The 115,343-nt window shown below is 62.1% G+C and carries 72 protein-coding genes and 9 pseudogenes (2 of these 81 cut by a window edge); 39 read left to right on the top strand and 42 right to left on the bottom strand.

Annotated features, from left to right (window positions below; all coding sequences use genetic code 11):
- Positions 1–567, bottom strand: partial view of a type II secretion system protein GspJ gene (locus AABM54_RS14155; protein WP_347900606.1) — the 5' portion only. Its footprint begins 45 nt before the window's first position; 567 of the gene's 612 nt are visible here — the first part of the coding sequence; the start codon lies at positions 565–567; its stop codon lies beyond the left edge, outside the window.
- The gene (gene gspH / locus AABM54_RS14150; RefSeq protein WP_347900605.1) at positions 564–1,016 is read right to left on the bottom strand and encodes a type II secretion system minor pseudopilin GspH; all 453 of its coding nucleotides are present in this window, start codon (positions 1,014–1,016) and stop codon (positions 564–566) included. Before gspH ends, AABM54_RS14155 begins: the two co-directional genes overlap by 4 nt.
- Positions 1,017–1,154: 138 nt before the next feature.
- On the opposite strand from gspH, the gene AABM54_RS14145 reads away from it, so the two are divergent.
- Positions 1,155–1,583, top strand: coding sequence for a type II secretion system protein N (locus AABM54_RS14145; protein WP_347900604.1), 429 nt, complete (start codon positions 1,155–1,157; stop codon positions 1,581–1,583).
- Positions 1,584–1,589: 6 nt separating this feature from the next.
- On the opposite strand, the gene gspI is transcribed toward AABM54_RS14145, so the two are convergent.
- The gene (gene gspI / locus AABM54_RS14140) at positions 1,590–1,979 is read right to left on the bottom strand and encodes a type II secretion system minor pseudopilin GspI (RefSeq protein ID WP_347900603.1); all 390 of its coding nucleotides are present in this window, start codon (positions 1,977–1,979) and stop codon (positions 1,590–1,592) included.
- A 146-nt stretch (positions 1,980–2,125) separates the two neighbouring features.
- Here gspI and gspG point away from each other — a divergent pair, with 146 nt between their 5' ends.
- From gspG to AABM54_RS14035, 21 genes and pseudogenes are all read left to right on the top strand, one after another.
- The gene (gene gspG / locus AABM54_RS14135; protein ID WP_347900601.1) at positions 2,126–2,575 is read left to right on the top strand and encodes a type II secretion system major pseudopilin GspG; all 450 of its coding nucleotides are present in this window, start codon (positions 2,126–2,128) and stop codon (positions 2,573–2,575) included.
- Between the two features lie 47 nt (positions 2,576–2,622).
- On the top strand, positions 2,623–3,570 hold the full coding sequence (gene gspK / locus AABM54_RS14130) for a type II secretion system minor pseudopilin GspK (RefSeq protein WP_347906202.1): 948 nt from the start codon (positions 2,623–2,625) through the stop codon (positions 3,568–3,570).
- Positions 3,567–4,742 (top strand): type II secretion system protein GspL, encoded by a 1,176-nt coding sequence (gene gspL, locus AABM54_RS14125; protein ID WP_347900600.1) that lies wholly within the window; start codon positions 3,567–3,569, stop codon positions 4,740–4,742. Before gspK ends, gspL begins: the two co-directional genes overlap by 4 nt.
- Positions 4,735–5,292, top strand: a complete 558-nt coding sequence (gene gspM / locus AABM54_RS14120) for a type II secretion system protein GspM (RefSeq protein ID WP_347900599.1) — start codon at positions 4,735–4,737, stop codon at positions 5,290–5,292. The genes gspL and gspM overlap by 8 nt, the downstream gene beginning before the upstream one ends.
- Complete coding sequence (gspD, locus tag AABM54_RS14115; RefSeq protein WP_347900597.1) at positions 5,289–7,643, top strand: type II secretion system secretin GspD; 2,355 nt, start codon at positions 5,289–5,291, stop codon at positions 7,641–7,643. Before gspM ends, gspD begins: the two co-directional genes overlap by 4 nt.
- Positions 7,644–7,824: 181 nt before the next feature.
- The gene (gspE, locus tag AABM54_RS14110) at positions 7,825–9,243 is read left to right on the top strand and encodes a type II secretion system ATPase GspE (RefSeq protein WP_347900595.1); all 1,419 of its coding nucleotides are present in this window, start codon (positions 7,825–7,827) and stop codon (positions 9,241–9,243) included.
- Positions 9,243–10,454, top strand: a complete 1,212-nt coding sequence (gene gspF, locus AABM54_RS14105; protein WP_347900593.1) for a type II secretion system inner membrane protein GspF — start codon at positions 9,243–9,245, stop codon at positions 10,452–10,454. Before gspE ends, gspF begins: the two co-directional genes overlap by 1 nt.
- A 390-nt stretch (positions 10,455–10,844) precedes the next feature.
- Positions 10,845–12,026 (top strand): substrate-binding domain-containing protein, encoded by a 1,182-nt coding sequence (locus tag AABM54_RS14100; RefSeq protein WP_347900591.1) that lies wholly within the window; start codon positions 10,845–10,847, stop codon positions 12,024–12,026.
- 32 nt (positions 12,027–12,058) lie between these two features.
- Positions 12,059–13,369, top strand: a complete 1,311-nt coding sequence (locus AABM54_RS14095) for a substrate-binding domain-containing protein (protein WP_347900589.1) — start codon at positions 12,059–12,061, stop codon at positions 13,367–13,369.
- Between the two features lie 263 nt (positions 13,370–13,632).
- Positions 13,633–25,954, top strand: a pseudogene (locus tag AABM54_RS14090) (filamentous haemagglutinin family protein).
- Between the two features lie 665 nt (positions 25,955–26,619).
- The gene (locus tag AABM54_RS14085) at positions 26,620–27,231 is read left to right on the top strand and encodes a transposase (protein WP_347900587.1); all 612 of its coding nucleotides are present in this window, start codon (positions 26,620–26,622) and stop codon (positions 27,229–27,231) included.
- Positions 27,232–27,386: 155 nt separating this feature from the next.
- Positions 27,387–28,922, top strand: coding sequence for a ShlB/FhaC/HecB family hemolysin secretion/activation protein (locus tag AABM54_RS14080; protein ID WP_347906200.1), 1,536 nt, complete (start codon positions 27,387–27,389; stop codon positions 28,920–28,922).
- An 18-nt stretch (positions 28,923–28,940) separates the two neighbouring features.
- Positions 28,941–30,755: a DUF2341 domain-containing protein gene (locus AABM54_RS14075; protein WP_347900586.1), complete on the top strand. Its 1,815-nt coding sequence runs from the start codon at positions 28,941–28,943 to the stop codon at positions 30,753–30,755.
- A gap of 11 nt (positions 30,756–30,766) precedes the next feature.
- A complete protein-coding gene (locus AABM54_RS14070) occupies positions 30,767–31,192 on the top strand; it encodes a biopolymer transporter ExbD (RefSeq protein ID WP_282317374.1) in 426 nt (141 codons plus the stop codon).
- 2 nt (positions 31,193–31,194) lie between these two features.
- Positions 31,195–31,899 carry an energy transducer TonB gene (locus tag AABM54_RS14065; RefSeq protein WP_347900584.1) on the top strand — a complete coding sequence of 235 codons (705 nt, stop codon included), beginning with the start codon at positions 31,195–31,197 and terminating at the stop codon, positions 31,897–31,899.
- Positions 31,900–31,940: 41 nt separating this feature from the next.
- Positions 31,941–33,632, top strand: coding sequence for a putative porin (locus AABM54_RS14060; RefSeq protein ID WP_347900583.1), 1,692 nt, complete (start codon positions 31,941–31,943; stop codon positions 33,630–33,632).
- Between the two features lie 53 nt (positions 33,633–33,685).
- Positions 33,686–34,297 (top strand): DNA repair protein, encoded by a 612-nt coding sequence (locus AABM54_RS14055; protein WP_347900582.1) that lies wholly within the window; start codon positions 33,686–33,688, stop codon positions 34,295–34,297.
- Positions 34,298–34,317: 20 nt separating this feature from the next.
- The gene (locus tag AABM54_RS14050; protein ID WP_347900580.1) at positions 34,318–34,806 is read left to right on the top strand and encodes a YbjN domain-containing protein; all 489 of its coding nucleotides are present in this window, start codon (positions 34,318–34,320) and stop codon (positions 34,804–34,806) included.
- On the top strand, positions 34,803–35,759 hold the full coding sequence (locus AABM54_RS14045; protein ID WP_347900579.1) for a peptidylprolyl isomerase: 957 nt from the start codon (positions 34,803–34,805) through the stop codon (positions 35,757–35,759). Before AABM54_RS14050 ends, AABM54_RS14045 begins: the two co-directional genes overlap by 4 nt.
- Before the next feature lie 192 nt (positions 35,760–35,951).
- On the top strand, positions 35,952–36,950 hold the full coding sequence (locus AABM54_RS14040; RefSeq protein ID WP_347900578.1) for a LysR family transcriptional regulator: 999 nt from the start codon (positions 35,952–35,954) through the stop codon (positions 36,948–36,950).
- 45 nt (positions 36,951–36,995) lie between these two features.
- A complete protein-coding gene (locus tag AABM54_RS14035) occupies positions 36,996–37,517 on the top strand; it encodes a GNAT family N-acetyltransferase (RefSeq protein WP_347900577.1) in 522 nt (173 codons plus the stop codon).
- Position 37,518: 1 nt separating this feature from the next.
- Here AABM54_RS14035 and AABM54_RS14030 read toward each other — a convergent pair whose 3' ends face one another.
- Positions 37,519–38,211 (bottom strand): aspartate/glutamate racemase family protein, encoded by a 693-nt coding sequence (locus AABM54_RS14030; RefSeq protein ID WP_347900575.1) that lies wholly within the window; start codon positions 38,209–38,211, stop codon positions 37,519–37,521.
- A 187-nt stretch (positions 38,212–38,398) separates the two neighbouring features.
- Between AABM54_RS14030 and AABM54_RS14025 the strand changes: the two genes are divergently transcribed.
- Entirely contained in the window at positions 38,399–38,893 is a 495-nt protein-coding gene (locus AABM54_RS14025; RefSeq protein WP_347900573.1) for a hypothetical protein, read from the top strand.
- A 70-nt stretch (positions 38,894–38,963) separates the two neighbouring features.
- On the opposite strand, the gene AABM54_RS14020 is transcribed toward AABM54_RS14025, so the two are convergent.
- The 3 genes from AABM54_RS14020 to ccoN form a co-directional block, all read right to left on the bottom strand.
- Positions 38,964–39,377 (bottom strand): hypothetical protein, encoded by a 414-nt coding sequence (locus AABM54_RS14020; protein ID WP_347900571.1) that lies wholly within the window; start codon positions 39,375–39,377, stop codon positions 38,964–38,966.
- Positions 39,378–39,533: 156 nt separating this feature from the next.
- Positions 39,534–39,755 (bottom strand): cbb3-type cytochrome c oxidase subunit 3, encoded by a 222-nt coding sequence (locus AABM54_RS14015; protein WP_347900569.1) that lies wholly within the window; start codon positions 39,753–39,755, stop codon positions 39,534–39,536.
- 57 nt (positions 39,756–39,812) lie between these two features.
- Positions 39,813–41,240 carry a cytochrome-c oxidase, cbb3-type subunit I gene (ccoN, locus tag AABM54_RS14010; protein WP_347900567.1) on the bottom strand — a complete coding sequence of 476 codons (1,428 nt, stop codon included), beginning with the start codon at positions 41,238–41,240 and terminating at the stop codon, positions 39,813–39,815.
- 409 nt (positions 41,241–41,649) lie between these two features.
- Between ccoN and AABM54_RS14005 the strand changes: the two genes are divergently transcribed.
- The 4 genes from AABM54_RS14005 (at position 41,650) to AABM54_RS13990 (ending at position 46,145) form a co-directional block, all read left to right on the top strand.
- On the top strand, positions 41,650–42,636 hold the full coding sequence (locus AABM54_RS14005) for a glycosyl hydrolase family 18 protein (RefSeq protein WP_347900565.1): 987 nt from the start codon (positions 41,650–41,652) through the stop codon (positions 42,634–42,636).
- A gap of 240 nt (positions 42,637–42,876) precedes the next feature.
- Positions 42,877–44,550, top strand: a complete 1,674-nt coding sequence (locus AABM54_RS14000) for a nitrite/sulfite reductase (RefSeq protein ID WP_347900563.1) — start codon at positions 42,877–42,879, stop codon at positions 44,548–44,550.
- Positions 44,547–45,041, top strand: a complete 495-nt coding sequence (locus AABM54_RS13995; RefSeq protein WP_347900561.1) for a DUF934 domain-containing protein — start codon at positions 44,547–44,549, stop codon at positions 45,039–45,041. The genes AABM54_RS14000 and AABM54_RS13995 overlap by 4 nt, the downstream gene beginning before the upstream one ends.
- Positions 45,042–45,176: 135 nt before the next feature.
- Positions 45,177–46,145 (top strand): hypothetical protein, encoded by a 969-nt coding sequence (locus AABM54_RS13990; protein ID WP_347900559.1) that lies wholly within the window; start codon positions 45,177–45,179, stop codon positions 46,143–46,145.
- A 46-nt stretch (positions 46,146–46,191) separates the two neighbouring features.
- Here AABM54_RS13990 and AABM54_RS13985 read toward each other — a convergent pair whose 3' ends face one another.
- On the bottom strand, positions 46,192–48,552 hold the full coding sequence (locus tag AABM54_RS13985; protein WP_347900557.1) for a tetratricopeptide repeat protein: 2,361 nt from the start codon (positions 48,550–48,552) through the stop codon (positions 46,192–46,194).
- Positions 48,553–48,768: 216 nt separating this feature from the next.
- Between AABM54_RS13985 and AABM54_RS13980 the strand changes: the two genes are divergently transcribed.
- Entirely contained in the window at positions 48,769–49,440 is a 672-nt protein-coding gene (locus AABM54_RS13980) for a DUF3313 domain-containing protein (protein ID WP_347900556.1), read from the top strand.
- A gap of 92 nt (positions 49,441–49,532) precedes the next feature.
- On the opposite strand, the pseudogene AABM54_RS13975 reads toward AABM54_RS13980, so the two are convergent.
- The 15 genes and pseudogenes from AABM54_RS13975 to AABM54_RS13905 all read right to left on the bottom strand — a co-directional run bounded on the left by AABM54_RS13975 (position 49,533) and on the right by AABM54_RS13905 (position 67,308).
- Positions 49,533–52,047: pseudogene (locus AABM54_RS13975) on the bottom strand (fused MFS/spermidine synthase).
- Positions 52,048–52,231: 184 nt separating this feature from the next.
- A pseudogene (locus AABM54_RS13970) lies at positions 52,232–53,819 on the bottom strand (arylsulfatase).
- A 76-nt stretch (positions 53,820–53,895) separates the two neighbouring features.
- A complete protein-coding gene (locus tag AABM54_RS13965; RefSeq protein ID WP_347900555.1) occupies positions 53,896–54,927 on the bottom strand; it encodes an HAD family hydrolase in 1,032 nt (343 codons plus the stop codon).
- Entirely contained in the window at positions 54,924–56,222 is a 1,299-nt protein-coding gene (locus AABM54_RS13960; RefSeq protein ID WP_347900554.1) for a hypothetical protein, read from the bottom strand. Before AABM54_RS13960 ends, AABM54_RS13965 begins: the two co-directional genes overlap by 4 nt.
- On the bottom strand, positions 56,219–57,805 hold the full coding sequence (locus AABM54_RS13955; protein WP_347900553.1) for a VWA domain-containing protein: 1,587 nt from the start codon (positions 57,803–57,805) through the stop codon (positions 56,219–56,221). Before AABM54_RS13955 ends, AABM54_RS13960 begins: the two co-directional genes overlap by 4 nt.
- Positions 57,806–58,798 (bottom strand): VWA domain-containing protein, encoded by a 993-nt coding sequence (locus AABM54_RS13950; protein ID WP_347900549.1) that lies wholly within the window; start codon positions 58,796–58,798, stop codon positions 57,806–57,808.
- Positions 58,785–59,396 (bottom strand): DUF4381 domain-containing protein, encoded by a 612-nt coding sequence (locus AABM54_RS13945; RefSeq protein WP_347900546.1) that lies wholly within the window; start codon positions 59,394–59,396, stop codon positions 58,785–58,787. Before AABM54_RS13945 ends, AABM54_RS13950 begins: the two co-directional genes overlap by 14 nt.
- Complete coding sequence (locus AABM54_RS13940; RefSeq protein WP_347900544.1) at positions 59,393–60,337, bottom strand: DUF58 domain-containing protein; 945 nt, start codon at positions 60,335–60,337, stop codon at positions 59,393–59,395. The genes AABM54_RS13945 and AABM54_RS13940 overlap by 4 nt, the downstream gene beginning before the upstream one ends.
- Before the next feature lie 11 nt (positions 60,338–60,348).
- The gene (locus AABM54_RS13935; protein WP_347900543.1) at positions 60,349–61,329 is read right to left on the bottom strand and encodes a MoxR family ATPase; all 981 of its coding nucleotides are present in this window, start codon (positions 61,327–61,329) and stop codon (positions 60,349–60,351) included.
- 22 nt (positions 61,330–61,351) lie between these two features.
- Positions 61,352–61,837 (bottom strand): hypothetical protein, encoded by a 486-nt coding sequence (locus tag AABM54_RS13930; protein ID WP_347900541.1) that lies wholly within the window; start codon positions 61,835–61,837, stop codon positions 61,352–61,354.
- Complete coding sequence (locus AABM54_RS13925) at positions 61,834–62,634, bottom strand: DUF2092 domain-containing protein (protein WP_347900539.1); 801 nt, start codon at positions 62,632–62,634, stop codon at positions 61,834–61,836. The genes AABM54_RS13930 and AABM54_RS13925 overlap by 4 nt, the downstream gene beginning before the upstream one ends.
- A 41-nt stretch (positions 62,635–62,675) precedes the next feature.
- Complete coding sequence (locus AABM54_RS13920; protein ID WP_347900537.1) at positions 62,676–63,581, bottom strand: transporter; 906 nt, start codon at positions 63,579–63,581, stop codon at positions 62,676–62,678.
- Positions 63,582–63,620: 39 nt separating this feature from the next.
- A complete protein-coding gene (locus tag AABM54_RS13915; protein ID WP_347900535.1) occupies positions 63,621–65,024 on the bottom strand; it encodes a DUF1254 domain-containing protein in 1,404 nt (467 codons plus the stop codon).
- A 25-nt stretch (positions 65,025–65,049) separates the two neighbouring features.
- On the bottom strand, positions 65,050–66,507 hold the full coding sequence (locus AABM54_RS13910; protein WP_347900533.1) for a DUF1254 domain-containing protein: 1,458 nt from the start codon (positions 66,505–66,507) through the stop codon (positions 65,050–65,052).
- A gap of 9 nt (positions 66,508–66,516) precedes the next feature.
- Positions 66,517–67,308: a hypothetical protein gene (locus tag AABM54_RS13905; RefSeq protein ID WP_347900531.1), complete on the bottom strand. Its 792-nt coding sequence runs from the start codon at positions 67,306–67,308 to the stop codon at positions 66,517–66,519.
- Between the two features lie 279 nt (positions 67,309–67,587).
- Between AABM54_RS13905 and AABM54_RS13900 the strand changes: the two genes are divergently transcribed.
- The 8 genes from AABM54_RS13900 (at position 67,588) to AABM54_RS13865 (ending at position 81,476) form a co-directional block, all read left to right on the top strand.
- The gene (locus AABM54_RS13900; RefSeq protein WP_347900529.1) at positions 67,588–68,031 is read left to right on the top strand and encodes a polyketide cyclase; all 444 of its coding nucleotides are present in this window, start codon (positions 67,588–67,590) and stop codon (positions 68,029–68,031) included.
- Positions 68,032–68,203: 172 nt separating this feature from the next.
- A complete protein-coding gene (tpx, locus tag AABM54_RS13895; RefSeq protein WP_347900527.1) occupies positions 68,204–68,704 on the top strand; it encodes a thiol peroxidase in 501 nt (166 codons plus the stop codon).
- Positions 68,705–69,145: 441 nt separating this feature from the next.
- Positions 69,146–70,462: an MdtA/MuxA family multidrug efflux RND transporter periplasmic adaptor subunit gene (locus AABM54_RS13890; protein ID WP_347900525.1), complete on the top strand. Its 1,317-nt coding sequence runs from the start codon at positions 69,146–69,148 to the stop codon at positions 70,460–70,462.
- Positions 70,459–73,563, top strand: coding sequence for an MdtB/MuxB family multidrug efflux RND transporter permease subunit (locus tag AABM54_RS13885; protein WP_347900523.1), 3,105 nt, complete (start codon positions 70,459–70,461; stop codon positions 73,561–73,563). The genes AABM54_RS13890 and AABM54_RS13885 overlap by 4 nt, the downstream gene beginning before the upstream one ends.
- Complete coding sequence (locus AABM54_RS13880; protein ID WP_347900521.1) at positions 73,560–76,667, top strand: efflux RND transporter permease subunit; 3,108 nt, start codon at positions 73,560–73,562, stop codon at positions 76,665–76,667. Before AABM54_RS13885 ends, AABM54_RS13880 begins: the two co-directional genes overlap by 4 nt.
- On the top strand, positions 76,664–78,136 hold the full coding sequence (locus AABM54_RS13875; RefSeq protein WP_347900519.1) for an efflux transporter outer membrane subunit: 1,473 nt from the start codon (positions 76,664–76,666) through the stop codon (positions 78,134–78,136). Before AABM54_RS13880 ends, AABM54_RS13875 begins: the two co-directional genes overlap by 4 nt.
- A gap of 358 nt (positions 78,137–78,494) precedes the next feature.
- Positions 78,495–80,576: an EAL domain-containing protein gene (locus tag AABM54_RS13870; protein WP_347900518.1), complete on the top strand. Its 2,082-nt coding sequence runs from the start codon at positions 78,495–78,497 to the stop codon at positions 80,574–80,576.
- Between the two features lie 153 nt (positions 80,577–80,729).
- Entirely contained in the window at positions 80,730–81,476 is a 747-nt protein-coding gene (locus AABM54_RS13865) for an SDR family oxidoreductase (protein WP_347900516.1), read from the top strand.
- A 30-nt stretch (positions 81,477–81,506) separates the two neighbouring features.
- Here AABM54_RS13865 and AABM54_RS13860 read toward each other — a convergent pair whose 3' ends face one another.
- The 4 genes and pseudogenes from AABM54_RS13860 to AABM54_RS13845 all read right to left on the bottom strand — a co-directional run bounded on the left by AABM54_RS13860 (position 81,507) and on the right by AABM54_RS13845 (position 85,548).
- Positions 81,507–82,016, bottom strand: coding sequence for a hypothetical protein (locus AABM54_RS13860; protein WP_347900514.1), 510 nt, complete (start codon positions 82,014–82,016; stop codon positions 81,507–81,509).
- Between the two features lie 128 nt (positions 82,017–82,144).
- A pseudogene (mapR, locus tag AABM54_RS13855) lies at positions 82,145–83,555 on the bottom strand (GntR family transcriptional regulator MpaR).
- Between the two features lie 152 nt (positions 83,556–83,707).
- Positions 83,708–85,120, bottom strand: coding sequence for a cytochrome c oxidase accessory protein CcoG (ccoG, locus tag AABM54_RS13850; RefSeq protein ID WP_347900513.1), 1,413 nt, complete (start codon positions 85,118–85,120; stop codon positions 83,708–83,710).
- Positions 85,121–85,314: 194 nt separating this feature from the next.
- Positions 85,315–85,548: a DUF3203 family protein gene (locus AABM54_RS13845; RefSeq protein WP_347900511.1), complete on the bottom strand. Its 234-nt coding sequence runs from the start codon at positions 85,546–85,548 to the stop codon at positions 85,315–85,317.
- A gap of 341 nt (positions 85,549–85,889) precedes the next feature.
- On the opposite strand from AABM54_RS13845, the pseudogene AABM54_RS13840 reads away from it, so the two are divergent.
- From AABM54_RS13840 to glgB, 3 genes and pseudogenes are all read left to right on the top strand, one after another.
- Positions 85,890–87,885 (top strand): annotated as a pseudogene (locus AABM54_RS13840) (alpha-1,4-glucan--maltose-1-phosphate maltosyltransferase).
- A gap of 46 nt (positions 87,886–87,931) precedes the next feature.
- Positions 87,932–91,288, top strand: coding sequence for a maltose alpha-D-glucosyltransferase (gene treS / locus AABM54_RS13835; protein WP_347900509.1), 3,357 nt, complete (start codon positions 87,932–87,934; stop codon positions 91,286–91,288).
- A pseudogene (glgB, locus tag AABM54_RS13830) lies at positions 91,285–93,517 on the top strand (1,4-alpha-glucan branching protein GlgB). Before treS ends, glgB begins: the two are co-directional and overlap by 4 nt.
- Positions 93,518–93,699: 182 nt before the next feature.
- Here glgB and AABM54_RS13825 read toward each other — a convergent pair.
- The 15 genes and pseudogenes from AABM54_RS13825 to AABM54_RS13755 all read right to left on the bottom strand — a co-directional run.
- A complete protein-coding gene (locus AABM54_RS13825) occupies positions 93,700–96,471 on the bottom strand; it encodes an RHS repeat-associated core domain-containing protein (RefSeq protein WP_347900508.1) in 2,772 nt (923 codons plus the stop codon).
- Between the two features lie 155 nt (positions 96,472–96,626).
- Positions 96,627–96,918 (bottom strand): annotated as a pseudogene (locus AABM54_RS13820) (autotransporter outer membrane beta-barrel domain-containing protein); the annotation flags it as partial.
- Positions 96,919–96,985: 67 nt separating this feature from the next.
- A complete protein-coding gene (locus AABM54_RS13815; protein ID WP_347900507.1) occupies positions 96,986–97,744 on the bottom strand; it encodes a PIG-L family deacetylase in 759 nt (252 codons plus the stop codon).
- 322 nt (positions 97,745–98,066) lie between these two features.
- Complete coding sequence (gene glgX / locus AABM54_RS13810; protein WP_347900505.1) at positions 98,067–100,226, bottom strand: glycogen debranching protein GlgX; 2,160 nt, start codon at positions 100,224–100,226, stop codon at positions 98,067–98,069.
- A 119-nt stretch (positions 100,227–100,345) separates the two neighbouring features.
- Positions 100,346–100,648: a DUF2934 domain-containing protein gene (locus tag AABM54_RS13805; RefSeq protein WP_347900503.1), complete on the bottom strand. Its 303-nt coding sequence runs from the start codon at positions 100,646–100,648 to the stop codon at positions 100,346–100,348.
- 21 nt (positions 100,649–100,669) lie between these two features.
- Positions 100,670–103,444 (bottom strand): malto-oligosyltrehalose synthase, encoded by a 2,775-nt coding sequence (locus AABM54_RS13800; RefSeq protein WP_347900502.1) that lies wholly within the window; start codon positions 103,442–103,444, stop codon positions 100,670–100,672.
- Positions 103,441–105,523 (bottom strand): annotated as a pseudogene (gene malQ / locus AABM54_RS13795) (4-alpha-glucanotransferase). The gene AABM54_RS13800 and the pseudogene malQ overlap by 4 nt, the downstream one beginning before the upstream one ends.
- Positions 105,520–107,322, bottom strand: a complete 1,803-nt coding sequence (gene treZ / locus AABM54_RS13790) for a malto-oligosyltrehalose trehalohydrolase (protein ID WP_347900501.1) — start codon at positions 107,320–107,322, stop codon at positions 105,520–105,522. Before treZ ends, malQ begins: the two are co-directional and overlap by 4 nt.
- Before the next feature lie 13 nt (positions 107,323–107,335).
- The gene (gene glgA / locus AABM54_RS13785; RefSeq protein ID WP_347900499.1) at positions 107,336–108,904 is read right to left on the bottom strand and encodes a glycogen synthase GlgA; all 1,569 of its coding nucleotides are present in this window, start codon (positions 108,902–108,904) and stop codon (positions 107,336–107,338) included.
- A gap of 542 nt (positions 108,905–109,446) precedes the next feature.
- Positions 109,447–110,467 (bottom strand): annotated as a pseudogene (locus AABM54_RS13780) (alpha/beta fold hydrolase).
- Between the two features lie 83 nt (positions 110,468–110,550).
- Positions 110,551–110,985 (bottom strand): YqaA family protein, encoded by a 435-nt coding sequence (locus AABM54_RS13775; protein ID WP_347900497.1) that lies wholly within the window; start codon positions 110,983–110,985, stop codon positions 110,551–110,553.
- Positions 110,985–111,431 (bottom strand): DUF411 domain-containing protein, encoded by a 447-nt coding sequence (locus AABM54_RS13770; RefSeq protein ID WP_347900495.1) that lies wholly within the window; start codon positions 111,429–111,431, stop codon positions 110,985–110,987. The genes AABM54_RS13775 and AABM54_RS13770 overlap by 1 nt, the downstream gene beginning before the upstream one ends.
- A 29-nt stretch (positions 111,432–111,460) precedes the next feature.
- Complete coding sequence (locus AABM54_RS13765; protein WP_347906198.1) at positions 111,461–112,291, bottom strand: copper resistance protein B; 831 nt, start codon at positions 112,289–112,291, stop codon at positions 111,461–111,463.
- Between the two features lie 38 nt (positions 112,292–112,329).
- Positions 112,330–114,075, bottom strand: a complete 1,746-nt coding sequence (locus tag AABM54_RS13760; RefSeq protein ID WP_347900493.1) for a copper resistance system multicopper oxidase — start codon at positions 114,073–114,075, stop codon at positions 112,330–112,332.
- A gap of 106 nt (positions 114,076–114,181) precedes the next feature.
- Positions 114,182–115,343: the 3' portion of a methyl-accepting chemotaxis protein gene (locus tag AABM54_RS13755; protein ID WP_347900491.1), read on the bottom strand. The gene runs 833 nt beyond the window's last position; only the last 1,162 of its 1,995 coding nucleotides appear in the window; the start codon falls outside the window, past its right edge; the stop codon is at positions 114,182–114,184.

The raw sequence follows: 115,343 nt of genomic DNA, 5'->3' as shown, positions 1-115,343 counted from the left end.
AGGTGTCTGGCGTGTCAGGCTGATTTCGATCCCCGGCGGGTTTTCCTTGCGATTGCCGCTCAAGCGCCGCCAGCCTTTGTCGGCGTCCCACACCCTTAATTCAAGCGAGGTCACCTGGCCCAGCACGGCCACTCCCTGGGCGGGCGCCGGCAACGGGTAGTGGCTGCGGGCCTCGGCTGCGGCGCGGTACAGCGTGTCGCCCTTGAGCCACCAGCGCACGCGCTGCAAACCGCCCTCCGATTGCGCGGAGGTGCGGATCAGGTCCAGGCGAAAGCCCTTGCCTTCGGCGCTGCGCACGGTCACGGCCGGTGGTGCCTCGGACGGTTCTGCTTCGGTACCGGGCCGGCGCGGTTCGACCAGTTCGATACCGGCGCGCAAGGCGACATCGCGCTCCAGCTGATTCAAGGTGCGCAACAGTTCCTCGGTCTGCTCGCTGCTGGCCTGCAAATGCGTGTCGGCGCGGGTCACGCTGTCCAGACCACGCCAGGCGATCAGGCTGACAATCGCCATCAGCATGATCGCCACCATCACTTCGATCAGGGTGAAACCTGTTTGCCGGGCGCTCATTGGACCGTCACCTGACCGGCCGCGCTGCGTTGGACGTTCAGGCGATGCTGGCCGTCCGAGAGGCGAATCTCCAGGGGTGGGTTGATCCACTCGGCGTTCAGCACCAGCGGCTGTTTGGGTTCAATGCGCACCTCCATCGCCGGGCTTTGCCAGGCACGAGGCCGCAGTTGCGGATCGTCCTTGAAGTGCTCGACACCCTGGCCGTCGTCGTTCTGGCGGCTGAAGCGAAAGCCCTTGGCATCGGCCTTCCAACTGATCGGCCGACCGTCGGCTCGCGCTTCGGCCTGGGCCACCTGGAGCAATTGGGCGAGTCGGTCAGCGTCCTTGCGCAGCAGGTTCAGCGGGTCGGGTTTGATACTCAGGCTGATCGCCGCACTGGCGATGCCGATGATCACCAGCACCACCATCAATTCGATCAGGGTGAAGCCGTGTTGCGTGTGGCTATCCATGGTTGCGCGCTCCTTTGCGTCATTTTCAGCATGCACGGCAAAGATGATGGGCGTGTGAAATAAAAACGTGAGAATTGCAGAGTAGGGTGACGTGAAGTCGTGGTCGTGCGCGCCACCCCGGAAAAGGAGATCCACCCCATGCAACTGCCCGAACAACTCTCTGCCCCAAAAATCGTCCAGGCGCTGGCGCTGCTGGCCGCACTGGCTGGCGCGATGACCTGGTCGTTACTGCTGACCTCCGCCGAGTCCCACACGCCGGACGCGCCCCCTGAAAGGCTCGCCGTGCGTTCGGACAATCCGGCGTTGCAATGGTTTTCCAACCGTCCGGCGCAGGTCGATATCAAGGTCAGCGGGGTGATGGCCGGGGCGCGCGGGGCGGTGGCGATTCTCAGCCTGAACGACGGCCTGCCGCGCAGCTTTCTGGCCGGCGAGGCCCTGAGCCAGGGTGTTCGATTGCTGTCTATCGAGGGCGATGGAGTGATGATCGAACGCGGCAGCGAGAAGACCCGGCTGACGGTCAGCAAGTTGCCGGATTCGCCGTTTCTTCCGGTGTTGACCCGCGAATGAAGGGGGTCATGGGTTTTTCTTCGGTGCCGGGCGGCTGAGCAAGGTATCCAGTTGCGCCAGCGGCGGGGCCTCGTGGCTGCGCTCGAGTACCCGGACATTGACCTTCAACAGCGCGCCGTTTTCAGCCGGGCTGATGGTTTGCTCGCAGCGCAACAGCAAGCGGCCCTGATCGCACTCGAAGGCTTTCATGCCCAGGGCAAAACGACCTTCCAGACGCAGCTCCGCCATGCGGCTTTGAGCGGCCAGCAGTGCCAGCGACTTGTCCCGCAGCAGGCCGTTGCTCTGCGTCATCAAGCCTGCCACGCGCACTGCGGCGGACATGGCCACGGCGATGATCGCCAGCGCCACCAGCACTTCAATCAGGGTGAAACCGGCTTCTTTTCGGGGGGCTGACATCAGCTGCTCGGGACCGTAATAGAGCGCTTGAGACTACCTGCCCGGCTTGACCGAATGGCGACCAATCCTCCCGAGGATTTTCAATACCACTGACATATCTTCTTGCAACACTGCGCGTCGATTCAATCAAGCCAAGGAATGTCGAGATGGATATCGCGCGCAACAGAACCCCACGCCGTGGGCCTCGTGGACAACAAGGTTTCACCCTGATCGAGATCATGGTGGTGGTGGTCATCCTCGGAATTCTGGCGGCGATGGTGGTGCCCAAGGTGCTCGACCGGCCCGATCAGGCGCGGGCCACGGCGGCGAAACAGGACATCGGCGGCCTGATGCAGGCGTTGAAGCTTTACCGTCTGGACCACGGCACTTACCCGAATATGAACCAGGGTTTGAAAGTGCTGGTGGAGCGCCCGGCAGACGCCAAGAACAGCAATTGGCGTTCGTACCTCGACCGCTTGCCCAACGACCCTTGGGGCCGCCCCTACAATTATCTCAACCCAGGCGCCAATGGCGAAGTCGACGTGTTTTCCCTGGGCGCCGACGGTAAGCCCGACGGCGACGGCGTGAGTGCCGACATCGGCTCCTGGCAGCTCTGAGGGTGAGCATCCACGGCGATGCGCCGGGTTCGACGCAACAACGGGGCATGGCGATCATCAGCGCGCTGTTGATCGCGGCGGTGGTGGCGGTGATTGCCGGCGGCATGCTCACGCGTCAGACCGTGTTCACCCGCAGCCTTGAGGCCGAACAGTTGCGGGTGCAAGGCGCCTGGCTGTTGCAGGGTGGGGTCGAGATCAGCCGACAGTTGCTATGGGACGCCCGCCAGCGGGACCCCCTGACGCGGCTCGACCAGCCGTGGGCGCAACCGATCGTGGCGCAGCGCCTGAGTCAGCGCGGGGGGGCTTTTGAAGGGCGGCTGATGGATGAACAGGGCAAATTCAACCTGCGCAACCTGGTGGCCAACGAGCGCATCGATCATGAACAGCAGCGAATTTTTGAACGTTTGTGTGAGCTGATCGGTGTCAGCCACAGCCTGGGCCAACGCATCAGCCAGCGGGTCATCAGCGCCTACCCACGGCTATTGAACCCGGAACTGGCGGACCGGACGCCGGTCAAGGTCGGTTTCGACAGCGGTCGCACTACCTCGCCCTCGGCCGCGCGTAAACCCCTGCCGCCCACACAGCCGATGTTGCGCAGCCTGGACGACTTGCGCAGCGTCGAGGGCATGAGTGACGAATTGCTGGCGAAAATGACGCCCTACGTGACCATTCTTCCGGCCAACACCTGGCTCAACGGCAACACGGCCAGCGCGCCAGTGCTGGCGGCGTATGTGCCCGGTCTTTCGGTACAGCGGGCTCAGGCGCTGGCGACCGAACGTGATGGCGGGCAGTGGTTTATCAATCGCGGTGACTTCGTCAATCGCCTGCGTCTGCCGGAATTGAACCTGGACAGCATCAAGGTGGGCATCACCAGTGACTGGTTTCATTTGAGCGGTCAGTCGCGCAGCGATCAACGCCGGGTCAGCCTCAGCGCACTGCTGCACCGCAGCCAGGACCGGTTGCCCGAGGTGATTTGGGCGCGGGTGGGCGTATGACTCGCTTGCGCGTGGCGTTACCGGCACTCGATGAACTGACGCTCGACAGCCTGGTGGACTATGCCTGGCTGGATCGTCTAGGCCAGGTCAGTCGAGAAGGCCAAAGCACCCTGGCGCAACTCGGCAAGACCGCCAAACCGGTCGCCGTCGAGTGTTACTTGCACCCACAGGACAGCCTGTTGGCGAGTATCGAGTTGCCGCCGTTGCCCGCGGCGAAAATCAGCGCGGCGGTGCAGTGCGCGGCCGAGGCGCTGATCCTCGGTGCGAGCGGGCAGATGTGTGTCGCCCATGGCCCACGCGATGAGGACGGCAAGGTGCAAATCGGCTGGTTGCCTCGCGAGTCGCTGCAGTGTTTGGGGCAACGGCTGCGCGATGCCGGATTGAAGCTGCGCGGCGTGTACCCAGCGGCGTATGCCTTGCCGGTACACGCCATGCCGGTAGCGTGTGTGCAGGCTGAACATTTACTGGTGCGATACGGCATGCAGCACGCGGCGGTGCACCCGATTGTCGATCAGGCACTGAATGACTTGCTGCTGATGACCGGCTCGGCGGTGCAGTGGATCGGCGACGGTGCGCCGCACACATTACACGCCGCACTGCCAGGCAGCCAACGCTGGACAGGGCAGCCCCCCGGATGGGGCTTGCACACCGGGGTGCAGAACCGTGCAGCCGCCCAACCCGGTTGGGGCCGGGCGGCTGCGTTGTGCGCCGTGGCATTGGTGGTCTGGACGCTGGGCCTGAACCTCTATGCCGCCCGCGCCGCCCATGAGGGGCAGCAACTCAAAACGCAGATGAGCCAGCGAGTGAAGCAGGCGTTTCCGGAACTGCCGGTCATTCTCAATCCCTTGCAGCAGGCTCGCCAACAACTGACGGCCCGCCAGGCGGGCGGCGTCGCCGACCCGGCGCAGCGTTTCAGCAACCTGGTGCAACAGGCCGGTCTCGCCATGCCGTTCATGGTCGCCAGTGTGCAGCGGCTGGTGTTCGAAAACGCTGAGTTGCAGCTGAACCTGCTGCCCGACAGCCGCAAAGTGGCGGCGGACAACGGTTGGCAGGCGAGCCTGGCCCAGGCCGGTTTTGAAGCCACGGCCAGCGACGATGGCTGGACCCTGCGTGTGCCGTCCGGCAGCGCGGCGAACGACACAGACAATGACAACGGAGCGGACAATGAATAAGCCGTCATGGACCGTTTACCGTGTGCGCGGTCAGCGATTGTGGAGTCAAGGCCAGCAGTTCTGGAAAAGTCAGACCCCGCGTGACCAACGCCTGCTGCTGGGCTGCGCAGCGTTACTGGGCGGGCTTTTGGTCTGGTTGCTGCTGATTCAGCCACCGCTCAAGACCCTCGATTACTGGCAGGCCGAAACGCCCAAGCTGCGTTCCCAGGCCCAGGTATTGGAGCTGTTGCTGCGTGACGTTGCGGCACCGGCCGCTGGCCAGAACCTCGAACAAACCCTGCGTCAGAGCCTGCACGTCAGTGGCCTGGAAGGGCACTACCAATTGCAACCGCCTGACGCATCACGGCCCGACGTCTGGCTCCTCAGTTTCGAGGCTGCCCCGGCCGATGCGGTGGTGGGTTGGCTGCTGGGCAATCCCCGGCAATTTTCGCTGGAAGTGGTCGAGGCCCGTTTGCAACGCGCGGGCGCGGCCGAACTCGATGACACGGCAGGCACTCTGTCGGGAACCGTTCGCATGGATCAGGCGCCTGGCGCTAAGGAAGCTTCATGAAGGAGTCCGTTTCCAAACACCCGCGCTGGTGCCGCAAGGCCGCGCCGTTATTGCTGTTGGCGCTGGGCGCGTGCAGCAACGGCCCTGCGCCGAACCCGCCGCCGTTGCTGGTGGACAGCGAACTGGGCGTGCCGCTGGCCAACACCCAGCGCAGCAGCGAGTCGGCGGCGGATCGGCAGCGCACCCAGGCTCAGCTTGAACAAAAGCCCCGCGTGCAACATCCGATCACCACGCCCGGCCGCAACGCGGTTGCGTCACGCAACACCACACCGGCCCCTCATCCGTTGGGCGATCAACCGGTGCAACTGAATTTTGTCGACGCCGACATTCAAGCCGTGGTGCGCGCGTTGTCCCGCTCCACCGGCCAGCAGTTTCTGGTCGACCCACGGGTCAAAGGCAACCTGACCCTGGTGTCCGAAGGTCAGGTGCCGGCCCATCAGGCCTACGACATGTTGCTGGCAGCGCTGCGCATGCAGGGCTTCAGCGTGGTGGATGTGGGCGGGGTGGCGCAGGTTGTGCCGGAGGCGGATGCCAAGTTGCTGGGTGGGCCGATCTACAGCGCCGACAAACCGGCCGGCAACGGCATGCTCACTCGCACGTTCCGCCTGCAATACGAAAACGCGGTGAACCTGATTCCGGTGCTGCGGCCCATCGTTTCACCGAACAACCCGATCAACGCCTATCCGGGCAACAACACCATCGTCGTCACCGACTACGCGGAAAACCTGCAACGGGTGGCGCAGATCATCGACGGCATCGACACCCCGAGCGCCATCGACACTGACGTGGTGGCGGTGCAAAACGGAATTGCCGTGGACATTGCCGGGATGGTCGCCGAGTTGCTGGAAAACCAGGGCACCGACCAGACCCAGAAAATCAGTGTGGTGGGCGATCCGCGTTCCAACTCGATCATCATTCGTGCCGGCAGCCCGGAGCGCACGGAGCTGGCGCGCAACCTGATCTACAAACTCGACAACGCCCAGAACAACCCGAGCAACCTGCACGTGGTGTACCTGCGCAACGCCCAGGCCGGCAAACTCGCACAGTCGCTGCGCGGCTTGCTCACGGGGGAAAGCGACAGTGGCACCAGCGATGGTGCGCGGGCAATGTTAAGCGGCATGAGCGGTAGCAGCCAGAACGGCCAAGGGTCGAGTCAGTCGGGCAGTGCCACGTCCACCAGCAGCAGTAGCACTGGCAGCAGCGGTTATGGTCAGGGCGCGGGTTCGTCCGCCAGTCAGTCCGGTGGCGGTCAGCAGAACGATCAGAACGTCGCGTTCAGCGCGGGCGGGGTGACGATCCAGGCCGACGCCACCACCAACACCTTGCTGATTTCCGCACCGGACCCGCTGTACCGCAACCTGCGTGAAGTGATCGACATGCTCGACCAGCGCCGCGCCCAAGTGGTGATCGAAAGCCTGATCGTTGAAGTCGGCGAAGACGATGCGAGCGAATTCGGCGTGCAGTGGCAAACCGGCAACCTGGGCGGTAACGGCGTGATCGGCGGGGCGAACCTGGGCGGCACGGGGCTCAGACCCGGCGGCAAGACCAGCATCGACGTGTTGCCCGGCGGCCTGAGCCTGGGGCTGGTCAATGGCACCGTGGACATTCCCGGTATCGGCAAAGTGCTGGACCTCAAAGTGCTGGCCCATGCCTTGAAGAGCAAGGGCGGCACCAACGTGCTGTCGACGCCGAACCTGCTGACCCTGGACAACGAAGCCGCGAGCATCTTCGTTGGCCAGACCATTCCGTTTGTCACCGGCAGCTATGTGACCGGGGGCGGGGGCAACAGCAATAACCCGTTCCAGACGGTCCAGCGTGAAGAAGTAGGGTTGAAGCTCAATGTGCGGCCGCAGATTTCCGAGGGCGGTACGGTCAAGCTCGACATCTATCAGGAAGTCAGCAGCGTCGATGGGCGCGCCTCGCTGACGGGCGGCACGGTCACCAACAAGCGTGCGATCGACACCAGCATCCTGCTCGACGACGGGCAGATCATGGTGCTCGGCGGCCTGCTGCAAGACGGTTACAACCAGAGCAACGAGGCGGTGCCGTGGCTGTCGACCATTCCGGGCATCGGCGCGCTGTTTCGCAACGAGAAACGCTCGATCACCAAAACCAACCTGATGGTGTTTCTGCGCCCGTACATCATCCGCGACAGCGCGGCGGGGCGCAGCGTGACCCTGAACCGCTACGATTTCATGCGCCGTGCCCAGGGCGGCCTGCAACCGGAACGCAGTTGGGCAATGCCGGACATGCAGGCGCCGCAATTGCCGGCCGCGGCGCTGGGTGTGCCGACTTCGGGGCCGCGGGCGACGATCAAAGCAGTGCCGATCCAGCCGGGATCACAGTTATGAAACACGACTTCGCGGTGAAATACATTCCTGTGGCGAGGGAGCTTGCTCCCGCTCGGGGGCGAAGCACCCGAAAATCCGGAATGCACGGTGTGTCTGAAAGAACAGGGTTGAAGGGGCTGGGGCTGCTGTGCAGCCCAGCGGGAGCAAGCTCCCTCGCCACAGGCGTTGGGGAGATCAAGCCATGAGCGCCTTGCCTTACACCTGGGCCAAGGCGCAACGGATCGTCTTGCGTCAGGGGGAAGAGGGCGCGGTGCTGAGTATCTGCCCCTCGACACCGGGCTGGTCGATCAGTGAAGTGCGCCGTCAGTTCGGTCCGGCGCGGCTGGAGCAGGTGCGCGAAGAAGAACTCGACGGGCTGCTCAACAGCACCTACGCGGACACCGGCAGCGCGGCGGCGGTGGTCGGCGCGGCGGAAAGCGAGGTCGACCTTGACCGACTGATGCAGGACATCCCGGAAATCACCGACCTGCTGGACACCCAGGACGGCGCGCCGGTGATCCGCATGATCAACGCCTTGCTGACCCAGGCGGCGCGGGACGAGGCCAGCGACATTCACATCGAACCCTATGAAAGCCATTCAGTGGTGCGCTATCGCGTCGACGGCACCCTGCGTGACGTGGTTTCGCCGCGCAAGGCATTGCACGCGGCGCTGGTGTCGCGGATCAAGATCATGGCCCAACTCGACATCGCTGAAAAACGCCTGCCCCAAGACGGCCGCATCGCGCTACGTGTGGCGGGGCGGCCCATCGATATTCGGGTGTCGACGGTGCCCACCGGCCACGGCGAACGCGTGGTGATGCGCTTGCTCGACAAACAGGCCGGGCGCCTGCAGCTGGAAACCCTGGGGATGGAGCCGCAGGTGCTGGCCAAACTCGACACCTTGATCCGCCAGCCCCACGGCATTGTGCTGGTCACCGGCCCCACGGGCAGCGGCAAAACCACCAGCCTCTACGCGGCGCTGGCACGGCTGGACGCCAGCACCAGCAACATCCTCACCGTTGAAGACCCGGTGGAATACGACTTGCCGGGGATCAGCCAGATCCAGGTCAACGCCAAGATCGACATGACTTTCGCCCTGGCGCTGCGGGCGATTCTGCGGCAGGACCCGGACATCATCATGATCGGTGAGATCCGTGACCTGGAAACCGCACAAATAGCCGTGCAAGCCTCGCTCACCGGGCACCTGGTGCTGGCGACCCTGCACACCAACGATGCGGTGTCAGCGGTCAACCGCTTGATCGACATGGGCGTCGAGCCGTTTTTGCTCGCCTCATCGATGCTCGGCGTGTTGGCGCAGCGGCTGGTACGGCGGCTCTGTGCGCAGTGCAAGCAACCGGACCCGGCGGCCCCCGGAACCTGGCGGCCAGTCGGGTGTGCGGCGTGCAATCACACCGGTTACAGCGGCCGCACTGGCATACACGAGCTGTTTTGCATCGATGACGACATTCGCACCTTGATTCATGAAGGCGCGGGTGAGCAGGCGTTGCGGGCGGCGGCGCGTTCGGCCGGGATGTTGAGCATGCGCGAAGACGGCGAACGCTGGGTGCGCAGCGGCGCCACCGCCCCTGAAGAAATTCTGCGTGTGACACGGGACGCCTGATGAATCGCTATCGCTACGAAGCCGCCGACGCCCTCGGCAAGATTGAATCCGGGCACCTGGAAGCCGACAGCCAGAGCGCCGCGTTCGGCGTGCTGCGCGGGCGTGGACTGACCGCGCTGCTGGTGCAACTGGAAAGCAACGTGTCGTCCGGCAACGGTGCCGGGCTGTTCAGTCCGAAACTGACAGACAACGATCTCGCCTGGGCGACCCGGCAACTGGCGAGCCTGCTGGGTGCCAGCCTGCCGCTGGAAGCGGCGCTCAGCGCCACGGTGGAGCAGGCCGAGCGCAAGCACATTGCCCAGACCCTCAGCGCCGTGCGCGCCGATGTGCGTGGCGGCATGCGGCTGGCCGAAGCGCTGGCGGCGCGGCCCAGGGACTTTCCGGAAATCTACCGGGCGTTGATTGCGGCAGGGGAGGAGTCGGGCGACCTGGCTCAGGTCATGGAGCGCCTGGCGGACTACATCGAGGAACGCAACAACCTGCGGGGCAAGATCCTCACCGCGTTCATTTATCCGGGCGTGGTGGGGTTGGTGTCGATTGCCATCGTGATCTTTCTGCTCAGTTACGTGGTGCCTCAAGTAGTCAGCGCGTTTTCCCAGGCGCGCCAGGACCTGCCGGGGCTGACCCTGGCCATGCTCAATGCCAGCGACTTCATTCGGGCCTGGGGCGGGTTGTGTTTTGCGCTCATGGCCGGCGGTTTCTGGGGTTGGCGCCTGTATTTGCGCAATCCGCTGGCGCGGCTCAACTGGCACAGCCGGATTCTACGCCTGCCGCTGATCGGGCGGTTTGTGCTGGGCCTCAACACCGCGCGTTTCGCCTCGACCCTGGCGATTCTCGGCGGCGCCGGGGTGCCGTTGTTGCGGGCACTGGAGGCGGCGCGGCAAACCCTGTCCAACGACCGGCTGAGCCTGAGTGTCAACGACGCCACGGCGCGGGTGCGCGAAGGGGTCAACCTGGCGGCGGCGCTGCGAGTGGAGAAGGTCTTTCCACCGGTGCTGATCCACCTGATCGCCAGTGGCGAAAAAACCGGTTGCCTGCCGCCGATGCTTGAGCGCGCCGCGCAAACCCTGTCCCGCGACATCGAGCGTCGGGCCATGGGCATGACGGCACTGCTTGAGCCGCTGATGATCGTGGTCATGGGCGCGGTGGTGCTGGTGATTGTGATGGCTGTGCTGTTGCCGATCATCGAGATCAATCAACTGGTGCAGTAAAAGCTTCGCGGCCTGCCTGGCTCAAGCCTTCAGATTTTTTCACTGCCCCGACCCTCACCCGAGCCCAAACCTCTCCATCCTCGGGTTCGTCGTTCTGTCATGTGGCGCCGCGTATCAACGACCCGTCGGGCGCTCCAGCCCGCTCAGGAAAACCTCGACGCAAACCCCACTCCAAACGCTTCTTCCACCCCCTTCGAACACCCGAGATTTACCCCTGAAATCAACGTTCAGCTCCCGAGGTTTTTTCCTTTATCTGTCACCGGAAGCTGCGAACTTCTACCCCATGGCCTCACCCAACAACCCGTCTGGATCAAGGCGATGGATCGAGCGCCATGGCGTCACGCACGAGTATTGAACCCAACGTACGAACACGACGAAAGGAGCTTCTTCATGTTTAAGCGCACTATGATCGCAGCCTCGTTGGCTGTTGCCGCACTGGCCTCTGCCCAATCCATGGCCGCTGTTGTGGGTGGCGGTGCAACGCTGCCGGAAAAACTCTACAACGGTGCATCGCCACTGCCACGCCTGCTGCCGACTGACTTCAGCTACACCGGCGTAGGCAGCGGCGGCGGCAAGACCGCTTTCCTGACCAACGCAGCGGCTTCGATCAACCAGCCTGCCGGCACCCCAGTGGATTTCGCCGGTAGCGACTCGGTACTCAGCGCAACCGAACTGGCTAACTACAACACCGCCAACGCGGCCACCTTCGGCAAGTTGATCCAGATCCCGGCGGTCGGTACTTCGGTCACCATTCCGTACAAGAAGTCCGGCGTCACCAACCTGCAACTGACCGGTGCGCAACTGTGCGACATCTTCTCGGGCACCGTGACCACCTGGGGCCCGATTCTGGGCACTGCCGACACCACGCCGATCAAAGTCATCTACCGTTCCGGCAGCAGCGGCACCACCGAGCTGTTCTCGCGCTTCCTCAATGACTCTTGCTCCACCAAGTTCGGTGTCAGCAGCACGTTCACGACCGCCAACATCGGTGCCGAGCCTGCCAACTGGCAAGCCGTGGCCGGCAGCGGCGACGTGGTCAATCCTCTTAACCTCACCGACGGCGCCATCGGTTATGTCAGCCCTGACTACATTCCTGCACCGATCAGCAACACCTCGGTTGCTCGCGTGAGCAAGTTGGCTGTCGCCCCTGGCTCCGCTCCGCTGCCAACCCTGGCCAACACCACCGCCGCACTCGGCAGTGCCACCGTGCCGGCTGCCGCTGATCGCGCCAACCCGCTCAAATGGGTGCCGACTTTCGGCAGCGCCGCGAACGACACCGCTGTACCGGTCGGTGCCAGCCAGTACCCGATCGTGGGTTACACCAACTTCCTGGTCGGCCAGTGCTACACCACCGCGGCTGATGCCACGGCGGTTCGCAACTTCCTGACCAGCCTGTACACCGGCACCAAGGACTCGACCGTCAAAGCGCACGCCTTCTCGGTACTGCCAGGCACCGCGGCCGTGCCAACCGGCCTGGCTGGCGAAATCAAGAAAGTCTTCCTGGACAACGCCTACGGCGACGGTCTGGACATTGCCAACGTCAGCGTTTGCAACGGTAAAGGTCGCCCATAAGGCAAGAGTTTGAAGCCACAGGATGTGGCGCAGTGAAACCCACACCGGTAGCGGCCATTACGGCGCTACCGGTGTTTTTTCGAGTGTTGCCAGTGGGTCGTAATGCTGTACCGGGGCCTTGGCAATGGATCGCCTCAGTCAGGAGAGTGCTTATGTTTATGCGAACGATTTTTGCTACAACGCTGGCCCTTGCGAGTATGTGCTCCATTAACGTCCAGGCTGCGGTTGTCGGCGTCGGGACGAGCTCTGCGGTGAATCTTTACAATGGCAACCCAGCCCAGCCCAAGGCGCCACCGCTGTTGCCGACCGGTTCCGGTTACTTCCCCGTCACCGGAACGAATGAGAAAACCCCATTCCTGATCAACAACGCGGAATTGATCGGTCTTCCGGCAGGCACGTCAGTCGATTTTTCGAGCAGCGAGTCTGTACTGACTGCCATAGAACTCAATCAATACAAAAGCAGTTTTGGTGCGACTTATGGAAACCTGATTCAGATTCCAATTGCCGGTACGGCAGTTGCCATTGCCTACAAGAAATCGGGTGTCAGTACCTTGCAGTTGAGCGGCAATCAACTGTGCGACATCTTCTCCGGCACCGTGAGCACCTGGGGCCAGATTTTGGGCACCAGCGACACCATGCCGATCAAAGTCATCTACCGCGATGGGAGCAGCGGCAGCACGGAGCTGCTCTCACGCTTCCTCAATGACTCTTGTGCCAACAGATTCAGTGTCAGCAGCACCTTCACCACGGCCAATATGGGGGCTGAACCGACCTACTGGAAAGCGGTGAAGAGCAGCGCCGATGTCCTGGCAGCGGTCAAGGAAAGCGATGGTGCCATCGGTTATGGCAATGCTGACCTGTTTACGCTACCGCCCAACAATGCCACGGTGGCGCGGGTCAGCAAACTCAACATGGCACAGGGTGCGGCACCCTTGCCGACAGTGAGCGCTATCAGGGCTGGCCTGGGGTGGGCTTCCCCGTTGGGGTCGTCCGCTGACCGGATGAATCCGTTGAAGTGGGTGCGGACCTTCGGCGCCAGTTCGTTCGATACTCCTGTTCCGACGGGTGGGGGTCAGTACCCTATCGTGGGTTACATCAATATGCTCGTAGGGCAGTGCCCCAGCGCAGCCGATGCCTCTGTTATCCGCAAGCTCCTGGCTGACGTCTATACCGGGGTCAGTACCCCGTCGATCATCCTCAATGGCTTTGTCCCGATGCCTGGCACGGCTGCGACGCCTACTCAACTGGCGGGAGAAATCAAGAAGGTTTTTCTGGATGACGCCTATGGCGATGGGCTCGACATTGGCAATGTCAACGCCTGCAACGGTCGCGGGCGGCCCTGAAACGCCTGGTAATGCAGCCGACATCGGGGCGCCCGGCTGGGTGCTGCCGGTGTTTTGCATGAGCGCGCAATGCGCCGTGAGCTTTAGCGACCATGGGTTCGCCCGGCCAGATGAACTTTGTATGACAACAGTTCGGTCCCGAGCGCTTTCAACTGCCTATCACGTATCAGCAGCGTCCTTCCTGGGGCGGCTGCGTGGGTCAACTCTGTGCAATGGGAAAAGGATCAGCAGTGATGCGTCTGCATAAAACCAAATCAAAACCGATGGCTCGTGACACTGCGCATGGTTCCGTCCCTTTGCCTTTTGAACCGGGTTCGCTGTACCTCAAGCCGTTGGCCCGGACCATTGCCTTGATGCTGCTCGCGGGCTCCGCTCAGGCGGCGCAGCCCGCCGCGTTCGGCACCAGCTGGTTTGCCGCCAAAGGCGCGGCGCAGACAACCGCTGCCGCACGGCCCGATGCGCAAGTGCCAGGGGCTGCGCCACCGCTGGCCCAGCAGCAGCGGGCCAATCAGCAATTGCAACGTTCGCTGACCCACCTCAACAACACCGTGGCGGCGATTGCCGCGCAGCAAGCGGCGCAGGCGGCAGGGCGTGCGGCCGCGATGGCCAGCCCCGAAACCGTGCACAACGGTCTGGGCGGCAATGGCTTGAATCTGGTGATTGGCGCTGACGGCAAACCGGCGTTTATCAATGCCCAGGGGCCGGTACAGACCGACGCCAACGGCAAGACCCTGGTGTCGATCAAGCAGACCGCCGACAAGGCCATCCTCAACTGGGAGACCTTTAACATCGGGCGTAACACCACCGTCGAGTTCCAGCAAAACGCCGATTGGGCAGCCCTTAACCGGGTCAACAACTCGACCGCGCCGAGCCAGATCCAGGGCGCGATCAAGGCCAACGGCACGGTGCTGATCATCAACCAGAACGGCATCGTGTTCAGTGGCAGCAGCCAGGTCAACGTGCGCAACCTGGTGGCGGCAGCCACGGCGTTTGATGACAGTCAGTTCAAGAGCAACGGCCTCTACAGCCCCGGCGCCGCACCGACCTTCACCCAGGCTGGCGGCAAGGTTGTGGTGGAGCGGGGCGCGAAGATTGAAACCCATGCCCCGGCCTCTTCCACGGCGGGCGGTGGTTATGTGCTGCTGCTCGGCAACGAAGTCAGCAACGCCGGGACCATCAGCACCGCCAAGGGCCAGGCGGCGCTGGCGGCGGGCGACAGTTTCGTGATCAAGAAAGGTTACGGCACCGAGGGCAATGCCAACTCGACCACCCGTGGCAACGAAGTCACGGCCACGGGCACCGGCACGGTCAGCAACAGCGGCTTGTTGCAAGCCGCCGTCGGCGATATCAGCCTGACCGGGCACGACGTGCGGCAAAACGGCGTTGCCCTGGCGAGCACCACGGTGGACATTCGCGGCACCGTGCACCTGAACGCCACCAGCAATGTGACGCTGGGCGAGGGCAGCACCAGCGCGATTCTGCTCGACAGCAGCGGCGCGCTGGACAGCCAGCGCACCGGCCTGATGGCGCCTGTGGCGCCCGGTGTCGGGGATGTATCGCTGGGCGACAGCTACCGCCGCGACCAGTCACTGATTGCGATCAACAGTGCCGGCACAGTGGATTTCCAAAAAGGTTCGATCACCCTGGCCACTGGCGGTCAGGTCGGCGTACACGCCGGCCAGCGCAGCCTGGTGCGCGACGGTGCGGTGATCGACGTGTCCGGCGCGGTCGGCGTGAAGGTCGCGATGGAGTCCAACAGCGTCAAGGTCAACATCCAGGGCAATGAGCAGCGCGACGCCTCGGGCAACCGTGAGAAGGGCGGGCTGAACAGCAAGGACGTGTGGGTCGACACCCGTGAGCTGGTGTTCGTGCCGGCCGGCACCAACGGCTACGCCACCGACCGTTGGTACACCGCGGGCGGTTTGCTGGAGGTCAGCGGTTACCTGGGCACGCGCAACCACAGCATCGGCGAGTGGATGGCCCAGGGCGGCAGCGTGAGTTTTTCCGGGAGCGATGTGGTGACTCGGCAGGGCTCGCAGATCAACGTCTCTGGCGGCACCCTCGATGTGCAGGCAGGTACGGTGAAACAGAGCTGGCTCAAGGGTAACGATGGTCGTTTGTATGAATTGTCCCGCGCACCGGGCGACATTCTTTACACCGGGCTCTACCAAGGCTATGAAGACCACAGTCAGCGTTGGGGGCAGACGGCGTTCTACTACAACCCGCTGATTGCTCCGCGTGAACGTTTCGAGAGCGGCTACAGCGTTGGCCGTGATGCGGGCAGCCTGGTGATCGGCACTCGCAACGCCGTGTTGGAGGGGCAGATCGTCGGCGATACGTTCCAGGGCGACCGTCAGGTGCAGCGTCCGCAAGTGGGCCTGGATGGTTACAACCAATCGCAGAACGCCGTGGCCCCGCGCCGGGCAACTGGTGGTCGGCAGCTACGTGCCGTACTTCGTCAAAAGCAGCGGTGCTTTGCAATACAGCCTGGGGGCCACCGCCAATACGCTGAAGAATGTTGTGCTTGGCCACGACGTACGCGACCTTGCGGCGGGACTGAACCTGAGCGACGCCGTGGCCGAAGACCGTCAAGGGGCGTTGTACCTCAACAGTGACCGGCTCAATGGCTTCAACCTCGGCGCGATCAAAATTGCGGCGAGCGACAGCATTAAAGTCGACGGCGATCTGCACGTCGCCCCGGCGGGCAACATCACGTTGTATGGGCCGCACATCGAGGTCGCGGCCAACCTGACCGCACGCGGCGGCAGCCTGCAACTCGGCAACGTGCTGAACCAGATGAGCAGCAACTTGCGGGTCGAGGACACCACGCTTGAGGCCGCGCCGGGCAAACGTGCCGTGGTCAGCGTGGGCCAGGGCGTCACCCTCGATACCCGTGGCGTGTGGAGCAATTTGCAGCACAACCCGAATGACAGCGCGGGCCTGGCGTTCCTCAATGGCGGCAGCATTTCCCTGCGCAGCAGCGGCGATGCGACGCTGGCGGCCGGTAGCCGCGTGGACGTGTCGTCGGGTGCGGCGCTGCTGGCGGACGGCAAGCAAAGAGGCGGGAAGGGCGGTGACCTGACACTGGCGGCGAATGCCAACAAAACCGGGGCTGCCGGGGCGCTGGTGATCGACGGCGAGATTCGCGGCTACGGTGTCGACGGCGGGGGCACCCTGAACGTGCAGGCTGGGAAGGTGTTGATCAGCGATCAGCCGCCGGTGGCTGAAACCGGCAGGGTGGTGTTGGGCGGCGATTTTTTTGCCAAGGGTTTTTCGGCCTACGACATCACCGGCAACGAAGGCCTGATCGTCGCGGACGGCACTCAGGTGGACGTGACGCTGCCGGCTTATCGTCTCGCCGACAACGCTCAAAGCAGCGCCAGCGGTGTCGATCCACAGTCGGTGCTGCAAGTGTGGACGCCGCCGCGCTATTCGGAAGACCCGGTCAAGGGGCTGCTGACTTCGCGCAAAGGCGCGGACCTGAGCCTGCGCGCCGGGACCGAACTGTCGAGCGCGGCCGAACGCCAGAGCGTTGCCGCCGTGATTGGCAAAGGGGCGCGGATCAGTGTCGATCCGGGACGCTCCCTGAGTATTGGCAGCATCGGCCAACTGACTGTCGATGGGCAGCTAGACGCCTGGGGCGGGCGAATTGTCCTGAGCGAGATTCAGCCCGTGCGCGTGCGCCTGGGGCAAGCGGTCGATGAGGCGCCGCATCAGCGCTCGATCCGCGTGGGTGAGCACGCCTTGCTGGATGTGTCGGGCCGTGCGGTGACGGCGGTCGATGCCCAAGGGCGGCGTTTCGGGCAAGTGGCCGATGGCGGCAGCATCGTGGTCGGCGGCAGTGTCGATCACAGCAATGGCACGGCCACGGCGCCGGACCTGTTCGTGGTGCTGGAGCAGGGCGCGCGGTTGCTGGCCAACGGCAGTCAGGCTGAACTGGATGTGCGCGGTCAGGGCCCGACGCGTATCGCCAGCGCGGGCGGCAGCATTGCCGTGAGTTCCAACAATGGCCTGGTGCTCAACGGTACGTTGATGGCCGCAGCCGGTGGCCAAGGTGTGGCGGGTGGCAGCTTGTCGGTGGCACTCGAAACCCCGCAGTACCTGACCGCCACCGTGGACGACAAGGTGCGTTTGCCGCGTGAGCTGGTCCTCGGTCAAGGGCCGGGCGTGGTCTCGACGGACGCGGGGCTCACTTACGGCAGGGCGCGGCTGGACGTCGGCAAAGTCGCTGCCGGAGGCTTCGATAACCTGACCTTGCTGAGCAACGGCATTCTGTCGTTCGACGGCGACGTTGCGCTGAACCTCGGGCAAAGCCTGCATCTCTACGCCGGTTCCCTGGCTCTGGCCGACACTTCGGCGGGCAACAGCCGGGTGTCGCTGGCCGCGCCTTATGTGCGTCTGGCCGGGGCAACCGCCAGGGGCGGGCTTGAGTCTGCATTACGGCCGACCGTGCAGGGCGGTTTGTCGCTTCAGGACAGCGCCGCGCACTTGCAGGTCGACGCGGACCTGCTGGACCTGCGTGATGTGCTGACCCTCGGTGCCCACGGCACGCTGGAGCAGAAACAGCGGCCGTCCTTGACGGTCGACCGGCGTGGTTTTGCGCTGGCACAGTTGAACAGCCGCGGGGACTTGCGCTTGCTCGCCAGTTCCCCGCTGAACGTTGAAGCCATCGGCACGCAGTTGCACAGCAACGCCGATTTGAGCCTGCTCGCCGCGCAGATTTACCCGACCACGGGCGCCAAGGCGCTGATCCGGACCACCGCCGATTCGACGTTGCGCATCGGCCGCAGCAGCAACCTGCTCCCGGCGCAGCCGTATTCGGTGTTCGGTTCGCTGAGCCTGGATGCCGGGACGCTGCTGCAAGGCGGGGTGGTGCGTGCGCCGTTGGGCATGCTGAGCCTGGGCGTGGATGCCGGGAATACCCGGACCCTGCGCCTGCTGCCGGGCAGCGTGACGTCGGTCAGTGGCGCGGGATTGAACCTGCCTTATGGCGGCACCGTCGACGGTTTGTCCTACCGCTACAACGGCAAGGATGTGGAGTTGCTCGGGGTCGGCGGCAGCGCCTCGGTCAACGTGCTCTCGATGGGGCTTTCGATGACCGCCAAGAGCATCGACGTACAGCCGCAGGCGTTGGTCGATCTGTCCGGTGGCGGCGAGTTGGCTGGTGCGGGGTTCATTTCCGGGCGTGGTGGTTCCACCGATGCGCGCTTTAACCCGCTGGTACAGGTGGGCGCCGATGGCCGCTTTGTCCTGCCGGGGCTGGGCACCAACCCGGTGTATGCCATTGTTCCGGGTGAGCAACGGGCCTATGCGCCGCCCGCCGGTGAGCGTGACGTGCGCGACCCGGTGATTGGCCAGCGCATCACCCTGGATGCCGGGGTTCCGGGGTTGCCGGCGGGCACTTACACCTTGCTGCCATCGACCTATGCATTGTTGCCGGGGGCTTTCCGGGTCGAGCTTAACGGGCTGGCCAGCGCCGGGAAACTGACCGGCAGCCTGGCGATGCGCAACGGCTCCTGGGCGACCTCGGGAGGTGTGTCCATTGCCAACACCGGGATTGCGGATGCGCTGTCGCGTCAGGTGATTCTGACTTCGGCCGACGTGCTGCGCCGCTACTCGCAGTACAACGAAACCGGTTATGCCGCTTTCGCCAAGGCCGACGCCGCGCTCAAGGGCGTGCCGCGTCCGATGATCGAGGCCGATGGTAAAACCCTGCGCCTGAAATTCACCGGCACGGGCGATCCGGCCAGTGCCTTGAGCTTCAACGGGCGGGCGAACTTCACCCCGGCCAAGGACGGGCTGGCCGGCAGCGTGGGTGTTTTCTCGACGAGCTATGACCTCGAGGTGCTGGCGGCCGGGCAGGCTGTCACGCCTGGTTTTAACGGACTTTCGTTGTATGACAGCGCGCTGAACGGGTTGAAGGCGCCACGGCTGTCGATCGGTGTGCTGCCGGGCGTGTTGTATGGCCAGGGCGGCAATCAGGTGACCTTCACCGGCACGCTCGGCAACATCGCCCTGCGTCAGGGTGCGAGCCTCAAGGCCGGGGAAGTGTTCCTGGTGACCAACGTCAAGGCAGGCGGGATCGTCATCGAACAGGGCGCGAGCATCAACACGCTGGGGCAGGGCAAGGCACCTTTCGATTCGCAAAGCGGCTATGTGTATGACCCGGGCGCAAACAGTCTGCTGGCGATCTCCAACGGTTGGCTGGACATGCTCCCGCCCTCCGTGGCCACAAACGGGACATCGGGCCCGGGCTCGATCCGCATCGGGCTGTGCACGTTGTCGGCGTGCAGCGGCACGACCGAGCTGTACTCCGGGGGGACGATTACTGCGGCCACCGATAACACCTTCAGCCTCGACGAATCGGTACGTTTCGGCACGCGCAACCTGGCTCTGGCGGTCGGTTCAATCAACATTGGTTCCGAACAGTCACTGGCCGCCGCACATGAGCGAAATGCCTTGCCTCAAGGGCTCACGCTCAACCAGCAGGTTTTGAACCGGTTGCTGCGCGGCGACACGCTCAAGGGCGCTCCGGCCCTGGAGAACCTGGTGTTCAATGTGCGTGATTCGGTCAATTTTTATGAAAACGCCGAACTCAGTACCCTCGACCCACTGACCGGAAAGTCCAGCCTGCAACGGCTGGTACTGGGTACTCCGGCGATCTACGGTTACGGCGCCGTCGGGGACCGGGCGAGCATCCGCACTGGCACGCTGGTCTGGAACGGCGCCGCGACCCCGGCCGGCGCGCCCATCGGCGGGGGGCCGGGCACCGGCAGCGGCGTGCTGGATATCCAGACCGATGTGCTGGAATTCGGCTATGGCCCGAGCACCCAGCCGAACAATGTCGACACCCTGCAACGCCTGACGCTGGGGTTTGCCCAGGTCAGCCTGAACGCCAATCAGCGGATCAGCGCCAACCACAAAGGCGCGCTGAACGTTTACCAGTCGCGGGGCGAATACGTCAGTGGCAGCGGCTATGGCTATTCGGGCGGCGACCTGCGGGTCAATACGCCGCTGTGGACCGGTGAGGCCGGTTCCATCAACCGGATCAAGGCCGGTGGCGCCATCACCGTGGCCGGCGTGCCGGGCCGCGTCGCGGCGCCGGGCAGCAACGCGGCATTGGGCGCGGAACTGGCTCTGGAAGGTCGCAGCCTGCTGCTCGACAGCACGGTGCGTTTGCCCAGCGGCAAGTTGACCCTGGCGGCCAGTGGCGATGTGGTACTGGGCGACCGCGCGCTGATTGATCTGGCCGGACGTGAACAAGTCCTCAATGATGTGCGCAAGTACAGCTGGGGCGGCGACCTGATCCTCGACAGCCGCAGTGGCAACATCCGGCAGGCATCCGGTTCGACCGTCGATCTCAGTGCGCGCAATAACCGCGCGGGGCTGTTGACCGCCATCGCTCTGGATGCCGATGCCGGGCAGATTGATCTGCAAGGACATATCCTCGGTGCGGCCAGCGGCTATTACAACGCCGGTGGCACGCTGGTGCCGTACGCGGGCGGGGCGGTGGACCTGCGGGGGCAACGGCTGGGTGATTTTGCAGCGCTGAACCAGCGTCTGACCCGCGATCAGGTGTTTGGCTCGCGCAGCTTCCAGATCAAGCAGGGCGACCTGGTGATCGGCAACGAGCTCAAGGCCAATGACATCAACGTTTCGGTGGATGGCGGCAGCCTGAGCGTGGTCGGCACGGTCGACGCCAGCGGCGAGCGGGTCGGCAGTATTCGTCTGGCGGGTAGGCAGGGCCTGAGCATTGGCGCCAGCGCACTGCTCGACACCCACGGGACCCGACTGCGGGTCGACAGCTACGGCAAGATCATCGACAGCCCGAACCGGGCCGTGATCGAGCTCAACGCCGGCGACGGCCAGTTGACCCTCGCCAGTGGTGCGCGTTTCGACCTGCGCCACGGCACGGCGGCGGCTATCGGCAGTGCTGCCGGGCAAAACGATGGTAAGCCTCGGGGTACCCTGGAACTCAATGCACCACGCTTGCGGGCCGATGATCCGAGGTATGGCGACATCGCCATCGATGCCAGCGGCAACCTGAACATTCAGGGGGCGCGTTCGATTGCCCTCAACGGCACTGCGCGCTACACCGATGCACCCGATGGCACCACGCCTGCCACCAGCGGCCGGCCGTATCAAGTGATCGATCAGGCTTATCTGGATGGCAAACATGCGGACAGCCAGGCGTTCATCAACGCCGCGCTGGTCAACGACACGCTGCTGCACGGCAAATTGGCCGGGTTGAACAATGCCACCTACGCCGATGCGTTCCACCTGCGCCCCGGCGTGGAAATTGTCAGCAAGACCACGGACGGCGACATGGTGGTGCAGGGCGATCTCGACCTGTCCGGTTATCGCTACGCCAGCCTTAACCCGCACACACAAAAGACTTCGGTTTACGGCTCCGGCGAGTCGGGCAATCTGGTGCTGCGTGCCGGTGGCAACCTGAACATCTACGGCAGCATCACCGATGGTTTCGTTCCGCCCGAGGTGGGCGATCCGACTCAGCGCACCGATGGCAATGGCTGGTTGCTGCTACCGGGCAAGCAGCCTTACGGTGATGACCTGATTGTGCCGGGCAGCGGCGTCGAATTGGCCGAAGACACGCTGTATCCGGGTGGCAAAGTCTTGAACTACGCGGTGCCGTTCAAGGCGTTGAGCTTGCCGGCGGGTACCGAGTTGCCGACGACGTTGAGCCTCGATGCGGCGTTGAGCCTGCCGGCCGGGACGCTGTTGCACGCGGCGATTCATGATGGCAGCGGTCATCTGCTGTTCGCCGCAGGAACGATACTGAGCCAAGGCGTCACGCTGGCGGTCGGCACGCAACTGGATGCCGGCAGTCGGCTGTCCGTGCCGATGACAGTCCAGGGCGCCACCTGGCCCAAAGGCGTGGCGCTGCCCTCCGTCGGGTTGACCCAGCGCGGCGCATTGTCCCTGGGCGTGGGCGCACTGATTGCGGTGGGCACCGACGTCAAACTGGCGACGGGCGTCGACCTGATCGAACTGCGTCCGAGCAACGGCGGGGTTCAGGGTCGTAACTGGGCACTGGCGACGTTACTCCCGGACGGTTCGCAATCCTGGTCGATGCGGCTGGTGGCGGGTGCCGACACCACGGCGGCCGATACGCGCCTGACGCGTCCCCATGCCGAGAACGGCAACCTGCAATTGGCCGACGGGCATTACATGGCCAAGCGCGTAACGACGCCGGGCGTGACGCCGGGCACCGGGTTTGTCTGGGGGCCGGACAACTACCTTCAATACCCGGAAGGCACGCCGGTTTCGCCGGATGACCTGTTCTGGTGCGATATCTTCCCCGACTCTTGCATCGCCGTACCGGTTGGGCCGCCAACACCGCCAACGACCACCGTCACCCCGCAAGGCCAACTGTTCAGTGTGTTGCGCACCGGCACCGGGGATCTCGACCTGCTCAGCGCCGGTGATTTGCGCATGCAGTCGCTGTATGGCGTGTACACCGCGGGCACACCGTCGGCGTCGTTGGCGCCGGGTGCCCATGATCCTTATCAGCAGGCTCGCGGGCGCTTGCCTGATGGCACCGTGCTGGGGCCGGACGGCAGCGCTTATGAGTCCTTGACCGTGGGCGCGGCTCACAAAGCCTGGTACCCGGAGCAGGGCGGGAACGTGCGGCTGGTGGTGGGCGGTGACCTGCAAGGCGATTCCAGGCGAAACGCCCAGGCGATGAACACCACGTTTTCCATGGGCGAAACGTCGTCCGGGGTGGGCGGCTGGTTGTGGCGTCAGGGGACCGGTGTGACGGCCAACCCGGATGCGCAGATCCCGACCGCATGGTGGATCAACTACGGCACTTTTGCCTTGCAACCGTCGTCGGCGGCCACCGCCCCGGTGCTGGTCGGGTTCACCGGCATCGGCACGCTGGGTGGCGGCAACCTGAGCGTCAACGTGGCAGGCGATGCTGGATTGTTGAGCGAACAGCAGACCGCTCCGGGAGCGGCGGCCGAGCGCAGCCAGGGGCTGGTGCTGGCCGTCGGCAGCAGTGGCCGGGTGACGCGCGATGGCCGCCTGGTGCAGACCGGTGGCGGCGACTTGAACGTGCAGGTCGGCGGCGGATTCAACCCGTCGCAAACCGCGCGGCTGCTGACCAGTGCGGCGACCGACCTCAACGGGGCGTTGATCAACACGCGGGGCGCATTGAGGCTTGAAGCTGGCTCGGTCGGTGCCTTGAAACTGATGTATGGCGGCTTTGCGCCCTTGCAGGACAATCAGGAGTCCCGTGCCTACGACGTGTACGTGGCCACAAAAGCGGCAGCGCAGGGCGGGCTGATTGTGATGCCGGGGGATGCTGGCGTAAGCCTCGACAGCCGTGGCGACCTGGTGCTGCAGGGTGTCGGCGATCCTGGGCGGGTGGTGATGCAAAACTCCACCGGTTTCACCGACCGTGACGGCATCCTGCGTGACGGTGGCGGGTTGAGCCAGTTCTCGTTATGGACCACGAACACGGCCATCGACCTGTTCAGTGCCGGTGGCAACCTGACCCCCATTGTCGCGACCGAAATCCCGGGCGATGCGAATGCTGTTGCAACCGGCGGACGCTTTGTCTATCCGTCGATCCTGCGGGCCACTGCACCGAACGGCAGCCTGTACTACGGCGCTTCTGCCTCGGCGGCAACGGGGCAGTCGGCCCCGGTTTCGCTGATGACCGCACCGTCGGCCACCGGCCAACTGCAACTGATTGCCGGCGATTCGATTTATGCCGGGGGTTATGCGGTGACCCAGTCCGGTGCCGATCCGGCGGCGATGTCCAGCCCCCTTCGCCCCGCCTTTGCAGGGTATCGCGGGGCAATGGTCCAGCCGCTCTACGCCAACTACGGCAATGGCCTGCAGTTCTCACCGAGCGAATTTCCGTTGTTCAGCTTCGCGGCCAATACCTTCAGCAACCAGCATTACGCCGAGCGCGAACCGGTGCGGTTCTACGCGGTCAACGGTGACATTGTCGGCTTGCGCACCGGAGAGATCCTGCGCTATCCGGCCAATGGCAACGAAGTCCGTTACGAAGGCAACGGCCCGCTGCGGGTGATGGCCGGCCGTGACATCGTCAATGCCGGTACACCGTTGAACACCTTCACCTTCGTGCCAACCGGGGTGAATGGCATACCGGAGGGTCATTCCACCGGCAACCTGATCGTTCACAGCCGCCCTGATGATATTTCGGTGGTGTCGGCCGGTCGGGACATTCGCCTGAGTACATTCAACGTCGCAGGGCCGGGTTTGCTGGAGGTCAGTGCCGGCCGCAATCTGTATGGCTCGGGTCCCGGTGTGGGGCAGGTGTATCAGGAAAGTGCCTTCAACAGCCTCGGCAATGTCGATCCGGGGGCGGTGGTTCGCGACGGTGGGGCTTCGATTGCCTTGATCGCGGGGGCCGGTGCTCAAGGCCCGAACTACAAAGGGCTGCTGGCGCGTTACCTGCAACCGGGCACGGCGCTGAAAACCTACAGTGTCGAGCTCAATCAGTGGTTGCTCGAGCGGTTTGGCTACCGGGGCGGTGAGGCCCAGGCTTCGGCGTTCTTCGCGAGATTGCCGACCGAACAACAGAACGTGTTTGCCAGGAAAATCTACTTCGCCGAGCTCAAGGCCAGTGGCCGTGAGTACAACACCGTGGGCGGCGCACGCAGCGGCAGCTATGTGCGGGGGCGCGAGGCGATTGCCGCGCTGTTCCCGAGCAAGGACGTGGCGGGCAACAGCATTCGCTATGACGGCGACGTCACGTTGTACGGCGGGTCGGGGGTTCATACCGATTTCGGCGGCGACATCCAGGTGCTCACGCCCGGTGGACAGCAGATCTTCGGCGTCGAAGGCAACGCACCGCCCTCCACGGCAGGCGTGATCACCCAAGGCTCCGGGGACATCCAGTTGTACTCACAGGGCAGCATTCTGTTGGGCCAGAGCCGGATCATGACCACGTTCGGTGGTTCGATCATGGGTTGGTCGGCGGGCGGTGACATCAACGCCGGGCGCGGCTCGAAAACCACGGTGGTCTACACCCCGCCCAAGCGCGCCTATGACATGTGGGGCAACGTCACGTTGTCGCCTTCAGTGCCGAGCACCGGGGCGGGGATCGCGACCTTGAACCCGATTGCCGAGGTGACGCCCGGCGACATCGACCTGATCGCGCCGCTGGGCACCATCGATGCGGGCGAGGCGGGGATCCGTGTCTCGGGGAACGTGAACATTGCGGCGTTGCAGGTGGTGAACGCGGCGAACATCCAGACCCAGGGTAAGTCGTCGGGTGTGCCGGTGGTGGCGTCGGTCAATACCGGGGCGATTGCCTCGGCCAGTTCGGCTGCGACCTCGGCGACCCAGGCCGCCGAGGATGTGGCGCGCCAGCAGCAGGCGGCCCAGCGACAGAATCAGCCGTCGGTGTTTACCGTGCAGGTGTTGAGTTTTGGCCAGGAGCAATTGGCGCCGTCCCGTGAAGGTGCGAGCCGTGCGCCGGTGCCGGGTTACAACCCGCAGAGCCCGGTGCAGGTGTTGGGGGCGGGTGAGCTCACTGAGCAGGCGCGTCAGCAGTTGACGCAAGAAGAGCGGGGCAACCTGACGTTATAAGTTCTCTCGTTGTAAACCTTTGGGGTGGCCGTTCGGGTCACCCTTTTTTTTCCACGATCCCCATATCCAGCTGTAGGCGCCGAGCCTGCTCGCGAAGGCGACCTGACAACCGCCCAATCTCTCGCAGATGTCCACCGTCCAAAATGTGGGAGCGGGCTTGCTCGCGATAGCGGTCTGACAGCCGACTAATCCTTTTCAGGTGTACATATCCATTCCTGCGGTAACGGCCGCTTAGGGTTTCGCCCTTACGGCGACTCACTTTTTTCAGACGCCAAAAAAGTAAGCAAAAACGCTCGCCCCAAGCGTACGGCACCTCGCCAAGGCTCGGTGTTCCCTCGCTCCGGCATTCATCAGGGGGCATCGCCTACGGTCTGCTTCGCGACGACCTCCTCTCGATGTGTCCGGCTGCGCCGTACGGCGCTGCGCGCCAACCCCCTGCTGAACACCTCCACTCGGCCTTCCGAAGGGGCGGGTAGATCAAGGTCAAAAGCCAAAGCCATAACAACGGCAGCGGCACGTATTCGGCTACGGCTCTTACTTTTGAAATGAAGCTTTTATGACAAAAGTTCGGTAGCCCATGGCCAGTCCTGTCTTGGAGAGGTGAAGCGCTGGGGCGGCCGGTTGGCCACTTTCCCGGGCGCGAGCAGCACGCCAGGAGTGAGGCAATGGGGACTATGGAACGTTACTCGAAAGTAGGCATGCAGGAGCTCGACCAACGTTTGTCGAAGATCGTCGAAGCGGCGCGCAAGAAGCCGGTGTCGGTCTATCGCTACGGCGCGCCGTGGGTCTGGATTGTGTCCCAGGACGATTGGCAGGGCGCGCTCAAGGAAGTGTCCAGCTACATCCCGCCGGGGCATTCGCTGGTGTTGCTGCGTCCGCAGATCGACGACTTGCTCGATGAGCATCGCGACCTGTTGCAGGGCCTCGCAGCCGAGCCCGGCATGCTGATTGCGCCGCAAACGGTCATGCACATCCTGCTGTTGCAGTTGCTCTATTCGGTGCCCAGCGAGCAACAGCTCTACGAACAACTCAATTACAACCTGCTGTTTCGCTGGTTCGTCGGCCTGGACCTGAACCAGAAAGTCTGGAGCTTCAGCGTCCTGAACAACGCCATCGCGACCTTGCTGAACAACCCGCGGGCGGTGCAGTTGATCCAGAAAGTCATCGGTGAAGTGTTCTGCGGGGCCTTGCTGCAAATGCCTGAGTTCTCCCTGAACTTTGCGCTGCTGCACAGCTGGCTGGCGAAACACGCCACCACATCGACCAGCAGCAATTGAGCGCACCAAACGCTGTACAGACAGCGACGGTGGTTGCGAACACGCGGTATGCAGTCTTTTCGAATTCAGGGGGTGGTGTGGAGCATTTTTTCAAACCCGGGCGAGCGCGCAGAACCGCACGCTGGCTGCCGGCGTGCGGCTGGCTGGTGTCGGCGATGCTGGTGCAGCCGGTGATGGCCGAGGAGGTTGCGCCGCCGGCGAAGTTAGTGGATGTGAACGAGTACTTCGTGCGCGGCAACACCGTGCTCGATGCGCGGGCGATCGAGGAAGCGGTGTACCCGTTTCTCGGCCCGCAAAAAGCCTTGAGCGATATCGAAGGCGCCCGCGAGGCGTTGCAGAAGGTCTATCAGGCGCGCGGCTATCAGTCGGTGTTCGTCGAGTTGCCGGAGCAGAAGGTCGAGGACGGCATCGTCTACCTGCACGTCAGTGAAACCAAGGTCGGCCGGGTCCGGGTGGTCGGCGCCAAACACTACTCGCCGCTGGACATCCGCGAAGAGGTGCCGGCGCTCAAGGAAGGCGAAGTGCCGGACTTCAGCAAGGTCCAGGGCGAACTCGCCAGCCTCAACAAGACCCCGGGGCGTCAGGTCATGCCGTTGGTGCGCGAAGGTCAGCGGCCGGGAACCATGGACGTCGATTTGCAGGTGGAAGACCAGAACCCCTGGCAGGCCAGCATCGGCCTGAACAACGACTACAGCGCCGACACCGAGAAACTGCGGGCCGTGACCACGCTCGGCTATAACAACCTCTGGCAGTTGGGCCACAGTATTTCGTTGACCTACTTCACCGCGCCGCAGGACACCGACAACGCCAAAGTCTGGTCCGGCTCCTACAGCGCACCGTTGAGCGAGCGCTGGACCGTGCAACTGGCCGGTTACCAGTCCGACAGCAACGTCGCGACCATCGGTGGCAGCAACGTCCTGGGCAAGGGCCATTCCTACGGGGTCTCGGCGATCTACAGCCTGCCGGCGACCGGTAACTGGGCGAACTCGTTTTCGGCCGGCGTGGACTTCAAGGACTTCAAGGAACAACTGACCCTGGGCGGCGAACGCGACACGGTGCCGCTCAAATACGCGCCATTCACCTTCGCCTACAACGGCTTTCGCTACACCGAAAGCTCCCAGTTGGGGCTGGGCCTGAGCCTGGTGGCGGGCACCCGCAGCCTGTTTGGCTATGGCAGCTCCGACGAAGACTTCGACTACAAGCGCTACCGCGCCAACCCCAGTTTTGCCGTGCTCAAGGGCGACCTGAATTACACCTTCACCTTCGCCAGCGATTGGCAAACCGCTTCCAAAACCGCCTTCCAACTCGCCTCCGGGCCATTGGTTTCCAACGAACAGTTCTCCGCCGGTGGTGCAACGTCGGTGCGCGGTTACCTGGCAGCCGAACGCACGGGGGATGACGGCTTGCTGATCTCCCAGGAACTGCGCACGCCTTCCCTGGCCAAGTACCTGGGCACTTACGTCAACGAGTGGCGCTTCTACGCCTTTGCCGAAGGTGCGCGGTTGTCCCTGCGCGACGAGCTTCCTGATCAGGAAGCCGACTACAGCCTGGCGAGTGTCGGCCTGGGCACCCGCGCAAGCTTGAGCAAATGGCTGTCCGGCAGCCTGGATTGGGGCTATCCGCTGCTGGATGGGCCGAACACCTCGAAGCAGGAATCGCGCCTGCATTTCAACCTGCAAGCGACGTTTTGAACCTACGGAGTATTTGTCATGCAACGCCTATTCATTGCTGTGTTGATCTGCCTGGGCTTCGTGCTCCCGGCCACCGCCCAGGCCTGGTGGCAGGACGACTGGCATTACCGCAAACAGATCTCGGTCGACACCACGCCTCAGGGCGCGGCCATCAACGAGGCCCTGGGTCGCACCGCGTTGCTGGTGCGCCTGCACACCGGCAACTTCACCTTTGACGGGGTCAAGGAGGACGGGGCGGACCTGCGTTTTGTCGCGGCGGACGATAAAACCGTGCTCAATCACCAGATCGAAAGTTTCGACCCGCTGATGGGCATGGCGCTGATCTGGGTCGATGTGCCGAAGGTCGAGGGCGGCCAGCGCCAGGACATCTGGATGTACTACGGCAACCAGAAGGCCCCGGCCACCGGCAACGGTCAGCTGACGTTCGATCCCAATTACACCGTGCTCTATCACTTCGATGGCGCCAACGGCACGCCGGCCCGTGACACCACGGCCTACGGCAACACCGCTCAAAGCGCCACCGGCGCGAGCATCGACGGGGTGATCGGGCATGCCTTGCAGTTCAGCGGTCAGCCGCTGTTGTTGCCGGCCAGTCCTTCGTTGCAACACAACGCTGGCAGCGCCTTTACTTTCAGCGCCTGGTTGCGACTCGATCAGGCCACTGGCGAGCAGATGTTACTGGCGCGCCGGGAAGGGACCGGCAGCCTGTTGATCGGCCTCAAGCAGGGGCTGCCGTTCGTGGAAATCGACGGCCAGCGCGTGGTGTCGACCCAGCCGCTCAACCCTGGCCAATGGCAACATCTGGCCTTGACCGCCGAAGGCAGCAACGTGGTGTTGTTCGTCAACGGTCGTGAAGCGGCCAGCCTCGCGGTGGCGATTCCGGCGTTTAATTCGGTCATGGCCATCGGCGCCGACCTGCCGGTCACCGAAGGCACCCTCAGCAGTTATCAGCCGTTCCATGGCGCGATGGACGAACTGCGGTTGTCCAAGGTCGCACGTCCAGCCGCGTTACTGCTGGCCGATGCCACATCCCAGGGCGCCGAGTCGAAACTGGTGGCTTACGGTGTCGACGAAGAACAGTCAGGGTTCGGTTTCGGCAGCCTGGGCTTTCTGCTCAACGCGGTGCCCATCGACGCCTGGGTGATCATCGCGGTGCTGGTGCTGATGATGTTCCAGTCGTGGGTCATCATGATCCGCAAGAACCGCATGGTCAGCCGCCTCAGCGCTGCCAACGAAGTGTTCCGCGAACAGTTCGCCAAGGTCGGTACGCGTCTTGAGATGTTTGCCGACGACCAGGAACTGGCCCAGCGCCTGACACATTCGTCGCTGTGGCGCCTGTACCTGGTGGCGGTCAAGGAAATCCGCACCCGCCGCGAGCAGGGCGCTGACACGTCGTCGGTGTCGGCGGCGACCATCGAAGCCATTCGCTGCTCCATGGACGGCGTGCGCACCCGCGAAAACCAGCAACTGAGTTCGAAACTCTCGACCCTGTCCAACGCCATTGCCGGCGGCCCGTACATTGGCCTGCTCGGCACGGTCCTGGGAATCATGGTGGTGTTCCTCGGCACCGCGATGGCGGGCGACGTGAACATCAATGCCATCGCACCGGGCATGGCCGCCGCGTTGCTGGCCACCGCCATGGGCCTGTTCGTCGCGATCCCCGCGCTGTTTGGCTACAACCGGCTGATCACCCGCAACAAGGAAGTCAGCGCGGACATGCGGGTGTTTGTCGACGAGTTCATCACCCGGTTGGCGGAAATGCACGGCGAAAGCCAGTTCAGTGAGGCCGCGCACCAGCGTGGCAATCACCTCAATTCAACCGTGCCGGCCTGAGGGGAACGACCATGGCTTCAGTGAACGCTTCCCACGACGATGACGATGACGCGGCGGTCGACAGCATCAACATCACACCGCTGGTGGACGTGCTGATGGTGGTGCTGGTGATGTTCATCCTCACCGCCACCGCCCAGGTGTCCGGGATTCAGATCAACCTGCCCAAGGCCAGCGCCTCGGTGTCGCTGTCCGAAGCCAAGACCAAGGCGATCTCGGTCAATGATGGCGGGCAGGTGTTTCTCGATGCCTACCCGGTGACCCTGGCGGAGCTTGAAGACCGCTTGCGTATCGAAAAGGCCCAGAGCCCGGATTTCCCGGTGATCGTGCGCGGTGATGCGACGGTGCAGTACCAGAAGGTGATCGAGGTGCTGGACTTGCTGCGGCGCCTGGAACTGTCCCAGGTCGGTCTCGTCACCGGCAAACCGAGCCAGGGCTGACCATGACCGCACACCAGCCGATCAACCCGTTACCCGTGAAGAAGTCACCGATGCGCTTCGTGAAGTGGGGCGCCGGGCTGCTGCTCGGTGCCGGTGCGGCCTGGCTGCTCTGGCAGTGGGCCCACGACATGAGCGGCGTGCGCCGCGAAGCGCCGAAGGTGCCGACGATTATTCCGTTGCCACCGCCGCCACCTCCGCCGCCCGAGAAACCCAAGGAGCCGGAGCCGAAAGTCGAAGAGAAGGTGGTCGAGCCCGAGCCAACGCCCGAACCCGAGGAGGTCAAGCCTGAAGAAGAGGCACCGCCGAGCCCGGTCGACGACCTGGCCAACCCGATGCAGATGGACGGCGACGCCCAGTCCGGCAACGACGCCTTCAACATCGGCGCCGGCAAGGGCGGCGGCATGGCTGGCGCCGGAGGCGGGCGCCTGGGTAACGGCACCTACAGCCAGTTTCTGGCGTTCACCTTCCAGCGCTTGCTGCGGGAGAACCCGGACCTGCGCAACCTGGCGTTTTCGCTGCAGACCGATGTCTGGCTGAGCAGCGTCGGCGAGATCACCCGGGTCGAGCTGGTGAAGTCCAGCGGCAACCCCGAGGTCGACGCCCAGGTACTCGCAGCATTGCGCGCCGCACCGCATTTACAGGAACGGCCCCCGGCCTCCATGACTTTACCCGTGCGCCTGTCCCTGCAAGGGCGGCGTCCGGGTTAACCGACATATTTTGCAGTTTTGCCAAAAGGAGTTGTGTGCAGATGATTTCCAACGTGAATCGATTGTCCCTGGCGGTCGGCATGGTCATCGCGACCCTGGTCGGGCACGCGGCGGCAGCGCCTGCGCCCTCGGAAAACGCCACGATCAATCTGATCCGCTTGCTGGTGCAGCAAGGCGTGCTCAAGCAGGACCAGGCCGAAGGCCTGATCGCCCAGGCAGAAAAGGAAGCGGTACAGGCGCGTCAGACCGCCACCGCGGTGGCCGCGGGCCCGGCCGCCGCGCCGGGGGATGTGCGCGTGCAGTACGTGCCGAATATTGTTCGCGAGCAGATTCGTGACCAGGTCAAGGCTGAGGTCATGGCCACCGCCAAACAGGAAAACTGGGCGCAGCCCAACACCTTCCCGGACTGGGTGTCACGCATCAGTTTCGATGGCGATATCCGCCTGCGTGACGAGTCGCGTTATTACTCGGGCAGCAACAGCAACCAGATCGTCGACTTCGCCAAGCTCAACGACAAAGGCCCTTACGACGTCAACCCGAACAGCAGTTCCAGCCTGCCGCCGTTGCTCAATACCCGTGAAGACCGGGAAAACCTGTTCCGCCTGCGCGCTCGCCTGGGCATGAAAGCGGTGATTGCGCCGCAGTGGTCAGCGGGCATCCGCATTGGCACCGGCTCCGACAACAACCCGGTGTCGACCACCCAAACCCTGGGCGGAGGCTTTGGCAAGAAAGACATCTGGCTCGACCAGGGTTACCTGACCTGGAAGCCGTCCGAGGAGTTGACCCTGACCGGTGGCCGGATCGCCAACCCGTTCTATTCCACCGACATGCTCTATTCCAACGACCTGAATTTCGACGGTGTGGCCGCGACCTTCAATCACGCACTCAGCCAGAACTGGGGCGTGTTCGGCACCGTCGGTGCGTTCCCGGTGGAATACACCAACGACACGTCCACCAGCAACGGCACCGACAAGGAAGACAGCGACAACAAGTGGCTGTACGGCGCGCAGATCGGCGCCAATTGGGCGCTCAACAGCCACAACCGCCTCAAGGGTGCGCTGGCCTATTACCGTTTCGACGACATCGAAGGCCAGCGCTCCAGCCCTTGCGAACCCTGGGCTGGTGCGCCGGGCTGCGACACCGACGGCACCCGCGTGGCATTCATGCAGAAGGGCAACAGCGTGTTCCTGCTGCGCGACATCACGCCGAACCCGCTCAACCCGAAAACCACGCCGCAGCCGCAGTTCGTCGGCCTGGCCTCGGAGTTCAACCTGCTGGACCTGAACCTGGTCTGGGATACCGACCTGCCGGAAGATTTCAAATTGCGCAGCCAGGGCAACTACATCCACAACCTGGGCTACGACGAAGGCGACATGCGCAAGCGCTCCGAAGGCCAGATCGTCAACAACCTCGACAGCGACGGCAACATCAAGAGTGGCGCCAATGCCTGGATGGTCCAGTTCACCCTGGGCAACAGCCTGGAGTTGAAGAAGCAGGGCGACTGGAACTTCTTCGCCGGCTACAAGTACATCCAGCCGGATGCCTTGCCGGACGGCTTCAACGACTCTTCGTTCCACCTCGGCGGGACCAACGCCAAGGGTTACTTCATGGGCGGCAACTATGGGCTGGCCAAGAACGTCTTCGCCACCGGCCGCTGGCTGAGTTCCGAAGCGGTGTATGGCGCGCCGTTCGACATCGATGTCTTGCAGCTTGAAATCAACACGCGCTTCTAAGGCGCCGGGAGAACCGTCATGAACATGCGAGCCCAGGGCCCCGCTGGACGTACATGTTGTTGGCCGTCGGTGTGTGTTTCGCCAGTGGCGTGTCGGCCGAAGGCATGGAAGAACGCCTGCGCACGCAACTGCGCAGCACCACCGCGCAATTGCAATCGCTGCAAAGCGAACAGGCCCAGGCCAGCGCTGCGCGGATCGCCGCCGAGAACCAGGCCAAGGCGTCTCAAGCGCAGATCAAGCAATTGACGGCGGAACTGGCCAAGACCAAGGCCCTGTCGGAACAGTTGACCGGTCAGCAGGACAGCCTGCAAAGCCGTGCCCAGGCGCAGGCAGCCGCCAGCAGCGAGCAGATCGGCAAGTTCAAACAGGCTTACGACGAGCTATTGGTCATGGCCCGTGGCAAAGAGGCAGAACGGTCTAAGCTTCAGGCGCAATTGGCCGAACGTGACACACAAGTGCAGCAATGTTCGGTCAAGAATCAGCAGATGTATGGCGTGGCCAAGGAGATTCTCCAGGCTTACGAAAAAATCGATGTGAGCGAAGTCATGAAGATTCGCCAACCGTTCGCCGGCAGTGCCCGGGTCAGGTTCGAGGAACTGGCCCAAGGCTTTGGCGACGATTTGTACAAGACTCAGTTCGATGCCCCTCAGGCAGCGGCTCATTGATGACCAAGGAAGAATCAACCATGACTCAAGCGCAACTGATCGTCAGCGTTAGCCCGCAATCCCTGACCGACGTCCTGCAAGGTGCCGGTTATCGGGTCAACCAGACCGAACAGAACGGTATCGTGCAACTGCTCAGCGCCAGCCAGGGCATCGGTTACGCCGTGCGTTTCGGTAACCCGGCGGCGGATCAGGGCAGTTTTGTCGACTTCACCTTCAGTTGCGCCCTGCGGGTGCAAGGTGAGTTGCCGGCCGGGCTGGCCGAATTGTGGAACGCCTCGCGCCGGTTTGCCCGGTTGTCGGTGCAGGGCGAGTTCCTGGTGATGGAAATGGACGTGATACTAGCCGCCGGTGTCAGCGTCGATCACCTGCGCAGCAACCTGGAACTGTGGGACCGCCTGCTTCAGGAATTCATCGTTTACCTGCGTGACTACAGCCAGCACGCCGCGCAGTTGCAGGCCCAGGCTGAAAAAACCGAACCCGTGCCTCAGGAAGAGGTGCAGAGCCTGTGAGAAAACGCACCCTCGTGGCCAGCGCCGGTGCGCTGGCCTTGCTGGTGATCGCGGTCGGCCTGGGCATGCGCCCGGGCGCTGACCCGGTGGCCGCACAAACGCCTGCGCCGACACTGCCCAAGGTCGGCGCGGAGGGCGAGGCGGTGGCGCGCCTGGGCAATCAGATCGTTGCACCCGATGAGCTCAAGGCGTTGTTCGCCGCGTTGCCGGTCGAGTCCCGCGAGCAGTTGCGTGGCGATCGCCCGGCACTGGAAAGCTGGATCCGCACGCGCCTGGCGCAAAAAGCCGTGCTGGAACAGGCCGATGCCCAAGGTTGGGCGCAGCGCCCGGACGTTGCGCTGCAAACCCGTGCGGCCACCGAACAGATCGTGTTCCGTGACTACTTGCAGTCGGTCAGCCAGGTTCCGGCCGGCTACCCGAGCGAAGCCGAGTTGCAGCAGGCTTATGACACCGGGAAGTCGGCCTGGATGACCCCGGCGCTGTACCGCGTCAGCCAGATTTTTCTCGCCACGCCGGACCCGCAAAACCTCGACGCGGTGCGCAAGCAAGCGCTGGACCTGAGCAAAAAGGCCCAAGGCATGTCGTCCGCCGAGTTCACGGCGCTGGTTGCTGAGTACTCACAGGATCCGGGCAGCGCACAACGCGGTGGGGACACCGGGTTGCAACCCTTGCAGCAACTGGTGCCGGAAGTGCGGGTGGCCGTGGCGCGGCTGAAGGTCGGCGCGGTGGCCGATCCGGTGCAGAGCACGGCGGGGTTCCATGTGATCAAGCTCACCGAGCACCAACCGGCGCGCGTGGCCACGCTGGACGAATTGCGGGATCGCCTGACCCAGGCCTTGCGTGCCCAGCGTCAGGAACAGATCGCCAAGGCATACCTGGAAGGCATGCTCAACACCGCGACCTTGAGTATCGACGGGGCGCAGTTGAATAAAGTGCTGGAGGAGAAACTTTAGTTCTACGGGGATTCAAACAACGCCATCGCGAGCAGGTCTTGCTCGCACGCGGGGTGCGCGATGGCTGCACGGTTTCTGCAGGAGCCGTGTGGCGATCCGGTTTGCCCGTGATCGGTTGCCCGGCAACCGTCTGAATCATCAGCTTCAAACGCAATGGACGCTCACCCCAACAAGATCGACAGGGAGTCATCGATGTCATTCATAGAACCCACAGGACGCCTGGGTGTTACCGACTATCGCGTCACGAACGCCAATCCCGATGCCTGGCTGGCATTGGTCGACGACATCGACCCGGACGTTGCCCAGTATTTTCTGGTCAGCGCCCGATGCGGTTGCTTCATGCAGGCGGCGCGCAGCCTCAATATCAAATCCACGCTGCTGCGCAAGCAACTGGCCCACCTCGAGGGGCTGTTGCGTCGCTCGCTGTTCAGCTATCAGGGCAGCGCCTTGACCCTGAGCCGTGAAGGGCAGCAGTTGCAGGCGCAACTGGTGGCGCTGGCTCATGAACGCAAGCTGCCGGTGATCGAGCAACCGCTGATTCGCCTGGCGGTGGCCGAGTCGATCCTGCATGACATCCTTGGCCGTGACCTGATTTCCCTGCTGCGCCGCAACGCCAGCGTCCGGCTGGAGATCATTTCCCTGGACAGCGAGTTGTCCCTGCAAGCGATCAGCGCCGATGTGGTGCTGTGGCTGGCCAGCGTTGACTCACCGTTGCCAGGGCCGAGTTTTGCGATTACCGAACCGTGGCCACTCGCGCGTCTGGATTACCTGCCGCACATTGCCAAGCGCTATTCGCGGGTCGCGGCCAGGCCGGACAGCACCGATGACCTGGCCGATTACATGCTGGTGCAGTGGCAGCCTGACCGGCAGATCGGCAGTTTTCGCCCGTGGAATACCTTGGTCGACCAGCGTCTGGCGGGGGTTGCCCAGGTCGATTCCTACGAGTTGATGTTGGAGATGATCCGTTGCAGCGCCTGCATTGGTCTGCTGCCGGGTTACATCAGCCGTTTTGATCGGGGCCTGACCGCATTGCCGGGGCTGTTCATGGAACCCATGCAGCGTCAGGTGTGGATGGCCGTCAACGTGCAGTCGCAACATGAGGCGCAGGTGCAATTGATCGTCGACTTGATCCAGAACACCTTCAGCGAGCGTCGCGAGTGGTTTGAAGAGGCTGGTGCCAAGGCGGGATAAGCCCCTACACTCGGCGGCCACTCTTTGATTCATGGATGAGCCGTCATGTCTGATATCGCCCCCGTCATCACCCTCGAGCGTTTCAACGAACACCATATCGAGGGCATCACCGCGCTGTACAACGACCCTGCGGTCGCACGCCAGGTGCTGCAAACGCCGTTTCAGTCCACCGAGGTCTGGCGCAAGCGCCTGGCATCGGACAACGAACGCGTGGTGCAACTGGTGGCGCTGCATCAAGGGCAGGTGATTGGCAACATCGGTCTGGAGCAGTCCTCGCGGGTGCGTCGCAGCCATTGCGGCAATATCGGTATGGGCGTGGCGGTCGCCTGGCAGGGCCAGGGCGTGGGGACGAAGCTGCTGGCGGCGGTGCTGGACATCGCAGACAACTGGATGAACCTGCAACGGGTCGAACTGTCGGTGTACGCCGATAACGAAGCGGCAATTGCCCTGTACCGCAAGTTCGGTTTCGAAGATGAAGGCCTGTTCCGCGATTACGCCGTGCGCGACGGTGTTCTGGTGAATGCCTTGAGCATGGCGCGCCTGCGTCGCACGCTCAAGGCCTCCTGAGTCAGTCGCCGAGGGCGAACGCCACGGCTGCCCGGGCATGCAACTCGGTGGTGTCGAGCAACGGCAACTCACTGTGCCCGGGCTTGATCAGCAGGCTGATTTCCGTGCAGCCGAGGATGATTGCCTGAGCGCCACGCGCCGCCAGTGACTCAATCACCTGCTGGTAAACCCTGCGTGACGCTTCGCTGATGACCCCGACGCACAATTCCTCATAGATGATGCGGTGCACGGCCTGGCGCTCGGCCTGGTCGGGCACCAGCACCTGCAAGCCGTGGGCGGCGAGGCGGTTCTTGAGGAAGTCCTGTTCCATGGTGAAGGCAGTTCCCAATAGGCCCACGGTCAGTGCGCCAGCCTCGACGGCGGCGTGACCGGCCGGGTCGGCAATGTGCAGGAAGGGCACGGACACCGCTGCCTGAATCTGTTCGGCCACCAGGTGCATGGTGTTGGTACACAGCACCACGCACTCGGCGCCGCCTGCTTCAAGACGCCGGGCCGCGTCCACCAGAATCACCGCGGCATCGTCCCAGCGTCCGGCATGCTGAGCCTGTTCGACGGGCCCGAAGTCGACGCTGTACATTAATAACGTCGCCGAACGCAGCGGCCCGAGCCGGTCGCGTACCTGTTGATTGATGAGGCGGTAATATTCGGCGCTGGACTCCCAGCTCATACCGCCGATAAGGCCGATGGTGCGCATGCGATGCTCCTGTTATTGATAAACACTGTGCAAGCGAGTGTCCCGTGATCCGTTGGTCCGATCTATCAGAAAATTTCACATGCCGGTTGCGTTGAGCCAATTCCGAGCCCGGTATTAGTCGTACGCGGGCGGCAGGCATCTGCCATGCTGAGTGTCCGTAACACCGGTTTATCCAAGGAACAGCGCAATGGACAACGTACAGCAACTGGCTGAGATGCTTCGCCACTATGCAGACAGTGAAGCGCACAAGAAGCAGGTTTTCGAAACACAATCGTCGGTGTGGGCTATCCGAATTTTTGAACTGTTCGGGCAGATCGAGCAGTGGCTGGCGCTGGTCAAGGCGCCGGGTTTGCTGGAAGTCAGTCGCGAGGCCTACGTGGCGTTCGGGTCGAGCGTGCCGGTCGAGACTTCGACCTTCAGGACCGAGAAGCTGAGCATCCTGATCACCGGAAAACCGGTGGAGTTCGTCCCGGAGGTGATGGGCGCCAATGGCCAGATATCCCTGGCGGTAATGGGCCTGACGGCCGCCCGTTATGGCAGCATCTCACTGGTGTGCCTGCCACCGGCCATCGACTGGCAATGGCGCAAGACCAACGGCCTGAAAGACCCCGACACCTTTGCCTTCGACGCCAACTTCCTTGCCGAACAGTTGCAGAGCCTGATTCCGCGCGAGCGAGGCTGAGGAGCTGTGCCGGGAACGGCACCGGATGCATTCCCGCGTGAGTGCGTGGGAATGCTGGCGGCAGTGTTCTTCAACTTCTCGCCGGAGCGCGGACGTTGAGCTTGTAGGTTCTTTGCGCGGATTGACCGATGCATTGAGTGCCATAACTGCTGGTGTACACCGAGACGTTGTAAACGCCCGGTATTGTTGGCGTGCCCTGGATTTGCGCCTGATTCGTCTGCTCCAGATACACCAGCTCCAGGCCCTGGGGCAGCGGCATCGCGGGGTCTACATAAAACCCGCTGACCGGCGAGCGGGTATCGGGCACTTCCAGGCGCACGTAGTAGGGCTGGCCTGCATTCGCAACAGGCAGGTTGCCGGGTTGAATCTCGATATCAGGGCGGCCTGCACACGTCGCGATCATGATCAGTTCACATCCGCTGAGCATCAACGTCAAACACACAATCGAAAGACCCCTGATCATCCCTGCCGGTTTTGCGCTCATGGGTGCACGTCCTTGTGAATAAGGCGGCGGATTCTAGATGAATCGTCGGGGCGAGGAGGCTTTTGTGGAGAGAGACGGGGCGGTTCAGGCGTTTTAGCAGGGCTCAGAAAGTAAAAATCGCAGCCCCGGTTGCTGGCTGCGATCTTTTGTCGGGGCTTAGATTTCCACATTCCCCCAGCCTGGCTTGGCCTCTTCCGGTGCGACCGCGTTGATGGTCTTGCCGGTGGCCAGTTCTACGCGCCGGGCCACTTCAGGGTCATCGGCGAAGGGAATGAGGCTGGCATCGTCCAGATTCTCGGTCGACTGGTTTTTCAAGCAGTACTCCACCGATAAATACAGGCAGGCCACACCCAACAGATCCAACATGACTTCGAACATGACGAAGGTTCCCTGAGGTCAGAGACGCAAGCCCAAGGGCTTGCGTCGAGGGTGGCGTCACGCGATCTGTGCGTCGATCCCGGCCACTTTCAGGTCAGCGACACGTACCGTGCGCCAGGTGTTGTAGGCCATCAGCAACATGCCGGTGAGGAAGAACACCCCGCCGGTGAAGCGCACGATGAAGCCCGGATGGCTGGCTTGCAGTGCTTCGACAAACGAGTAGGTGAGGGTGCCGTCGTCGTTGATGGCGCGCCACATCAGGCCCTGGGTGATGCCGTTGACCCACATCGACGCGATGTACAACACGGTGCCAATGGTTGCCAGCCAGAAGTGCAGGTTGATCAGCGGCACGCTGTGCATCTGCTCGCGGCCGAAGACTTTCGGGATCATGTGGTACAGCGAACCGAAGGTGATCATCGCTACCCAGCCGAGTGCACCGGCATGTACGTGGCCGATGGTCCAGTCGGTGTAGTGGGAGAGGGCGTTGACAGTCTTGATCGCCATCATCGGGCCTTCGAAGGTCGACATGCCGTAGAATGCCAACGACAGCACCAGGAACCGCAGGATCGGGTCGGTGCGCAATTTATGCCAGGCGCCCGACAGGGTCATCATCCCGTTGATCATCCCGCCCCAGCTTGGCGCCAGCAGAATCAGCGACATGGCCATGCCCAGCGACTGCGCCCAGTCCGGCAGTGCGGTGTAGTGCAAGTGGTGCGGACCGGCCCAGATGTAGAGGGTGATCAGCGCCCAGAAGTGCACGATCGACAGGCGATAGGAGTACACCGGCCGGTTAACCTGTTTCGGCACGAAGTAGTACATCATCCCGAGGAAACCGGTGGTCAGGAAGAAACCGACCGCGTTGTGCCCGTACCACCACTGAACCATGGCGTCGGTGGCACCGGAGTAAACCGGGTAAGACTTGAACCAGTCCACCGGGATCGACAGGTGGTTGACCACGTGCAGCATGGCGATCACCACGATGAACGCGCCGAAGAACCAGTTGCCGACGTAGATGTGCTTGGTCTTGCGCTGCACCACGGTGGTGAAGAACACAATGGCGTAGGCAACCCAGACGATTGCCATGCCCACCGCGCCGGAGAATTCGATCTCGGCGTATTCCTTGGTGGTGGTGTAGCCCAGCGGCAGGGTGATCAGCATGCTCACGACCACTGCTTGCCAGCCCCAGAAGGTGAACGCGGCCAGTTTGTCGGAGTACAACCGCACCTGGCAGGTGCGCTGCACCGCGTAGTAACTGGCGGCAAATTGTGCGCTACCGGCGAAGCCGAAAATCACCAGGCTGGTGTGCAGCGGACGCAAGCGGCCGAAGGTGGTCCATGGCAAGTCCAGGTTGGCCTCCGGCCACACCAGTTGCGAGGCGATCCACACGCCCATCGCCATCCCGATAACGCCCCATACCACTGTTGCCACGACGAATTGGCGGACGACCTTGTAGTTATAGGCCTGCCCGATTGTTGCTGTGCTCATGGTCAATGCTTCCACGGTTGCAAAGTCTTGCCAGGCCACCCGGTCTGGCATGCCATAGCACTGTAGGAAATCGCGGATTAACAATACAGACTCAGAAAAACGCAATTAATACGGATCAGTTTGCGGGCAGCGAAATGAACCGGATGTACCTGGCTGATCTGTATTTATGAATCATCGCCTGATGCTGTTTCTGTCTCTGGCGGTGGCATGGCCGGACGGTTTTTCAGGGCTGATAGTTGATCGAATCGACAGTTTCGGTGGTTTGAATCCGGGTGTTTAATGGCTTCGCTGACGTATTGGGCAGCAGTACGTTCCAGAGGTTGCGTTGACGGCAGGGGCGTCTCGTCAGGTCATGGCGACCGGGGTGAGGCGCTTTCATACAGGATGTTCTGACCTCAAAGGTGAACCGATGAAAGACTTCAACTACACAGGCCCCAAGGCGCCTGGCGACAACGCCTCTGCGATGCCTGATATTCGCGGCAAGCAGCTTTTGGTGGGTTATTGGCAGAACTGGGGGCCGAGCGGGGGGTATCAGGGAGGGTTGTGCGGTGCGGTGGAGCTCAAGGATATTCCCCAAGACTACAACGTAGTGGTTGTCTCCTTCATGACAGGGGCCGGAATTCCTACCTTCCGGCCTTACAACCAGACCGATGAGGTGTTCCGCCGTCAGGTCGGGGAGTTGAATCAGCAGGGCCGTGCGGTGCTGATTTCACTGGGCGGCGCCGATTCACACATTGCGCTGTACAAGGGCCAGGAGCAGGCGTTTGCCAGTGAAATCATCCGTTTGGTCGAAGTCTATGGCTTCGACGGGCTGGATATCGACCTGGAGCAGTCCGCTGTCAATGCGGCCGACAACAACACGGTGATCCCGGCAGCGCTGAAACTGGTCCGGGAGTATTACGCAGCGCAAGGCAGTCACTTCATCATCAGCATGGCGCCCGAGTTCCCGTATTTGCGGGTCGGGCAAAAGTATGTGCCTTATCTGGTTGCGCTGGAGGGCGTTTATGACTTCATTGCCCCGCAGTACTACAACCAGTGGGGGGACGGGATTGACGTCCCGGGTCACACGCCGTCACCGATCAGGCAGGACGATGATCTTAACAAGGAAGCCTTTCTCTACTACCTGACCACCGCGCTGGTCACGGGGACGTCCGGTTTCGTCCGGATTCCAGCGGACAAGTTTGTGATTGGCCTGCCCAGCAATGTCGATGCGGCCAATAACGGCTTTGTCACCGATCCGGCCTTTGTGAAACAGGCGTTTGCGGCGCTGGCGGCCGATGGCAATGCCATCAGGGGCCTCATGACCTGGTCGATCAACTGGGATTGCGGGGCGAACCGGCAGGGTGTGCCGTACAACTGGAGTTTCATGAAGAGCTACAAGGATTTGATCAATTGATGGGTGCATGAACCTTGAATGAGGGGCTGTCGCCCGGCTGCTTTTGGCAGCCGGGCGTTTTTTCAGGGTGGGCTCTTCTGTGTTTGCAGATCAGTTGCGTCGCTCGCGGGGCATCCGCCTGATTGCGTTGATATGGTTTTTTTGGCGTTGCCTGAATCTGTAATGTTTTCCCCGCGGCCTTCATAGTCGCCCTCTTTTGAACGAGCCGCAGAGCCCGATCAGCCTTGATGAGGTAGCGACATGTATCAGTACGATGAGTACGACCGGGCCTTGGTGTTTGAACGGGTCGCGCAGTTTCGTGATCAGGTCGAGCGGTTCCAGGCGGGCGCCTTGAGTGAAGAAGAGTTTCTGCCCCTGCGCCTGCAAAACGGCCTGTACATGCAAAAGCACGCGTACATGCTGCGCGTGGCGATTCCCTACGGCACCCTGGGCGCGCGGCAATTGCGCACGCTGGCGAGCATCGCCCGCGACTATGATCGCGGCTACGGCCATTTCACCACCCGCCAGAACATGCAGTTCAACTGGATCGAACTGGCTGATGTGCCGGACATCCTCCAGCGCCTGGCCGAGGTCGACATGCATGCGATCCAGACCTCCGGCAACTGCGTGCGCAACATCACCACCGAAGCCTTCGCCGGTGTTGCTGCCGATGAACTGATCGACCCCCGGCCGCTGGCGGAAATCCTGCGGCAGTGGTCGACCATCAACCCGGAATTCCTGTTTCTGCCCCGCAAGTTCAAGATCGCCATCTGCTCGGCCAAACAGGACCGGGCGGCGATCATGATGCACGACATCGGCCTGTACCTTTACCCCGCAGCGGATGGGCAAATGCTGCTGAGGGTGATTGTCGGCGGTGGTCTGGGGCGTACGCCGATCCTTGGTTTGCAGATCCGCGAAGGGTTGCCGTGGGAGCACCTGCTGTCTTACGTCGAGGCCGTGCTGCGCGTGTACAACCGCCACGGTCGGCGTGACAACAAGTACAAGGCGCGGATCAAGATCCTCGTCAAAGCCTTGGGGATCGAAGCGTTTGCCCAGGAAGTGGAGGAGGAGTGGCAGCACCTCAAGGACGGCCCGGCGCAGTTGACCGACGATGAATATGAGCGGGTCGCCAGCGCATTCGTGCCGCCTGCGTATGAGCAACTGGCCAATACCGACCTGGATTTTGGTACGCGACTGACCGAGAACCCGGCGTTTGCCCGCTGGGTTTCACGCAACGTACAGCCCCATAAAGTGCCGGGTTACACCAGCGTGGTGCTGTCGACCAAACCCGGTATGGCCTCGCCGCCGGGTGACGTCACGGGTGTGCAAATGGACGCCGTAGCCGACTGGTCGGAACAGTTCGGTTTTGGCGAAATCCGCATTGCCCATGAACAGAACATTGTTCTGCCGGATGTGCCCAAGACCGACCTGTATGCGTTGTGGTGCCTGGCCTGCGAGCAGGGACTTGGCTGCGCCAACGTCGGTTTGCTGACCGACATCATCGCCTGCCCCGGTGGCGACTTTTGCGCACTGGCCAATGCCAAGTCGATTTCCATCGCCCAGGCGATTCAGGCGCGATTCGACAACCTGGACTTCCTCCATGACCTGGGCGACATCAGCCTCAACATCTCCGGCTGCATGAACGCCTGCGGTCACCACCACATCGGCAACATCGGCATCCTGGGCGTCGATAAAAACGGCAGCGAGTGGTATCAGGTCACGCTCGGCGGTTCGCAGGGCAAGAACAGTGCGCTGGGCAAGGTCGTCGGCCCTTCGTTCAGTGCCGCTGAAGTGCCCCAGGTGATCGAGCGTATCATCGGCACCTTCGTGCGTTACCGGGAAAGCGAAGAACTGTTCGTCGACACCTTGCACCGCATTGGCCTGGAGCCGTTCAAGGAACGGATCTACCCCAAGGCAATGGAGGAGACGGCATGAATAACCTGCTGGCCCTGGAAGAAGGCGTTGCACGCCGGGTCGACGATGACGGCTGGACGCTGGTGCGCAACCCGGACGACGACCTGCCGGCCGGGCCGTTGATCCTGCCGCTGGCGTTGTGGCTGATTCGCCGCATCGAGCACCAACCGGCGCGGGACGGCGTCTGGCTGGGGCCGGACGATGAAGTCGAAAGCCTCAAGCCGTGGCTCAAGCTCTTGCCGATGATCGCGCTGGACTTCCCGAGTTTTCGCGACGGTCGCGCCTACAGCCAGGCGTATCTGTTGCGAACGCGACTGGGTTGGCAGGGCGAGTTGCGGGCGATTGGCGATGTGCTGCGCGATCAACTGAGCCACATGCGTCAATGCGGTTTTGATGCATTCGCGGTGCGTGAAGACAAGTGCGCCGACGATGCCCTCAAAGGGCTGGCAGGCATGAGCGTGTCGTACGGCCGTTCGGTGATCGAACCTCGGCCGTTGTTTCGTCGGCGTTGATACGCCAAGCCCCATCCGCCTACAGAATCATCCACCCGGGCGTGTTGTGCTTGGGTCGATGATGGCCTTTTGGTAGAGTCCGCGTCCGGCTGGTTGTCGGCCGCGTGCAATATCATAGGGAAGTGAGGGGTCGTTGTGAGCGTTGGCAAGAAAATTCTGGGGTTGATATCACTGGCATTGTTGCTGGTGTTGTGGGGCGGCTACGTCTATGTCTTTCAGGACGTGCGCGACGGGCAGTACGGGGATTTGTTCGACGGCCGTGCCTGGTGCGGCAGTCCGCCACCCAGTGGCGAAAGCTACTACAAGAAGGACCACCTGGCGCTGGTCGTCAAGAACACCACGCAAGGCGAATTCGCCGTCTCGGGCTGGATCAACGTCTCCGAGCGTACGTTCAACAAATACGAGTTGGGCAAGAACGAATTGCGGCTGCGCCTTGAACCCTTGCAATCGTCTTACGCCGACACCTTCCTGATCCCCGAAGAGATGAAGATCAAGCCCCTGAGCCGCAACTTCAACTCGGTCAACCGCAACGCCTATGCCGATCTGGAAGGCCGTCCGATCCGCGTGCTCGGGCAAGCGACGAAGTTTCCGTTTGATGTCTACCGCTACGGCTACCGGCCCGTGCTCTACATCATCAAGGGCACTGAGCGCATCGACCTGAAGTTCCGGCACATCACCACGACCATGGACCTGTCGAATACCTTGTCCCCGGTGCAGAAGTACAACCCGCTGGATTACTTCAACGCCAAGAGCAACCTTGTTCTGGAAAGCGATTACACGCCTTACAAGAGCAACGAGTGTGCCTTCAGTATTGAGCGCAAAGGCTCGTTCAAGATCATTGTGCTGCTGTTGTTGCTGGTGGTTTGCCTGCCACTGATGCATGCGTTTTATCGCGATGAGCCGGCCATCGACTTTCTCGCCACGCTGGTTGGCGTGGCGGCGATCCGGTTGTTTCTGGTTGGGCCGTTGAAGGACTTCCATGTGTATGGCATCGACTTTGTGTTCGGCGCCGTGATCCTCCTGGTGGGCACGGTGACGCTGATCAAGGCCATGCGCCTCAGCGCCCAGCGCGAACGCGCGGCGCGTAGCGGTTCTACCTGGTGATGAGCGTGGCGAGGGCGTCGCGCCCTCGCCATGGCGCTGAGCACGCTCACTTCAACGCAGGGTCTGCAGGGTTGAGTTTCTTCCAGCCTTGCAGCACGACCTGGGCCTTGGGTTCCTGGCCGTTCTCCAGGTAGTACTGGATCAGCGACAGCCGCGCATTGCGATTGGCCGGTTGCCGTTTGAGCAAGCTTTCAAGCTGCTCGCAGGCTGCTTCGACCTGACCGCTGTCGTGCAGCGCCACCGCGAGCACGTAACCGTACTGAGCATTTTCAGGTTCCAGGCGGGCAGCGGTGCGCAGCGCCGACATGGCTTGCGCGGTATTGCCGGCGCGAATCAATGCCAGGCCCTGGGTGTGTTGCAGCAGCGCGGCCTCCGGGTTTTCTTTCAGGCTTTGTTCCAGAAGGTCCTGAGCCTCTTGACTGCGTCCATTGGCCTCCAGCCATTGCACCAGGGTCACCCGTGCCGGGAAGAAGTCCGGGTCACGCTTCAGGGCCGTGCGCAGCATCGGTTCGACTTGCGCGCTGCGCCCGCTGGCCTGGTACAACATGGCCAGGTTGAGGTTGGCCTCGGCCCGTTCGGCCAGGCTCACCTGCACGGCTTCGTACTCGGCAATTGCGGCATTCCAGTGCGCTTGAGCGCTGCCCAAACCATTGGCGACACTCAACAGGTCCCGTGCGGCGGCCATGCGGATCGCCTTGACCGGGTCGTTCAATAACGGCGACAGCAGCGGTATCCGTTCAGCGGGAGGCAAGAAGGCGCTGATGGCGTGAATCGCGCTTTCGCGCACCTGGGGTTGCGGATTGCCCAGGTCTTGGGTCGCCAGTTTCAGGGCCTGTTCGCTCGGGTACAGCACCAGTTCGGCGAGCAACGTCGCACGCTGAATCGCTGGCAGGTCGTTGCGTTGCAACTGTTCATACAGCGCCTGCGCGGCACCGGGGTGGCCGCCGCGAATCAGCCACAGGCTTTCATCGTAACGGGGCGGCTGGGCGGTGGCGCGGGTGTTCCAGAGCTTGAACTGCTCGGTGACTATGTCCGAGGCCTTGCCCTGGTGGCAGGTCAGGCACGCATCCGGTGTACCCAGTTGCTTGGCGCGCACCGGGTTGGGCAGGCTGAAGCTGTGGTCATGGCGAAAGTCGTTGCCCATGTAGAACTTGCCGGGCATGTGGCAATCCACGCACTGGGAACCGGGTTGGCCGGCCACATGCCGATGGTGTTCGGGGGCGTCGTAGTGCTTCGCTTGCAGGCCCTTGCCGTCGACGCCCTCGATCGAGGTCTTGCCCGCGGTGTTGTGGCATTGCAGGCAAACACCGTTGCCGGGCGCCTTGAGCTGCGTGCTGTGAGGGTTGTGACAGTTGCTGCAACGCACGCCCTTGTCGAACATTTTGCTTTGCAGGAACGAGCCGTGTTCGAACACTTCGTCCTTGATCTTGCCGTCCAGCGCGTAAAGCTCGCGGGTCAGGACGCTGGGCAGGTAGTCGTCCATCAAGCGTTTGCCGACGGTGAAACCATCGCCCAAGGGGGCGCGACGGGCGTGGCAACGGGCACAGGTCTCGATCTCGGTGGTGGCGTCCTTGTCGTTGAGGTCCACGGCAAAACCGGCATGGATCAGGTCGGTCTTGTTGGCCGTCCATTGCAAGTGAGTGGAGGCCGGGCCATGGCAAGCCTGGCAGCCGACCCCCAGGCTGTTCCATTGGCTGGCGAAGCGATTGGCCTGGGCGTCGAAATTGCGTTTGTAGCCGGTGGTGTGGCATTCCACGCACATGAAGTTGGCGTTTTGGCTGGGTTTGCTCCAGTGCAACGGGTTTTTGAAGTTCACGCCCTGGCCCGGATAGAGATGAAACCAGCGGTTTTTTTCGGTATCCCAGGCCACGCCCAAGGCCTGTAAACGACCGTCGCCGACGTCGAGCAAATACTGTTGCAGCGGCGCAATACCAAAGGTATAGGCGACTTTGAAGTCGGCATTCTTGCCGTCGGTGCCGGGTGCGTTGACCCAGAAATCACCACCCTTGCGCGAAAATACCGTGGTCTCTTTCTCACCCTTGTAGCGGACGTTGTTGAAATCGCCCAGCACGGTGTCGGCCGTGGCCGTTTGCATCGCCAGTTGATGGTGAGAGCCTTGCCAGTCCTTGACCTGCTCGCTGTGACAGCCCTGGCATTGCTGTTCATCGACCATCGTGGCCGGTGGCGCGGGAGTGGCAGGCGCAGGTGGTGCCTTGACCGGGGCCGCAACCGCCACGCGTGAGGGCACGTAGGCCACGGGGTGTGGCTGGCTGCTATAGAGAAACCAGCCGATGCCCGCCATGGCGAGCAGCAAGAATGTGGCGGTGACAGGGAACAGGTAGAGGTTGATCAGGGTGGGTTGCGAATCAGGGTTTGGCGTGTCGGCTTTTTTCTTATAGGTGGGCATTGCGACTTCCGTAGTCCAGAGGCGTTGGCCCGTCGAGGCGCGCTTTCAAGCAGTTTGCAGCTTTGTCCCAAGCCGGGTGTCTGTCAAATGGGCGTTGTGAATTTGCTCGCAGCCTGTGTGATTTTTCAGCTTTTTAGTCACAGGGTGCCGGGTTTTGGCTATACCTGTAACTCTCTTTCCCCGTAACGTCGTGGTTCTTTCGACAGGAGTTACAGCATGAAGCTTGCGTTAATGATGAGCACACTGTGCATTGCCTCGATTGGGGTAGTGGGTTGTTCCAGCAAAGTCGTCGAACCCGAACAGTATTCCGGCTTTCTCAAGGACTACAGCCAACTCAAGGAGGCCAAGTCGCCTTCAGGTGCAGAAGTCATGCGCTGGATGGACCCCAAGCTCAATATCAACAAGTTCACCAGTGTCTACATCGAGCCAACTCAGCTTTACCCCCAACCTCAGCCAACGGTGAAGATTCCTCAGAGCACCCTGAGTGGCATCACCGGCTATTACGATCAGGCGCTCAAGCGTGAGCTGGGCAAGTCCTTGCCGCTGGCGAACGGCCCGGGCCCTGGGGTGATTGTGGTCCGCGCCGCGATCACTGCGGTCAGCAGCAAGACCGAAGGCCTGCATGCCTATGAAGTGATCCCGATCGCGTTGGTCGCGGCGGCCGTCAGCACCGCCAGCGGCATCCGTGACCAGGAAACCACCTTGGCCACCGAAGCGGTGTTCCTCGATGGGTCAAACAACGCCGTCGTCGCGCAGGTGGTGCGCAAGGGCACCGGCAAACCCCTGGAGAACGACTCTCAGGTGATGAAATCCACGGACGTGAAAAACGTCATCGATGGCTGGGCCTCGGACCTGCATCAGTCGTACCTGAAGCTCAAGGCCAAGTAATGCGCCGGGGCTGAGGGCCTCTTCGCGGGCAAGCGCCTACCGTCCTTGTAGGCGTGAGGCTTGCCCGCGAAGGCGGTCTTCCAGGTGCAACATCACTCCCCGACAAACCACCGGTAATACGGATTCCCCCCATCCCCGCGCATCACTTCCCGAATATCCCGCCCCCATGCGGCTCGATCCCCGTCGTAGGCATGCAGGCTCGCCCGATAGAACTGCATCAACCGTTGCCGATGAGTCGTCATGCGCTCGATGAACGCGTCATCGGCATTGAGCAGCACGGGCGGCTGATGCAAATCGAGCAGGGTGGGTAGCACCCGAGTGATTTCATTGGCGCGCACCCAGGGCGCGTACTCGATACGCGGCTGATCGTCGGTCACGGGCAGCGCGCTGGCGGCGAAATGCTCCAGCCCTGCGCGGTCGGTCACCCACGTTGCCAGCAGGGCGGCGGCGGAACCGATGCCGACATCCTGCAATGTGCTGCGTACGGTTTCTTGCTGAAAGCGTGCGCTGATGCGCGCCGCGTCCAGCTCAATCGGCTCAAGCGAACCCACCAGCAGCATTTCATGGAACTCGCTGGTCCACAGGGTGACGTAGGGGAACGCGTCGAGGAAGCTGCGCACCAGCGAACGCGACTCATCGATGTTTTGGGTCGGCAGCGGCAGCCATTGGGCGACCAGGCCGTTTTTCTCCAGGCGCGTGGCGGCCAGTTGGTAGAAGTCCCGCGAATACAGGTTCACCACGCCAGCGGCAGAGGGCGGCGGTGGTTCAAGGGTGATCAGGTCATAGCGTTGGGCGCTGCTCAGCAGTTCCTTGCGACCATCGCGCAGGCGCACATCGACACCCGGATCGGCCGCCGCGTTGAAGTTGCCCTTGAACAGCGGCGCGGCCTTGACCACCGAGGGCAGCAGTTCGGCGACCACCCGATGCTCCAGGCCCGGGTAACGCAGCAAGGCACCGGCCGTGATGCCGGTGCCGAAGCCGATCACCAGCGCCGAACGAGGCTCGGCGTTGTGGATGAGCAGCGGCAGCAAGGCTTGAATCCGCATGTAGCGCAGGGACGGCATGGCATCGCCGGTGTTGGAAACGCCCTGAATGTAAAGGCGCTGGAAGGCTTTTTGCCCCTTGCCCTGGGTCACCACGGCCACCGTGCCACCGCGTCCTTCTTCGTAGAACGCCAACGTTGCGTTACGCGCTCCGGGCAGCAGAGCGGCGAATTTGTCTACCGGCGTCAGCAGCGCCACCGCCACGGACAACAGGCCGACAGCGACCACGGCCTGACGCCGGCCCTCGCTTGACACCGTGGCCCCTGCGCACGGCAAAGTAGCCGACCCCGGCGGCGACAATCGCCAGTAACCCGAGGGTTCGCACCAGCCCCAGCCACGGGATCAGCACAAAGCCGCACAGCATCACGCCGATAATCCCGCCCAAGGTGTTGAAGGCCACCACCGCACCGACATCCCGACCGACCCGTTCGCGGCCGACGCTCAAGCGCAGGGCCAACGGAAACGCTGCGCCGAGCAACAGGGTCGGGACAAACACGATGCTCAGCGCTGCCACTGCAAACCGTGTGCTCATGCCCAATAGTTCATTGGCGCCCAATGACAACACCCAGGCTTCGGCCATGCTTTGGGCGACCACCAGCCAACGCCCCAGCAGGGTGATTTCCAGCAGGGCAATCAACCCGGCACCGGCAATCAGCAAGCCGAACACTCCCCAGGGGTCGCGAATACGATCAACCCGTCGGGCCATCACTGCACTGCCGATAAACAATCCGCTCAGGTACGTCGTCAGCACCACGGCGAAAGCGTAAGTGCGGGTGCTCATGAACTGCACGATGGATTGCGACCAGACCACCTCATAACCCAATGCCACACCACCGGCGATTGAATACAGCCACAGTGCCAGACGATCCGGCGCTTTGTCAGCGTGATGTTTGAGGGGCGCATCGAGCGTTGCCGGGCGATGGCGTTGCTGCCACAACGCACCGACGGCAGCCAACAGGTTAAGCATCGCCGCCGCCAGTGCACTGCCGCGTACACCAAGGCTCGCAATCAGCACAAACGCGGCCAGCAGCGTGCCAGCGATGGCACCCGCAGTGTTGGCGGCATAGAGCTGACCGCCAGCCTTGCCCAGTTGCCGTGGATCAGCGGCCAGCGAACGAACCAGCACCGGCAGCGTGCCGCCCATCAGCAGCGCCGGGACACCCACCAAGGCAAACGGCAACACCCAGGCCAGCAAGCCGATGTGTTGCTCCAGCCAGGCAAAGGGACTGGCGGCCAGGCTCAAGGCGAAGGTCGCGCCAACGCCGAGAATCGCCACCAGCACTTCCAGCCCTGCGTACAGCAGAACAGGTTGCTGCACGCGATCCGCCCAACGCCCGAACAGCCAGCCGCCCAAGGCCAACCCGGCGAAAAACGCACTGATCCCGGCAGTGATGGCATACACCTCGACGCCCACCACCAACGACAACTGCTTGACCCACAGCACTTGATACACCAGCGCCGCCGCACCGGAAACAAACAGCAACAGCGCGGGGATCAACAGCGCCGGGGAGGCTACTTGAGGGGCGGGTATGGCCGACGACTTGCTGGCGACACGTGAGGACATAGGTTTGTTGCCTTGTTCCAATTCAAAAAACTGTGACCGTGCCGGCTCCTTCGCGAGCAAGCCCGCTCCCACAGGGGACTGCATTCCAAATGTGGGAGCGGGTTTGTTCGCGATTGAGGCCAATGCGGTCTCAAGTCGATAATAAGGCCGCTCGCCGGTGAGGGCGAGCGGCGGTCAAGCGCTTTTACTGTGCAGGCTGATTCTTCATTTTTTCGGCAATTTTGGCATCCACCGCAGCGCGGATCTGGTCAACGCTGAAACTGGCCGGTTTCTGGCTCGGCGGATACTCGATGAACGTCTCCAGGAAATGCGCAGACTTGGTCACCGCTTGCGCGACCAGATAGACGTTTTTGGTGGTCCAGTCGTAATACTGATCGGAAACCACATCGGCGCGCTCGTATGGGTCCATCCGCAGATTGAGAATTTTCGGCACCCGCAGGCACACGAACGGTTCGCTCCAGACCTTGAAACCACCGGGAGCGCGTTGTTCGCAGAACACCGCTTTCCAGTTGTCGAAACGCATGGACACCAGCACGCCGTCATCGTTGAAGTAGTAGAACTCCTTGCGCTCGCCTTTAGGCTGTTGGCCAGTCAGATAGGGCAGTTGGTTGTAACCGTCCAGGTGCACCTTGAAGTTGGTGCCGCCGGAAGTGGGTGCCCAGCCTTTGAGCAGCTTGTCCTTGACCCCGGTGTCACCGGCAGCGGCCAGCAACGTCGGGAACCAGTCCAGGCCGGAGAACATTTCGTTGGAGACTTCACCCGGCTTGACCTTGCCTGGCCAGCGAATCATCGCCGGTACGCGATATGCGCCTTCCCAGTTGGAGTTCTTCTCGTTACGGAACGGGGTGGTCGCCGCATCCGGCCAGGAGAACTGGTTCGGGCCGTTGTCGGTGGTGTAGACGACGATGGTGTTGTCGGTGATTTTCAAGTCATCGAGGGTTTTCAGCAGTTTGCCGACATCGCCATCGTGTTCAAGCATGCCGTCCGCATACTCGTTGCCGGGCATGCCGCTCTGGCCCTTCATCGAATCGCGCACGTGGGTGAACAGGTGCATGCGGGTGGTGTTCATCCAGACAAAGAACGGTTTGTCCGCCTTGGCCTGTTTCTCGATGAACGCCTGCGCGGCGGCGGTGGTTTCATCGTCGATGGTTTCCATGCGCTTGGTGGTCAGCGCACCGGTGTCTTCGATCTTGCCGTCAGCGAAGCTGTGGATCACCCCACGAGGGGCGTTGGCCTTGACGAACTCAGGGTCATCCTTGGGCCAGTAAGGACGTTCGGGTTCCTCCTCGGCATTGAGGTGATACAGGTTGCCGAAGAACTCATCGAAACCGTGGTTGGTCGGCAGGTATTCGTCCTTGTCGCCCAAGTGGTTCTTGCCGAACTGGCCGGTGGCGTAGCCCTGGGACTTGAGCGCCTGGGCGATGGTGATATCGCGTTTTTGCAGGCCGACCGAGGCGCCGGGTGCACCGACTTTCGACAGGGCCGGTACGCAGTGGCGTCTGGCCGGTGATGAACGAGGAGCGCCCGGCGGTGCAACTGTTCTCCGCGTAATAGTCGGTGAACATCATGCCTTCCTTGGCAATCCGGTCGATGTTCGGGGTCTTGTAGCCGACCACGCCCATGGAATAGGCGCTGATGTTGGTCTGGCCGATGTCGTCGCCGAAGATCACCAGAATGTTGGGTTTTTCGGCAGCCCCGACGGGTGCCGAGATCGCCATGACCGAAGCCGCCACGAGCGCGAGTTTCGGTAGCCACTTGCGTATGCGAGTCATCTGACTTGCTCCTTTTGCTGGCTTGAGTCGCAGTCATGCGACTAACGTTTATTGCAGTCCTGCCTTACGTCTTTTGTTATTGCACCTGCTCTTGCGGGGCGGCATCGAAGGGGTAGACCCGGCGCCATTCGGACGCCATATCGACGATAGTCCAGCCTCGTTTTTTTGCCTCATCCAGCGCCTTGTCCAGGCGCCCGACCTGGGACTGCCGGTCATAGGCCCATTCGCGCCTGGCGTCGGTGTGATGCACCAGCCCCATGAACCGCTTGCCGGGGCCTGCGGCCGTCCACTGGAGCATTTGCAGGTCACCGTCGGAGTTGCCAAACGCCAGGATCGGGCGCCGGCCAATGATTGCGTCGATGCTTTCCGGTTTGCCTGGGCCGTCGTCGTTGTGCGCCAGTTTCGCGGTGCGCAGGACCGAGGGCTGACCGTCCTTGATCTGGAACTCGGTGACGAAACTGGAACCGATCACCTGTTCAGGGGGAACGCCGTAGACCACCTCGGCGAAGGCGCGCATGAACGCGGTGTCGCCACCGGACACGATGTAGGTCTTGAAGTCCTGGCTGCGCAGGTAATCGAGCATTTCCAGCATGGGCTGGTAGATCATCTCGGTGTACGGCTTGCCGGTTTTCGGATGGCGGGCCTGGCTGAGCCAGGTCTTGGCGTTGTCGATGAAGGTGTCGGTGGTGACCCCGGTGTGGGTGGCGCCGATGATTTTCAGCAGGCCCTCCATGCCGCTGTCGGCCAGGGCCTTGTGATCGTTTTCAAGCACGGCCTTGAACGGCTGCTGGTTTTTCCATTCCGGGTGCTGTGGCGCCAGACGCTTGATTTCATCGAAGGCGAACAGCACCTGGAAGTACGCCGGTTGCTCGGTCCACAAGGTGCCGTCGTTGTCGAACACGGCGATGCGCTCGGCCGGTTTGACGTAGTCGCGGGTGCCTTGGGTGGTCACGGCGTGAACAAACTCGATGATGTTTTTCTTGGCCGGGCCCTCGCTCCATGACGGCAAGGGGTCGGTTGCCTGGGCAAAGGCCAGGGGCACCTGGAGCAAGAGGCCGAGTAACAGCAGCAGGCTGTGGCGCTGGCGCAGTGGTTTCAGGTTCGTCATGGGAAGTCCTTCTCGTGACCGGGGTTGAGGGGGGCAAGTGCTGAAGGTGAGGGGTGGGGCTGTTGGCTGGTGGCCTGACGTTGCAACGTAGCCAAGGAACCCTTGAGTTGTTGCAGCGCCTGATGCTCGGCGGGTGTCGGGCCATAGCAACCGCGCAACACGTCTTGCAGGCCAGGGCCCAGCCGCAGGCCAAGGCCGCGACGGCGGACCCACAGGTACAACGCGCTCAGTGACGCGGGCGTCTTTGCGAGCTGGGCCGGGATCTGTCGCCACGCGTAATCGGCAGATGCCTGCCATGCGGCTTTGCGCGCTGATCGCCGCAGGCGCCAGGCGTTGCGCCCACGCTGCCACCAGGGGCGAATGAAATAGCCAAGGGCGACGATCAACGCCAGCAGCGCCGCCAGCCACACGCCTTGCACCGACAGTTGGAAGCGGCTGTGTTGGCCCAGCGTTTTCAGGTCCTGAGCGATGGAAAACACCGGTTGATAGGTGCTGTTGGCGGCGGCGTCGAAGGTCACTGCCGGTAGCTCGGCGATCTGTGCCTGACGGCGGCTTGTATCCCACCATTTCACCTGGATGGCCGGCAGTGCGTGGCGGCCCGGCGTGTCGATCCGGTAGCTGGCGCTGTCGATGCGTTGGCCGCCATTGAGGTTGCCGCGACCGTCGTCCAGGTTGCTCACATGCGGGTTTTTTGGATAACGACTCAGGCCGTCGATGTCCACCAACGACGGTGCGGGCAGCGCCATGGCCATGGCGCCATCGGCCTGGAGGGTCAGTTCCCGCGTGAGGCTGTCACCGACCTTGGGGGGCGTCGATGAATAGACAATCTTCTGCGTCAAACGCAGCCCTTGCGCCACCAGCACCGGCTCGCCAGGGCTGAAGCCCGGTGGTTGTTGGACGCTGAAGTGCAGCGGCTGGCTCTGGGCGCTGAGTTCGCGAGTGGCCTGGCCGGGTGTGGCCCGCACCGTCAGCGCCGGGATATCGAAGGCCTGCGCCAGGTTCGGGGTCAGCAGGTAGCTGTAACGCATGCCATAGAAGCTTTTGCCGTCCAGGGTCCGGGTGGTGTGTTGGGCTTCACCGTTGGGCGGCAGGACTAACACGCCGGGTAGCTTCAGTTCGGGCAGGCTCGGCGCCTGGGTAAACCAGGTGTCGGTGAGGACGTCGAGTTGCAGGTGCACCGTGGCGCCGACCACGATGGCGTCGCTGGGCACAAGCAGGGCAACGACGTGCAATTGCGGTTCGTCGGCCCACGCATGGGCGCAGAACAGCGTGCACAGCAGCCAGTAACGGTTCATGGCGTGGCCTGCGTCTGGCTGGCGCGTTGGTCTTGCAGGCTGAACTTCTGCCGCAGGAACTTCGCCGGTGAGGTGCTGAGGTTTTGTAACCAGAGTTCATCAGAGGCTGCTTGTTGGGTTTGCAGCGCTTTGCTCTGGCCTTTACCGGGGGCCTTGTCGAGTTTGATCTCGTCCGGTTTGACCTCGGGGGTATTCTGCTCGGCGCTTTCGGTGTCTTTTTTCAGGGCGATGGCCAATGCCAGGTTGGCCGTGGCCTCGGGAAATTGCGGCCGCAGTTTCAGGGCTTGGGTGAACGCGGCGATGGCCTCGTCGAACTTGAAGCGCCGCACGTCGATATTGCCCAGGTAGAAGTACGCTTCGGGCGTGTCCAGCCGGGCGAAACTGGCCAGTGCCAGGTCGTAGTCGGCGGCGTTGTAGGCGGCGATGCCTTTCCAGTACGGATCGTGGAACCGTGCTGCCGCCGCCGGGTAATGCTGATGTTCGAAGGCCCAGCGTCCTTGTTGATCGGCGGTGAAGAAGGCATCGCTCAACACCCCGGCCTCGGCGGGCGCCGGTGGCAGGGCAAGCCCCAGCACCAGCGCCGCCATCCAGTTCAGGCTCCAGCCTTTGCGCACACTGAAAAACCCCAGCAACAGCAGCGGCCAGCACAACCAGTAACCGGCATCTTTCCAGTGCAACTCGCGTTGCTCGTCGCTGGCGCTCTGAAAATGCGCCTGTGCGTGCAGCTCGATCCAGTCCAGGTCGTCGTCATTGAGGGTCAGGCTGCCCAGCGGCGCATCGGTCGCCGAGGCCAGTTGTTTGAGCGCTGCCTGATCGAAACTGCCCAGTTGCGGTCGGCCATTGCTGTCGGTGCGTGGTTGGCCGCTGGCGTCTCGAATGATCCCGCCGTCCTGGCTGCCCACCGCCAGAATCAGCACTTGCAGCAGGCTGTCCTGCAGTGGTTTGTCCAGCCCGGAGAGCTGTGAAGTGTCGGCGCCATCGGTGATCAGCAGCAGGGTGCCCGGCGCTTTTTCGGCGGCCAGTAGCTGCTTGGCCTGATCGATCACGGCACCGACGTTTTTTCCGGGTTTAGTGATGAGGTCGGTGCTCAAGGCCTGGATAAACGTGTCGAGCAACGCCGGATCGTCGGTCGCGGGCAGCACCAGGTGCGCGCTGCCCGCGTAGGCAATCAACCCGGTTCGCGCACCTTGGCGCCGTTGCACCAGGTCGTGCAGTTTATGCTTGGCGGCTTCCAGGCGAGTGGGCTGCACGTCGTTGGCGTCCATCGACGGCGACAGGTCGAGGGCGATGATCAGCGGCGCACGGTTTTCCAGGAAGTCAGGGCGGTCCTGCTCCCAGGTCGGCCCAGCGGCGGCAATGGCGCCCATGACCAGCAAGGCGCTGAGCAGGTGCACCGGCCTCACCCGGTGCGAGTCCTGTGGGGTGATCAACAAATGCGGCAGCAAGTGCGGTGCAATATTGTCGCGCAAGCGACGTTGCAAGTCATGGCTGCGCCGCCACAGCAATGGCAATGCTGCGCCAAACACGATCAACAGCAGCCAGAGCGGGCGCAGGAAATGGAACTCGCTGAAGTTGATTTCCATTCAAGCCTCCTGCCGTTGGCGGGCCAGGGTGAAGCGAGGACGGAGCAGGGCGATCAGGTGATACAGCGCCAGAATGGCCAACGCTGCCCCCAGTGGCAGCCAGAACACATCGCGCTTGGGCTGGTGGCTGAGGGTTTTCACTTGGTGAGGGGTGATTTGGTCCAGTGTCGCGTAGACCTGAGCGAGGGCATTGCGGTCTTCGGCGCGGAAGAATCGTCCGCCCGTTGCCTGGGCTATTTGCTGCAAACCTTGCAGGTTCACCTTGGCTTCGCCTTCGGCGGTTGGGTCACCAATGCCGATGGTGTGAATCACCACGCCTTTGGCGGCTGCCATGGCGGCGGCGTGATCGGGAGTGATTGCGCTGCTGGTGTCGTTGCCGTCAGTGAGCAGGATCAGCACTTTTTCCTGTTCATGGGCCTGATCCAATAGTTTCAGGCTTAAGCCGATGGCATCGCCGATGGCCGTGTTCGGCCCGGCCATGCCGATGCCGGTGTCATCGAGCAGCAACGACAGGCTGGCGTGGTCCAGGGTCAGCGGTGCCTGAGGGTAGGCGCCGCTGCCGAAGACAATCAGCCCGAGGCGGTCATCCTTGCGCCGTTCGATAAAGCCATGAACCACGGCTTTGACCGCAGCCAGACGATTGATTTTTTGCCCGTTGGCGTCGCTGAAATCCGTGGTTTCCATGGACTGGGAGAGGTCGATGGCCAGCATCAGGTCGCGTACCGGTTGTTGGCGTTCGATGGGCTTTTCGACCCACACCGGGCGGGCAACTGCCAACGCCAACAGCACCCAGACCAGCAGGTTGAGCAGCAACTGCCAACGGTTGTTACGGGTTCCGGCCTGGCTCGGCGCCTGACCGATGGCGCGGCTCATGGCCATGAAAAACGGCACCCGCACTGCGCTGCGCGCTTCACGGTACGCAGGCAAATAGCGATAGCCGAACCCCACCACCGGCAGCAGTAGCAACAACCAGGGGTAGTCAAGCTGCCACATGGTGATGCTCCACCCAGCGTTTGCAGGTGCTGAACAACTGTTCACGCTGTTGCGCCGGTAAGGCCAGCAAGGTGGCGTCGGGGGCATAGGCCAGTTGCGCCAGTTGTTGGCTGAAGTCGGCGGGCAGGGCGGTTGGGCTGTGTTGTTCCAAAAACGCCTGCCAGTGCGTACCGCCTAGCGCAGCAACCTGTGGGAGCGGGTCGGGCGGCGTTCCGTCTGCTCGCAATAGCGGACTGTCAGTGACTTTCAGTTTTGGATGTTGGACCGCTTTCGCGAGCAAGCTCGCTCCCACAGTATTTGTGGTCCAGGAATGGGTTCCTGGGGATGGCATGGAGAGGCCCACGCGTTTGAGTAGCTCTGGCAGTTCGCGTAGGGAGCTGAGTTCATTGCGACTGTGCAATTGCGCCAGCCGCGCCAGCGCTTCACGCCGGTAACGGTTGCGTTGCCATTGCCAGTAGTGCCAGCCACTCCAGGCCAACAGGCCGACGATCAGCAGCCCGAGCAACACCCACCAGCCCCAGGTCTGCGGCATATAGCTGACAGGCGCGGGCAAGCCCAACGTCTGAAGTTGATCGATACTCGGGATGGGGCTACTCATCGGCGCCCGCCACCGAGTTTGCCCAGTTCGGCGCGCAGTTGGTCTGCGGCGTCGGTGGCAGTGCTGAACATCATCAGCGGCACCTGGCTGCGGCGCAGCAGGGTGGCGACGTCCTTGAGCCGACCGCTGAGAAAATCCCCCAGCGGTTGATGCACCTGGCGCTGTTCCACCGCCAGTTCCACTTGCAACTGACCTTGCGTCACCAGCAGGCGACCGTTGCTGGGCAGCTTCAACGCCAGCGGGTCGTAGACCTGCATCGCAATCACGTCGTTGTGCGCGGCCAGTTGGCGCATCCGCTGCAAGGTTTGCGGGCCGGCACCGGCGAAGTCACTGACGATGCAGATCAGATGATCGTGCCCGGCCACGGCCAGGCAATGTTGCAGGACTTTGTCGAGCTGGTCCTCGCCTTCGCGGTCTGGGTTGGCGGCGTCGAGTGCCTGGTTTTGCACGGCGATGCGGCTGCACAGCGCCTCGACGCGTTTGCGACTGCGCAACGGGGCGACGCTGTCGATGCGTTGGTCGTTGAACACCAGCCCACCGACTCGGTCACCGGCGTTGAACACCATCCATGCCGCCAGCGCGCCTAACTCGGCGGCCAGGGCCGATTTGAAACTGCGGCTGGAGCCGAAGAACATCGACATGCGCTGGTCGACAAGAATCAGCGCCGGCCGGTCGCGTTCTTCGGTGAACGTGCGGACCACCGGTTTGCCAGTGCGCAGCGAAGCACGCCAATCGAGGTGACGCAGGTCATCGCCGGGTTGGTAGCGGCGTAGTTCATCGAAGTTCAACCCGCGCCCCCGCAAGCGCGAAGCATGGTTGCCCGCGAGGATGCTGCCCTGCGGCTGACGGGCGAGAAAGCTCAGGTCTCGGGCACGAAACTCCAGCGCCATCAATTGCGCGAGCGACACGTACACAAAACCGTCCACGTCCTCGGTTTTCATCGCCGCAGACCTCAGGCCGGAACCGCGACAGCGTCGAGCAGACGGTCCAGCACCTGGTCGGCGCTGACACCGTCGGCCACCGCGTCATAGCTCAGTTGCAGGCGATGGCGCAGCACGGGATGGACCACGGCGCGCACGTTGTCCGGCGAGACAAAGTCCTGCCCTTGCAGCCAGGCATCGGCCCGCGCGCAGCGGTCCAGCCCGATACCGCCCCGTGGGCTGGCGCCCAGGGCGATCCAGCGGCCGAGGTCGGCGTCGTAATCGGCGGGATGGCGCGTGGCGTTGATCAGGTCGATCAGGTAGCGGTCGATGGCCGGTGACACATGAATGGCGCTGACCTCGCGGCGGGCGGCGAAGATGACCTCTTGCTCCAGGGCAAAGCCTTGGGTGGCTGTCGTTTTCGCCCCTTGCGCCTGTTCTTCTTCACGCAACAGGCGCAGCACCTGGCTTTCGTTGTCGGCGCTGGGGTAGTCGAGCAGCACTTTCATCAGGAAACGGTCCATCTGCGCTTCCGGCAGCGGGTAGGTGCCTTCCTGTTCGATGGGGTTCTGGGTCGCGACCACAATAAACAGCTCAGGCAGCGCGTGGCTGTTGCCAGCCACGGTGATTTGCCGTTCTTCCATGGCTTCCAGCAAAGCTGCCTGGACCTTGGCCGGTGCGCGGTTGATTTCATCGGCCAGGATCAGGTTGCCGAACAAGGGGCCGGGTTGGAAACGGATCTGGTTGTGCCCGTCGACCTGGTGCAGCACCTCGGCCCCCGTGATGTCCGAGGGCAGCAGGTCGGGGGTGAACTGGATCCGGCTCATCTTCGCGTCCAGGTGTTTGGCCAGCGCCTTGACGGTGCGGGTCTTGGCAAGCCCCGGCAAGCTTTCCAGCAGCAGGTGCCCGTTGGCCAGCAGGCCGAGGAGGATCTGGCGGATCACCTGATCCTGGCCGAGCACCGCTTCGGCGATGCTCGCTTGCAGGGCGTTGAGGTCATTGAGCGCCGTCATGGCTGTCTCCTGTGTGAACGATTCACCATGGCGCAGTGACCACGATGTATTGCACGGAACTGCCGACGTACTGCGGCTGATACCAGGTCGGGCCGCAATGCTGGTAGGCAACGCCGTTGGCAATCACCGACACGCAATCCACCGGTACGGTGGCCACCCGCGTACCGATGGCCAGCACGGCGGCGGTGGTCGCTCCGACCACGGCAGCTGCGGCCCACGGGTGATACCAGTCGTCCGGATGGGGCGGCGGCGGAGGTGGTGGAGGCAACGGTCTGGGCGGGCCGGGATAAGGATGCGGTCCGGGATACGGGCCGGGTCCCGGATACGGGTGAGGTGGCGGCGGTGGCGGTAAAGGGCGTACCGGCTGGACCGGATGCACCACTACGGTGTGGGGCACGACATAGGTGCGGGCGCCACCGCCGCCCCGGACATACCAGGCGTTGGCGGTCAACGGAGCCAGCAGGCTCAGGCATAGGGCGGCAGACAAGCAACGGCGCATCGGTTTCATGGCTGTGTCCCCGTGGTGGACTCACTCGGCGCGGCCGGCTCCTGAGGGGCCAGTTGTTGCAGCGGCACGGCGCGGGCGCCGGCCGGTGGCACGAACTCGAAGGCCCTGGTGGTAAGCGGGGCGTTCAGTTGCCAATGAAAGTCGACGCTGTGCCGTGGGCGTTCGGTCTCGCCGCGACGGCTGATGACCACGCGACACGGCAGCGGTTGCGGACCGGCGCGCAACCACAGTTGCCAGTCGATGTCGGGTTGGCGATAGGCGTAGTGGTTGCAGGTCTGATCGCCCAGGGTCTCGCTGCCGATCAACAGGGCCGAGGTGATACCGACTTGACTGGCCGTGGCCTTGTCCCAGCGAAACAGGTCCGCCAGCGGCAACTCGATGCCGTAGCGCTGGTTCAACTGATCGATCAGCCTATCGATGTTCGCCGGTGCCGGGGCGCGGGTGAAAAAGTGGCTGCGGCTGTCGTACAGCGTGAAGTGCTGGCCGTTGTAGAACAGGCTGCGGCTGTAACCCTGTGCGTCAACCGTGACCCGCAGTTTGTCCGGCGGCTGGGCCAGCAATTCGATCTGGTGCCGAAACTCCACGGTCTGGCCGTTGTTGAGGACCTGGTCGGTCTGGCTGGCGGCACTGATGGAAAAGTGCTTGAGCCCGCGCAGGTAACTGCCCATCTGCTCCAGGGCGCTGATGGCCCTGGGGTCGACTTCCGCGTCTTCTTCGGCATGCAGCGCCGTAGTGCTGAACGCCAACAGCCCGAGCAGGGCGGCGAAACTTCGGGAAACGCGACGCGTAGGGATCATGACGAGGCCCTGTTCAGAAAAGGCATTGTTTGGAACTCCCGTTACCAGAGGTATTGCAGGCGCAAGGTCCAGGTGTTCACGTCCGGCGAGCCGGTACGTTCGGAGACGGTGTCCGTATAGGCGACCAGACCGCCGAACTGCGGCGACAGCATGAAACCCATGCTGGCGCCGAGCAGGCCGTTTTCCTGTTTGTTGTCTTGCCAGTCGCCATTGATCCTGGTTTCGCCGCCCCGGCTGTACGTGGCATCCAGTGAGGCCCAGAGCGCGCGGTTGAGGGTGTAGCTGTAGTGGCCTTCAATGGCGTACAGCGGTTTTTGCTCAAGCTTGCCGTCGCCGTGGTAATCGTCGTTGTCACCAAACAGCGACACCCAGGTGTTGAGCTCCAGCCAGGTCGGGCCGAACGGCGTGCCGAAACCGATTTCCGGTTTCACCGCCCAGCGGTTGGAGCCGATGTTGATGATGCGGTTCTTGTCATAGTCGCCGGTGGGCGCGGTGATCCAGAGGGCGCCGGTCAGGAAGGTTTCCGGGGTCCAGTTGGCGAACTCTTCCTTGCTCAGTGCCGGGCCGCCGAAAATGTTGTGCACCAGCACCACTTGGGTGTCGGCCATCCCGCCATTGTGTTTGGTGCCGGTGAAGAACCGCGCGTTGTCGAACGAGGCCGAGATGTCGGCGTAGGGTTGCAGGATCTGAATCGCACTGTTGCGCCCATCGACTGCAAATGAGCGGGCATAACGGAAGATGTACAGGTCGGCGCTCAACGACAGCCCGTCAAGCGGCAATGAGGTGTCAATCGGGGTGTTGGTGTCGATCCGGTTGTAATAACCGAAGACCATGTTCAGGTCGGTCGGCAGGTTCTGCCAGTCGCGGGCGTTGTCGGCGAAGCCAAGCGTCGGGGTCAACGCCAGGGTAGCGGCGGTGACCCTGCCCAGTCTGGAAAATGAACCCATGCGGTAGCTCCTTGTGATGATGCTTCGCCCGCGCGTGGCTTAATTGACGGGGGTGAGTGGCGGCAAGGCCCATTGGCCGTTTCCGACTTCGGGTTTGGGCAGGTAAATGCGCAGCACCGCGTAGAACGGCCCTGGTGGTGCGGGCAGCCAGTTGCTTTTCTTGTCCTTGACCGGTTCTGAGTGCTGCACGTACAGGGTCAGCCCGCCATCGGCGTCACGCTTGAGCGTCGGCAACATGTGGGAGTTGATCAGGTAGCGTTTCATGTGGTTGGCCACCAACAGCTTGGATTTGCCGTCGTACATGGTCAGTGACCAGAAGGCGTCAGCCGGGGGCAGGGCGTCCTTGGCAAAATGCAGGGTGTAGCTGTGCCTGGCGCCGTTGACCGGTTTGCCGGTGCTGTCGACGAAGTAGCCCATGTAGGCGGCTTCATCGGTGGAGTTGCCGAAAATCCCCATGTTGGCGCCGGCATAGCGGTACAGGTAATTGTTCTTGAGGTGATCGCGAGTGCCGAACAAGTCGCCACTGGGCACTTGATGGGTGTCGACCTTGTCCTTCTTGAATGTGGCGAATTCGGCCTTGCCGTCGGCGATGCCGTCTTCCAGTGCCTTGCGCTGCTCGGTGCTGAGGGCTTTGAGGTCAAAGGGCTGACCGGCGACGATACCGATTTTCGCAAAACGAGCGAGCAGGTCCTTTTCGACATCCTGTGCCGGCGCGAAGCCGAGCATGAAGTTCAGGTAGCGGAACAGCTCCGGGCTGTCGCTCATGTTCGCCGTGGGTTTGGGCCATTCGATTTTAGGTGCGGCGGCAGGCGCCGGTTGCCCCAGATAGCGGCTCAAGGTCTGGACCTTGTAGCCGTTCTGGATTTTCTTGACCTTGCCCAGGTCCTTTTCATCGAACAGCTGAGTGCGATACAGCGCATAGGCGATGTTGGTTTCGCTGCGCACCAGGCGGTCGATGTTCAGCGGTTGCTGGCCATTCCAGTCCGGGCCGGCAATCATGAAATGGCCGCCCTTGTTGCCGGTGCTGCGGGTACCCAGGTAGGCGAAGTTCTGTGTGTAGAGGTCGATCAACTGGACCGAGTAGTAGCGTCCCTCGGCGATGGACGGCAGGGTAAGTACCATCGGTTCGCTGCGCAGGTCCATCCAGACGAACGAGTAGGGTGTGTCCGAGTTGGGGGTGACAAACGCGGTGTCCTTGGGGGTGAACACCCGGGCGGTGTTGCCGATCTGGTTGAACGGTGCCTTGAAGTTCGATCCAGGCTTGTCGACGGCCTGGGTGTAGAGCGTCTTGTACATCTCCACCACCGGGAAGCCGTAGAGGTAAGCCTCTTTGGCGATGCCCCGGGCTTCTTCGGGGCTGGCGCTGAAGTCTGCCCAAGCACTGGCGCTCAGCAGCAGAGAGAGGCCGGCAAGCAGCAGGCGGGTCGGTTTTTCTATGAGCATTGCAGTGTCCTTTGTGTGAGCGCGATTACTTCACTGGCGTGATGTCGTCGAGCTTCCAGCTTTTGTCGAAATAGGCTTCGGTCGGCGCGTAGAGCCGGAAATAGCTGAACCAGTGTTTGCCCGGTACGGTTTGCACCCAGTTGCTCTCGAAGCCTTCAGGCGCTGTTGGGCCGAAGTACAGGTCCACCGAACCATCGGCGTTCTTCTTCAACTCTTGGCGGGACGACAGGTCAGCCTTGCGTTGCGGGTTGTCGATCAGGCAACGGCTGTCGATGTCGTAGACGGTCATCGACCAGAATTGCTTGGCTGGCGGATTGGCGCCGACGTGCAGGCGATAACGGTTGGCGCCGTCGAGCCACTTGCCGCTGTTGTCGGTGTAGGCCCCGAGGTAAGTCTGGCCCAGGCCCGGGGTCTTGGAGACCATGCCTTTGGTGTTGGTGACGGCTTCATAGAACCAGGCACTGCGCTCCCACAACTGGTCGTAATAGGCCACGCGCTGGGACGGTTCGGTAATGTTCAGTACGGTGTCCCATTGGCGGTCCGGCCAGTATTGGGCGCCGGGAAAACGCTTGGCGAAGGTGTTGGCCTTGGCGATCAGCTCCCCCATTTGTGCGCCTTGCTCCAGGGCCTTGCGTTGGTTGTCGTTGGGGTTGAACGGTTTGTCTTTCTCGATACCCAGGCTGGCGAGCATGGCCATGTAGAAGCGGTCGCGTTCGTTGACCGGTTCTTTCTGGATGATCTGGTGCAAACGCTCCCAATACGCCATGCCCCGTGGCTGCGTGCCGGACCAGGCCTTGCCGCCGGGCGAGAGCAGCCGGGTTTTGTCCGGTGTGGCGCGTTTGGCGTACGGGTACATTTTGAAGGCTTCGACCAAAGCCTTGCCCTTGGCCGGGTCCGGGTCGAGCACCCGGAAACCCACCAGCACGTTCATGGTTTGCGAGCGAGCCAGGTAATACTTGCCCACATCGGCCGGTGGCTCCTGACCGGGCGGGAGTACCAGGTATTTGCCGCCCTTGCCTTTGTCCGGGCCGGTCTGGCCCATGTCGATGATTGCCCGTTGCCAGAAATCCCCGACGCCGCCAGCGGTAGGGCCAGGCGGCAATTCGATCACCAGCGGGCCGGTTTCATTGAGGTCGACGAAACCCAGGATGTAAGGCGTCGTGGCGTTGGCCGTGATCACGCCGAGCTTGTCTTCGTAGCTGTTGAGCACCATCAGGTCGCCACTGTGGGCGCCGAGCTTGTCGCGAAACGCTTCCTGCCATTGGGCGTAGGACACCAGGGGCAATGCCCAGAGATAAGATTGCGTGGCCTGCTGGAAATCGAGTTCGGCGTAGAGTCCGGCGATGGATTCGTGAGCAGGCAGCTCACCCTCCATCGTCACCTGCCCGATGCGTGTGTCCAGTGGCTGGGCCTGAACGCCGACGCCGCAGCTGGCAAACACGGCCATGACGCTAAAACCCGCTATACGAATCAAAGCCTGCATGACAATTCCTTATTTTCCGAAGGTGACGTTGATCCCCGCGAACAGGGTGAACTGCGGCAGGCCATCGCCTTTGCGTTCCACTGTCCACTGCGGCTCCAGGTAGGCGTTGAGGATGTTGCTGCCGGACTTCCAGGCCTTGCCCGCGCCAAAACCGATGGGGATGTAATGGGTGTTGTTTTTCAGGTCGAACGTCCAGGTGCCGGTCGAGCGCAGATACCAGCCCTTGGGCAGGTTATGAATGATGAATGGCTGGAGCGTGGCGCTTTCGACGTGTGGCCGGTCACGGTCGCCGGCAAACGAACTCTGGTACTGCACCAGTGCGCCGAGCAGGCCGCGCGGCGAAGCGTCGATGGCGATGGCTGCCAGCCCGGCCTGCCATTTGCCGGTGCCCAGTTCGTCATGCTCGGCGGTAGGGGCGGTGATCTGTGGCCCGATGCCCAACTGCACGCCTTCGGTCTTGAGCAGGAAAATATCGAACAGATTGAGATCGCCGACACCGGTGCTGTAACCCCCGTGCGGATCGGGGCGGGTGCTGATCGGCAAGGTTGCGCGCAACAGTTGCGGGACACCGATGAAGTCACCGGGCGCCATCGGCAGTGCGCCGCGCAGCAACGCGTCATTGGTGTGAACGTTGGTGTCGTAGAGCTTGGGGGTGTAGTAATCCTGCAGGTTCAAACCGGGTGCGAGGTTCAGTGGGTTGTTGCTTTTGTTGGCGGTATCGGCGTTGTCGGCCAGAGCACAAAACGCGGGTGCTGCCGTGGCGGCCATCAACAGCACTGCAGCATAAAAGCTCTTGGACATGAATCCCCCGGTTCCATGGTGGCTGGCAAGCGCCCGGCACTTGAAGGCGGGTTGCGCTGTTATTCCGTACTGACAAGCCTGTAGGACACGTCAGATGAAATTAGCAGCTAACGTGGGGTTAGCCAGTCGAAGGGGTCAATTCCCTGGTTTTGTGCGCACGCACTCCTTGTTATGTGGACCGCGTCGAACTTTACGCAATCACCAGGGCCCATCAGGCGGTTGTCGAGCGGTGAAAGCGCGGTGTTAAGCTGTGCCATCGCTAAACCCAAGGATGTGTCGATGCCGGTTCTGGAACTCACCACGCTGATCAAGGGGCGTACGCCCCGGCAAGTCCTCGACTTCTGCCTTGAAGGCAGCAACTTTCCGAAAATCTTCCCGGAGCGTGTGACGCCTCTGGGGGAATTTGACCTGAACAATCTGCGGATCAGTGCCGGGCGCGAGTTTCGGTTTCGGCATTGGATGTTTGGTGTTGTACCCGCTAACTGGACCGTGACGATCCGTGAAGTCAGCGATCAGCATTTCATCGACGAAATGCTCAAGGGCCCGCTCAGCGCGTTTCGCCACGAACACCGGGTTGCGGCTGCCGAGGGCGGCACGTTGTACACCGACCGGGTGACTTACGCGGCCATTGGCGGTGCACTTGTGGAGTGGTTGATGGTCAATGCCTACATGCGGCGGATTTTCGAGGCCCGGCATCGCAATATGCTGCAGTTGCTGGGGTGAAAACGCTGGTTTGCCGGGCTGCACAGGCGTGCATCAGCCAGCGTGAAATCGTTGGTTTGAGAGGTCGGCGTTGATGACATTTTGTGTTTTTGCCATAGGTCATCAGCGCATTTCATGGTTAACTTCCGCCTCTCGAAAACTCTCCACAAAAACGTTCAGAAGGACTCCGTTCATGGCTCAAGTCACTCTTAAAGGCAACCCGGTTCAAGTCAACGGCCAACTGCCGCAAGCCGGTTCCAAGGCACCGGCTTTTTCCCTGGTGGCAGGCAACCTGTCCGACGTGACCCTGGCGAGCTTCGCCGGCAAGCGCAAGGTACTGAACATTTTCCCAAGCGTCGACACCCCGACCTGCGCCACCTCGGTTCGCAAGTTCAACGCCCAGGCCAACGACGTGGCCAACACCGTGGTGCTGTGCATCTCGGCTGACCTGCCGTTCGCTCAGGCGCGTTTCTGCGGTGCAGAAGGTCTGGAAAACGTTCAGAACCTGTCGACCCTGCGTGGCGCCGAGTTCATCGAAAACTACGGCGTGGCCATCGCCGACGGTCCACTCAAAGGCCTGACCGCTCGCGCTGTTGTTGTCCTGGACGAAAACGACACCGTGCTGCACAGCGAACTGGTCAAGGAAATCGCGGAAGAGCCAAACTACGACGCTGCACTCGCTGTTCTGAAATAAGCGCTTTTACAATTGTTAACGGCCTAGGGGGCGTTTTCAGTTGATTTCCCCGCCGCGTTGTCGCCTTAAAGCGGGCCGGGCAAGGCGCAAGCCGCTGGGAATGTTGTTCCCTTTCCAAGGCTTGCAACGCAGCCTGGCCCGCTTTAAGGCACAACCCGAAGGGCCGGGGCTGCTGTTATGCAGGGCTGCGTTGCTCGAAGCTTATTTGGAATGACCAAACCGCGCTTCTCGCGCCTTGCCCTGCATAACAGCAGCCCCGGCGCGGCGCGGAAATCAATTGAGAACGCCCCCCTTTGTCCAGGCCGTTTTCATTTGTGCTTCAGTGTTTTAGCAAATGTTCGATGAAAGGTAAGCCCAAGGTAAATTGCCGGTAAAGGCGCTTTGCTTAACGCCCGTCAGTGCTTATCTTTCAACCTCCCGTAAAAGATGCCCACGCGCCCAATGGTTGATCATTCCATGCAATCCTCTGCTTCCCGCAATTCCCGTCGCTGGCTGTTCGGCCTGCTTGTCCTGTTGCTCATCGCTGGCCTGTGCTGGAAGTTCTGGCCAAGTGGCGTCGACCATAAAGACGCAGCCGGGCAAAAAGTCGCCGCCGGGCATACCGGCAAGGCCGGAGGCATGCGTCCGGGGTTCGGCGGGGCGGGAGGGGCGGTTCCGGTGCGGGTCGCGGCCGCTGTCACGGGCGACTTTGCGTTGTACTACAAGGCGCTGGGTACGGTGACGGCGTTAAATACCATCAATGTGCGCAGCCGTGTCGGCGGCGAACTGGTAAAAATCGCCTTTGAAGAAGGGCAGATGGTCAAGGCGGGCGACCTGCTCGCCGAAATCGATCCGCGTCCTTACCAGAATGCCTTGCTGCAAGCCGAAGGCACGTTGCTACAAAACCAGGCGCAACTGAAGAACGCCCAGGTTGATCTGGAACGCTATCGCGGCCTGTTTGCCGAAGACAGTATCGCCAAGCAAACCCTGGACACCGCCGCTGCGCTGGTAGATCAGTACCAGGGCACGGTCAAGACCAATCAGGCGGCGGTCAACGACGCCAAGCTCAATCTGGAATTCACCAGGATTCGTGCACCCATTGCCGGCCGCGTTGGTCTTCGTCAACTGGACGTCGGCAACCTGGTGGCGGCCAACGACACCACGGCGCTGGCGATCATTACCCAGACCCAGCCGATCAGTGTGGCGTTCACCTTGCCGGAGAACAGCCTGGAAACCGTGCTGGCCCGTTACCGCAGTGGTGCCAAGCTGCCGGTGGAAGCCTGGGACCGTGCTGACGTGAAATTGCAGGCCACGGGCGTATTGCAAAGCCTGGACAACCAGATCGACATCACTACCGGCACCCTGAAATTCAAGGCCCGCTACGATAACCGCGACCAGTCGCTGTTTCCCAATCAGTTCGTCAATGTGCGTCTGCTGGCCGACACCCTCAAAGGTGTGGTGCTGGCCCCGTCGGCAGCGATTCAGTTCGGCACCAACGGCACCTTCGTGTATGCCCTGGACGGCGACAAGAAAGTCACGCTGCGCCAACTGAAAGTCGGCGCCAGCGATGGCGAGCATACGGTGATCGAGCAAGGCCTGGCCGCCGGTGATCGTGTGGTGCTGGAAGGGACGGATCGTCTGAAAGAGGGCAGTGAGGTGGAAGTGGTCAACGACAGCGACGCTGTCCCGACGACCCCGACCGGGCACTTGCAAGGCCAACCGGCGAGCGCCGCGGCTGAACCGTCCGCCACGGACAAGGCGAAAAAGGGCGGCGCATGAATCTCTCGCGGCTGTTCATCCTTCGCCCGGTAGCCACCACGCTGAGCATGCTGGCCATTGTCCTGGCCGGCCTGATTGCGTATCGCCTGTTGCCGGTCTCGGCATTGCCACAGGTCGACTACCCGACCATTCGCGTCATGACGCTTTACCCTGGCGCGAGCCCGGATGTGATGACCAGCGCGGTCACCGCGCCGCTGGAGCGGCAGTTCGGGCAGATGCCCGGCCTGACTCAAATGGCGTCCACCAGTTCTGGCGGTGCCTCGGTCCTGACCCTGCGTTTCAACCTCGACATCAATATGGATGTCGCCGAGCAACAGGTGCAGGCGGCGATCAATGCCGCGACCAACCTGCTGCCCAAGGACTTGCCCGCGCCACCGGTGTACAACAAGGTCAACCCGGCCGACACCCCGGTGCTGACGTTGGCCATCACTTCCAAGACCATGCTGTTGCCCAAACTCAATGATTTGGTCGACACGCGCATGGCGCAAAAAATCGCCCAGATCAGCGGCGTCGGCATGGTCACCATTGCGGGTGGCCAACGGCAGGCCGTGCGGATCAAGGTCAACCCCGAGGCCCTGGCGGCCAATGGCCTGAACCTGTCGGACGTGCGCACCCTGATCGGCGCGTCCAACGTCAACCAGCCCAAAGGCAACTTCGACGGCCCGACCCGGGTGTCGATGCTCGATGCCAATGATCAGCTGAAATCGCCCAAAGACTATGCCGAACTGATCCTGGCCTACAAAAACGGTGCGCCATTGCGGCTCAAGGATGTCGCGCAGATTGTCGACGGCGCCGAAAACGAACGCCTTGCCGCCTGGGCCAATGAAAACCAGGCAGTGCTGCTGAACATCCAGCGCCAACCGGGCGCCAACGTGATCGAGGTGGTCGACCGTATCAAGGCCCTGTTGCCGAGCATCACCGACAACCTGCCGGCCGGTCTCGACGTCACGGTGCTGACGGACCGCACCCAGACCATCCGCGCCTCGGTGACCGACGTGCAACATGAACTGCTGATCGCCATTGCCCTGGTGGTCATGGTCACGTTCCTGTTCCTGCGGCGTTTCAGCGCCACGATCATTCCGTCCATCGCCGTGCCGCTGTCGCTGGTCGGCACGTTCGGCGTGATGTACCTGGCGGGGTTCTCGGTCAACAACCTGACCCTGATGGCGCTGACCATCGCCACCGGTTTTGTGGTGGACGACGCAATCGTCATGCTGGAAAACATTTCGCGCTACATCGAAGAGGGCGAGAGCCCGATGCAAGCGGCGCTCAAGGGCGCCAGGCAGATCGGTTTCACCCTGGTGTCCCTGACCCTGTCGTTGATCGCGGTCCTGATTCCGTTGCTGTTCATGGCCGATGTGGTGGGGCGACTGTTCCGGGAGTTCGCGATCACCCTGGCGGTGGCGATCCTGATTTCGCTGGTGGTTTCGCTGACCCTGACACCGATGATGTGCGCGCGCCTGCTCAAGCGTGAGCCCAAGGAAGAAGAGCAGGGCCGGTTCTACCGGGCCAGCGGTGCCTGGATCGACTGGATGATCGCGGCCTACGGGCGCAAATTGCAGTGGGTGCTCAAGCACCAGCCGCTGACCTTGTTGGTGGCCATCGGCACGCTGGGCCTCACGGTGTTCCTGTACATGGTGGTGCCCAAAGGGTTCTTCCCGGTGCAGGACACCGGGGTGATCCAGGGCATTTCCGAGGCGCCCCAGTCGATTTCGTTCTCTGCCATGAGCCAGCGCCAGCAAGAATTGGCGAAAGTCATCCTGGCGGACCCTGCGGTTGAAAGCCTGTCTTCTTACATTGGTGTCGATGGCGATAATGCGACGCTCAACAGCGGCCGTTTGCTGATCAACCTCAAGCCGCACAAAGAGCGCGACCTGAGTGCCACCCAAGTCATCGCCCGTTTGCAACCGGCGCTGGACAAACTGGTGGGCATTCGCCTGTTCATGCAGCCGGTGCAGGACCTGACCATCGAGGACCGTGTCAGCCGGACTCAGTACCAGTTCAGCATGTCTTCTCCCGACGCCGACCTGCTGAGCCTGTGGAGCGGGCGGCTGGTCGAGGCGCTGGCCAGGCAGCCCGAGCTGACGGATGTCGCCAGCGACTTGCAGGACAAGGGCTTGCAGGTCTATCTGGTGATCGACCGCGATGCCGCCTCACGGATCGGCGTGTCGGTGTCGAACATCACCGATGCCTTGTATGACGCGTTTGGCCAGCGACAGATTTCCACCATTTACACCCAGGCCAGCCAGTACCGCGTGGTGTTGCAGGCCCAGGCCGGTGAAAAGATCGGCCCGCAGGCGCTGGAGCAGATTCACGTCAAGACCACTGGCGGCGGTCAGGTGCGCCTGTCCAGCCTGGCACGCATGGAAGAACGTCAGGCCCAACTGGCGATTGCCCATATCGGCCAGTTCCCGGCGGTGATGATGTCGTTCAACCTGGCGCCGGGCGTGGCGCTGGGGCAGGCGGTCGAGTTGATCAACAAGGTTCAGCAGGACATCGGTATGCCGGTGGGCGTGCAGACCCAATTCCAGGGCGCGGCGCAGGCGTTCGAAGCGTCGCTGTCGAGCACCTTGCTGCTGATCCTGGCGGCGGTGGTGACGATGTACATCGTGCTGGGCGTGCTGTACGAAAGTTACATCCACCCGATCACCATCCTCTCGACCTTGCCGTCGGCGGCGGTCGGCGCGTTGCTGGCGTTGATCCTCAGTGGCAATGACCTGGGGATGATCGCGATCATCGGCATTATTTTGCTGATCGGTATCGTCAAGAAGAACGCGATCATGATGATCGACTTTGCCCTGGACGCTGAGCGTAATCAGGGCCTGGACCCGGAAACCGCGATTTACCAGGCGGCGCTGTTGCGTTTCCGTCCGATCCTGATGACGACATTGGCCGCGTTGTTCGGCGCGGTGCCGCTGATGCTCGCCACCGGTTCCGGCGCAGAGCTGCGCCAGCCGCTGGGCCTGGTGATGGTCGGCGGTTTGTTGGTGAGTCAGGTGCTGACGCTGTTCACCACGCCGGTGATCTACCTGTACTTCGACCGTCTCGGTCGGCGCTGGCGGCCTGCGCCTGAGCGTTTGGAGCCGGTAGAACAGCCATGAACCTGTCTGGACCTTTTATCCGTAGGCCAGTAGCGACCATGCTCCTGAGCCTGGCGATCATGTTGCTGGGTGGCGTGAGTTTCGGCCTGTTGCCGGTGGCGCCGCTGCCACAGATGGACTTCCCGGTGATCGTCGTTCAGGCGAGTTTGCCGGGTGCCAGCCCCGAGGTCATGGCGTCCACGGTGGCGACGCCACTCGAGCGATCCTTCGGCGCCATCGCCGGGGTCAACACCATGAGCAGCCGTTCCAGCCAGGGCTCGACCCGGGTGATCCTGCAATTTGACCTGGGACGCGACATCAACGGCGCGGCGCGGGAAGTGCAAGCGGCAATCAACGCCTCGCGCAACCTGCTGCCCAGCGGCATGCGCAGCATGCCGACCTACAAGAAGGTCAACCCGTCGCAGGCGCCGATCATGGTGCTTTCGCTGACCTCGGACGTGCTGGAAAAGGGCCAGCTCTACGATCTGGCCTCGACCATCCTGTCCCAGAGCCTGTCGCAGGTGCCGGGTGTCGGCGAAGTGCAGATCGGCGGCAGCTCTTTGCCGGCGGTGCGCATCGAACTCGAACCGCAACTGCTGAACCAGTACGGCGTGGCGCTGGACGACGTGCGCAACACCATTGCCAATGCCAACGTGCGCCGCCCCAAAGGTTCGGTCGAAGACGACCAGCGCATGTGGCAGGTGCAGGCCAACGACCAGTTGGAGAAGGCCAAGGATTACGAGCCGCTGATCATTCGCTACCAGAATGGTTCGGCGCTGCGCCTGAGCGACGTGGCCAAGGTCAGTGACGGTGTAGAGGACCGCTACAACAGCGGTTTCTTCAACAATGACGCCGCCGTGTTGCTGGTGATCAACCGTCAGGCCGGCGCCAACATCATCGAGACCGTCAACGAGATCAAGGCTCAACTGCCGGCGTTGCAGGCAGTGTTGCCGGCCAGCGTCAAATTGAACCTGGCCATGGACCGTTCACCGGTGATCAAGGCGACCCTGCACGAAGCGGAAATGACCCTGCTGATTGCCGTCGCGCTGGTGATTCTGGTGGTGTACCTGTTCCTCGGCAACTTCCGCGCTTCGCTGATCCCGACATTGGCGGTGCCGGTGTCGCTGGTGGGCACTTTCGCCGTGATGTACCTCTACGGGTTCTCCCTGAACAACCTGTCGCTGATGGCGTTGATCCTCGCCACCGGGCTGGTGGTGGACGACGCCATCGTGGTGCTGGAGAACATCTCCCGGCACATCGACGACGGCATCGCGCCGATGAAGGCGGCCTACCTGGGGGCCAAGGAAGTCGGGTTTACCTTGCTGTCGATGAACGTCTCGCTGGTGGCGGTGTTCCTGTCGATCCTGTTCATGGGCGGCATCATCGAAAGCCTGTTTCGCGAGTTTTCCATCACCCTGGCGGCGGCCATTGTCGTGTCGCTGGTGGTGTCCCTGACCCTCACGCCGATGCTGTGCGCGCGGTGGCTCAAGCCCCACGCGCCCGGCCAGGAAAACCGTTTGCAACGTACCAGTCAGCGGGTCAATGACTGGATGGTCAAAGGCTACGCCCGCAGCCTGGACTGGGTCTTGCGCCACCGGCGCCTGACCTTGCTCAGCCTGTTTGTCACCATCGGGGTCAACGTTGCGCTGTACGTGGTGGTGCCCAAGACCTTCATGCCGCAACAGGACACCGGGCAGTTGATCGGTTTTGTGCGCGGCGACGACGGCCTGTCGTTCAGCGTGATGCAGCCGAAAATGGAGATCTTCCGCAAGGCTGTGCTGCGTGATCCGGCGGTAGAAAGCGTCGCCGGTTTCATTGGCGGCAGCAACGGCACCAATAACGCCTTCATGCTGGTTCGGCTCAAGCCCATCAAGGAACGGCAGATATCCGCGCAGAAAGTCATCGAGCGCCTGCGCAAGGACATGCCCAAGGTACCCGGTGGCATGTTGATGCTGATGGCTGACCAGGATCTGCAATTTGGTGGTGGTCGCGAGCAAACCTCTTCCCAATACTCGTACATCCTGCAAAGCGGTGATCTTTCAGCGCTGCGGCTGTGGTATCCCAAAGTCGTGACGGCGCTCAAAAGCCTGCCCGAACTCACGGCCATCGACGCCCGCGAAGGCCGCGGTGCCCAGCAAGTGACGCTGGTGGTCGACCGCGATCAGGCCAAACGCCTGGGCGTGGACATGGACATGGTCACGTCGGTGTTGAACAACGCCTACAGCCAGCGGCAGATTTCCACCATCTACGACAGCCTCAACCAGTATCAGGTGGTGATGGAGGTCAATCCCAAGTACGCCCAGGACCCGATTACCCTCAATCAGGTCCAGGTCATCACCGCTGACGGTGCGCGAATTCCGTTGTCGGCCATCGCGCACTACGAAAACAGCCTGGAAGACGACCGCGTCAGCCACGAAGGGCAGTTCGCCTCCGAAGACATTTCGTTCGACATGGCCGAAGGGGTGACGGTCGAGCAGGGCACCGCCGCCATTGAACGGGCGATTGCCAAGCTGGGCTTGCCGGAAGACGTGATCGTCAAAATGGCCGGCACCGCCGACGCGTTTGCCGCCACGCAAAAGAGCCAGCCGTGGATGATTCTCGGTGCGCTGGTGGCGGTGTATCTGGTACTGGGGGTGTTGTATGAAAGCTACATTCATCCGCTGACCATTCTGTCCACCTTGCCATCGGCCGGGGTCGGCGCGTTGCTGTCGATCTATGTGCTGGGCGGCGAATTCAGCCTGATCTCGCTGCTGGGCCTGTTCCTGCTGATTGGCGTGGTGAAGAAAAACGCGATTCTGATGATCGACCTGGCGCTGCAACTGGAGCGTCATCAAGGCATGGCGCCGCTGGAGTCGATCCGCAGTGCTTGCCTGTTGCGTCTGCGGCCGATTCTGATGACGACCCTGGCAGCCATTCTTGGTGCCTTGCCGTTGCTGCTCAGCAGTGCCGAAGGCGCGGAAATGCGTCAGCCGTTGGGCCTGACGATTATCGGCGGGCTGATATTCAGCCAGGTGCTGACGCTTTACACCACTCCGGTGGTTTACCTCTATCTCGACAAACTGCGCCATCGCTTCAACCACTGGCGTGGGGTACGTACCGATGCTGCTCTGGAAACCGCGCTATGACTGACCGTTCGCCCTTCAACCCTGTGTTCTCGGCCCGGGGTTCGCGACTGCTGAGCCTGTCGCTCAGTGCCTTGCTGCTCAGCGCTTGCGCCATCGGCCCGGATTACCAGCGCCCGCAAGTCGCCGAACCGGCGCAGTACAAGCAAGCCGAAGGCTGGCGTCAGGCCAACCCCAGCGATTCATTGGCCCGTGGTGCCTGGTGGGAGCTGTACGGTGATCAACAGCTCAACGGGTTGATTGAAAAGCTCAACAGCGCCAACCAGACCGTCGCCCAATCCGAAGCCCAGTACCGTCAGGCGCAAGCGTTGGTGCGCAGTGCGCGAGGTTCGTTTTTCCCCAGTGTTGACCTGAGTGCCGGGAAAACCCGTTCCAGCCAGGGCACCGGCAGCAGCAGTTCCAGCCTCAGCAGTTCCAGCAGCGGGATTCGCGACACCTACAACACCCAGTTGGGGGTGAGCTGGGAGGCGGATGTCTGGGGCAAATTGCGCCGTGGGCTGGAGGCCAACGAAGCCAGCGCCGAGGCGAGTGCCGCGGACCTGGCGGCCATGCGCCTGAGCCAGCAATCGGAACTGGTGCAAAATTACCTGCAACTGCGAGTGATCGATCAGCAGAAGCGCTTGCTGGAAGCAACGGTGGAGAACTATCAGCGTTCGCTGAAAATGACCGAAAACCAGTACCGTGCCGGTGTCTCGGGTAAGGACGCCGTGGCCCAGGCGCAAACCCAGCTCAAAGGCACTCAGGCTGACCTGATTGACCTGATTTGGCAGCGCGCTCAGTTCGAGAACGCAATTGCGGTTCTGACCGGGCAGCCACCGGCGGGGTTCAGCCTGGCCGAAACCCGGGACATCCCGGTGTTGCCGCAGGTTCCTCTGAGCCTGCCCTCGCAATTGCTCGAGCGTCGCCCGGATATCGCCTCGGCGGAACGTTCGGTGATCGCCGCCAACGCCAACATTGGCGTGGCGAAGGCCGCGTATTACCCGGACCTGAGCTTGAGCCTGAGCGGTGGTTACAGCAGCAGCACCTACGCCGACTGGATCAGCCTGCCGAACCGCTTCTGGTCCGTAGGCCCCAAACTGGCGATGACCCTGTTCGACGGCGGCCAGCGTTCGGCGGAAGTCGACCGCAGCGAGGCGCTTTACGATCAGACCGTCGCCAAATACCGGCAGACCGTGCTCGATGGTTTCCGCGAGGTGGAAAACTACCTGGTGCAACTCAAGGTGCTCGAAGACGAAGCCGTGGTGCGTCAGCAAGCGCTGGATGCAGCACGCGAATCCCTGCGCCTGACCCTGAACCAGTACAAGGCCGGGCTGATCGCCTACCTCGACGTGGTGGTGATCCAGGCCTCGGCGCTGAACAACGAGCGCAGCGTCCTGACCTTGCAGCAAAGTCGTTTGATTGCCAGTGTGCAACTGATCGCCGCGCTGGGTGGCGGATGGGACGGGCAGATGCAACCGAGCGAGAAAAAGTAGGCCGGGCGTGAGTAATGCCAGTCAGTTAAGGCACGTAACCTGTGGGAGCGAGCTTGCTCGCGAAGGCGTCAGCACATTCAACATCAATGTTTGCTGACCCACCGATTTTGCGAGCAGGCTCGCTCCCACAAGGATTTCACTTAACCGACAGGCATTAGCCGGGCGTGAGACCTTTCTGACCGCTCATCGTTATCGCCCTTACACCCTGTAAGGGCATGTTCCACCTTGTTACAGACTTTCTCCGAGGCTGCTGGCCTTTTGGTTACTTTGGGGGTGCGTTCTTCGGCGCAATGGGTACAATCCTGCGATTTGCCCCCGAGCATGGATGCAGTTCGGCTCACCAGCCTCGAGAAGTCTCATGCTCATCGGAAGTTACTCCCCCGCTCTGGTGCTGATTTCGCTCTGCGTGGCGATTTTGGCGTCCTACACCGCTTTGGACCTCACCGGTCGTATCGCCACGACCAAAGGCCGCGCCGCTCATTTATGGACCGTGGGCGGTGCGTTGGCCATGGGCGTGGGCGTCTGGTCGATGCATTTTATCGGCATGCTGGCCTTCATGTTGCCCATCGACCTGGGCTACGACATTACGATCACCCTGTTTTCCCTGCTGATCGCCATCCTTTCCTGCGGGTTTGCCTTGTGGCTTGTCAGCCAGCCGCGCCTTCCGGGCTGGCAGTTGGCGTTTGGCGCGCTGATCATGGGTGGGGGCATCAGTGCGATGCATTACACCGGCATGGCGGCGATGCGCATGCAGCCGGGCATCGATTACGACCCGACGCTGTTCTGGGCATCGTTGCTGATTGCCGTGGGCGCCTCGGCGGCGGCGTTGTGGATTGCGTTTCGGTTGCGCCAGAACACGCCACATGTGCGTTTAGCCCGTGGCGGTGCGGCGGTGGTCATGGGCATCGCTATCGTCGGGATGCACTACACCGGGATGGCCGCCGCGCGGTTCCCCGACGGCAGCTTTTGTGGTGCGGCAATGGATGGCCTGAACGGCAAGGGCCTGGACAACCTGGTGCTGATCACCACCCTGGCGGTGTTGTGCATTGCCTTGCTGACCTCGATCCTCGATGCCCGTCTTGAAGCGCGCACCGCCGAACTGGCCAACTCCCTGACGCGGGCCAATCGCGAACTGACCCAACTGGCCCTGCATGACACCCTGACCGGGTTGCCCAATCGGGTGCTGCTGGCCGACCGGATCGACCAGGCCATGCATGTGGTGCAAGAGCAGGGCGGTTGCTTTGCGCTGATGTTCATTGACCTGGACGGTTTCAAACCGGTCAACGATGCGTTCGGTCACCACATGGGCGATCAGTTGCTGCGCGAAGTCGGTTTGCGCTTGCGCGAAGATCTGCGCAGCCAGGACACCCTGGCGCGGATCGGCGGTGACGAATTCGTGTTGCTGGTGCAATTGAGCGAACCCGACGACGCATTGCGTCTGGCCGCACGTCAGGTCGGGCTGATCTCCCGATCGTTTAGCGTGGCGGACCATGAATTGCAGATATCCGCCAGCGTCGGCATCGCGGTGTATCCCGGCAATGGCCAGACCGCGCAAGAATTGCTGATGAACGCCGATGCGGCGATGTATCACGCCAAAGGCACCGGCAAGAACGGTTACCGGTTCTTCGATGCCTCGATGAACACCAACGCCCGCAAGCAACTGCAATTGCTCCAGGACTTGCGCAATGCCGTAGAGCAGCAGCAATTCAGCCTGCATTACCAACCCAAATTCGACGCTGGCAATGGCCGCCCGGTCGGGGCCGAGGCGCTGTTGCGCTGGGAGCATCCGACGCAAGGCATGATGCTGCCGGACAAGTTCATCGACCTGGCAGAAAAAACCGGCTTGATCATCCCGATCGGCGACTGGGTGCTCAATGAAGCCTGCCGTCAAATGGCCCAGTGGTACGCCGAGGGTTACACCGGTTGGCGCATCGCGGTGAACCTGTCGGCCTTGCAGTTCTGCCACGCCGGGCTGGTCCAGAGCGTGGCGAAAGCCCTGGCGGACCATCATTTGCCGGCCAACAGCCTGACCCTGGAGATCACCGAAACCACCGCCATGAGCGATGCCGACGCGAGCATGACCGTGCTCCAGCAGTTGGCAGACATGGGCGTGGACTTGTCCATCGATGACTTCGGCACCGGTTACTCCAGCCTGATGTACCTCAAGCGTTTGCCGGCCAATGAGCTGAAAATCGACCGGGGGTTTGTCCGTGATCTGGAACACGACAGCGATGATGCCGCCATTGTTTCGGCCATCGTCGCCTTGGGCCAGGCATTGGGGCTGCGGATCGTTGCCGAGGGTGTGGAAACCGACATGCAACAGAACTTCCTGACGCAACTGGGATGTGACTCGCTGCAAGGTTATCTGCTCGGTCACCCGCAGCCGGCCGAGGGCTTCATGCTCGACATTCACCGCGCCGAGCAATTGGTCGCGGGTTGATGGGCCGAATCCACAGGGGAGATGCAATCAATTGTGGGCGCGAGCCTGCTCGCGAAGACGTCAGTCCGGACACCACAGACTTCATGCAAAACCCCGTGATGGCGGTTATTCTTGGCCCCGATTGCTAATGCTCGCAACGGGGGGAAGACCAGCATGGACAAAGTCATCGTCATCACCGGCGGCAGCCGTGGTATCGGCGCCGCGACAGCGTTATTGGCGGCGCAGCAGGGGTATCGGATCTGCATCAACTATCAGGCTGACGAACAGTCTGCGTTCACGGTGTTGCAGCAGGTTCGCGAGTTGGGGGCCCAGGCGATCACGGTTCGTGCCGATGTCAGCATCGAAGACGAAGTGATCGGGCTGTTCCATCGCGTCGACACGGAGCTGGGGCGGGTCACTGCCCTGGTGAACAATGCCGGCACCGTCGGGCACAAGTCCCGGGTCGACGAAATGTCCGAGTTCCGCATTCTTAAAATCATGAAAACCAACGTGCTGGCGCCCATTCTCTGCGCCAAGCACGCGGTGTTGCGCATGTCGCCCAGGCATGGGGGGCAGGGCGGTAGCATCGTCAACGTGTCCTCGGTGGCCTCGCGCCTGGGCTCGTCCGGCGAATACGTCGACTACGCCGCCTCCAAAGGTGCGCTGGACAGTTTCACCATCGGCCTGTCCAAGGAAGTCGCCGGCGAAGGCATTCGCGTCAACGCCGTACGCCCCGGCTTTATCTTTACCGACTTCCACGCCCTGAGCGGCGACCCGGACCGGGTCAGCAAACTTGAGTCCGGCATTCCCATGGCCCGTGGCGGCCGCCCGGATGAAGTGGCCGAGGCGATCATCTGGCTGCTGTCGGACAAGGCATCGTATGCGACCGGGACGTTTATCGACCTGGCGGGCGGGCGTTAACGCTCGATTCGCCAGTGCCCGGCTCAGGTTTCAACCCTGCTGAGCCGGGCGTCTACGCGTGTGCCAGCGGCTGAGTGTCAAAACGCTCAACAGCGTCAGCCAGCCCTTGAAGTGGTAGTACGCAGAAGCGCTCAGGTATTCCTGACGCTGTTGGGGCATGACGCAGTAATAGCGCTGCTCACCTGTGGGGTCGGCACTGATGCCGGGAAACTCCACGGCTGTGGGCGTCGTCGCCGATAACGAGGCTTGGGTGATCTCGGCGATCTGGCTTGCATCACAGAGGTTTTCATCCATGAAGCGCAGCGTTAAACCTGCCATCAATACCGCGATGACGAGCAGGCTCCAATAGCCCGGTTGCGGTTTCCAGCACGTCAACACCACGGCGGCCATCAACCCGGCAATCACCGGGTCAAGGGCAACGCTCAGCAGGTTTTCCGTCTGTGTGTTTGCATAGAGGGCCGGGATCCCGTAGCGAATCACCCCCACATACACCAGGGTTGTGATCACTGCACCCAGCAACATCCTCAGTGTTTTTTCCATCGGTCTTCCATAACTCGGGATTGTCATGGACAGCGACTGGCCAGCAACGGCATCAACGGCGCGCTCCCTCCATGAATGAGTGAAGCGCGGATGCTGCCAGTAACGGGGGACGGGCGGCAAGTGTCCGGTCAAAACGAGCGAACAATCCGCCCCAGGGTTTCCATCGCCTTCTCGGCATCCTCGTTCCACGGGCTGCCGTAGTTCAGGCGAATGCAGTTTCTAAAGCGTTGGGTCGGGGAAAAGATCGGGCCCGGTGCGATGCTGATGCCTTGGGCCAGGGCCATCTGGAACAGCTTGAGGGAGTCCATCTGCGGCGGCAGTTCCAGCCACAGGAAGTAGCCGCCGGCCGGTTGGCTGACGCGGGTTTGCGCCGGGAAGTAGCGCGCAATGGCCGCCAGCATGGCGCTTTGCTGTTCTTCCAGGGCGTAGCGCAGTTTGCGCAAGTGGCGGTCGTAGCCGCCGTGTTGCAGGTAGTCGGCAATCGCCGCCTGGGGCCGGCATCGAGGCGCAGAGCGACGTCATCAGTTTCAGGCGTTCGATTTTCTGCGCATAGCGCCCGGCCGCGACCCAACCGACGCGATAACCCGGAGCCAGGCTTTTGGCGAAGGAGCCGCAATGCATCACCAGGCCTTCAGTGTCGAAGGCTTTTGCCGGTTTTGGCGCTTGCTGACCGTAATACAGCTCGGCGTAGACGTCGTCCTCGATCAGCGGCACCTGATGCACACGCAGCAATTCCACCAATTCCTGTTTCTTCGCCTCGGGCATGGTCGCGCCCATCGGGTTCTGGAAACTGGTCATGCACCAGCACGCCTTGATCGGGTGACGCTCAAGGGTTTGTGCGAGCACGCCGAGGTCGATGCCGTCGCGCGGGTGCACGGGGATTTCCACGGCTTTGAGCTTGAGCCGTTCCAGCACTTGCAGGCTGGCGTAGAACGCCGGGGCCTCGATGGCCACCAGGTCACCGGGCTCGGTCACCGCTTGCAGGCACAGGTTCAGGGCTTCGAGCGCGCCGTTGGTAATCAGCAGTTCTTCCATGGGCAGCATCAGGCCGCCGACCATGTAGCGCAGGGCGATTTGCCGACGCAGTTGCGGGTTGCCCGGCGACATGTCGGTGACCACCACACGCGGGTCCATTTCGCGGCTGGCGCTGGCCAGCGAGCGGGACAAACGTTGCAGCGGAAACAGCGTCGGGCTCGGGAAGGCCGAACCGAACGGTACGGTGTTCGGGTCCTTGATCGAGTCGAGCACCGAGAACACCAGCTCACTGACGTCGACTTCCGTCGACTCGTTGACCTGGCTGCTGATCACCGGCTCCGAGAACGGGCTCGGGGCGTGGGTGTTGACGAAGTAGCCGGAACGCGGACGGGCGCGGATCAGCCCGCGGCGCTCCAGCAAGTAATAGGCCTGGAAGACCGTGGACGGGCTGACCCCGTAGGTCTGGCTGGCATAGCGCACCGACGGCACGCGTTGACCCGGCCCAAGCACCCCGGAGCGGATCAGTTCAGCGATGTCGTCGGCGAATTTTTCGTAGCGTTTCATCGGGTGCCTGGGTTGAGGTTATTCATGTGATGCGCTTTTGTGGCGAGGGAGCTTGCTCCCGTTCGGCTGCGCAGCAGTCGTAAAATTTCAGGGGTGCTTCGCACCCCAACGGGAGCAAGCTCCCTCGCCACAGAGGGCGGCATCTTAACGGTTCAACGGTTCATCGGCGCAACAAAACGGCTCTTGGCCACGCTGTGCACGCTGGGGTCATCGCTGTCGCTGATCATGAAGCTGATCTTCTGCGAGCTGCTGGCAGGCTGCTCGGTCGTCATGGCCACGGACACCGGCACATCGACGATTTCGCCGGGCGCCAGGCTCAGTTCGGTCTTGCCCTGCAACTGGAAACCGTCGCCGTCGACCAGGCTTAGCCGGTAACCCTGACGTTCCTGGGTTTTGTTGATGACCTTGAGGCTGTAGATGTTTTCGATCTGCCCCAGGCTGTTCTCACGGAACAAGCCACGGTCCTTGCTGACGTCCAGCGACACCATCGGCCGTTCGATCAACGCCAGTGCCAGCGCACCGATCATCACCACCAGCACAGCGCTGTAGCCGATCAGCCTTGGCCGCAGCAGGTGGGTCTTGCCACCCTGCAATTCATGCTCGGAGGTGTAACTGATCAGGCCACGGGCGTAGCCCATTTTGTCCATGATCGAATCACAGGCGTCGATGCACGCCGCGCAGCCGATGCATTCCATCTGCAAGCCGTCGCGGATGTCGATACCGGTCGGGCAGACCTGCACGCACAAGTGGCAATCGATGCAGTCACCGAGGCCGACATCGGCCGGTTTCACATCACGTTTGCGCGGGCCACGGATTTCGCCGCGTGCCGTGTCATAGGAGATGGTCAGGGTGTCTTTGTCGAACATCACGCTCTGGAAACGGGCGTAAGGGCACATGTGCATGCACACCGCTTCACGCAGCCAACCGGCGTTGATGTACGTGGCACCGGTGAAAAACAGCACCCAGAACAGACTCACGCCGCCCATTTGCAGGGTCAGCAGTTCGTTGGCCAGGGGGCGGATCGGCGTGAAGTAACCGACGAAGGTCAGGCCGGTCATCACGCTGATCGCCAGCCACATTGTGTGTTTGGCCGAACGGCGTATCAGCTTGTTCAGCCCCCAGGGCGCCGCTTTCAGCTTGATCCGCTGGTTGCGCTCGCCCTCGGTGACTTTTTCGCACCACATGAACAGCCAGGTAAAGGAGCTCTGCGGGCAGGTGTAGCCGCACCAGACCCGGCCCGCGAACACGGTGATCGCGAACAGGCCGAAGGCGCAGATGATCAGCAGCGCCGACAGCAGGATGAAATCCTGCGGCCAGAACGTTGCGCCGAAAATGTGAAACTTGCTTTCCGAGAGGTCCCAGAGCACAGCCTGACGGCCGCCCCAGTTGAGCCACACGGTGCCGAAAAACGCCAGAAACAAAAAGCCTGCACCGCACACGCGCAAGGTGCGGAACAAACCGGTGAAGCTGCGGGTGTGAATCTGGGTGTCGCTGGATTTGGCCTTCATCTTTGGACGCGAAGGCTCGAATGTTTCTACTAATCGGACGGGGATTCTTTCGCTCATGGTCTTTCGCTCATCAGCCTCCATCAGGCCTGAGCACTATGACCTTCGATCTGTTTGCATAACAGACTCAGCTATTGCAATAAAAAGCGGATCAGATGGGCCGGTGCAGCCCCCCTGCGACAAGTTGCTGCACCCCGCAAACATGGCGGCCGCGCCTATATCAAGCGCTGGCCGGGTTCTATGATCTGCATCAGTCAAATCACCGAATCACTGTCAGTGACCTTCAGGTGCCTACGCCCGTCGATGGCACCTGCTACGGTTAATGCGTCGGCTTCTGCTTCGGTGATGTACACGCGCCGACCGTCCAGATCAACTGCCGACATGGATTTGGCCGAGTCGGTGATGATGGTCACGTCGGGGGCGAGGCGAATTTCTTCACCGTTCTCGGTGATGAAAAAACAGGTTTGGTGATCAATACGCACAGTCATGATGGTCTCCGGTTTCAGCAGGTTCTAAAGGTTTAGGGCGCGGCTGGTGGCTATCGTTCTGGGCAACTGATTAGTGGTCGCGGGCGGTGCCTGTGGTGTGACGATGACGGGCGGCCTGGCGCCCGGTGGTGTGCATGGACATGGCTCCTTTTGTGCTTGGCTTCCTTGGGTGGACTGTGGGCGGGTCGATTTGATTCCAGCGTTGATCCGGCACCCATCCCGCTGAACTTTTCACCACGCCCTGCGCTCGGAACTTAAGTGGCACGCTTCAGGGATGGGCGCGTGTCAGAGCGATTCAACCCTGCACCAGGGCGTCCGTGGGGCGTAAGGAGTGAAGCTCGATGACTGCGCAAAAACCGACTGAGCTTGAGTACAACCCGCAACTGCCGCTGTCCCAGGCACTGTTGCTGCCGCGCATCGTCATCGAGAACACGATGCCGGTGATAGAAGGAGGGCAGTTTGCGGTGAAAGCGGTGGTCGGGCAGGTCATCACGGTTACCAGCAAAGTGTTCGCTGATGGCCACGACACCTTGGCGGTGTGCATCCGCTGGCGCGACGACACGCAGGTTGTCTGGCACAGCGAGGCCATGACCGATCTGGGCAACAACGGCTGGCAAGGTCAGTTCCGCGTAGAGACCCTGGGGCGCTATGTGTTTTGCATCCAGGGCCTGGATCGATCCGTTCGCCAGTTTCTGTCATGAACTGGAAAAGAAACACCAGGCCGGCGTGCCTGTGAGCCTGGAGCTGCAAGAGGGTCGTACTCAAGTGCTGCAAGCGGCCGAACGCAGTGCGGGTTCACTCAGCGAACAATTGGCCGCCTTGCACCATGAATTGGCCGGTCTGCTCGAAACCGAGCAGGTGGCGCTGTTTCTGCACCCGTACAGTGCGCAATTGATGGCTGAGGTGGATCACCACGCGTACTTGAGCCTGAGCCCCGAATACCCGTTGGACGTTGAACGCGAACGGGCAGCGTTCGCCAGTTGGTATGAATTGTTTCCGCGTTCGATCACCGACGACCCCGCCCGCCACGGCACCTTCAACGATGTGCATGCGCGGTTGCCGATGATCCACGACATGGGCTTTGACGTGCTGTATTTTCCGCCGATCCACCCGATCGGGCTCAGCCATCGCAAAGGCCCCAACAACGCCCTGAAGGCGGGCCCCGACGACCCCGGCAGCCCTTATGCCATCGGCAGCCGCGAAGGCGGGCACGAGGCAATTCATTCGCAGTTGGGCAGCCGCGAAGACTTTCGCCGGTTGGTGGCGGCCGCCGCCGAGCATGGACTGGAAATCGCCCTGGATTTCGCCATTCAATGTTCCCAGGACCACCCGTGGCTTGCGCAGCATCCGGGCTGGTTCAACTGGCGGCCTGACGGCACGATCAAATACGCCGAAAACCCGCCGAAGAAATACCAGGACATCGTCAACGTCGACTTCTACACCACCGAAGCCATCCCCAGCCTTTGGCTGGCCCTGCGCGACATCGTGGTGGGGTGGGTCGAGGAGGGCGTGAAGATCTTTCGCGTCGACAACCCTCACACCAAACCCTTGCCATTCTGGCAGTGGCTGATCGGTGACGTGCGGGCGCTGTACCCCGAGGTGATTTTTCTGGCCGAGGCGTTTACCACGCCGGCAATGATGGCCCGCTTGGGCAAGGTCGGTTTCTCACAGAGCTACACCTATTTCACCTGGCGTAACACCAAGCAGGAACTCGCGAGCTACTTCAGTGAGCTGAACCAGTCACCGTGGCGCGAGTGCTTCCGGCCGAACTTCTTCGTCAACACCCCGGACATCAACCCGGCGTTCCTCCATGACTCAGGCCGGGCCGGGTTTCTGATCCGTGCGGCGCTGGCGACCATGGGGGCCGGGCTTTGGGGGATGTATTCGGGGTTTGAGTTGTGTGAAGCGGCGCCAGTGCCGGGCAAGGAAGAGTACCTCGACTCGGAGAAGTATCAGATCCGGCCGCGAGACTTCAACGCGCCGGGCAACATCATTGCCGAGATCGCCCAACTCAACCGGATCCGCCGCCAGAACCCGGCGTTGCACAGCCATTTGGGGTTGCAGGTCTACACCGTGTGGAACGACAACATCCTGTATTTCGGCAAACGCAACGCGGACGGCAGCAACTGTGTGCTGGTGGCGGTCAGCCTCGATCCATTCAACGCCCAAGAGGCTCATTTCGAGCTGCCGCTGTGGGAGATGGGCCTGCCCGACGACGCACAAACCCATGGCGAGGACCTGATGAACGGCCATCGCTGGACCTGGTACGGCAAGACCCAATGGATGCGCATCGAACCTTGGCATCAGCCATTCGGGATCTGGCGGATTACGGTTTAGCTGCACCCTCGCTCCCGCAGGTTCTCACCGTACTCAGGAGTTTCCAATGGCGAAGAAACCCAGGTCAGCCACCTTCATCAATGACCCGCTCTGGTACAAGGACGCGGTGATCTATCAGGTTCACGTCAAATCCTACTTCGACTCCAATAACGACGGGATTGGCGACTTTCCCGGCCTGATCGCCAAACTCGACTACATTGCCGAACTGGGCGTCAATACGATCTGGCTGCTGCCGTTCTACCCCTCGCCACGGCGTGACGATGGGTATGACATTGCCGAATACCGTGGCGTGAGCCCCGATTACGGCACGCTGGCTGATGCCAAGCGCTTTATCGCCGAGGCGCACGCGCGCGGTTTGCGGGTCATTACCGAGTTGGTCATCAACCACACCTCGGACCAGCACCCGTGGTTTCAGCGGGCGCGCAAGGCCAAGCCCGGCTCGGCGGCGCGGGACTTCTATGTGTGGTCCGATGACGATCAAAAGTACGCCGGCACCCGGATCATTTTTCTCGACACCGAAAAGTCCAACTGGACCTGGGACCCGGTGGCCGGCCAGTACTTCTGGCACCGTTTCTATTCGCACCAGCCGGACCTCAATTTCGATAACCCGCAGGTGATTAAAGCGGTGCTGTCGGTGATGCGCTACTGGCTGGACATGGGCATCGACGGCCTGCGCCTGGACGCCATTCCCTACCTGATCGAGCGCGACGGCACCCACAACGAGAACCTGCCGGAAACCCACCAGGTGCTCAAACAGATCCGTGCCGAGATCGACGCCAATTACCCGGATCGCATGCTGCTGGCCGAGGCCAATCAGTGGCCCGAAGACACCCGGCAGTATTTTGGCAGTACACAGCGCGGTGACACCCACGGTGACAGCGGCGACGAGTGCCACATGGCGTTTCACTTCCCGCTGATGCCGCGCATGTACATGGCACTGGCGCAGGAGGACCGTTTTCCGATCACCGACATTCTGCGCCAGACCCCGGAGATTCCGGCGAACTGCCAATGGGCGATTTTCCTGCGCAACCACGATGAACTGACTCTGGAAATGGTCACCGACAAGGAGCGTGATTACCTGTGGAATTACTACGCCGCCGACCGTCGGGCGCGGATCAACCTGGGCATTCGCCGGCGCCTGGCGCCGTTGATGGAGCGTGACCGTCGGCGTATCGAACTGCTGAACAGCCTGTTGCTGTCGATGCCGGGCACGCCGACCCTGTATTACGGCGATGAAATCGGCATGGGCGACAACATTTACCTGGGCGACCGCGATGGCGTACGCACGCCGATGCAGTGGTCGATCGACCGCAATGGCGGTTTCTCCCGCGCCGATCCCGCCAGCCTGGTGTTGCCGCCGATCATGGACCCGCAGTACGGCTACCTTTCAGTCAATGTGGAAACCCAGGCCAGCGATCCGCATTCGTTGCTCAACTGGACCCGGCGCATGCTGGCGGTCCGTAAGCAATCCCAGGCCTTCGGACGCGGTACGTTGAAGATGCTTTCGCCAAGCAATCGACGGATTCTGGCCTATACCCGTGAATACACCGATGGGCACGGCAAGCACGAAATCATCCTGTGTGTGGCTAATGTTTCGCGCAGTGCCCAAGCGGCTGAACTCGACCTGTCGGCCTTCGCCGGCATGGTCCCGGTGGAGATGCTCGGCGGCAATGCCTTTCCGCCGATTGGCCAGCTGAGTTTCCTGCTGACCCTGGCCCCGTACGGTTTCTATTGGTTTGTGCTGGCCGCCGAAAACCAGATGCCGAGCTGGCATGTGGAACCGGCGCAAAGCCTGCCGGACTTCACCACCCTGGTGCTGAAAAAGCGCATGGAAGAGCTGCTTGAAGCCCCATCGCGCACCATTCTGGAACAAAGCGTGTTGCCAGACTGGCTGCACAATCGACGGTGGTTCGCGAGCAAGGACTCCCGAATCGAAACCGTGCGCATCGCCTACGGTGTGCGTTTGGGGGACGCGCAGCATCCTGTGCTGTTCAGCGAAGTTGACGTCACCTGTGACGGTCAGGTCAGTCGCTATCAGTTGCCGTTTGGATTTTTGGCCGAGGATCAGGTCGGGGCCGCATTGGCGCAGCAGTTGGCGCTGGCGCGGGTACGGCGCGGGCGTCAGGTCGGCCTGGTGACGGATGCGTTCAGCCTCGACAGTTTCATTCGTTCGGTCTTGCAAGGCCTTCAGGCGCAAACGGTGTTGAGCAGCAGCGACGGCGACATCCGTTTTGAGGCGACACCGGGGTTGGCCGACCTGGGCCTGACGGGGGAGTCCGAGGTGCGCTATCTGTCGGCCGAGCAGTCCAACAGCTCAGTGGTGATCGGTGGCAGCCTGATCCTCAAACTGATCCGCAAAGTCGCCTCGGGTATCCACCCGGAGCTGGAGATGAGCGCTTTTCTGACTGCGGCAGGTTTCACCCATATTTCGCCATTGCTGGGTTCGGTGATGCGCCGCGATCTTCAGGGCGAAGACAACCTGTTGATGATTGCCCAAGGCTATTTGAGCAATCAGGGCGATGCCTGGGAGTGGACCCAGAACAACCTCGAGCGGGCGCTGCGCGACGAGTTGGCTGACGCGGTGTCCGAGCAGGAGCAGCATTACAACGCCTTGGGTGAACTGAAGGACTTTGCCGGGATGCTCGGTCAGCGTCTCGGGGAAATGCACCAATTGCTGGCGGCGCCCAGTGACGACCCGGCGTTCAGTTCGCGCATCGCCACACCCAAGGACCAGCAGGCGACGGCGAAGGCGGTGGGGGCGCAACTGGAGCGAGCCTTGCAGTTGCTCAAACACCATCAGGCCGGGTTGAGCCCGGAGGATCAGCGCCGGGTGACGCGGTTGCTGGAACAGAAAAAAACCATTCTCGCTCACCTCCAGGACCTGGCCGTCAAAACCGTCGGCGGGTTGCACATGCGCGTACACGGCGACCTGCACCTGGGCCAGGTACTGGTGATCAAGGGCGATGCCTACCTGATCGACTTCGAAGGCGAACCGGCGCGCTCATTGCATGAACGACGGGGCAAGCACAGTCCGTACAAGGACGTGAGCGGCGTATTGCGCTCCTTCGATTACGCCGCCGCGATGGCGCTGAATCTGCCCAGTGTCGACAGCTCGCCGCAGGCAAGGGCTGCACGCCAGCGCGTGACTGATCGGTACTTGCATGAGTCGCGTCGGGCGTTTGTCCGGGCGTATCGGCTGGCGACAGCTAGTCTTGCTCATGCATGGCAAGGCCCCGAGGGCGAAGACGCCGCGTTGGCGTTGTTCAGCCTGGAGAAGGCGGCTTATGAAGTGGCCTATGAAGCTGAAAATCGCCCCGCCTGGCTGCCGGTGCCATTGCACGGTTTGTATGGGTTGTTGAGTGGGCTCAAACCCTTTTCCGAGACAGGTGGAGAGCAGTCATGAGTTTCTCGAACAAGGAACAGGGGCATGTGAAACCGGCGCTGCTGCCTGCGGCGCAGGATATTGAAGCGTTGGTGCGTGCCGAACATCAGGACCCGTTTGCCATCCTCGGCCCCCATGCCGATGGGGCGGGCGGCCAGTTCATCCGCGCCTACCTGCCGGATGCGTTGAGCGTGCAGGTACTGGCCCACGACACCGGCGATGTGTTGGGCAGCCTTGATACCACCGCTGTGCCGGGGTTGTTTGTCGGGCACTTCGACCGGGCGCAAGGCTATCTGTTGCGCACGCAATGGGCGGGCGGCGAACAGACTGCCGAAGACCCTTACTCGTTTGGTCCGCTGCTGGGTGAAATGGACTTGTACCTGTTTGCCGAGGGCAATCACCGCGACCTCAGTGCGTGCCTCGGCGCGCAGTTGAGGACGATCGATGGGGTCGACGGCGTGCGTTTTGCGGTGTGGGCACCGAATGCCCGGCGTGTGTCGGTGGTCGGCGATTTCAATACCTGGGACGGTCGTCGTCATCCGATGCGCTTGCGTCATCCGTCCGGGGTCTGGGAGGTGTTCATTCCGCGCTTGCGGGCAGGCGAGGCGTACAAGTACGAGATACTCGGTGCTCACGGGATCCTGCCACTCAAGGCGGACCCGATGGCCCTGGCCACTCAGTTACCGCCGGATACGGCCTCGAAAGTCGCCGCACCGCTGACCGTCGACTGGCAGGACCACGAATGGATGCAGGCGCGCGGTGAACGCCAACAACCGACGGCACCGTTGTCGATCTATGAACTGCATGCCGGCTCCTGGCAATGCGAGGTGGATGATACGGGTGAGGTGGCGCGCCAGTACGCCTGGCATGAACTGGCGGAGCATTTGATTCCTTATGTGCAGAACCTGGGGTTCACCCACATCGAGTTGATGCCAGTCATGGAGCACCCGTTCGGCGGCTCGTGGGGTTATCAGCCACTGTCGCAATTCGCCCCGAGCGCCCGCTACGGTTCCCCCGATGATTTCGCCGCGTTCGTCAATGCCTGTCACCTGGCGGGTATCGGGGTGATTCTGGATTGGGTGCCGGCGCATTTCCCGACCGACACCCACGGCCCTGGCGCAGTTCGACGGCACCGCGCTTTATGAATATGGCAACCCGCTGGAAGGCTTTCATCAGGACTGGGACACGCTGATCTACAACCTGGGCCGCACCGAAGTCCACGGTTTCATGCTGGCGTCGGCGTTGCACTGGCTCAAGCATTTCCATGTCGATGGCCTGCGGGTCGACGCGGTGGCCTCGATGCTGTATCGCGACTATTCACGCAAGGCCGGCGAGTGGGTGCCCAATCGCCACGGTGGCCGGGAAAACCTCGAAGCCATCGACTTTGTCCGCCACCTCAACGATGTCGTGGACCTGGAGGCGCCCGGAGCACTGGTGATCGCTGAAGAGTCCACAGCCTGGCCGGGTGTCAGCCAGGGTACGCAACACGGTGGTTTGGGTTTTGATTACAAATGGAACATGGGCTGGATGCACGACTCGTTGCATTACATTCAGCAGGACCCGGTCTACCGCGCCCATCATCACAACGAACTGAGCTTTGGCCTGGTTTACGCCTGGTCCGAGCGCTTCATCCTGCCGATTTCCCACGACGAGGTGGTACACGGCAAGCATTCGCTGATCGACAAGATGCCCGGTGATCGCTGGCAGAAATTCGCGAACTTGCGTGCTTACCTGACTTTCATGTGGGCGCATCCGGGCAAAAAGCTGCTGTTCATGGGCTGTGAGTTCGGCCAGTGGCGCGAATGGAATCACGATCAGCAACTGGACTGGTACTTACTGCAATACCCGGAACACCGGGGCGTGCAAAAACTGGTGGGCGACCTCAATCGCCTGTACCGCGAAGAACCGGCGCTGCACGATCAGGACGACGTACCGCAGGGCTTTCAATGGCTGATCGGTGACGACGCGATCAACAGCGTCTACGCCTGGCTGCGCTGGAGCAAGGACGGCCGACCGCTGCTGGTGGTGGCCAACTTCACCCCGGTACCGCGTGAGGCCTATCGCGTGGGGGTGCCGTTTGCCGGGCGCTGGACCGAGGTGATCAACAGCGATGCCGACACCTACGCCGGTTCCAATTATGGCAACGGTGGCGGGGCGTTTACCGAGGAAGAAGGCAGCCACGGTCAGGCATTGTCGTTGCTGCTGAATTTGCCGCCGTTAGCGGTGTTGATGTTGCGGCCGCAGGGGTAGTGTATTTTTAGGGTGGTCTGACAGTTGCCCCCTCAAGAAGCAAGTGCGCTCTGCTACGAGGACGCAACGGGGGGGAATCTATTTTTTTTGGTTGGCTAGCCACTCAGCTAAAATACATTGAAGTTGGGAGTGGGTAACATAGCTAGTTCAATGGCGATCAAGGTTGAAGTCGATATTTTGATTTATACGGAAGCGTGTTTGTTTTGTGCGGCTCGGCTATTGCTGAGTGAGTAAATCATATGGGCCCAGGAGTCTGCATTAGTCATCGAAACGAATTCGCGAAAGCCTCTGTCTGTCTCGTATCTTTTTAGTGCTGAAGGCATGTCTTTTTCATTCGAGGCTTGAATGAAGTCTTCTCTGTCATCTTTTTTGATTTCACCGATGCGGTATTTGTTGTTCAGCCAGTTCGAAGCTATTAGTTGAGCGCCGTCTCCGGGAAGTGATTCTTTCGACAGCGAGTAAAAGTCTCGAGCGTCCAGCTCGGATATGTGTGCGTATTCGTGAATCAGCGCTACCCCAACGAATTCGTCGGGCTGGTTCAATATGCTATCGTTTATATATAGATTTTTTATATTTGTAGTGTTGTAAACAGTTATGGCTGAAGGGGAGGTGTCCTTTACGGCTGCGATTCTTTGAGAGTTGTGTCCGTACTGCTTGCTTGTTGCGTAGAGCATGTTAATCACGGCAAGTATCATTTCTGTCTCGAGACCTTCTCCCATGTAGTCACTGATAATTGCTTTGTATGTGTTGTTGCTTTCGTCGCGACTCATTTCTTCTATGGCTTCGATGGCGCTGGTTAAATAGTTCTTGGTGTTATCCATTCCGGTTTTTATTTTTTTGGCAAGGTCAGGGTTGTTTTTTGTTATTGCAGTCATGCCTCTGCCTGTTATGGGGAGATCTCGCTCTATCAGACGTCTTAATTTACGCGACTCTTTTGAAAGTTGTCCGTCGTCATCCAAAAAGCAAACAGGGTTGTTTCTCGTCATTCGATACAAGTTCATCCCATCCACATACCCCGCAGGATCCGGATTGATCCACCGCTGCAACCACGGCGCGTAATACCGGAATCCATAGTAGTAAAGCCCCGTCGCATCCCGTTCCTTGCCGGAATAGCGCACGGTTTTGTACTTGGCTTCGGTCGCGTTTCGGCCGGCCCACCACGCCGTGCCACCGAAGGGATAATAGCTTTCCTGGCTGATCAGGTTGGCCTGCTGGTCCAGTTCCAGGGTGCTGGAACCCAAGTGATCGTTGAGGCTGTAGCGCAATTGATCATTGGGGATGTCATCGGGTTGTCCGGCGACCCAATGCAATACCCGGACGCTGTTGCGTCCCGCTGTGGCGCTAATGACCTGCAGGATTTCACCGGTGCCACCGTGGGTGCGAATTTCCAGACCGGGCAGGTAACGCACTTCGCTGATGAGGGTACGAGCGTGGGTCTGACTGGTGCGAACCTTGCGCACGCGCTGGCCGCCGCCGTCATAGACATAACGTTCGTGATCGTCTTCGGCGTTGTCGCGAATCACCGGGCGCACTTGTTGTAGTTGATTGCGCAGGTCCCAGCTCAGGTGTTGCCCCGGTTGCAGTGCATGCAGGTTGCCATTGGCATCGAAACCAGCGGCCAGTTCGTCTTCGGTTGGCGGTCGGTCATCCTGGTTGGGCAGGCAGCGGTTGCTGTTGCGGGCGCGGGTCAAGGTGCGGCCATGGCGCTGTGCGCCGAGATGCTCGAGTTCCAACAGGTTGCCGGCCGGGTCGTAGTGGTAGGTCTGGGTGTAATTGGCAATCTGGTTGGGGGCGGCCGGCAAGGGTTGCAAGCCAGGCAAGGCTGGGCCGCCTAGGCCCGTGCTGGCCTCTCGTCCGGTGGCTTTGATCAACTGGTAGAGCGTGTTGTAGTGGTAAGTCGTGATCGGGGCGACCCGTTGGTTCTTGAAGTAGCGGATCGACTGTTCGGATTCTTCGATGCTCAGGACGTTACCGACCGGGTCGTAGCGGTACGCCAGGTCTTGCAGCGGCGAGCCATCGGTTTTGTGGGCGCTGAGCCTCGTCAGTCGGCCATCGGCAGGGTCGTAGCGGTGACGGGTGATCACGCCGTTGCCGGCGTTTTCCGACTCGACCTGGCCCAGGGCGTTGTAGTGGATGTTGCTGACCAACACCTGCTCGACCTGTCCGCTGCCCGCCAGTTTCAGCCGGGTGTTTTTCAACTCACCGGCGACGGTATGGGCGAAAGCTTGAAGGTTGCCCAGTGCGTCGGTTTGGCTCAGCGGTTCGTTGGTAGGTGCGCAGGTGTTCCAGGTCGTCGCGCCGTCGCCGGGTTCAAGCAGCGTATTGCGAGCGGGCACCTCGCTCGGCCAATCGGGCGGAGCGCTATCACGCAGAAAATGCCGGGTCTGTTTCAGTACCGCACCGCCCAGCCCCAGATCATGCAAGTGCAGCGTGCCCGCCGGATCGTCATGGCGAATCAACTGACCGCACAGGTTGTGGGCGGCGGAGTCCGCATCGGCGCCGGCATAGCTAAAACGCTCCAGTGTGTGCTCTGCAACGTCTTCTCCACGTTCATGCACGGCCACCGGGCGCAGCAGGGCATCGCATTCAGTCAGTGAATGGCTGCCACGACTGTCCCAGCGCTCCAGGGTTTGCCCAGCGGCACCTTGCAGCATAGTCTGCCAACCGGAATCCACGCTGTGGGTCGCCAACGGTAAGCTGGACAGGCTGAAAGTCTGGCTCAGGTTGGCGGGTACGGATTCATCGGCCTGGGCCATGGCAAACAACCGTGGATCACGGCTGGCCACTGGCCGACCAGCGCTGTCGTAACGTTGATGGGTGACGCGCGACTCCAGCGGCTCGTTGGCCTGCCGCCGATGGAACTGCACGGCCCTGACCGCCAGGCCACGCGGGTCCAAGACGGAAAGGGTCGGCGTTGCGGTATGAACCTGTGGTCCCAGAGAGGCGGTCGCCATGTGTCTTGTCCTTGACCCGCAGTGAGTGCCCACACAATGCAGGGCTTTCAGGGCTTTGGATACTGTAAGAACTAACAGGTAGGCGTCGATTTATCCTTGTGGCCCGAGGGCGTGGCTCCACTGGCAACAGCCGCAGGAGCCACGGTTGATTGCCTTCACCAACGCATCCGCACCCCAAGGCTGCCAATGATGCCGTTCAGGTCGTTGTCATCCACGTCACTGCTGTAGTCGGCGCTGACGTACAGGCTAACTCGCGCCACCAGGCCGAGCCCCAACTCCACCGTGGAGAATTTGCGACTGCTGCTGATTTTATCGACCTGATCCAGCGTCACCGCGTTGGCGCTGTAGCGCCGTGTGCCACAGGTTGGTGCGCACGTAGGGCTCGACGCCCAGGCCATTGACTTCGTAACTGCCTTTGAGGCGTGCCCCGACACGCCCGCTCATGGACGGTCCCGTTAATTCAGCGGGTACAAGCGTTTGTTTTTTGTGGATTCTCTAAGCGCTTGTTTGTGTATTACACAAACACAATCTCATACGGCAGGCGCATGCGCTCCAGGACGACCCGAGGCAAGGTCGGTGCGATACCGAGTTCCGGCTCGCCTTCCAACTGGCTGGCGTAGGCATGGGTGGCGTGGCGCTTGCGTGCGACGGTCCAAGTGTCCAGGCGCAGCTTGCGTGCCCGGTGCCAAGGGATCAGCCCTTGTTCACGCAATGGCCAGTGCCAGGCCCACAGCGGTACTTCGTGGAGGCTGGCACCGACCATGCTCGCCGCTTTGGCGGCGGCGCGCCCGACCGTGTCATGGTCAACGTTGCCGTCTTCGCTCCAGGTACTGAAGACCACGTCACCGGGGCGCAAGTAGCGGGCGATGAATTGGGTCAACTGATGTTCATGTTCAGCCAGGGCGTTATCGGTGAAACCGCCGCGAATCCATTTCAGGCTGTGCATCGGCACGCCGAGGCGGCGCAGGGCTTCGACACTTTCCTGGGGGCGAAACACGCTCAGGCGTTGCTCCGACCAAAAGTGCGAGCCCGGATGGCTGGCACTGCCGTCGGTGATCGAGATCAGTTGCAGGGGATGGCCAAGTGTCGACAGCACTTGCAGCAGGCCGCCACAGGTGACGACTTCGTCGCCCGGATGAGGCGCAATGACGACGGCGCGGGCATCAGCGGGGATCAGCGTACCGATGTTGACGAAAGGGATTTCGTCCAGCTGTCGGGCGTTGTTCCATATCTGCGTGGGCAGACTGGCTTCGGCGAGGGAAACGGATTTCATGAGTACCACATCCTTGTTCTGACATGCCGTCGATCATGCGTGAGAGCCCTGAAAGCCTCCTGATACAGATCCCATGACGGCCAATTGATATCACTTTGCAGCGCTCCTGTCCTGGATTGCTGCGGGCAGAGTATTGCCCATACATCGCGATCCGTCGCGGCCACATTGACGTTTTTTACGAAAAAACCGGATCAGGTATCAGAAAAAACACCGTATCAGATAGAAATGCGCGGACTCGACAGGGGCTGGGCGGTTTCTGTCTTGACGTTGACGCAAGCGTCAAGAACGGCCGTTTTGACCGATTCGTTCATCGGCGTCCCTCTCAGTCGTCATCCTCATGCTGCAATTCGAACAGCAGCAACGAGCGCCCGGTCACGAAGTATTCGTGATTGAAATCGAAGCGTTCCTGGCCGCGAATCGACGGCTGATGAGTATCGATCATGCAGGTCCAGAAGCCGCCGTCGGGGACTTCCGGCAGGCGGAAACTGACGATGTCGTGATGGGCGTTGACCACCAGCAGCAAGGTGGCGTCCGCGCCTTTGCGACGGATGCCGGTTTCCTGCGCCCGGCCATCGAGCAACATGCCCAGGCAGCGCCCGTGGCCGTCCTGCCATTGTTCGGTGGACATCTCCTCACCGCCAGGCGCCAGCCAGGTCACGTCCTTGACGCCGATGTCTTCGTTGTAGTTGCCCACCAGGAACCGTCCGCGCCGCAGGATCGGGTAGTTCAGGCGCAGCTTGATCAGGCGTTTGACGAACTTGAGCAAGGCCTTGCCGTCATCACTCACGTCCCAATTGACCCAACCGGTTTCGCTGTCCTGGCAGTAGGCGTTGTTGTTGCCGTGCTGGGTCCGGGCGAACTCGTCTCCGGCCACCAGCATGGGCGTGCCTTGGGCCAGGAGCAGGGTGGCGAAGAAATTGCGCATCTGGCGCTGGCGCAGTTCGTTGATCTGCGGGTCGTCGGTGGGGCCTTCCACCCCGTGGTTCCACGACAGGTTGTTGTTGCTGCCATCTTGATTGTCTTCGTCGTTGGCTTCGTTGTGTTTGTCGTTGTAGGAGACCAGATCGTTGAGGGTAAAGCCGTCGTGGGCGGTGATGAAGTTCATCGACGAGTACGGGCGGCGACCGCGCTGGTTGAACATCTCGCCGGAGGCCGTCATGCGCCCGGCGAAGTCGGCGAGTTGGCCGTCGTCACCTTTCCAGAATGCGCGCACGGTGTCGCGGAAACGGTCGTTCCATTCGACCCAGCCGGGTGGGAAACCACCGACCTGATAACCGCCCGGGCCGCAATCCCAGGGCTCGGCGATCATTTTTACCTGCCGCAAGACCGGGTCCTGGCGGCAGGCCACGAGGAAGCTGTGGCGCTCGTCAAAACCATCGTGGTAACGCCCCAGAATGGTGGCGAGGTCGAAGCGGAATCCGTCGACGTGCATTTCTGTGGCCCAGTAGCGCAACGAGTCGGTGACCATTTGCAGCACGCACGGGTGGCTCAGGTCCAGGGTGTTGCCGGTCCCGGAATCATTGATGTAGAAGCGTTTGTCGTCCGGCATCAGCCGATAGTAAGTGGCGTTGTCGATCCCGCGCATCGACAGCGTCGGGCCTTGCTCGTTGCCTTCGGCGGTGTGGTTGTAGACCACGTCAAGGATCACCTCCAGGTTGGCTTCGTGCAGGTGCGCGACCATCTCCTTGAACTCGGCGATCTTGCCGCTGGCCAGGTAACGCGGGTCCGGTGCAAAGAACGCGATGCTGTTGTAGCCCCAGTAATTGGTCATGCCCTTGTGCAGCAAATGCTGGTCATTGACGAAGGCATGAATGGGCAGCAATTGGACCGACGACACGCCGAGTTTGCGGATGTGTTCCAGCACGTCATCGACCATCAACCCGGCGAACGTCCCGCGCACGTTTTCCGGCACGCTGGGGTGAAGCATGCTGATGCCGCGCACATGGGTCTCATAGATGATCGTCCGGTCCCATGGCACGCTGACGCGATGGTCGTGCCCCCAGGTGTGTGCGGGGTCGATGACCTTGCACTTGGGCACGAAGGGCGCGCTGTCGCGTTCATCGAAGCTGAGGTCGGCATCGGCATGGCCGATGGTGTAGCCGAACAGCGCTTCGGACCATTTCAACTGGCCGACCAACTGTTTGGCATACGGGTCGATGAGCAATTTGTGGTGGTTGAAACGGTGGCCGTTCTGCGGGTCATACGGGCCGTACACCCGGTAGCCGTAGATCAGCCCCGGATGGGCGTCCGGCAGGTAGCCATGAAAAATTTCGTCGGTGTACTCCGGCAGCTCGATGCGCTCCAGTTCCACTTCGCCGGTGTCGTCGAACAGGCACAGTTCAACCTTGGTGGCGTGGGCGGAAAACAACGCGAAATTGACCCCCAGGCCATCCCAGGTTGCACCGAGCGGGAAGGGCAAACCTTCACGGATTCGCGAGGCTTCGGCCTGAGGCTCTGGTGCGGCTTTACTGGGCGTGGTCATAGAGGCTCCTGCGGCGAGAGTGGGCAATGACACGGTGCTGAGCGGCTTTTTGAGGGCGAAAGAGCCTTGTGTGGCAAGCGCTTGCCACGGCTCATCTCAGGTCGGATCGGTGTGTGTCGTCAGCGGGCCGGTGGTTTGCGCGGTGCGCGGGGTTTTTTCGGTTCGGCGCTTTTCTCACCGGGTTTTGCAACGACTGACGTAACGGCCGCAGCCTTGGTTCGGGCTTTGGTCTTTGGCTCGGCGGTTTTACGGGGGGCGGCTTTGCCTGTGCCGGTTGTTGACGGTTTGCTGGGGGCCAGGGCTTCGGCTTCTGCCAGTTTGTGGGCCATCTCCCAATGGCGGGCCTCCTGGCCTTCGGGTTTGCCTTCGGATTCCCAGATTTGGTAAGCAAATTCACGAACGCGTTTTTCGTCGGTACTCATCGGCATGCTCCTGAACGGAACTCAAGTGTGGATAAAGAGATTGACCGGGAACTCCCCCAGCGCAGCGCCAATCAGCAACGTCTTGTGGTGTGTGACTGCACTGCTTGAAAAAAGTCCCTTCAGCTTTTCCCCGGAAGGGGCGAACGGTAGGGTCACTCGTGTATCGCTCCAGTGCAGGGCATTTACCTGGGGTGTGGCACTGCTTTCCAGCAGCCCGGCGACCCGAATCGGCACGATCACGATTGCCCGTAGCTCACGGTATTCGCGGGCGAAGGCCAGTACCCGATGGGCCTGGCTGCCGAGTACTTCCAAGGGCCGATAACCACCATGACGAAACAGCGCCGCGTGCGTGGCACGAACCTTCAGAACCTGCGCAATCAGCGCCTGTTTGAGGTGCCCGTCACGCCAGCTCGTCAGTAATCGGGGCACGTCCACCGGTGAGGCCAGCGCCGCTCGCCGTGCGCTGAAGTCCACTGGCCGGCGATTGTCCGGATCCACCAGGCTGAAATCCCAGAATTCCGTGCCCTGATACACGTCCGGCACCCCCGGCACAGTCATTCGCAGCAAGGTTTGCGCCAGGCTGTTCAAGGCACCGCACGCGGCGATTGCCTGCACGGCCTGATGCACGGCGGTGCGCAGCGGCAGACCTTCAGTGCGCAGCAGCAGGCGTTCGATAAAAACCTCGGTGGCGTGCTCGTAAGCATCGTTAGGCGCGCTCCAACTGCTGGCCAGTTTGGCTTCGCGCAGGGCCTTTTGTTGCCATTGCCAGATCCGTCGGGCGTAGGCTTCAAGGCCTTTTTCATCATCCGTGCGCAATTCCGGCGGCCAGCTGCCGAGCAGGCCTTGATAGAGAATCAGCTCATCCCCGGCCGAGGGAAGCTGCGGATCAACCCGCAAACCCGAAGACAGGTGACGCCAGTGTTCGACCTGTTCGGCGTACCAGGCACTGCGTTCGCTGAGCACCGCCAGCCGCGCACGCGTGTCTTCGCCACGTTTGTGGTCATGGGTGGCCGTGGCCAGCAGGTTGTCCGGATACGTTGCGAGGCGTTGCGCACAGGCGTGATGAAAGTCTGCCAGTGGCGCGCTGAACTGCTCGGTGTTGAAGCCCACGTCATTGCGCGACAACAGCGCCGCCGAGCGATAGAACGCGGTGTCTTCCACGGCTTTGGCCGCCGCGGGCGAGGTCAGTTGCTGAAAGCGCACGCAGGCATGTTTGAGCCGTTTGCGTGCAGGCCCCGGTGGCTGCTTGCGCCAAGGCTGACCGCCGAGCCACTGCGCCAGGTAATCGAGCACCGGCCAATCGGCCTCGCTCAGGGTTGCACGGGCGCCATGCATGGCCTGCTGGAAAACAGCGTCGTCGTCGGGCGAGCGGCCGCACGGGCCGATGTAGGTGCGGTACACCGGGAAATGCACCACCAGTTCCTGCAACGCCCGGCGAATCGCGCCCAGGGTCAGGTCGCGACTCATCAGGTCATCGCGGGCGACGTGCAGCAGCGCCTGGGCAACACTCTCAAAGTCGCCGGCCAGGGAGCCGTTGAGGATTTGCTGGCGGGCCAATCGCGCTTCTTCGCCGAACGCGGCGGGGCGTTCACTGAGTTGGCTCCAGAGCCTGCCCAGCGTTTGTGCGCCCTGCGGGTCGTGCTGCAACAGCGACACCTGGTTCATGAATTCATAGCCGGTGGTGCCATCGACCTGCCAGTCGCGGCGCAGGGTTTCGCCCTCGCCGAGGATCTTCTCGAGGTAGATCGGCAGGTGCCGCGAAGGCGACAACGCGTCAACCCGGCGCCTGAGTTTGCGGCAGTAGCCCCGAGGGTCGGCCAGGCCATCGATGTGGTCGATGCGCAGCCCGTCGACCAGTCCGTCGCTGATCAACTGGAAAATTTTCGCGTGAGTCGCCTCGAACACCGTTGGCCGCTCGACCCGCAAGCCAGCCAGTTCGTTGACATCGAAGAACCGTCGCCAGTTGATGTCGTCGGCGGCGGTGCGCCAACTGGCCAGCCGATAGCTCTGGCGCTCCAGCAGGTTGTGCAGCCGGCTGAAACCTTCGGGCTGACGCGAATCGTAAAGCGCCAGTTGCCGGGCGATGGCCTGAGCAACTGGCGGGGCGCTCGCCAGCGTCGACAGTTGCTGCTTCAACGGAGCAGCCAGTGCATGGGCGCCAGTCTGGTAGCTCAGGGTGGCGAAGTGTTCGGCCAGGGACTTGAGTGACTCGGCGTGCGGGGCACTCAGTGCATCGGTGGGCTTGAGCAGGTCGGCGTAATCGGCAGGGCAGATCGGGAAACGATGCGCGTAGTGCTCGACATAAAACGCGCCTTGCCCAGGATCGAAACGCAGGGTCAAGGTACCTTGCTGCAACGCCGCACCGTAATCGCTGCCCAGAAACGGCAGCAGCAATTGGCCTTCGAGCAACGGGTCGGCGGAGTGCCATTGAATGTCGAAGCATTCGCCAAAGGGACTCAGGCGTCCCCATTCCAGCAAGTCCAGCCACCAGGGGTTGTCGCTGCCGCCGACCGCCATGTGGTTGGAGACAATGTCCAGAATCAATCCCATGCCCTGCGCGCGCAGCGTAGCGACCAGCCGGCGCAGGGCGGCTTCCCCGCCCAGTTCGGGGTTGACCGTGCTCGGGTCGACCACGTCATAACCGTGCATCGACCCGGCGCGGGCACTCAGTAACGGCGAGGCATAGAGGTGGCTGATGCCCAGTTCGGCAAAGTATGGCACCCAGGGAATGGCGTCGTCGAGGGTGAAACCTTTGTGAAATTGCAGGCGTACGGTGGCCCGCAACGTGTCGCTCATTGGTCACGCTCGGCCGCTTGAAGTCTGGCGCAGGCGAGCATTTCCAGGCGCCGTGCCGCGTCGGGCTCATCCAGCAGTGTTTCGCTGTGGGCGGGCAAGCGGCGGCGCCAGTTGGGGTGGCTGTCGAGAGTGCCCGGCAGGTTGGCCTGCTCGTCCAGGCCCAATGCATCTTCGATTGGCAGCAGCACCAAAGGTGCACGGGTGTGGCCAAGGAACCTGACGCTGGCGTCAAGCACCTCATCGGTTTCATGACGTTCTTCGCGAAAATTCTGCGGGTCTTCGCTCAGGGCACGACGCAGGCCCTCGCGCTCACGTTGCCGGTGTTCGCGCCATTGCTGCTCGCCGTGGCTATCGGTCAGGCCGAGGCGGGCATTCCAGTCGATATCACGGCCATGCCACCAGCCATTGAGCGTGGGCAAGTCGTGGGTGCTGGTGGTGGCCAGCGCGTTGTCCGGCCAGTCGAGGATCGGCTTGAAACGCACGTTGTGGTCCTGCTCGAACAGCAACACGCGCATGCCGAGGATCGAGCGGGCACTGAGCTTTTCCCGCAGGCCCTCGGGCACGGTGCCCAGGTCTTCACCGAGGACGATGGCCTGATGCCGATGGGATTCGAGGGTCAGTAACCGCAGCAAGTCGTCCACCGGGTAATACAGGTACGCGCCGTCGCTCGGGGGGGCACCATTGGGGATTACCCACAAGCGTTGCAGGCCCATGACGTGGTCAATGCGCAGCCCCCCGGCATGGGCGAAATTGGCCCGCAGCATTTCAATGAAAGCCCGAAAACCGTTACGCACCAGTCCTTCGGGGGAAAACGCGGAAATCCCCCAGCCCTGACCCGCACGGTTGAGGATGTCCGGTGGCGCACCGACGGTCAGCGATGCAAGCAATTCGTCCTGTCGGCTCCAGGCCTGGCTGCCGCCGCCATCGGCGCCTACCGCGAGGTCCGCGATCAGGCCGATGCCCATGCCGCTGCTGCGCGCAGCTGTTTGCGCGCGCTCCAGGCAGCGGGTGATCAGCCACTGGCAAAAGGCATGGAAACCGATGCGCCCGGCATTTTGCTCGGCGAACTCTGCCAGGGCGCTGCTGCGCGGGTCACGCCAGTGTGCCGGCCATTGGCGCCAATCCAGGCTCACGCCCTGGGCCGCGCAGGTTTCCTGCAAGGCTTCGAAGCGGCAATGGTTTTCCAACGCCTCGCCACCGGCATGGCGAAAACTGCTGAAGTCTTCATGCAATGGGTGCTCGCCCTGACAAAAGCCTTCATACAAGGCTTGCAGAAGGCGTTGCCGGGCCTTGGCGGCAGCGGGCCAATCAATCAGCGGCAGTTGCTCCAGGGCTTTCAGCGGTTCAGCCAGGCCGGTGGCGTCAATCGCTGCGCGCAGCGCCCGTTCACCGAGAATCGCTCCGGGCGAGGCGTACAGGCTGTTGAGGAACAAGCGGCTGGAAGGTGAGTACGGACTGTAGTGATGAGTGTCATTGGCAAACATCGCGTGCAACGGGCTGATGGCCAAGGCATCGGCACCGCGCTCGCCGGCAACCCGCACGAGGTTTTCCAGGGCCAGAGTGTCGCCAAAGCCGCCGTCACCGGGACGGCGCAGGGAATACACCTGCACGCTCAAGCCCCACGCCCTGGGTGTGGGGCTGTCGACCGCGTGGGCCACGCTGTGGCAATGGGCCGGCGCCACGGCGAGGGTGAACTGGAGCCCATCGATGCTGACGTGCTGATAACCCACCGGGATCAGCCCCGGCAACACGGCGTGGGCGTCGAGTTTGAGGCTGAGGACGGCACCGTCTTCAAGATGAATCTCGCAGGGTGTTTCAGCTGAAAAGTAACGGGCCAGGTCCAGGCCCCACGCCGACATCGACGGTCATCAACGGCGGCAGGTGGCTGCGTTGTTGGTTTTCTTGCAGTTGCAACAGGCTGGCGTCGATCTCCTGAGCGGTGCCCGCCGGGTGACCGAGACCGTTCAGGACAGCCCGCAATACCGATGCAGCGACTTTCTGCGGGCGACCATTGGCATCGATCCAGTCAACGGCCAGGCCTGCTTGGCTGGCGAGAATTTCCAGTTGGGCATCGCTCATCGGCGCTCTCCAGAGGTGAGGTGCAAGGGCGCGACCGGCGTGAGGCTGACGAGCGCGCAATAAGGGGCGAGGGTGCCTGTTTGCAACAGCGTGCCGGTTTGCGGTGGGTATTCGAAGAGCAACGGGGCGGCGGCCGCAGCGTAAGTAACCGGTTGGGAACTGAGGTTGAGGTCGATGCGCAACACGCTGCCATCGCCCAAGCGCCAACGGGCACTGAGCGCGCCCTCGGCCAGTACGTCGGCGCTCAATGCCTGGGCGCCCGGCAGGTGCGGCATGATGTGCCGATGGCGGATTTCCAGCAGGTGCTGGTGCAGCTCATAGGTGGCGCGCTGCGCCGATTCATCGGCGGCGGTCAGTTTCGGTTGTGAGGCGTGGAAGGTTTGGAGAGCATTGGGATCGGGGATTCGCAGGCGCTGTTGCTCATCGGCGAATGCGTTGAAGGCCGCGAATTCGTTGCGTCGTCCTTCGCGGACCTGATCGGCGAGTTCGCCGTGGTGGCTGGTAAAGAACAGGAAGGGTTGCTCGGCCGCCAACTCATCACCCATGAACATCAAAGGAATCATCGGTGACAGCAACAGCAGGACCGTTGCGGCGTGCAAGGCCTGGGGCGGTGTCAGCCGGTTGAGGCGCTCACCGAAGGCGCGGTTGCCGATCTGATCGTGGTTTTGCAAGAACAGCACAAAAGCACTCGGCGGCAAGTGTGCGCTAGGCTCTCCCCGTGGCCGGCCATGGCGGTTGGGCTCTCCCTGATAGATAAAGCCCTGGCTCAGGCAGCGGGCGAGTTTTTGCGTCGGCTGCTCGGCAAAGTCGCTGTAGTAGGCGTCGGTTTCACCGGTCAGCAGCACGTGCAAAGCGTTATGGCCATCGTCGTTCCACTGCGCGTCGAAGCCTTGCTCTAACAGGCGGGCCTGGTTGTGCTCGTTTTCCAGAGTGAGCCACACATGCCGGGCCGGATCGACCTGTTGCCGCACTTGCTGGCCAAGCTCTTGAAGAAAGTCCGGATCGTCGATGGCATGCACCGCGTCCAGCCGCAGGCCGTCGAAGCGGTATTCGAGCAGCCACATCAGTGCGTTATCAATGAAGAAGTCCCGCACCTCGCGGCGACGGAAGTCGATGGCGGCGCCCCACGGTGTGTGTTTGTCTTCGTGAAAGAAACGACTGGCGTAGTGAGGCAGGTAGTTGCCGTCCGGGCCGAAGTGGTTGTAGACCACATCCAGAATCACCGCCAGGCCCTGACCATGCGCCGCGTCGATCAGGTGTTTGAGTTGCTCGGGCGTGCCATAGGAGGCTTGAGGGGCATAGGGCAGCACGCCGTCATAGCCCCAATTGCGTTCGCCGGGGAACTGCGCCAGCGGCATCAACTCGATGGCCGTGATCCCCAGTTCGGCCAGCCGTGGCAAGTGTTGTTCCACCGCGCTGAACCCACCGAGCGCGCCCACATGCAGTTCGTAGATCACCGCTTCGTGCCAGGGGCGGCCTTGCCAGTTGCGGTGCTGCCAGCGATAGGCCAGAGGGTCGACCACCACGCTGGGTGACCCCAGGTCAGTGGCCTGGGCACGGGATGCCGGGTCGGGAACGTCCTGTTCGCCGTCGATGTTGTAGCGGTAGCGTGTCCCGGCCGGGCAGCGGACTTCGAGCACGAACCAGCCCTCGGCCTGGGGCAGTAACGGCAATGAGCGGCCGTCATCGAGTTCTACGCTGACGTAGAACGCGTCCGGCGCCCACAGCGCAAAACGCGTGTGCTCGGCATCCCGCATGACGGCGCCGTGAGGCCAGGTGTCCAGCGTCCGTAATGGCATCCGGGAAGTCCTCTTACACTTTGGCCGACTTGCCCAGCGCCTTGGCCACCAGTTGTTCGTAGAGTTCGGCATAGGGTTCGACGGCCTTGCACCAGTTGAACGGCGCGGCCATGGCACGGCAACGCATGGCGTTGAGCAGCCCCGGGAAGGCGAATACCTTGAAGGCGCGGCGCAGGGCTTGCTCGTAGCTCTGGACCGTCGATTCGTCGAAGAGAAACCCGGTGACGCCGTTTTCAATGGTGTCGGCCAGACCTCCGGTGTTGCGCGCCACCGGCAGCGAGCCGAAGCGCTGCGCATACATCTGGCTCAGGCCACAGGGTTCATAACGCGAGGGCATCAGCAAAAAATCGCTGCCGGCGAACATGCGTCGAGCGTCGGTTTCGTTGAAGCCGATGCGCACGCCGACCTGGCCGGGGAAACGCAAGGCGAGGGCGCGCATGGCCTGTTCTTCCTCCGGTTCGCCGCGCCCGATGATTGCGATCTGACCGCCCGAGGCGACGATGAAGGCGGCGACGGCCTCGGTCAGGTCCAGGCCTTTCTGGTAGACCAGCCGCGAGACCACGGCAAACAGCGGCCCCTTGGAGTCCTTCAGGCCGAACAACTGGCGAACGTGGGCCGCGTTGACCGCTTTGCCGTCCCAGTCGCCAATGCTGAACGGGCAGACCAGGTGCGGATCGGTGGCCGCATCCCAGCTGTCGTCAATGCCATTGGGAATGCCGCTGAGCAGGCCTTGCTGGGTTTTGCTGGCGAGGAAACCGTCGAGGCCGCAGCCGAAGGCCGGGGTGGTGATTTCCTGCGCGTACGTGGCGCTGACCGTGGTGATATGACTGGCATAGGCCATGCCGGCCTTGAGAAAGGACAGCTTGCCGTAGAACTCCATGCCTTCCTGTTGCAGGGCATGTTCGGGGATGCCCAACTCCGGGCAGGAAGCCAGGCTGACCACGCCCTGATAGGCGAGGTTATGAATGGTGAACAGCGTGGGTGTGCGCTGCCCGCGCCAGTGCATATAGGCCGGCGCGAGGCCGGCGGGCCAGTCGTGGGCATGCACCAGATCCGGGCACCAATGGAGATGGGCCAGGTTGGCGGCAATGTCGGCGGCGGCGAGCCCCAGCCGGGCGAAACGGATATGGTTATCCGGCCAGTCGCGACCGTTATTGGCGCCATAAGGCGAACCCTCGCGCTCGTACAGTTCCGGGCAGATCAGTACGTAAATCACCAGGCCGTCGGGCATGTCCATGCGCCCGATCTTGCAGGGTGGCAACGCCGCGTGGCCGCCGAGTTCGCCGATGATGTGGATCGGGTTTTCGCTGTGCAGCACTTGCGGGTAACCGGGGATCAACACCCGCACATCATGCAAATGCGCCATTGCCCGAGGCAGTGCCGCGCAGACGTCACCCAAGCCACCGGTCTTCACCAGGTCGGCGATTTCCGAGGTCACGAACAAGACTTTTTTCTTGTTCGGATTCTGGCTGGAGACTGGCAGTACCGGCTTCGCACCCGGGGTCAGCACCGTCATCGAGGTGGCGGCACTGGCCTGCGATTGAGAACGCGCTCCCTGAACTTCCAAAGCGGCACTGATCATGAGTCTCTCCCGTTTTATTGATCTGTTTCTGCTTTAGCACCCGCGGACCCGATGGCCAATTCCGGTGGCCAGACGCAATAGCGCTACGCAAAGAAGAGCAAGGGCTGCCCAATGCGTTGAAGCAGAAAGGGTGGAGGAGCCATTGCAAGGATTGCACCAGTCGACACCGCTCCACCTTTAACCTGACTCGTCGCTTGAGCGAAAAGTTTCGAGTTTTTTCAAGGCAGATGACTGACCGGTTTTCCCTCGCGAAACTCAGTCTAGGCCAGAACCTAGAGCGGGGCAGGGCGGATTGACGAATTGTTCGACAATCGGTTTTGTGTGGCTGTTTTCGTGGGGTGTACGGGTAGATGCGCACCGACGAAGGGCTCTTTTGAGTGCGCACGGGGGCGAAAAGAGGGAGTAGGGTGCCTGGCAATGGCGCGAGGAAAAAACGGCCTCGCACCCTTTTTGTGCGCGAGGCCGACTGATGCTCCTTGGGTTTGACCACTTGGTCGGTTCTGGTGAGCGGGCGCAGTGGTTGCCCGCCATGCGTCCACCTCTCAGGGGGTCTGATTGCTCTTGTTCAGCCAGCCGAGCAAGGCTTGATGGAATCGGGTGGGCTCCTCCATCTGTGGCGCATGCCCCAGCCCCGGGAACTCTATCAGGGTGGACCTTGGAATGAGCTGGGCGACCTGCTTGCCAAGCACATCGTAGCGACCGATTTTCGCCTTCACCTCGGGTGGGGCAATGTCTTTGCTGATGGCGGTGGTGTCGGCGGTGCCGATTAACAACAGGGTCGGTGTTTTCAGATGCTTGAATTCGTAGAACACCGGCTGGGTGAAGATCATGTCGTAGATCAGGGCCGAGTTCCACGCCACTTGAGTACGGCCCGGGCCTTTGCTCAACCCGGCGAGCATGTCTACCCAGCGGTCAAACTCCGGCCGCCAGTGACCCGCGTAATAAGTGTTGCGTTCATAGTCGCGAATGTTCTCGGCGGTCAGCGTGAGTTCACGCGCGTACCATTGGTCGACGGTTCGGTAAGGCACGCCGAGGGCTTTCCAGTCCTCCAGGGCCGATGGGGTTGACCAACGCCAGTTGCTCAACTTGTTCGGGGTATTGCAAGGCGTAACGGGTGGCAAGCATGCCACCCGTGGAATGGCCCAGCAGCGTGGCTTTTTGAATGCCCAGTTTTCTGAGAAGGTCATGGGTGTTGGTGGCCAGTTGCTGAAAACTGTACTGATAGTTGTCCGGTTTGCTGGAGGTGCAAAAACCGATCTGGTCCGGTGCGATCACCCGATAACCGGCGGCACTCAAGGCGTTGATTGAACCCTCCCATGTGGCAGCGCAAAAGTTTTTACCGTGCATCAGCACGATGCTGCGCCCGTTGGCCTTGGCACTGGGAGGAACGTCCATGAAGCCCATTTCCAAGGGCTTTCCCTGGGACTCAAAGGCAAAATTTTGAATGGGGTAGGGGTAGTCGAAGCCTTGCAATTGCGGACCGTATGAGGGGCCGTCGGCATGGACGATGGTTGGCAGGGCAGCAGACAGCAACAGCAGCCACAAGGGATGTAATTTAGGCATTGGTGACTCCGTGTCGAAAGGCCCGATGCTGGTGCGACCTGATTAGGGGGGGATTAAGAAGGGCCGTGATCCGTCTCAGGCGTTTAACTCATCCAGCCCAGCGTCATCAGCGCCAGCACCCCGTAGCGGGCGCCCTTGGCCAGGGTCACGATCAACAGAAAGCGTGCGAGCGGTTCGCGCATCACCCCGGCAATCACGGTGAGGGGGTCACCGATGATCGGCACCCAGCTCAGCCATAACGACCAGTGCCCGTAGCGTTGGTAATGCCCTCGGGCCTTGTCCAGGTGCCGGGGGCTGACCGGGAACCAGCGGCGCCCCTTGAAGCGCTCGACGCTATGCCCCAGCCACCAGTTCAGCAACGAGCCGAGGACATTGCCCAGGGTGGCGATGGCCAGTAACGTCCAAAGCCAATACCGGTCGCTCAGCAGCAAGCCGACCAACAGCGCCTCGGACTGCAATGGCAACAGGGTCGCGGCGCCGAATGCCGCCAGGAACAACCCGAGGTAACCCGTGAGCATTACCGGGCCGGGTAGTCGGCAATCACTTCATCGGTGCCATTGGTTCTCAAGCCAATCACTTGGTAAGCGTCGACCTGGCCGCCCATTTCCATGCCCGGCGAACCCGTTGGCATGCCCGGTACGGCTACGCCCAGCAGGTCCTGGCGTTTGCTCAGGGCCAGCACCTGTTCGGCCGGCACGTGGCCTTCAACGAATTTGCCGTTGATCACGCCGGTGTGGCACGAGGCCAGACGTGGTGCCACGCCAAGGCGCTGCTTGACGGCGCTCATGTCGGGTTCGACGTGGTCGATGACCTTGAAACCGTTGGCTTCCAGGTGTGAAATCCAGCTTTTGCAGCAACCGCAATTCGCGTCGCGGTGCACGTCGATGGGGATCAGGTCGGCCGCCTGGGCCATGGAGCTGATGAACAGGGCGCCAAGGGCAGCCAGACGCAGTGTGTTTCGCATGGGAAGTCTCTTGTCGATCGTTGTTGGGGTCAGAACCACAGCCGGATGCCGGCGACGAACCGTGCTTCGTGGGTGTCGTCACCATCCTCGCGGGCGTAATCCGCCGTGTTGCCGTATGAACGGCTCCAGCTCACGCCAATGTACGGCGCAAACTGCGGGACGATTTCGTAGCGCAGGCGTACACCGGCTTCAGTGTTCGCCAACCCGGAACCGATACCGCGTTCAGGGTCGTTGCGGGTGTAGGCATTGACCTCGGCGGTCGGCTGAAGAATCAGCCGGTTGGTCAGCAGGATGTCGTAGTCGCCTTCCAGCCGGAGCGCATTTTGCCCCCTTTCGCCGACAAAAAAGGTTGCTTGTGTTTCAAAGTTATACAGCGCCATGCCTTGAAGGCCGAAGGCTGCCCAGGTTTGCGGCGCGCCTGGTTTGAAGTCCTGACGAATCCCGATGACCCCATCCCACCATGGACCCAGTGCATGGCCCCAGAGTGCCTGGGCTTCGGCTTTTTCGGTGGTGCCGTTGCCGCGCTCACCTTCGGAGCGCAACCAGAGGCGGTCGATGTCACCGCCGATCCAGCCACTGATGTCCCAATTCAAAGCACTGCCCGAGCGAGCGTCCTGATACTCCAGTTGATCGACCAGCAGAAAGCTGTTGATCGCCTTGTCGTGCACGCCATGCCCGGACACCGGCGGGAATGCGGCGCGACGGTCGGCGTCGGTGAGGACCGGAATCGGTGTGCGGCTCTCTGACGGTGCCATTGTCGAGTGATCCATGCCATTCATCTGGCTGTGGTCCATACCAGGCATTGGCGCATGCCCCATGCTGGAATGGTCCAGGGTTTCGGCGGACTGCGCCGACGCCATGTAGAGCCCCAACCCAGCGGTCAGCAACAGATGACGGTTCATGACGGGCTCCCCGGTTCATCCACGCGCACTTCACGAAACATCCCCATCTCCATGTGGAACAGCAAATGGCAGTGATAGGCCCAGCGCCCAAGGGCATCGGCCGTGACCCGGTAACTGCGGCGGGTGCCGGGCGGCATGTCGATGGTGTGTTTGCGCACCTGGAAACGGCCGTTTTCGTCCTCCAGGTCACTCCACAGGCCGTGCAGGTGAATCGGGTGGGTCATCATGGTGTCGTTGACCAGGGTGATGCGCAGCCGCTCGCCGTAAGTCAGGCGCAAGGGTTCGGCGTCGCTGAACTTGATGCCGTCAAACGACCAGGCGAATTTCTCCATGTGCCCGGTGAGGTGCAGCTCGATCGTGCGCGAGGGCTCGCGGCCGTCCGGGTCGGCGAAGGTGCTTTTGAGGTCGGCATAGGTGAGCACGCGTCGACCGTTATCGCGCAGGCCAATGCCGGGGTCGCCGAGTTTGGCGCTGGGGCTCATGGTCTGCATGTCCACCAGCGGGTTGTCGGTTTCGGACGCCGGGTGGGCCTGCATCGAGCCGCCCATGGCGGCCATGCTGCCGTGATCCATGCCCGCCATCTGGCTGTGGTCCATGGTCGGCATGGTGCTCATGTTTCCGTGGTCCATGCCCATGTCGGCCATGCTGATCAAGGGCCGTGGGTCGAGCGCGGGAATCGCTGCCTGCAAGCCTTCGCTCAGGCTCAACGTGCCGCGAGCGTAGCCGCTGCGGTCCATGGACTGGGCGAACAGGGTGTAGGCCGCCTGGCTTCCCGGTTCGACAATCACGTCGTACGTTTCGGCGACCGCAATGCGCAGCTCATCGACGCTCACGGGTTGCACGTATTGCCCGTCGGCCGCGACCACGGTCATTTTCAGGCCGGGGATGCGCAGGTCGAAATAGCTCATGGCCGAGCCGTTGATCAGCCGCAGCCGCAGTTTTTCGCCGGGCTTGAACAGACCAGTCCAGTTGCTCGCGGGTGACTGGCCGTTCATCAGGTAGGTGTAGGTCTGGCCGCTGACGTCGGCCAGGTCCGTGGGGCTCATGTTCATTTCAGCCCACATCGTGCGATTGGCGACGGTGGCGCTCCAGCCGTCGCGGCTGACGTCTGTAATGAAGTCGCCGACCGTGCGCTTGTGGCGGTTGTAGTAGTCGGACTGTTTTTTCAAGGTGCGCATCAACTGGTCGGGCGCCTGGTCGCTCCAGTCGCTGAGCATCACCACGTAGTCGCGGTCGTACTGGAAAGGTTCGGGTTCGCGGGCGTCGATGACCAGCGGGCCATACACCCCGGCCTGCTCCTGGAGGCCGGAGTGGCTGTGATACCAGTAAGTGCCGTTTTGCCGGAGCGTGAAGCGGTACTCGTAGAGGCCGTCCGGGGCGATGCCCTGGAAACTCAAGCCTGGCACACCGTCCATGTTGGCCGGCAGGATGATCCCGTGCCAGTGGATCGAGGTGTCTTGCTGCAAGCGGTTGCGCACGCGGATCGTCACCGTGTCGCCTTCGCGCCAGCGTAACAACGGCCCGGGCAGGCCGCCGTTGATGGTCATCGCGGTGCGTGCCGCGCCGGTGAAGTTGACCGGCGATTCGCCGATCCACAGATCAAACTCGGTGCCGCGCAACGCCAGCGGCTGGCCCGTGCCTTTGAGCGCCCACGCGGGCGGGTGCCACAGCCCGACCCCGGCCAGCAGGCTGCCGGCGGCCAGACCCTTGATGAAGGTGCGTCTTGAAGGTGTGACGTGCATAACGAAAAAGTCCCGTCAGGCCTGATGATTCAGGAGTGACGGGACCTTATTCCGTGGGCGCTGTCAGGAAACTGAGGCGCGGATTACAGATTTGTCAGCCACAGGCTCAACGCACCTTGAAGCGCCCCATGATCGAGCTGACCCGGCCGTTGGCTTCGAGCAGTTGGCGGGTATTGAGCTCGGTCGCGTGGCCGCTTTGCACCAGTTCATCGACCATGTGGCGGATCTGCACCATGCTGCGGTTGATCTCTTCGGTCACGGCGCTCTGTTGTTCGGCGGCCGTGGCGATCTGGGTGCTCAGGCTGTTGATGTGGCTGACGGAGCCGGCCATTTCATCCAGCCCGGCGTTAACCCGTGCCGTGGCGTCGGCAGCGGATTGGCAACTGGCCTGGGTGTTTTCCATGGCGGTCACCGAGGAACTGACACCCTGGGTCAGGCGGCTGAGCATTTCATTGATTTGCGAGGTGCTGTCCTGGGTGCGGGCGGCGAGGGCGCGGACCTCGTCGGCGACCACCGCAAAACCGCGCCCTTGTTCACCGGCCCGGGCTGCTTCAATCGCTGCGTTCAACGCCAGCAGGTTGGTTTGCCCGGCAATCGCCCCGATCACCCCAAGGATTTCGGTAATGCGCTGGGCATCCTGCTGCATGCTTTCGACCTTGTGCGTGGCGCTGGCGACTTCGTCGATCAGGGCAATCACGCTGCTGGACGCTTCCCCGACCACCACCCGCGAGCGGTCGGCGTGTTCGTTGGCGCGCTGGGTGAAAGCGGCGGTTTCGGCGGCATTCTCGGCAACGCTGTCGGCGGTGGAACTCATTTCGGTGATGGCGGTGACGGTCTGGTCGGTTTCGCTGGCGTGGCGCACCAGGATCTGGTTGGTCTGGGCTGACGTCTGCTGGAGTTTTTCCAGGCTGGAGGCCATGGCCCCGGTGGCCTGGGTGACTTCGCCGATCATGCTTTGCAGGTAGGCGATGAAGGTGTTGACCGAGTGACCGATGGCGCCCAGTTCATCTTCGGCGCGGATGGTGATGCGTCGGGTCAGGTCGGCGTCGCCGGCCGACAGCGCATCGATGTTGGCTTTCAGGGCGGTCATGCGCTGGATCAACTGGCGTATTGCATACATCTGCAACAGCACCAGCAGGATCACCATCGGGATCTGCAACAGGCTCAGCGTACCGAGTACATCGTCACGTTGGGCGGTGATGAGTTGGGTCGGCAAGGCAGTGGCGAGGAACCATGGCGTGCCTTCGATGGGGCGCATGAAGAAGGTA

Origin of the sequence: Pseudomonas purpurea, assembly GCF_039908635.1 — a bacterium.
GTDB lineage: Bacteria > Pseudomonadota > Gammaproteobacteria > Pseudomonadales > Pseudomonadaceae > Aquipseudomonas > Aquipseudomonas purpurea.
This window is presented reverse-complemented; position numbering and strand designations above follow the sequence as displayed.

Excerpts from the sequence above, each read along its gene's own strand:
- gspH (WP_347900605.1), bottom strand. The coding sequence starts at position 1,016 with ATGGATAGCCACACGCAACACGGCTTCACCCTGATCGAATTGATGGTG.
- AABM54_RS14145 (WP_347900604.1), top strand. The coding sequence starts at position 1,155 with ATGCAACTGCCCGAACAACTCTCTGCCCCAAAAATCGTCCAGGCGCTG.
- gspI (WP_347900603.1), bottom strand. The coding sequence starts at position 1,979 with ATGTCAGCCCCCCGAAAAGAAGCCGGTTTCACCCTGATTGAAGTGCTG.
- gspG (WP_347900601.1), top strand. The coding sequence starts at position 2,126 with ATGGATATCGCGCGCAACAGAACCCCACGCCGTGGGCCTCGTGGACAA.
- gspK (WP_347906202.1), top strand. The coding sequence starts at position 2,623 with ATGGCGATCATCAGCGCGCTGTTGATCGCGGCGGTGGTGGCGGTGATT.
- gspL (WP_347900600.1), top strand. The coding sequence starts at position 3,567 with ATGACTCGCTTGCGCGTGGCGTTACCGGCACTCGATGAACTGACGCTC.
- gspM (WP_347900599.1), top strand. The coding sequence starts at position 4,735 with ATGAATAAGCCGTCATGGACCGTTTACCGTGTGCGCGGTCAGCGATTG.
- gspD (WP_347900597.1), top strand. The coding sequence starts at position 5,289 with ATGAAGGAGTCCGTTTCCAAACACCCGCGCTGGTGCCGCAAGGCCGCG.
- gspE (WP_347900595.1), top strand. The coding sequence starts at position 7,825 with ATGAGCGCCTTGCCTTACACCTGGGCCAAGGCGCAACGGATCGTCTTG.
- gspF (WP_347900593.1), top strand. The coding sequence starts at position 9,243 with ATGAATCGCTATCGCTACGAAGCCGCCGACGCCCTCGGCAAGATTGAA.
- AABM54_RS14100 (WP_347900591.1), top strand. The coding sequence starts at position 10,845 with ATGTTTAAGCGCACTATGATCGCAGCCTCGTTGGCTGTTGCCGCACTG.
- AABM54_RS14085 (WP_347900587.1), top strand. The coding sequence starts at position 26,620 with ATGGGGACTATGGAACGTTACTCGAAAGTAGGCATGCAGGAGCTCGAC.
- AABM54_RS14080 (WP_347906200.1), top strand. The coding sequence starts at position 27,387 with ATGCTGGTGCAGCCGGTGATGGCCGAGGAGGTTGCGCCGCCGGCGAAG.
- AABM54_RS14075 (WP_347900586.1), top strand. The coding sequence starts at position 28,941 with ATGCAACGCCTATTCATTGCTGTGTTGATCTGCCTGGGCTTCGTGCTC.
- AABM54_RS14070 (WP_282317374.1), top strand. The coding sequence starts at position 30,767 with ATGGCTTCAGTGAACGCTTCCCACGACGATGACGATGACGCGGCGGTC.
- AABM54_RS14065 (WP_347900584.1), top strand. The coding sequence starts at position 31,195 with ATGACCGCACACCAGCCGATCAACCCGTTACCCGTGAAGAAGTCACCG.
- AABM54_RS14060 (WP_347900583.1), top strand. The coding sequence starts at position 31,941 with ATGATTTCCAACGTGAATCGATTGTCCCTGGCGGTCGGCATGGTCATC.
- AABM54_RS14055 (WP_347900582.1), top strand. The coding sequence starts at position 33,686 with ATGTTGTTGGCCGTCGGTGTGTGTTTCGCCAGTGGCGTGTCGGCCGAA.
- AABM54_RS14050 (WP_347900580.1), top strand. The coding sequence starts at position 34,318 with ATGACTCAAGCGCAACTGATCGTCAGCGTTAGCCCGCAATCCCTGACC.
- AABM54_RS14040 (WP_347900578.1), top strand. The coding sequence starts at position 35,952 with ATGTCATTCATAGAACCCACAGGACGCCTGGGTGTTACCGACTATCGC.
- AABM54_RS14035 (WP_347900577.1), top strand. The coding sequence starts at position 36,996 with ATGTCTGATATCGCCCCCGTCATCACCCTCGAGCGTTTCAACGAACAC.
- AABM54_RS14030 (WP_347900575.1), bottom strand. The coding sequence starts at position 38,211 with ATGCGCACCATCGGCCTTATCGGCGGTATGAGCTGGGAGTCCAGCGCC.
- AABM54_RS14025 (WP_347900573.1), top strand. The coding sequence starts at position 38,399 with ATGGACAACGTACAGCAACTGGCTGAGATGCTTCGCCACTATGCAGAC.
- AABM54_RS14020 (WP_347900571.1), bottom strand. The coding sequence starts at position 39,377 with ATGAGCGCAAAACCGGCAGGGATGATCAGGGGTCTTTCGATTGTGTGT.
- AABM54_RS14015 (WP_347900569.1), bottom strand. The coding sequence starts at position 39,755 with ATGTTCGAAGTCATGTTGGATCTGTTGGGTGTGGCCTGCCTGTATTTA.
- ccoN (WP_347900567.1), bottom strand. The coding sequence starts at position 41,240 with ATGAGCACAGCAACAATCGGGCAGGCCTATAACTACAAGGTCGTCCGC.
- AABM54_RS14005 (WP_347900565.1), top strand. The coding sequence starts at position 41,650 with ATGAAAGACTTCAACTACACAGGCCCCAAGGCGCCTGGCGACAACGCC.
- AABM54_RS14000 (WP_347900563.1), top strand. The coding sequence starts at position 42,877 with ATGTATCAGTACGATGAGTACGACCGGGCCTTGGTGTTTGAACGGGTC.
- AABM54_RS13995 (WP_347900561.1), top strand. The coding sequence starts at position 44,547 with ATGAATAACCTGCTGGCCCTGGAAGAAGGCGTTGCACGCCGGGTCGAC.
- AABM54_RS13985 (WP_347900557.1), bottom strand. The coding sequence starts at position 48,552 with ATGCCCACCTATAAGAAAAAAGCCGACACGCCAAACCCTGATTCGCAA.
- AABM54_RS13980 (WP_347900556.1), top strand. The coding sequence starts at position 48,769 with ATGAAGCTTGCGTTAATGATGAGCACACTGTGCATTGCCTCGATTGGG.
- AABM54_RS13965 (WP_347900555.1), bottom strand. The coding sequence starts at position 54,927 with ATGACGAACCTGAAACCACTGCGCCAGCGCCACAGCCTGCTGCTGTTA.
- AABM54_RS13960 (WP_347900554.1), bottom strand. The coding sequence starts at position 56,222 with ATGAACCGTTACTGGCTGCTGTGCACGCTGTTCTGCGCCCATGCGTGG.
- AABM54_RS13955 (WP_347900553.1), bottom strand. The coding sequence starts at position 57,805 with ATGGAAATCAACTTCAGCGAGTTCCATTTCCTGCGCCCGCTCTGGCTG.
- AABM54_RS13950 (WP_347900549.1), bottom strand. The coding sequence starts at position 58,798 with ATGTGGCAGCTTGACTACCCCTGGTTGTTGCTACTGCTGCCGGTGGTG.
- AABM54_RS13945 (WP_347900546.1), bottom strand. The coding sequence starts at position 59,396 with ATGAGTAGCCCCATCCCGAGTATCGATCAACTTCAGACGTTGGGCTTG.
- AABM54_RS13940 (WP_347900544.1), bottom strand. The coding sequence starts at position 60,337 with ATGAAAACCGAGGACGTGGACGGTTTTGTGTACGTGTCGCTCGCGCAA.
- AABM54_RS13935 (WP_347900543.1), bottom strand. The coding sequence starts at position 61,329 with ATGACGGCGCTCAATGACCTCAACGCCCTGCAAGCGAGCATCGCCGAA.
- AABM54_RS13930 (WP_347900541.1), bottom strand. The coding sequence starts at position 61,837 with ATGAAACCGATGCGCCGTTGCTTGTCTGCCGCCCTATGCCTGAGCCTG.
- AABM54_RS13925 (WP_347900539.1), bottom strand. The coding sequence starts at position 62,634 with ATGATCCCTACGCGTCGCGTTTCCCGAAGTTTCGCCGCCCTGCTCGGG.
- AABM54_RS13920 (WP_347900537.1), bottom strand. The coding sequence starts at position 63,581 with ATGGGTTCATTTTCCAGACTGGGCAGGGTCACCGCCGCTACCCTGGCG.
- AABM54_RS13915 (WP_347900535.1), bottom strand. The coding sequence starts at position 65,024 with ATGCTCATAGAAAAACCGACCCGCCTGCTGCTTGCCGGCCTCTCTCTG.
- AABM54_RS13910 (WP_347900533.1), bottom strand. The coding sequence starts at position 66,507 with ATGCAGGCTTTGATTCGTATAGCGGGTTTTAGCGTCATGGCCGTGTTT.
- AABM54_RS13905 (WP_347900531.1), bottom strand. The coding sequence starts at position 67,308 with ATGTCCAAGAGCTTTTATGCTGCAGTGCTGTTGATGGCCGCCACGGCA.
- AABM54_RS13900 (WP_347900529.1), top strand. The coding sequence starts at position 67,588 with ATGCCGGTTCTGGAACTCACCACGCTGATCAAGGGGCGTACGCCCCGG.
- tpx (WP_347900527.1), top strand. The coding sequence starts at position 68,204 with ATGGCTCAAGTCACTCTTAAAGGCAACCCGGTTCAAGTCAACGGCCAA.
- AABM54_RS13890 (WP_347900525.1), top strand. The coding sequence starts at position 69,146 with ATGGTTGATCATTCCATGCAATCCTCTGCTTCCCGCAATTCCCGTCGC.
- AABM54_RS13885 (WP_347900523.1), top strand. The coding sequence starts at position 70,459 with ATGAATCTCTCGCGGCTGTTCATCCTTCGCCCGGTAGCCACCACGCTG.
- AABM54_RS13880 (WP_347900521.1), top strand. The coding sequence starts at position 73,560 with ATGAACCTGTCTGGACCTTTTATCCGTAGGCCAGTAGCGACCATGCTC.
- AABM54_RS13875 (WP_347900519.1), top strand. The coding sequence starts at position 76,664 with ATGACTGACCGTTCGCCCTTCAACCCTGTGTTCTCGGCCCGGGGTTCG.
- AABM54_RS13870 (WP_347900518.1), top strand. The coding sequence starts at position 78,495 with ATGCTCATCGGAAGTTACTCCCCCGCTCTGGTGCTGATTTCGCTCTGC.
- AABM54_RS13865 (WP_347900516.1), top strand. The coding sequence starts at position 80,730 with ATGGACAAAGTCATCGTCATCACCGGCGGCAGCCGTGGTATCGGCGCC.
- AABM54_RS13860 (WP_347900514.1), bottom strand. The coding sequence starts at position 82,016 with ATGGAAAAAACACTGAGGATGTTGCTGGGTGCAGTGATCACAACCCTG.
- ccoG (WP_347900513.1), bottom strand. The coding sequence starts at position 85,120 with ATGAGCGAAAGAATCCCCGTCCGATTAGTAGAAACATTCGAGCCTTCG.
- AABM54_RS13845 (WP_347900511.1), bottom strand. The coding sequence starts at position 85,548 with ATGACTGTGCGTATTGATCACCAAACCTGTTTTTTCATCACCGAGAAC.
- treS (WP_347900509.1), top strand. The coding sequence starts at position 87,932 with ATGGCGAAGAAACCCAGGTCAGCCACCTTCATCAATGACCCGCTCTGG.
- AABM54_RS13825 (WP_347900508.1), bottom strand. The coding sequence starts at position 96,471 with ATGGCGACCGCCTCTCTGGGACCACAGGTTCATACCGCAACGCCGACC.
- AABM54_RS13815 (WP_347900507.1), bottom strand. The coding sequence starts at position 97,744 with ATGAAATCCGTTTCCCTCGCCGAAGCCAGTCTGCCCACGCAGATATGG.
- glgX (WP_347900505.1), bottom strand. The coding sequence starts at position 100,226 with ATGACCACGCCCAGTAAAGCCGCACCAGAGCCTCAGGCCGAAGCCTCG.
- AABM54_RS13805 (WP_347900503.1), bottom strand. The coding sequence starts at position 100,648 with ATGAGTACCGACGAAAAACGCGTTCGTGAATTTGCTTACCAAATCTGG.
- AABM54_RS13800 (WP_347900502.1), bottom strand. The coding sequence starts at position 103,444 with ATGAGCGACACGTTGCGGGCCACCGTACGCCTGCAATTTCACAAAGGT.
- treZ (WP_347900501.1), bottom strand. The coding sequence starts at position 107,322 with ATGCCATTACGGACGCTGGACACCTGGCCTCACGGCGCCGTCATGCGG.
- glgA (WP_347900499.1), bottom strand. The coding sequence starts at position 108,904 with ATGATCAGTGCCGCTTTGGAAGTTCAGGGAGCGCGTTCTCAATCGCAG.
- AABM54_RS13775 (WP_347900497.1), bottom strand. The coding sequence starts at position 110,985 with ATGCTCACGGGTTACCTCGGGTTGTTCCTGGCGGCATTCGGCGCCGCG.
- AABM54_RS13770 (WP_347900495.1), bottom strand. The coding sequence starts at position 111,431 with ATGCGAAACACACTGCGTCTGGCTGCCCTTGGCGCCCTGTTCATCAGC.
- AABM54_RS13765 (WP_347906198.1), bottom strand. The coding sequence starts at position 112,291 with ATGGCGTCGGCGCAGTCCGCCGAAACCCTGGACCATTCCAGCATGGGG.
- AABM54_RS13760 (WP_347900493.1), bottom strand. The coding sequence starts at position 114,075 with ATGCACGTCACACCTTCAAGACGCACCTTCATCAAGGGTCTGGCCGCC.